Source organism: Streptomyces sp. So13.3, assembly GCF_005860785.2.
GTDB classification, from domain to species: domain Bacteria; phylum Actinomycetota; class Actinomycetes; order Streptomycetales; family Streptomycetaceae; genus Actinacidiphila; species Actinacidiphila fildesensis.
Map to the genome: position 1 here is coordinate 7,518,893 of NZ_CP048835.1, position 114,511 is coordinate 7,633,403.

The 114,511-nt window shown below is 69.8% G+C and carries 103 protein-coding genes, 1 tRNA gene and 4 pseudogenes (2 of these 108 cut by a window edge); 47 read left to right on the forward strand and 61 right to left on the reverse strand.

Translation table 11 applies throughout. The annotated features are described in order from the left end of the window. The 4 genes in view from C8250_RS33690 to C8250_RS33705 are tightly spaced (at most 1 nt apart) and all read right to left on the reverse strand, a layout consistent with a single transcriptional unit that may run on beyond the window. Positions 1-801, reverse strand: partial view of an STM4013/SEN3800 family hydrolase gene (locus tag C8250_RS33690; RefSeq protein WP_138358290.1) — the 5' portion only. It extends 12 nt beyond the left edge of the window; the window shows 801 of its 813 coding nt (coding positions 1-801); its start codon is at positions 799-801; its stop codon lies off the left edge, out of view. Position 802: 1 nt separating this feature from the next. Next, positions 803-1,942 (reverse strand): STM4014 family protein, encoded by a 1,140-nt coding sequence (locus C8250_RS33695; RefSeq protein WP_138358246.1) that lies wholly within the window; start codon positions 1,940-1,942, stop codon positions 803-805. Next, complete coding sequence (locus C8250_RS33700; RefSeq protein ID WP_138358248.1) at positions 1,923-2,873, reverse strand: STM4015 family protein; 951 nt, start codon at positions 2,871-2,873, stop codon at positions 1,923-1,925. The genes C8250_RS33695 and C8250_RS33700 overlap by 20 nt, the downstream gene beginning before the upstream one ends. Continuing rightward, positions 2,870-3,826 carry an STM4015 family protein gene (locus C8250_RS33705; protein ID WP_138358250.1) on the reverse strand — a complete coding sequence of 319 codons (957 nt, stop codon included), beginning with the start codon at positions 3,824-3,826 and terminating at the stop codon, positions 2,870-2,872. The genes C8250_RS33700 and C8250_RS33705 overlap by 4 nt, the downstream gene beginning before the upstream one ends. 161 nt (positions 3,827-3,987) lie before the next feature. Here C8250_RS33705 and C8250_RS33710 point away from each other — a divergent pair, with 161 nt between their 5' ends. The 4 genes from C8250_RS33710 (at position 3,988) to C8250_RS33725 (ending at position 6,374) form a co-directional block, all read left to right on the forward strand. After that, positions 3,988-4,314 (forward strand): hypothetical protein, encoded by a 327-nt coding sequence (locus tag C8250_RS33710; protein WP_138358252.1) that lies wholly within the window; start codon positions 3,988-3,990, stop codon positions 4,312-4,314. Positions 4,315-4,386: 72 nt separating this feature from the next. Then, positions 4,387-5,409: a DUF6745 domain-containing protein gene (locus C8250_RS33715; protein ID WP_138358254.1), complete on the forward strand. Its 1,023-nt coding sequence runs from the start codon at positions 4,387-4,389 to the stop codon at positions 5,407-5,409. 81 nt (positions 5,410-5,490) lie between these two features. Next, positions 5,491-6,117, forward strand: a complete 627-nt coding sequence (locus tag C8250_RS33720; protein WP_138358256.1) for an XRE family transcriptional regulator — start codon at positions 5,491-5,493, stop codon at positions 6,115-6,117. Continuing rightward, positions 6,114-6,374, forward strand: coding sequence for a DUF6126 family protein (locus C8250_RS33725; RefSeq protein WP_138358258.1), 261 nt, complete (start codon positions 6,114-6,116; stop codon positions 6,372-6,374). Before C8250_RS33720 ends, C8250_RS33725 begins: the two co-directional genes overlap by 4 nt. A gap of 9 nt (positions 6,375-6,383) precedes the next feature. Here the strand turns inward: C8250_RS33725 and C8250_RS33730 are convergent, their stop codons facing one another. Continuing rightward, complete coding sequence (locus C8250_RS33730; RefSeq protein ID WP_138358260.1) at positions 6,384-7,421, reverse strand: saccharopine dehydrogenase NADP-binding domain-containing protein; 1,038 nt, start codon at positions 7,419-7,421, stop codon at positions 6,384-6,386. A gap of 114 nt (positions 7,422-7,535) precedes the next feature. Here C8250_RS33730 and C8250_RS33735 point away from each other — a divergent pair, with 114 nt between their 5' ends. Both C8250_RS33735 and C8250_RS33740 read left to right on the forward strand, forming a co-directional pair. Continuing rightward, positions 7,536-7,784 carry a DUF5302 domain-containing protein gene (locus C8250_RS33735; protein WP_138358262.1) on the forward strand — a complete coding sequence of 83 codons (249 nt, stop codon included), beginning with the start codon at positions 7,536-7,538 and terminating at the stop codon, positions 7,782-7,784. A 155-nt stretch (positions 7,785-7,939) separates the two neighbouring features. Continuing rightward, positions 7,940-9,961 carry a M3 family metallopeptidase gene (locus tag C8250_RS33740; protein WP_138358264.1) on the forward strand — a complete coding sequence of 674 codons (2,022 nt, stop codon included), beginning with the start codon at positions 7,940-7,942 and terminating at the stop codon, positions 9,959-9,961. A 15-nt stretch (positions 9,962-9,976) separates the two neighbouring features. Here the strand turns inward: C8250_RS33740 and C8250_RS43880 are convergent, their stop codons facing one another. Then, positions 9,977-10,576: a HEAT repeat domain-containing protein gene (locus C8250_RS43880; RefSeq protein ID WP_269287685.1), complete on the reverse strand. Its 600-nt coding sequence runs from the start codon at positions 10,574-10,576 to the stop codon at positions 9,977-9,979. A gap of 283 nt (positions 10,577-10,859) precedes the next feature. Here C8250_RS43880 and C8250_RS33750 point away from each other — a divergent pair, with 283 nt between their 5' ends. The 4 genes from C8250_RS33750 to C8250_RS33765 all read left to right on the forward strand — a co-directional run bounded on the left by C8250_RS33750 (position 10,860) and on the right by C8250_RS33765 (position 14,392). Then, positions 10,860-11,717, forward strand: a complete 858-nt coding sequence (locus tag C8250_RS33750; protein WP_138358268.1) for a GNAT family N-acetyltransferase — start codon at positions 10,860-10,862, stop codon at positions 11,715-11,717. 25 nt (positions 11,718-11,742) lie between these two features. Beyond that, on the forward strand, positions 11,743-12,528 hold the full coding sequence (locus C8250_RS33755; protein ID WP_138358270.1) for a YafY family protein: 786 nt from the start codon (positions 11,743-11,745) through the stop codon (positions 12,526-12,528). 67 nt (positions 12,529-12,595) lie between these two features. Then, positions 12,596-13,090: a nuclear transport factor 2 family protein gene (locus tag C8250_RS33760; RefSeq protein WP_138358272.1), complete on the forward strand. Its 495-nt coding sequence runs from the start codon at positions 12,596-12,598 to the stop codon at positions 13,088-13,090. Positions 13,091-13,144: 54 nt separating this feature from the next. Further along, positions 13,145-14,392, forward strand: coding sequence for an MBL fold metallo-hydrolase (locus C8250_RS33765; protein ID WP_138358274.1), 1,248 nt, complete (start codon positions 13,145-13,147; stop codon positions 14,390-14,392). Here the strand turns inward: C8250_RS33765 and C8250_RS33770 are convergent. The 3 genes from C8250_RS33770 to C8250_RS33780 form a co-directional block, all read right to left on the reverse strand. Further along, positions 14,368-14,973 (reverse strand): GNAT family N-acetyltransferase, encoded by a 606-nt coding sequence (locus C8250_RS33770; protein WP_138358276.1) that lies wholly within the window; start codon positions 14,971-14,973, stop codon positions 14,368-14,370. The genes C8250_RS33765 and C8250_RS33770 overlap by 25 nt on opposite strands. After that, positions 14,970-17,978 (reverse strand): glycoside hydrolase family 2 TIM barrel-domain containing protein, encoded by a 3,009-nt coding sequence (locus tag C8250_RS33775; RefSeq protein ID WP_138358278.1) that lies wholly within the window; start codon positions 17,976-17,978, stop codon positions 14,970-14,972. The genes C8250_RS33770 and C8250_RS33775 overlap by 4 nt, the downstream gene beginning before the upstream one ends. A gap of 271 nt (positions 17,979-18,249) precedes the next feature. Next, positions 18,250-20,241, reverse strand: a complete 1,992-nt coding sequence (locus C8250_RS33780) for a DUF2264 domain-containing protein (protein WP_138358280.1) — start codon at positions 20,239-20,241, stop codon at positions 18,250-18,252. A gap of 186 nt (positions 20,242-20,427) precedes the next feature. Between C8250_RS33780 and C8250_RS33785 the strand changes: the two genes are divergently transcribed. Together C8250_RS33785 and C8250_RS33790 are read left to right on the forward strand one after the other, a co-directional pair. Beyond that, the gene (locus C8250_RS33785; RefSeq protein ID WP_244809513.1) at positions 20,428-21,813 is read left to right on the forward strand and encodes a Gfo/Idh/MocA family oxidoreductase; all 1,386 of its coding nucleotides are present in this window, start codon (positions 20,428-20,430) and stop codon (positions 21,811-21,813) included. 100 nt (positions 21,814-21,913) lie between these two features. Further along, a complete protein-coding gene (locus tag C8250_RS33790) occupies positions 21,914-22,525 on the forward strand; it encodes a hypothetical protein (RefSeq protein ID WP_138358282.1) in 612 nt (203 codons plus the stop codon). A gap of 266 nt (positions 22,526-22,791) precedes the next feature. Here C8250_RS33790 and C8250_RS33795 read toward each other — a convergent pair whose 3' ends face one another. The 3 genes from C8250_RS33795 to C8250_RS33805 form a co-directional block, all read right to left on the reverse strand. Then, positions 22,792-23,253: a hypothetical protein gene (locus C8250_RS33795; protein ID WP_138358284.1), complete on the reverse strand. Its 462-nt coding sequence runs from the start codon at positions 23,251-23,253 to the stop codon at positions 22,792-22,794. A gap of 296 nt (positions 23,254-23,549) precedes the next feature. After that, positions 23,550-24,395, reverse strand: a complete 846-nt coding sequence (locus C8250_RS33800) for a DUF1206 domain-containing protein (protein WP_187145073.1) — start codon at positions 24,393-24,395, stop codon at positions 23,550-23,552. Between the two features lie 78 nt (positions 24,396-24,473). Then, complete coding sequence (locus C8250_RS33805) at positions 24,474-24,764, reverse strand: YiaA/YiaB family inner membrane protein (RefSeq protein WP_138358286.1); 291 nt, start codon at positions 24,762-24,764, stop codon at positions 24,474-24,476. Between the two features lie 181 nt (positions 24,765-24,945). Between C8250_RS33805 and C8250_RS33810 the strand changes: the two genes are divergently transcribed. Beyond that, positions 24,946-25,019: transfer RNA gene (locus C8250_RS33810), tRNA-Pro, on the forward strand. 197 nt (positions 25,020-25,216) lie between these two features. Here C8250_RS33810 and C8250_RS33815 read toward each other — a convergent pair. The 5 genes from C8250_RS33815 to C8250_RS33835 all read right to left on the reverse strand — a co-directional run bounded on the left by C8250_RS33815 (position 25,217) and on the right by C8250_RS33835 (position 32,201). Beyond that, positions 25,217-26,434, reverse strand: coding sequence for a site-specific integrase (locus tag C8250_RS33815; RefSeq protein WP_187145074.1), 1,218 nt, complete (start codon positions 26,432-26,434; stop codon positions 25,217-25,219). A gap of 3,165 nt (positions 26,435-29,599) precedes the next feature. After that, positions 29,600-30,040: a hypothetical protein gene (locus C8250_RS33820; protein ID WP_138359523.1), complete on the reverse strand. Its 441-nt coding sequence runs from the start codon at positions 30,038-30,040 to the stop codon at positions 29,600-29,602. A gap of 62 nt (positions 30,041-30,102) precedes the next feature. Continuing rightward, positions 30,103-30,507 carry a cupredoxin domain-containing protein gene (locus C8250_RS33825; protein WP_232486297.1) on the reverse strand — a complete coding sequence of 135 codons (405 nt, stop codon included), beginning with the start codon at positions 30,505-30,507 and terminating at the stop codon, positions 30,103-30,105. Positions 30,508-30,618: 111 nt separating this feature from the next. Beyond that, on the reverse strand, positions 30,619-31,419 hold the full coding sequence (locus C8250_RS33830) for a ferritin-like domain-containing protein (protein ID WP_244809514.1): 801 nt from the start codon (positions 31,417-31,419) through the stop codon (positions 30,619-30,621). Continuing rightward, complete coding sequence (locus C8250_RS33835) at positions 31,416-32,201, reverse strand: ferritin-like domain-containing protein (RefSeq protein ID WP_187145075.1); 786 nt, start codon at positions 32,199-32,201, stop codon at positions 31,416-31,418. Before C8250_RS33835 ends, C8250_RS33830 begins: the two co-directional genes overlap by 4 nt. Before the next feature lie 446 nt (positions 32,202-32,647). Here C8250_RS33835 and C8250_RS33840 point away from each other — a divergent pair, with 446 nt between their 5' ends. The 8 genes and pseudogenes from C8250_RS33840 to C8250_RS33875 all read left to right on the forward strand — a co-directional run bounded on the left by C8250_RS33840 (position 32,648) and on the right by C8250_RS33875 (position 41,285). After that, entirely contained in the window at positions 32,648-33,037 is a 390-nt protein-coding gene (locus C8250_RS33840) for a hypothetical protein (protein ID WP_138359619.1), read from the forward strand. A gap of 500 nt (positions 33,038-33,537) precedes the next feature. After that, a complete protein-coding gene (locus C8250_RS33845) occupies positions 33,538-35,355 on the forward strand; it encodes a glycoside hydrolase family 15 protein (RefSeq protein WP_187145076.1) in 1,818 nt (605 codons plus the stop codon). Positions 35,356-35,801: 446 nt separating this feature from the next. After that, the gene (locus tag C8250_RS33850) at positions 35,802-37,097 is read left to right on the forward strand and encodes a molybdopterin-dependent oxidoreductase (RefSeq protein WP_138359587.1); all 1,296 of its coding nucleotides are present in this window, start codon (positions 35,802-35,804) and stop codon (positions 37,095-37,097) included. Continuing rightward, on the forward strand, positions 37,094-37,672 hold the full coding sequence (locus C8250_RS33855; protein ID WP_244809517.1) for a hypothetical protein: 579 nt from the start codon (positions 37,094-37,096) through the stop codon (positions 37,670-37,672). The genes C8250_RS33850 and C8250_RS33855 overlap by 4 nt, the downstream gene beginning before the upstream one ends. A gap of 204 nt (positions 37,673-37,876) precedes the next feature. Continuing rightward, positions 37,877-38,383 (forward strand): annotated as a pseudogene (locus C8250_RS33860) (glycosyltransferase); the annotation flags it as partial. 14 nt (positions 38,384-38,397) lie between these two features. Beyond that, on the forward strand, positions 38,398-39,087 hold the full coding sequence (locus tag C8250_RS33865) for a DUF2064 domain-containing protein (RefSeq protein ID WP_138359653.1): 690 nt from the start codon (positions 38,398-38,400) through the stop codon (positions 39,085-39,087). A gap of 26 nt (positions 39,088-39,113) precedes the next feature. Continuing rightward, positions 39,114-39,785 carry a methyltransferase domain-containing protein gene (locus tag C8250_RS33870; RefSeq protein WP_244809893.1) on the forward strand — a complete coding sequence of 224 codons (672 nt, stop codon included), beginning with the start codon at positions 39,114-39,116 and terminating at the stop codon, positions 39,783-39,785. Positions 39,786-39,863: 78 nt separating this feature from the next. Next, positions 39,864-41,285 (forward strand): glycosyltransferase family 87 protein, encoded by a 1,422-nt coding sequence (locus C8250_RS33875; RefSeq protein WP_187145079.1) that lies wholly within the window; start codon positions 39,864-39,866, stop codon positions 41,283-41,285. Positions 41,286-41,557: 272 nt separating this feature from the next. Here C8250_RS33875 and C8250_RS33880 read toward each other — a convergent pair whose 3' ends face one another. After that, a complete protein-coding gene (locus tag C8250_RS33880) occupies positions 41,558-42,094 on the reverse strand; it encodes a DUF4383 domain-containing protein (protein ID WP_187145080.1) in 537 nt (178 codons plus the stop codon). A 248-nt stretch (positions 42,095-42,342) separates the two neighbouring features. On the opposite strand from C8250_RS33880, the pseudogene C8250_RS33885 reads away from it, so the two are divergent. Next, positions 42,343-42,708 (forward strand): annotated as a pseudogene (locus C8250_RS33885) (transposase); the annotation flags it as partial. 172 nt (positions 42,709-42,880) lie between these two features. On the opposite strand, the gene C8250_RS33890 reads toward C8250_RS33885, so the two are convergent. Beyond that, a complete protein-coding gene (locus C8250_RS33890) occupies positions 42,881-43,186 on the reverse strand; it encodes a chaplin (RefSeq protein WP_138353604.1) in 306 nt (101 codons plus the stop codon). Between the two features lie 1,280 nt (positions 43,187-44,466). After that, positions 44,467-45,573 carry a WD40 repeat domain-containing protein gene (locus tag C8250_RS33895; protein WP_187145081.1) on the reverse strand — a complete coding sequence of 369 codons (1,107 nt, stop codon included), beginning with the start codon at positions 45,571-45,573 and terminating at the stop codon, positions 44,467-44,469. Positions 45,574-46,673: 1,100 nt separating this feature from the next. Between C8250_RS33895 and C8250_RS33900 the strand changes: the two genes are divergently transcribed. The 3 genes from C8250_RS33900 to C8250_RS43895 all read left to right on the forward strand — a co-directional run bounded on the left by C8250_RS33900 (position 46,674) and on the right by C8250_RS43895 (position 47,819). Beyond that, positions 46,674-46,949, forward strand: a complete 276-nt coding sequence (locus tag C8250_RS33900; protein WP_138353606.1) for an isoamylase early set domain-containing protein — start codon at positions 46,674-46,676, stop codon at positions 46,947-46,949. Positions 46,950-46,987: 38 nt separating this feature from the next. Beyond that, positions 46,988-47,326, forward strand: a complete 339-nt coding sequence (locus tag C8250_RS33905) for a PRC-barrel domain containing protein (protein ID WP_138353607.1) — start codon at positions 46,988-46,990, stop codon at positions 47,324-47,326. 286 nt (positions 47,327-47,612) lie between these two features. Next, on the forward strand, positions 47,613-47,819 hold the full coding sequence (locus tag C8250_RS43895; RefSeq protein WP_138353696.1) for a helix-turn-helix domain-containing protein: 207 nt from the start codon (positions 47,613-47,615) through the stop codon (positions 47,817-47,819). Between the two features lie 585 nt (positions 47,820-48,404). Here the strand turns inward: C8250_RS43895 and C8250_RS33910 are convergent. Continuing rightward, complete coding sequence (locus tag C8250_RS33910; RefSeq protein ID WP_138353609.1) at positions 48,405-48,614, reverse strand: hypothetical protein; 210 nt, start codon at positions 48,612-48,614, stop codon at positions 48,405-48,407. 1,432 nt (positions 48,615-50,046) lie between these two features. Between C8250_RS33910 and C8250_RS33915 the strand changes: the two genes are divergently transcribed. Further along, the gene (locus C8250_RS33915) at positions 50,047-50,283 is read left to right on the forward strand and encodes an XRE family transcriptional regulator (RefSeq protein WP_138353610.1); all 237 of its coding nucleotides are present in this window, start codon (positions 50,047-50,049) and stop codon (positions 50,281-50,283) included. A 608-nt stretch (positions 50,284-50,891) separates the two neighbouring features. Here C8250_RS33915 and C8250_RS33920 read toward each other — a convergent pair. The 4 genes from C8250_RS33920 to C8250_RS33940 all read right to left on the reverse strand — a co-directional run bounded on the left by C8250_RS33920 (position 50,892) and on the right by C8250_RS33940 (position 54,629). Beyond that, positions 50,892-51,371, reverse strand: coding sequence for an Asp23/Gls24 family envelope stress response protein (locus tag C8250_RS33920; protein ID WP_138353611.1), 480 nt, complete (start codon positions 51,369-51,371; stop codon positions 50,892-50,894). A 131-nt stretch (positions 51,372-51,502) separates the two neighbouring features. Then, positions 51,503-51,682: a hypothetical protein gene (locus C8250_RS33925; RefSeq protein WP_138353612.1), complete on the reverse strand. Its 180-nt coding sequence runs from the start codon at positions 51,680-51,682 to the stop codon at positions 51,503-51,505. A gap of 426 nt (positions 51,683-52,108) precedes the next feature. Next, positions 52,109-52,477 (reverse strand): hypothetical protein, encoded by a 369-nt coding sequence (locus C8250_RS33935; protein ID WP_138353613.1) that lies wholly within the window; start codon positions 52,475-52,477, stop codon positions 52,109-52,111. A gap of 1,108 nt (positions 52,478-53,585) precedes the next feature. Then, positions 53,586-54,629, reverse strand: coding sequence for a DUF6585 family protein (locus C8250_RS33940; protein ID WP_138353614.1), 1,044 nt, complete (start codon positions 54,627-54,629; stop codon positions 53,586-53,588). Positions 54,630-54,798: 169 nt separating this feature from the next. On the opposite strand from C8250_RS33940, the gene C8250_RS33945 reads away from it, so the two are divergent. Genes C8250_RS33945 through C8250_RS33950 form a run of 3 tightly spaced genes read left to right on the forward strand, consistent with a single transcriptional unit; the run spans position 54,799 to position 56,492 of the window. Continuing rightward, positions 54,799-55,770 carry a transposase gene (locus tag C8250_RS33945; protein ID WP_198359544.1) on the forward strand — a complete coding sequence of 324 codons (972 nt, stop codon included), beginning with the start codon at positions 54,799-54,801 and terminating at the stop codon, positions 55,768-55,770. Continuing rightward, the gene (locus C8250_RS44530; RefSeq protein WP_269289181.1) at positions 55,677-56,117 is read left to right on the forward strand and encodes a transposase; all 441 of its coding nucleotides are present in this window, start codon (positions 55,677-55,679) and stop codon (positions 56,115-56,117) included. The genes C8250_RS33945 and C8250_RS44530 overlap by 94 nt, the downstream gene beginning before the upstream one ends. Positions 56,118-56,171: 54 nt before the next feature. Then, positions 56,172-56,492 (forward strand): DUF427 domain-containing protein, encoded by a 321-nt coding sequence (locus C8250_RS33950; RefSeq protein ID WP_138353615.1) that lies wholly within the window; start codon positions 56,172-56,174, stop codon positions 56,490-56,492. A 76-nt stretch (positions 56,493-56,568) separates the two neighbouring features. On the opposite strand, the gene C8250_RS33955 is transcribed toward C8250_RS33950, so the two are convergent. Continuing rightward, complete coding sequence (locus tag C8250_RS33955; RefSeq protein WP_138353616.1) at positions 56,569-57,231, reverse strand: CDP-alcohol phosphatidyltransferase family protein; 663 nt, start codon at positions 57,229-57,231, stop codon at positions 56,569-56,571. A gap of 288 nt (positions 57,232-57,519) precedes the next feature. Here C8250_RS33955 and C8250_RS33960 point away from each other — a divergent pair, with 288 nt between their 5' ends. After that, positions 57,520-57,954, forward strand: a complete 435-nt coding sequence (locus C8250_RS33960) for an SRPBCC family protein (protein ID WP_232486295.1) — start codon at positions 57,520-57,522, stop codon at positions 57,952-57,954. 32 nt (positions 57,955-57,986) lie between these two features. Here the strand turns inward: C8250_RS33960 and C8250_RS33965 are convergent, their stop codons facing one another. Beyond that, entirely contained in the window at positions 57,987-58,283 is a 297-nt protein-coding gene (locus C8250_RS33965; protein WP_138353618.1) for a hypothetical protein, read from the reverse strand. Positions 58,284-58,528: 245 nt separating this feature from the next. Between C8250_RS33965 and C8250_RS33970 the strand changes: the two genes are divergently transcribed. Genes C8250_RS33970 through C8250_RS33980 form a run of 3 tightly spaced genes read left to right on the forward strand, consistent with a single transcriptional unit; the run spans position 58,529 to position 61,436 of the window. Then, a complete protein-coding gene (locus C8250_RS33970) occupies positions 58,529-58,999 on the forward strand; it encodes a MauE/DoxX family redox-associated membrane protein (protein WP_138353619.1) in 471 nt (156 codons plus the stop codon). Next, positions 58,996-60,615, forward strand: coding sequence for a radical SAM protein (locus C8250_RS33975; RefSeq protein ID WP_138353620.1), 1,620 nt, complete (start codon positions 58,996-58,998; stop codon positions 60,613-60,615). The genes C8250_RS33970 and C8250_RS33975 overlap by 4 nt, the downstream gene beginning before the upstream one ends. Continuing rightward, on the forward strand, positions 60,612-61,436 hold the full coding sequence (locus C8250_RS33980) for a class I SAM-dependent methyltransferase (protein WP_138353621.1): 825 nt from the start codon (positions 60,612-60,614) through the stop codon (positions 61,434-61,436). The genes C8250_RS33975 and C8250_RS33980 overlap by 4 nt, the downstream gene beginning before the upstream one ends. A 179-nt stretch (positions 61,437-61,615) precedes the next feature. On the opposite strand, the gene C8250_RS33985 is transcribed toward C8250_RS33980, so the two are convergent. Further along, positions 61,616-62,347, reverse strand: a complete 732-nt coding sequence (locus C8250_RS33985) for a hypothetical protein (protein ID WP_138353622.1) — start codon at positions 62,345-62,347, stop codon at positions 61,616-61,618. Positions 62,348-63,740: 1,393 nt separating this feature from the next. Here C8250_RS33985 and C8250_RS34000 point away from each other — a divergent pair. Then, positions 63,741-64,334: a TetR/AcrR family transcriptional regulator gene (locus C8250_RS34000; RefSeq protein WP_138353625.1), complete on the forward strand. Its 594-nt coding sequence runs from the start codon at positions 63,741-63,743 to the stop codon at positions 64,332-64,334. Between the two features lie 479 nt (positions 64,335-64,813). On the opposite strand, the gene C8250_RS34005 is transcribed toward C8250_RS34000, so the two are convergent. From C8250_RS34005 to C8250_RS34040, 8 genes and pseudogenes are all read right to left on the reverse strand, one after another. After that, positions 64,814-65,434, reverse strand: a complete 621-nt coding sequence (locus C8250_RS34005) for a hypothetical protein (RefSeq protein WP_138353626.1) — start codon at positions 65,432-65,434, stop codon at positions 64,814-64,816. Between the two features lie 20 nt (positions 65,435-65,454). After that, a complete protein-coding gene (gene htpX, locus C8250_RS34010) occupies positions 65,455-66,381 on the reverse strand; it encodes a zinc metalloprotease HtpX (RefSeq protein ID WP_138353627.1) in 927 nt (308 codons plus the stop codon). A gap of 5 nt (positions 66,382-66,386) precedes the next feature. Beyond that, positions 66,387-66,665, reverse strand: a complete 279-nt coding sequence (locus tag C8250_RS34015) for a hypothetical protein (protein ID WP_138353628.1) — start codon at positions 66,663-66,665, stop codon at positions 66,387-66,389. After that, on the reverse strand, positions 66,662-67,438 hold the full coding sequence (locus C8250_RS34020) for a PspA/IM30 family protein (RefSeq protein WP_138353629.1): 777 nt from the start codon (positions 67,436-67,438) through the stop codon (positions 66,662-66,664). Before C8250_RS34020 ends, C8250_RS34015 begins: the two co-directional genes overlap by 4 nt. A gap of 16 nt (positions 67,439-67,454) precedes the next feature. Then, positions 67,455-67,799, reverse strand: a complete 345-nt coding sequence (locus C8250_RS34025) for a hypothetical protein (RefSeq protein WP_138353630.1) — start codon at positions 67,797-67,799, stop codon at positions 67,455-67,457. 1 nt (position 67,800) lies between these two features. After that, a complete protein-coding gene (locus tag C8250_RS43900) occupies positions 67,801-67,989 on the reverse strand; it encodes a hypothetical protein (RefSeq protein WP_232486228.1) in 189 nt (62 codons plus the stop codon). An 80-nt stretch (positions 67,990-68,069) separates the two neighbouring features. Then, positions 68,070-68,312 (reverse strand): DUF2933 domain-containing protein, encoded by a 243-nt coding sequence (locus tag C8250_RS34035; RefSeq protein ID WP_138353631.1) that lies wholly within the window; start codon positions 68,310-68,312, stop codon positions 68,070-68,072. Positions 68,313-68,338: 26 nt separating this feature from the next. Then, positions 68,339-68,604 (reverse strand): annotated as a pseudogene (locus C8250_RS34040) (SHOCT domain-containing protein). On the opposite strand from C8250_RS34040, the gene C8250_RS43905 reads away from it, so the two are divergent. The 3 genes from C8250_RS43905 (at position 68,519) to C8250_RS34050 (ending at position 72,538) form a co-directional block, all read left to right on the forward strand. Then, positions 68,519-69,319, forward strand: coding sequence for a cupredoxin domain-containing protein (locus tag C8250_RS43905; RefSeq protein ID WP_244809519.1), 801 nt, complete (start codon positions 68,519-68,521; stop codon positions 69,317-69,319). The pseudogene C8250_RS34040 and the gene C8250_RS43905 sit on opposite strands and share 86 nt — an antisense overlap. Positions 69,320-69,357: 38 nt before the next feature. Further along, positions 69,358-71,340 carry a copper-translocating P-type ATPase gene (locus C8250_RS34045; protein WP_244809521.1) on the forward strand — a complete coding sequence of 661 codons (1,983 nt, stop codon included), beginning with the start codon at positions 69,358-69,360 and terminating at the stop codon, positions 71,338-71,340. Between the two features lie 307 nt (positions 71,341-71,647). Next, positions 71,648-72,538, forward strand: a complete 891-nt coding sequence (locus C8250_RS34050) for a DUF5655 domain-containing protein (RefSeq protein WP_138353698.1) — start codon at positions 71,648-71,650, stop codon at positions 72,536-72,538. Positions 72,539-72,709: 171 nt separating this feature from the next. Here the strand turns inward: C8250_RS34050 and C8250_RS44955 are convergent, their stop codons facing one another. The 5 genes and pseudogenes from C8250_RS44955 to C8250_RS34070 form a co-directional block, all read right to left on the reverse strand. After that, complete coding sequence (locus tag C8250_RS44955; RefSeq protein ID WP_307811592.1) at positions 72,710-73,096, reverse strand: DUF317 domain-containing protein; 387 nt, start codon at positions 73,094-73,096, stop codon at positions 72,710-72,712. Continuing rightward, a complete protein-coding gene (locus tag C8250_RS34055; protein ID WP_306665070.1) occupies positions 73,093-74,076 on the reverse strand; it encodes a hypothetical protein in 984 nt (327 codons plus the stop codon). Before C8250_RS34055 ends, C8250_RS44955 begins: the two co-directional genes overlap by 4 nt. 63 nt (positions 74,077-74,139) lie before the next feature. Next, entirely contained in the window at positions 74,140-75,264 is a 1,125-nt protein-coding gene (locus C8250_RS34060; protein WP_138353632.1) for a DnaB-like helicase N-terminal domain-containing protein, read from the reverse strand. Further along, positions 75,264-76,496 carry a DNA cytosine methyltransferase gene (locus C8250_RS34065; RefSeq protein ID WP_138353633.1) on the reverse strand — a complete coding sequence of 411 codons (1,233 nt, stop codon included), beginning with the start codon at positions 76,494-76,496 and terminating at the stop codon, positions 75,264-75,266. The genes C8250_RS34060 and C8250_RS34065 overlap by 1 nt, the downstream gene beginning before the upstream one ends. Continuing rightward, a pseudogene (locus C8250_RS34070) lies at positions 76,493-76,843 on the reverse strand (hypothetical protein); the annotation flags it as partial. The gene C8250_RS34065 and the pseudogene C8250_RS34070, both read right to left, overlap by 4 nt. 103 nt (positions 76,844-76,946) lie before the next feature. Here C8250_RS34070 and C8250_RS34075 point away from each other — a divergent pair. Beyond that, complete coding sequence (locus C8250_RS34075) at positions 76,947-77,321, forward strand: hypothetical protein (RefSeq protein ID WP_138353634.1); 375 nt, start codon at positions 76,947-76,949, stop codon at positions 77,319-77,321. Between the two features lie 51 nt (positions 77,322-77,372). Here the strand turns inward: C8250_RS34075 and C8250_RS34080 are convergent, their stop codons facing one another. The 5 genes from C8250_RS34080 to C8250_RS34100 all read right to left on the reverse strand — a co-directional run bounded on the left by C8250_RS34080 (position 77,373) and on the right by C8250_RS34100 (position 85,217). Further along, positions 77,373-79,607, reverse strand: a complete 2,235-nt coding sequence (locus tag C8250_RS34080) for a tyrosine-type recombinase/integrase (protein WP_244809523.1) — start codon at positions 79,605-79,607, stop codon at positions 77,373-77,375. After that, positions 79,604-80,650 carry a site-specific integrase gene (locus C8250_RS44535; RefSeq protein WP_138353635.1) on the reverse strand — a complete coding sequence of 349 codons (1,047 nt, stop codon included), beginning with the start codon at positions 80,648-80,650 and terminating at the stop codon, positions 79,604-79,606. Before C8250_RS44535 ends, C8250_RS34080 begins: the two co-directional genes overlap by 4 nt. A 71-nt stretch (positions 80,651-80,721) precedes the next feature. Next, positions 80,722-81,894, reverse strand: a complete 1,173-nt coding sequence (locus C8250_RS34090) for a zinc-binding dehydrogenase (protein WP_138353636.1) — start codon at positions 81,892-81,894, stop codon at positions 80,722-80,724. Further along, a complete protein-coding gene (locus tag C8250_RS34095) occupies positions 81,891-83,399 on the reverse strand; it encodes an NAD(P)/FAD-dependent oxidoreductase (protein ID WP_138353637.1) in 1,509 nt (502 codons plus the stop codon). Before C8250_RS34095 ends, C8250_RS34090 begins: the two co-directional genes overlap by 4 nt. Before the next feature lie 147 nt (positions 83,400-83,546). After that, positions 83,547-85,217 (reverse strand): MFS transporter, encoded by a 1,671-nt coding sequence (locus tag C8250_RS34100; protein WP_244809525.1) that lies wholly within the window; start codon positions 85,215-85,217, stop codon positions 83,547-83,549. Positions 85,218-85,420: 203 nt separating this feature from the next. Here C8250_RS34100 and C8250_RS34105 point away from each other — a divergent pair, with 203 nt between their 5' ends. Next, positions 85,421-86,185, forward strand: a complete 765-nt coding sequence (locus C8250_RS34105) for a TetR/AcrR family transcriptional regulator (RefSeq protein ID WP_198359439.1) — start codon at positions 85,421-85,423, stop codon at positions 86,183-86,185. A gap of 715 nt (positions 86,186-86,900) precedes the next feature. Here the strand turns inward: C8250_RS34105 and C8250_RS34110 are convergent. Further along, the gene (locus tag C8250_RS34110; protein ID WP_138353639.1) at positions 86,901-87,545 is read right to left on the reverse strand and encodes a TetR family transcriptional regulator; all 645 of its coding nucleotides are present in this window, start codon (positions 87,543-87,545) and stop codon (positions 86,901-86,903) included. Positions 87,546-87,660: 115 nt separating this feature from the next. On the opposite strand from C8250_RS34110, the gene C8250_RS34115 reads away from it, so the two are divergent. The 5 genes from C8250_RS34115 (at position 87,661) to C8250_RS34135 (ending at position 94,727) form a co-directional block, all read left to right on the forward strand. After that, positions 87,661-89,403, forward strand: a complete 1,743-nt coding sequence (locus C8250_RS34115; RefSeq protein WP_138353640.1) for a CocE/NonD family hydrolase — start codon at positions 87,661-87,663, stop codon at positions 89,401-89,403. Positions 89,404-89,750: 347 nt separating this feature from the next. After that, on the forward strand, positions 89,751-90,245 hold the full coding sequence (locus tag C8250_RS34120) for a flavin reductase family protein (RefSeq protein WP_244809527.1): 495 nt from the start codon (positions 89,751-89,753) through the stop codon (positions 90,243-90,245). Positions 90,246-90,477: 232 nt separating this feature from the next. After that, entirely contained in the window at positions 90,478-92,730 is a 2,253-nt protein-coding gene (locus tag C8250_RS34125; RefSeq protein ID WP_203218444.1) for a CocE/NonD family hydrolase, read from the forward strand. 110 nt (positions 92,731-92,840) lie between these two features. Next, the gene (locus tag C8250_RS34130; RefSeq protein ID WP_138353642.1) at positions 92,841-93,392 is read left to right on the forward strand and encodes a nuclear transport factor 2 family protein; all 552 of its coding nucleotides are present in this window, start codon (positions 92,841-92,843) and stop codon (positions 93,390-93,392) included. A 204-nt stretch (positions 93,393-93,596) separates the two neighbouring features. Next, complete coding sequence (locus C8250_RS34135) at positions 93,597-94,727, forward strand: acyl-CoA dehydrogenase family protein (protein WP_187145084.1); 1,131 nt, start codon at positions 93,597-93,599, stop codon at positions 94,725-94,727. Between the two features lie 547 nt (positions 94,728-95,274). Here the strand turns inward: C8250_RS34135 and C8250_RS34140 are convergent. Beyond that, positions 95,275-95,976, reverse strand: coding sequence for an FCD domain-containing protein (locus tag C8250_RS34140; RefSeq protein ID WP_138353644.1), 702 nt, complete (start codon positions 95,974-95,976; stop codon positions 95,275-95,277). A gap of 241 nt (positions 95,977-96,217) precedes the next feature. Here C8250_RS34140 and C8250_RS34145 point away from each other — a divergent pair, with 241 nt between their 5' ends. Beyond that, the gene (locus tag C8250_RS34145; protein WP_203218445.1) at positions 96,218-97,939 is read left to right on the forward strand and encodes a CocE/NonD family hydrolase; all 1,722 of its coding nucleotides are present in this window, start codon (positions 96,218-96,220) and stop codon (positions 97,937-97,939) included. 63 nt (positions 97,940-98,002) lie between these two features. On the opposite strand, the gene C8250_RS34150 is transcribed toward C8250_RS34145, so the two are convergent. From C8250_RS34150 to C8250_RS34185, 8 genes are read right to left on the reverse strand one after another with little or no spacing between them, the layout of a single operon-like run. After that, entirely contained in the window at positions 98,003-98,527 is a 525-nt protein-coding gene (locus C8250_RS34150) for a nuclear transport factor 2 family protein (protein WP_138353646.1), read from the reverse strand. Between the two features lie 56 nt (positions 98,528-98,583). Continuing rightward, positions 98,584-99,441 (reverse strand): fumarylacetoacetate hydrolase family protein, encoded by an 858-nt coding sequence (locus C8250_RS34155; RefSeq protein WP_138353647.1) that lies wholly within the window; start codon positions 99,439-99,441, stop codon positions 98,584-98,586. Positions 99,442-99,501: 60 nt separating this feature from the next. After that, positions 99,502-100,641 carry a DUF3500 domain-containing protein gene (locus tag C8250_RS34160; protein WP_138353648.1) on the reverse strand — a complete coding sequence of 380 codons (1,140 nt, stop codon included), beginning with the start codon at positions 100,639-100,641 and terminating at the stop codon, positions 99,502-99,504. Continuing rightward, positions 100,638-102,224: a bifunctional 3-(3-hydroxy-phenyl)propionate/3-hydroxycinnamic acid hydroxylase gene (locus C8250_RS34165; RefSeq protein ID WP_187145085.1), complete on the reverse strand. Its 1,587-nt coding sequence runs from the start codon at positions 102,222-102,224 to the stop codon at positions 100,638-100,640. Before C8250_RS34165 ends, C8250_RS34160 begins: the two co-directional genes overlap by 4 nt. Positions 102,225-102,238: 14 nt before the next feature. Further along, positions 102,239-103,285 carry a zinc-binding dehydrogenase gene (locus C8250_RS34170; RefSeq protein WP_138353650.1) on the reverse strand — a complete coding sequence of 349 codons (1,047 nt, stop codon included), beginning with the start codon at positions 103,283-103,285 and terminating at the stop codon, positions 102,239-102,241. Between the two features lie 3 nt (positions 103,286-103,288). Next, complete coding sequence (locus C8250_RS34175; protein ID WP_187145086.1) at positions 103,289-104,557, reverse strand: acyl-CoA dehydrogenase family protein; 1,269 nt, start codon at positions 104,555-104,557, stop codon at positions 103,289-103,291. A gap of 60 nt (positions 104,558-104,617) precedes the next feature. Next, a complete protein-coding gene (locus tag C8250_RS34180; RefSeq protein WP_244809528.1) occupies positions 104,618-105,865 on the reverse strand; it encodes a CoA transferase in 1,248 nt (415 codons plus the stop codon). After that, positions 105,862-106,236 (reverse strand): cupin domain-containing protein, encoded by a 375-nt coding sequence (locus tag C8250_RS34185; RefSeq protein WP_138353652.1) that lies wholly within the window; start codon positions 106,234-106,236, stop codon positions 105,862-105,864. The genes C8250_RS34180 and C8250_RS34185 overlap by 4 nt, the downstream gene beginning before the upstream one ends. A gap of 480 nt (positions 106,237-106,716) precedes the next feature. On the opposite strand from C8250_RS34185, the gene C8250_RS34190 reads away from it, so the two are divergent. Then, positions 106,717-107,445 (forward strand): GntR family transcriptional regulator, encoded by a 729-nt coding sequence (locus tag C8250_RS34190; protein ID WP_138353653.1) that lies wholly within the window; start codon positions 106,717-106,719, stop codon positions 107,443-107,445. A 35-nt stretch (positions 107,446-107,480) separates the two neighbouring features. Here the strand turns inward: C8250_RS34190 and acs are convergent, their stop codons facing one another. Both acs and C8250_RS34200 read right to left on the reverse strand, forming a co-directional pair. Next, positions 107,481-109,454, reverse strand: coding sequence for an acetate--CoA ligase (acs, locus tag C8250_RS34195; RefSeq protein ID WP_244809529.1), 1,974 nt, complete (start codon positions 109,452-109,454; stop codon positions 107,481-107,483). Positions 109,455-109,560: 106 nt separating this feature from the next. Then, entirely contained in the window at positions 109,561-110,289 is a 729-nt protein-coding gene (locus C8250_RS34200) for a hypothetical protein (protein WP_138353654.1), read from the reverse strand. Between the two features lie 112 nt (positions 110,290-110,401). On the opposite strand from C8250_RS34200, the gene C8250_RS34205 reads away from it, so the two are divergent. Further along, positions 110,402-111,049 carry a TetR/AcrR family transcriptional regulator gene (locus C8250_RS34205; RefSeq protein WP_244809530.1) on the forward strand — a complete coding sequence of 216 codons (648 nt, stop codon included), beginning with the start codon at positions 110,402-110,404 and terminating at the stop codon, positions 111,047-111,049. Between the two features lie 59 nt (positions 111,050-111,108). Here the strand turns inward: C8250_RS34205 and C8250_RS34210 are convergent, their stop codons facing one another. The 3 genes in view from C8250_RS34210 to C8250_RS34220 are tightly spaced (at most 11 nt apart) and all read right to left on the reverse strand, a layout consistent with a single transcriptional unit that may run on beyond the window. Continuing rightward, positions 111,109-112,305, reverse strand: coding sequence for a flavin reductase family protein (locus C8250_RS34210; protein ID WP_138353656.1), 1,197 nt, complete (start codon positions 112,303-112,305; stop codon positions 111,109-111,111). Positions 112,306-112,316: 11 nt separating this feature from the next. Continuing rightward, the gene (locus tag C8250_RS34215; protein ID WP_187145087.1) at positions 112,317-113,459 is read right to left on the reverse strand and encodes an ABC transporter permease; all 1,143 of its coding nucleotides are present in this window, start codon (positions 113,457-113,459) and stop codon (positions 112,317-112,319) included. Positions 113,460-113,464: 5 nt separating this feature from the next. Next, positions 113,465-114,511, reverse strand: the 3' portion of a protein-coding gene (locus tag C8250_RS34220; RefSeq protein ID WP_138353658.1) for a sugar ABC transporter ATP-binding protein. The gene runs 516 nt beyond the window's last position; only the last 1,047 of its 1,563 coding nucleotides appear in the window; its start codon lies beyond the right edge, outside the window; it ends in the stop codon at positions 113,465-113,467.

A 114,511-nucleotide genomic window follows, 5' to 3' on the forward strand; every position in this document is an offset into this window, starting at 1 on the left:
CTCGGCCTCAAGGAAGAAGTGGGCGTAGGGGACGGTCCAGACGGCCTCATGGCCGAGCCGGTGGCCGGTGAAGCCGTCGTCGCCGTACGTGGTGCCATGGTCGGAGCAGACGATCGCGAAGCAGCGGCGGCGGCTGCTCGCCGCCGTGAACAGCCGGCCGATGTGCCGGTCCACGTACTCCAGCGCGGCGGCGTGCGTCGCGCGGGAGTCGCCCGCCTCGCGGGTGGCGCCGGGCAGATGGAACCAGTTGGGCTGGTGCAGTGCCGAGACGTTCACGAAGAGGAAGAGCCGCTGCTCGTCGGGCAGCCCGGCGACGACCTCCTCGGCGCGGGCGATCTGCGCCTCGAAGGAGGTGGGGGAGGGCACGCCGAACTCCGGCTCCCAGTGGCTCTCCTGGAACATCCCGGGCAGCACGGAACCCAGTGGCGCCTGTTTGTTGAAGAAGCCGACGCCGCCGATGCACACCGTCCGGTACCCGGCCGCCGCCAGACCCGACACCAGGTCCGGTGTGTCGAACACATAGGTGCCGTCCGCTGTCGTCTCACTGCCGGCGAAGCGGGCCGCGAAGAGCCGCGGATGCGGTCCCGGGGTGGCCGGAGTCGGCAGGAAACCGGCGAAGATGGCCTGGTGGGAGGCGTAGGTGAAGCTACCCGGCGCATGCCGCCGCTCCCAGCCGCCGGTGGGCAGATGGGCGGCGAGATGCGGGATCCGGCCCGCGGCCGCCAGCTCCTGGGCCACGTCGTAGCGCAGCGTGTCCAGGGTGACGAGCAGCAGGTCGTGACTGCCCACGATCTCGTTCATCTCAAGCGGCGGCTGTGGCACGGTGGCGCTCCCTGCGTAGAACGGCGGCCACCTGGGCGGCGTAGGTGTCCTGCTCCTCGGCACCGCTGCCGGGCAGGCCCGTCAGACGCGGCAGCAGGTCGCCGAAGGCGTTGACCTCGCCGACGGCGAAGCGCCGCCAGCCGGTGCCGGGCAGTACGTCGACCCCGACGCAGAGTGTCCCGGGGAAGCAGGCCGCGGCCTGTTCGGCGATGCCCGTCACCGTTTCCCAGCCGAGTCCGGCCGCTTCGGTGGCGGCGCGCGCCGCCGCGAGGTCCCCGCGGGCGCCGCCGAGATGGAGATTGGTCATCGGGGAGCGGCTGGTGCGCACCACCGCGTGGGTCGCCCTGCCGTCCACCACGACGACCCGCAGATCGGCGGCCCTGCCGTGCTGCGCGGCCTTGGGCAGCCAGCGCTCCACCTGCAGACCGTCCCCGGCCAGCGTGTCCACCATGGGGGCGACCTCGCGCTCGTCCTCGTAGCGACGTACGCGCAGCGAGTTGAAGAGCCGTCCGTCGGTGGTCCGCTCCACCGACGTCGTCGCCCTGAGCCGGCCGGGCCCGCCGAACTCGAGGGCGATCACGCCCGACGCGGACGAGCCGTGCGCGGGCTTGACGAAGGCGCGCGGCATGCGCGCCGCGCGCAACTGCTCCCTGAGGTCGTCCCAGCCGTGCACGGGCGCGGTGAGCGCCGGCGGTACCGGAACGCAGGCCGCCAGCAGCCGGGCGTGGCAGCGCCGCTTGTCGAACAGCACGGCGACGTCCTGCGGATCGTCGAGCAGGGTGGCGCCCGCCTCCACCGCGGCCCGCGCCACCTCCCGTACCGCGTCGGTGAACCGCCGGTACCAGACGGCACTGCCCTCGACTCGGGTCGGATCGCCGCCGCCGCGCAGTGCTCGGTCGACCTCGGGGTCCTCGCCGGGGGAGTCCACCCGCACGACCTCGCCCGGCGTGAACCCGTACGCCCCGCGCAGCACATCGCGCCAGGCCACGATCCGGGGCGCGGGGAGCCCAGCGGCCCGCACGGCGTCGGCGAACATCGTCACCCGGCGGTTGCCGGGATTCCCGACGACGGCGAAACGGACTTCGGAGCGGACAGCGGAGCTACTCGGAGACGGCGACATAGCGCCACTCCTCGTCATCGCCCTCATCCTCCGGGCTCTCCTGCTCGGAGAGGTCCACCGTCACCCCGGCGGCGCCCAGTTCACTGCTGACGCGCTCCATGACCGCGTCGCTCAGGTAGTGGTGACTCAGGTCGAGACGGGTCAGATGGGTGAGCGGCTGACCGCCGAGCAGGGCGGCAGCACCTTCGTCGCTGAGCACACCCATCGAGAGATCGAGCGAGGTGAGCTGGGCGACGACCGGGGCGGCGGCCACGGCCGCGGCGATCTCGTCCTGCAGTTCGCTGTTCTGCAGCCCGAGATGGCGCAGGGCCGGGAAGCGGCCGCCGGCCAGCAACGGGGCGAGGTCCGCGACCGTGGAGTCCCCGCCGTACTCCTCGACGCCCAGCCACAACTCCAGGTGTTCCAGGGCGGGGAGCTCGCTCGCGGCCACCGCGCGCACGACGTTTCCCGGCAGCCCGCCGGACTCGAACCGCAGCACGCGCAGCGCGGTGTGCCGCACGGGGGCCAGGACCAGGGCGTCGTCCCCGGTGTTGCCGCCGCGCACGCCCAGCTCCTCCAGGAGCGGGAAGGCCTCCAGCACGGGCGTGATGTCGGCCATCAGAAGCCAGGAGATCTCGCAGGACTCGCCCTCCACATCGGCGAGGAACAGCGCGCGCAGACCGGGCAGCCGGGCCGCGTCGGCGACGATCAGCTCCACCACCGGGCCCAGACTCGTGTAGTCGCCGTCCCACCATGATCCGATCACCAGGGCGGTGACCCGCTCGGTGTCCACCGTGTCCAGGAAGCCGCGCCACAGTTCGGGGAACGCCGCGTCGGCGCCGTAGCCGCATTCCAGCCCCCAGGCGACGCTGTCCGCGGCCGGGAGGCCGGATGCGGCGCCGACCGGATGCGTCAGCGTGTGAACCGGCAGGCCGGCGAAGGTGTCCCTCATTCCGCCACCGCCGTGAAGCGGTGCACGACACCGTCGTTGTTCCAGCTGCGGCCCGGTTCCGACAGGTCGACCTCGACGCCGGCGGGCACCAGCGTGTCGCGCAGGCGTGCGGCGATCGGGTCGCTGAGGAAGTGGTGGTGCAGGTCGAGCCACTGCAGATGGGTGAGCGGCTGGCCTTCCAGCAGCGCGGTCGCACCCTCGTCGGTGAGAACGCCCAGGGACAGGTCGAGGGAGCTGAGCCGGGCCACCACCGGAGCGGCGGCGACCGCGGCGGCGATCTCGTCCTGGATCTCGCTGTTGCGCAGGCCCAGATGGTGCAGCGCGGGGAAGCCGCCGCCGGCCAGGATCGGGGCGAGATCGGCGAGGGTGGCGGTGCCGCTGTACTCCTCGACGCCGAGCCACAGTTCCAGATATTCCAGCGCGGGCAGCTCGCTCGCCGCGATGCCTCGGACGACCTCGGCGGGCAGACCGCCGGCCTCGAACGTCAGGGTGCGCAGGTGCTCGTGCCGCACCGCCGGGAACAGCAGGCCGGTGCCGCCACGGGCGCCGAACTCCCGCAGCTCCGGATAGGCCGCCAGGACGGGAGTGACGTCGGACTGCTCGATCCAGGAGATCTCGGCCTGCTCCTGCTCCAGGTCGCCGATGAACACGGCCTCCAGTGCGGTCAGCTGGTCCTTGGCGTCGACGAGGTCCTCGACGATCCCGGTGGAGTCGTCCTCGTAGGCCTCGCCCCACTGGCCGATGATGATCGCCCGCACCCGGGAAGGATCCACCGTGTCCAGGAACCGGTCCCAGACATCCCCGAACTCCTCGTCGGAGTCGTCGTCGTAGGGATCCGCGGCGAGCCGCCAGGCGACGGTCTCCGGCGCGGGCAGTTCGTCCTTGCTGTCGGGCCCGGGGAAGTCGAAGGCAGGAAGGCCGTGCAACTCCTGCAGATGCTCTACGGCTGACATGACGCTGGTCTCCTGACACGGGCGGGACTGGCCTGACGACTGATCTGGGCAAAGTTCTACCAAGCCGCACTGACAACGCGGACGGCGGGCGTTGTCAGACCGGCCACGTAGCTTCTGGACATCGGCGGCCGCAGGGTGCGGACGGCGGAGGGGAGCGTGCTGTGTACCGGCAGGGGGACGTGTTGATCATGCCGTTGGAGGCGGGGGAACCGCCGCGCGGAGTCGAGGCGTTGGCGCGCCAGCCACGGGACGGACGGGGACGGCTGGTGCTCGCGCTGGGCGAGGTGACCGGTCACGCGCACGCGGTCGTCGGGCCCGGCACCCTGGTCCGCGAGCCCGGTCCGTTCGGTGACGCGTTCCTCCATCTCCCGGACGGCGGGCGGGTGGTGCACGAGGAGCACGCGGCCATAGCGCTGCCCAAGGGCTGGTTCCGGGTGGTGCGGCAGCGCGAGTACGCGCCCGGCGCCGTGCGCGTCGTGGCGGACTGAGGTGCGCGGCGGTGCCGCGCGACCGGCGGGGGGAGTTCAAGTGACCGAGGACGAGGGGCGGGGACGGACGGAATGACGACGGCACTGGAGACGGCGGCGCGGTGGCGGGCGATCGCGGCGGAGACCGGGGCGGCGGACCGCGCCGCGGCGGAGGCGGGGATACAGCTCGCGTACTGGCAGGCCGGACTCCCGGCACCGGAGCGCGTGGTGTGGACCGGCTCGCCGCTGGAGGCCGCCGCGACCGCGATGCGGCTGGTGGCTGAGGACGGAACGGGGCGCTGCGTGCGGGACGCGGTGCGCACCCGCCCATGGGCGGCGGAGCGGCAGCGCCGGCATGCGGCGCTCGGACCCGCGGGCTGGGCCGAGCGGTGGGCACTGACGGGCGGCCAGCTGTGGGACTCGACGGCTTCGCTCGCCGACCGGATCCGCGTGGGTGTGGTGGAGGCGCTCAGCGAGGAGCCCGCGGACGCGGCCGCCGTCCGCCTGGTGCTGCTGGACGCGGTGCTCGGCCAGCAGGACGCGGCGTGGCTGGCCGCCTTCGACGAGGAGGCCGGGACGCTCGAAGGCGTCTCGGCGGTGGCCCGCGCCGCCGGCTGGTGGTGGCCGTACGAGCGGGTCGTGGTGATAGCGGAGCGGCCGGTGGAACTGCACCGGGACGAGGCGGGCCGGCTGGACCGGGGCGACGGGCCCGCGCTCGCCTTCCCCGACGGCTTCGCCCTGCACGCCTGGCGCGGTATGCCGGTGCCTGCCGCGTTCCTCGCCGGCCTCGCGGACCTCACCCCGGCCCGGATACGGACCGAGGAGAACGCGGAGCTGCGCCGCGTGATGCTGGAGTACTACGGCTACGACCGCTACCTCGCGGAGTCAGGTGCCAAGCCGGTGGCCCGGGACGAGACCGGGATCCTGTGGCGCATCGAGCTGGACGACGACGAGGCGGTGGTGATGGTCGAGGTGGTCAATTCCACCCCGGAGCCGGACGGCACCCACCGGACGTACTGGCTGCGCGTCCCGCCGCGGACCAGGACCGCCCGGGAGGGCGTCGCCTGGACCTTCGGGCTGGACGCGGACAGCTATCTGCCCGAGCGGCAGACCTGAGCGGGTGAGGAGAGGCCGGGTGATTTGCCTCTCAGACAAAACATTTGCCCGAGAGGCAAGGGATGCTGTTCCATCAAGGGCATGGACACCGATATCGCGTCCGCGGAGACGCTGGTCCTCGCCCCCCGGCTGAAGGAACAGCGCCGCCGTACCGGCCTCACCCTGGAGGCCGCCGCCCGGCGGCTCGAACTCTCCGCCGCGCATCTGTCGCGGATGGAATCCGGGCTCCGGCAGCCGTCGCTTCCCGTACTGCTCGGGCTGGCCCGGCTGTACGGCACGACCGTCTCGGACCTGCTGGGGGAGACGACCGCCGAACCGTTCCCCATCGTACGCGGCGACAGCATGGCACCGGTGCCCGCCGGAGGCTGGACGTACTGGCGGGCCGGCGGCACCGGCCGGGCCATGCAGGCGCTGCGGGTCCATGTACCGCCCGAGGCGCAGGACCGGCTGGTCCGCGTGCACCCCGGTGAGGAGTGGCTCTACGTCACCGGCGGCCGGCTGCGGCTCACCCTCGGGGAGAACACCCATCTGCTGGACACCGGCGACGCGGCGCACTTCGACTCGCTGGTGCCGCACCGCCTCGCCGCCGCCTCCCCCGAAGGGGTCGACCTGCTCTTCCTGCACACCCTCATGCAGAGCGAGGCGGCCGGCCTGTGCGTCACCCCGCAGGACACGCAGGACCCGAAGAGAGCGGATACCCCGAAATGAACGACACCGCCCCCACCGAAGCCACCCCCAGCGGCACTGACGGCACCGGCACCACCCCGGTCCGTGCCGCCGTCACCAACACCGCCACCGGCCGCCCGCGCCACGAACCGCTCGCCCCGGAGCTGCGTACCAGCGAGGGCAGCGAGCGGCGCAAGGAACGGGCCGTGGTCCTGCGCGTTCTGGTCTACGTCGTCGTCGCCCACCTGCTGGCCGGATTCGTCTGGCTGCTGTTCGTACTCGGCGCGCACGGCAACTGAGCCGCACCGTCACCAGCCGCGCTTGGCTCCCGACTCCGTGAGCGTGACGCCGCTGAACTCGGTGATGAAACCGGCGCCGAGGGCCCGGGACGGCGTCTGCGACCCGTGCGGCAGACCGGCGAGCCGGGGCATGATCCGCAGCACCGACTCGACGGTCAGCTCGTAGCTGTTCGGCATCGTCACCGTCGCCTGCGCGCTGCGCCCCTCCGGGTCGCTCGCCCGCGCCCACGCCTCGGAACGCGTTCCGGCCAGCGCTTTCGCGCTGGGTCCGCGCACCAGCGCGCCGACGGCGGCGTGGGCCAGGATCCGCGCCGGTCGCAGCCGCATCACCTTGCTGAAGGCCGCGGCACCGGGCGGCAGCGGCATGTAGGTGGTGATGTTGGGGATGGCCGTCGAGTGGAAGGCGGTACTGACGTCACCCCAGGGGATGGAGGTGACCATCCGCGGTCCCGAGGGGAACGCCGCCCTGGTCCGGCGCCAGCCCATCGGCACCGCGCTGATCGTGCCGTCGATACGGGCCCGCCCACCGTCGGGCAGCCCCTCGATCGCGGTCCTGGCGGTGCCCGGGCTGGCGGTCCCGCCGACCAGGATCGCCAGGTCGAGACGGTTCGCGGCGGGCAGGGCCGCGGCGACGGTGGCGGCCAGGCAGTCGGTCGGCACGACGTCGAAGCCGGCGCCCGGCAGCAGGACGACCTGGGCGGCGCGGGCCTGCCCGTCAAGGGCGTGCAGCTGCTCGAAGACATCGATCTCGCCGGTGATGTCCAGATAGTGCGTGCCGGTCTCGATGCAGGCGAGCGCCATCGGCAGCGCCGTCGCCGAGAACGGCCCCGCGCAGTGGGCGACCGACTCGACGCCCTCCAGCGCCCGCCGCAGCGCGACCGGATCGGAAAGGCCGAAAATGCGGTGCTCGAGACCGAGTTCCGCCGCCAGCGGCGCTACCTTGGCGATGCTGCGGCCGGCCAGTACCACCCGTTCACCACGGGCCGCGGCCCGCCGGGCGATCAGGCGTCCGGTATATCCGGTGGCGCCGTACAGCATCCAGGTCATGGAACACGTCCTTCCTGAGAGCGGTCCGGCGTCCCGCCGCCGGTATTGCAGTGTGTCGTACGTGGCCGGGCATGCGAGGCTTGGCCCGTAACCGAACGAAACCAGGAGGCCCCCATGACTGCCGAGGCATCAGACCAAGAGGCGACCGAGGCGACCGAGGTGCCCGGCGCTGCGGACGCGTCCGCCGCGGCCGAGCCGGCCGAGGACGAGGTCAAGCGCAAGTTCCGTGAAGCCCTGGAGCGGAAGCGCGGAGGCAACCAGAGCGCCGCTGCCGCCGGCGGCGGACCGGACAGCTCGAAGATCCACGGTGCCCACGGGCGAGCCGGCGGACAGCGCGAGTTCCGCCGCAAGAGCGGTGGCTGATCCGTACGACCCGTACCCCTCCTTGCCCACGGCCGCAGGGCGGGCTCGGCTTCCCGAGCCTGCCCCGCGGCCGTCGGGGATGTGCCTGACAGGGATGTCCGGACGATCCCCCTCGTCCTCCGGGGGAAGCAGGCGGGCGGCGTAGGGTCGGGCGGGTGACGACGAATCCATTCTTCAGCCCGAGCCCGCTTCCGTACGAGCTGCCGCCGTTCGCCGAGATCCGCGACGAGCACTATCTCCCGGCGTTCGAGCGAGGTCTCGCGGAGCAGCTGGAAGAGGTCGCGGCGGTGGCGGGCAGCCAGGAGCCGCCCACCTTCGAGAACACCATCGTGGCGCTGGAGCGATCCGGGGCCCTGCTGCGGCGCGTCAGAAACGTGTTCTTCAACCAGTCCTCGGCCGACACCAACCCGGCCGTGCAGGAACTGGAAGCGCAGCTCAACCCGCGGCTCGCCGCGCACAGCGATGCGATCCACCTGGACGCCGGACTGTTCGCCCGCGTCGCGTCGCTCCACGACGACCGCGCCGAACTCGGTCTGGACGCGGAGTCGTTGCGGCTGCTGGAGCGGTATCACACCACCTTCCTGCGGGCCGGCGCCCAGCTCTCCCCCGAGGACCAGCAGCGGCTGCGTGAGCTGAACGCCGAACTCGCCACCGCCGCCACCTCCTTCCAGCAGAACGTCTTCGACGACACCCGCGACGCGGCCCTGGTGCTGGACGGCCCGGAGGAGCTCGCCGGGCTGTCGGAGGACGCCATCTCGACCGCCGCCGAGAACGGCCGGGCCCGCGGGCACGACGGCAAGTACGTCATCAGCCTGAAGAACTTCTCCAACCAGACGGAGCTCGCCTCCCTCGACAACCGCGAGGTCCGCGAGCGGCTCCTGGAGCGCTCGCTGGGCCGCGGCGCCAAGGGCAACGGCAAGCTCGCCGTCCGCATGGCGACGCTCCGCGCCGAACGGGCCGCGCTGCTCGGGTACGACAGCCACGCCGCGTACGTCGTCGCCGACCAGACGGCGCTGACCACCGACGCCGTCACCGGCATGTTGCACCGGCTCGTCCCGCCGGCCGTCGCCATGGCCGAGCGGGAGGCCGCCGCACTGGCCGCGGTGAGCGACACCGGCCCCATCCAGGCCTGGGACTGGGCTTACCGCTCACAGCAGGTGCGCAAGGAGCGGTACGCCTTCGACGCCGCCGTCATGCGCCCCTACTTCGAGGCCGACCGGGTCCTGCACGACGGGGTGTTCTTCGCCGCCTCGCAGGTCTACGGGCTGCGATTCACCGAGCGCACCGACCTCGTCGGCTACCACCCCGACGTCCGGGTCTTCGAGGTGTCCGAGGAGGACGGGACGCCGCTGGGCCTCTACCTCGCCGACCTCTTCGCGCGCGGTTCCAAGCGCGGCGGGGCCTGGATGAACGCGCTGGTCGGCCAGTCGGGACTGTTCGGCACCCGCCCGGTCGTGGTGAACAACCTCAACATCGCCAAGCCCGCCCCCGGTGAGCCGGCGCTCCTGACCTTCGCCGAGGTCAACACGCTCTTCCACGAGTTCGGGCACGCGCTGCACGGGCTGTTCTCCGACGTCCAGTACCCGTTCTTCGCCGGGACCGCGGTCCCCAGGGACTTCGTCGAGTACCCGTCCCAGGTCAACGAGATGTGGGCGCTGCGGCCCGAGGTGCTCGCCAACTACGCCAAGCACCACGAGACCGGCGAGCCGCTGCCGGCCGAGCTCATCGAGCGGATGGCGGAGGCCGACGCGTTCGGCCAGGGCTTCAGGACCGTCGAGTACTTGGGCGCCGCGCTGCTCGACTGGGCCTGGCACACGATCGCGGCCGGCAGCGACCCGGGCGACGCCCAGGCGTTCGAGGCCGAGGCGCTCAAGGTGGCCGGGATCGCCGTCCCCGCGATCCCGCCGCGCTACCGGTCGACGTACTTCTCCCACGTCTTCTCGAACGGCTACAGCGCGGGCTACTACTCCTACATCTGGAGCGAGGTCCTGGACGCGGACACCGTCGACTGGTTCGAGGAGAACGGCGGCATGCGCCGGGCGAACGGTGACGCCTTCCGGCGGGAACTGCTCTCCAAGGGCGGCAGCGTGGACTCCCTCACCACCTACCGCAACTTCCGCGGCCGCGACCCGAAGATCGAGCCGCTGCTGGTGCGCCGGGGGCTGCTGCCCGCCTAGGGCCCGCGGTCGCCGTCAGACGGCCGCTCCCGTCGCCCGCCGGGCGTAGGCGCGTACGTCGGCGTCGGTGTCGTCCGCGGCGGCGGCCAGGGCCGCAAGGACAGGTCCCGGGCCGCCGCCGTGCGGGAGCAGCGCCAGGACGACGGCCTTGCGGACGTCGGCGTGCGGGTCGCGGACGGCGGCCAGCAGGGCGGGCAGCGCGAGCGCGGGATCCGCGGCGCCCAGCGCGGCGGCGGCGCCCCGGCGGACCTGCCAGGCCGGGTCATCGAGGGCGGCCGCCGCCGCCGAGTCCAGCGGCGGCGGGCAGCACGCCCCCGCCAGCGCCTCCAGGGCGGCGGCCCGTACCAGCGGATCCCCGTCCTGGATCAGCCCCTTCAGCGTGGGCAGCGGCCCGTCGGCCGTCCCCGGGCCCTTGGCCACCGCGACCCGCACCTCGCGGGAGGGATCGGCGGCGGCGCGCGCCAGGACGTCGACGGCGTCGACCGACAGCAGGGCGCGGACGGTCTCGATCCGCACCTCGATGTCCGGGTCGTCCAGCGTGCCGCCGAACAGCGCAACGTTGGTCCGCCCGTAGCCGGCGGCGGCGCGCGGCGGCCACCGGTGCGGTGTGCTCACGGGTGCGCTCGGCGGGCATCGGGCTCTCCGGTCTGAGGTTTGCGGGCTGGTCCGGTTTGCGGTCTGGGGTCTGCGGTTCGGTGGCCGTGGCGTCGGTGCGCCGCGTTCCCAGGGACCATACCGAGGGTCGGGTCGAAGTGGTGCTGCCGTTGTGTTGCGCCACCAATCGGCCGGTGTGAACGCCCTTGACCTGCACGTTTGATAGTCGTGGCGGAAGATCTGCCACCGCGCGGCGCAATGAAAACGGGGTGCGGGGGAGGTGGCACGCGGGGCAGGATGCGGCATGAGCTGGCACACGACACACGATCTCGACGCGTTCCTGACGGCCGCGAGCGGCTTCCTGCGGGCACGCGCGGTCGAGAACACCGTACTGATCACCGTCGCCGAAGGGCTGCGGCACCGCGGCCTCGACGCGTACGGGGAGACCCCGCCGCTGTTCGGCTGGTGGCAGGACGCCGGCGGGACCGTCGCCGCCGCCTTCCTGCAGACCTCGCCGATGCCGCCGCTCCTGACCGAGGCGCCGCCGCAGGCCCTCGCGGAACTGGCGGGCGTGTGGGACGGGATGGGGCGCGCGCTGACCGGCATCCGGGGGGAACGGGACACGGCCGTGGCCTTCGCCGATGCCTGGCGGTCCCGTACCGGAGCGGCGGCCGAACTCGACAAGAACCTGCGGCTGTTCCGGCTCGGAGAGCTGGCACCGCCGGAACCCGCCCCGGCCGGCCGCGCCAGAACCGCGGGTACGGGCGACCGGGAGCTGTTGGCGGAGTGGTACGAGGCCTTCGCCGCCGAGATCGAGGAGCAGGGCCTGAACGCCGACACGTTCGTCGACGACCGCCTCAGCCATGGCGGCGTCACGGTGTGGGAGGTCGACGGCGCTCCCGTGGCGATGGCCGGAATCACCCGTCCGCTCGCGGGGATGGTCCGCGTCGTCGCCGTCTACACCCCGCCGGGGCACCGGGGCCGCGGCTACGCGGCCGGGGTGACCGCCGCGGTCAGCGGGGCAGCTCGCGACGCGGGAGTGGACGAGGTGCTGCTCTTCACCGACCTCGCCAACCCCACCAGCAACGCGCTCTACCGGCGGCTCGGCTACCTGCCGGTGCAGGACCATGTCGCGCTGACCTACGGTCCGGTGGTGGAATGACACCTCCGAGCCGAGGCGGCACGCTGTGAACCGGACCGACCGGCTGTACGCCCTGGTCGAGGAGTTGCGCGCGGTCGCACCCCGCCCGCGCAGCGCCCGGTGGCTCGCGGAGCGCTTCGAGGTGAGCAGCCGCACCATCGAACGCGACCTGAGCGCGCTGCAGCAGTCCGGCGTGCCGATCTACGCGGAACCGGGCCGCACCGGCGGATACGTCCTGGACAAGGAGCAGACGCTCCCGCCGCTGACCATCACCCCGGCGGAGGCGACCGCCCTCGCGGTGGGTCTGCACGCGCTGGACGGCACGCCCTTCGCCGGAGCCGCGCGCAGCGCGCTGCAGAAGGTGCTGGCCGTCATGCCCGCCCGGGAGCGCGCCGCGACCGGCGAGTTCGCCGACCGCGTGCACGTACTGGCCCGGGACGAACGGCGCGCCACCGTTCCGCGCGTCCTGCAGGACGCGCTCGCCAGCCGCCGCGTGCTGCGGCTCGCGTACGAGGACCGGGAGGGCGTGGCCAGCGAGCGGCTGGTGGAGCCGCTCGGGTTCCTCGGCGGCGAGCAGTGGTACCTCATCGCCTGGTGCCGGCTGCGTGAGGCGGTGCGCGGGTTCCGGATGGACCGGATCCAGGCGGTGCGGGCGCTGGACGAGACGGCGCCGCCGCGCCGGATCGACCGCACCGAGCTGGATGCGCTGGGCTGGGAGCTGATCGGTCTCGAGGGCTTCGCGGACCTGGTCGACGCTCTTCCCGGCAAGTCCAGTCCGGCGGCACTTCGTCAGCGCAACCTCGTCAACGCACGTCGTAGACGCACGTCGTAAACACCGACAGGATGGTGTCGCCGGCCCCTTCGAAGATGGTGATCACACCGAGAAGGAAGGCACGGACATGACCGTCGACCTGCACACCAGCACCACTGAGACCGCCGGCACCAATGGAACCATCGACACCACCGGCACCGATTTCCGTCAGCTCGGCACCGGACTCTTCGAGGACTGGACGGACGTGTGGAACGGCGACCTCGCCATCGCCGACCGCATCCTCACCCCCGGTTTCCGTATCCACTTCGGCAACGCCATTCCGCAGGCGGACACCGACGCCCTGCGCGGCCCCGGAGGACTCGTCCCGTTCGTCGTCGCCCACCGCGAGGCCAAGCCAGGCTTGGTCTACCGCATGCACGGCGTTCCGCTCGTGGACCTCACCGCCACGGCCGGCGGCGGTCCGGCGGGCCAGGTCTGCTGCCGCTGGAGCGCCACCCGTCCCGATCCGGACGGCGCGGGTGAGATCACGGTGAGCGGCATCGACACTCTGGCCGTTTCCGACGGCCTGATCACCGATGTGTGGTCGGTGAGCGGGAGCCGCCGCTTCGGGACGGACGCCTGACAAGGCAGAATTGGCAGGGTGACATCGACTGACCGCCCACCTGCTGGAGGTGCCGTGACCGGTTCCCGCCTCACCGCACTGCGACCTGCTGCTTTCGGCGCCGATCCGGTCGGCGCGCGACTGGAGCGGATCCTCGCGTCACCCAACTACGCCGACGGCGTCTTCCAGAACCCGGTGGGTGCCCGCTCCACGCCCAGCGGGGGTCTGCTCAAGGCGCTGCCCGGCAACATGCGCAAGGAGGCGCGGGCGCTGCGCAGGCCCGCCGCCCCCGTGCCGGTCCATCCGACGACGCTCGCCGACCTTGCGGCGCCGCCGGCGTCGGGGCTGCGGCTGACCTGGATGGGCCACTCGACGGTGCTGGCGGAGATCGACGGCCGCCGTGTGCTCTTCGACCCGGTGTGGGGTGACCGCTGCTCGCCGTTCGCCTTCGCCGGGCCCAAGCGGGTGCACCCGGTGCCGGTCCCGTTGAAGTCGCTCGGCACGGTGGACGTGGTGGTCATCTCGCACGACCACTACGACCACCTCGACATGCCCACCATCCAGGCGCTGGTCGGCACGGACACCGTCTTCGCCGTTCCGCTCGGCGTCGGCGCCCACCTGGAGCACTGGGGCATCGACCCCAAGCGGCTGCACGAACTGGACTGGAACGAGTCGACCGAGGTGGACGGTCTGACCCTGACCGCGACCCCGGCCCGGCACTTCTGCGGCCGCGGCCTGCGCGGCCGCCAGCAGACCCTGTGGGCGTCCTGGGTGGTGGCGAGCGGTGACCACCGGATCTATCACAGCGGCGACACGGGGTACTTCCCCGGCTTCGCCGAGATCGGCGCGCAGCACGGCCCGTTCGACGCGACGATGATCCAGATCGGCGCCTACAGCGAGTTCTGGCCCGACATCCACATGACGCCCGCGGAAGGCATGCAGGCGCACGTGGACCTGTCCGGCGGCACGCCCCACGGAGCGATGCTGCCCATCCACTGGGGCACGTTCAACCTCGCCCCGCACCCGTGGGCCGACCCCGCCGAGGGCACGCTCGCGGCGGCCAGGGAGCTGGGTGCGAAGATCGCCACCCCGCGTCCCGGCGCGCCGTTCGAGCCCTCGGCCGACCTCCCGGACGACTGGTGGTGGCGCTCGGTCGCCGTACCGCCGGCGGGCGGCTGGCCGCAGTACGCGACTCCGGCCGCCGACGCGGCACCGGACGCCTCGGATGCCGTATCCGAGGCCTCGGACACCGCGACCAATGGTGCTGACGACACGGGCGGTGCCGACGGTGCCGAGGACTACGAGGTGGCGCGTCCCAGGTAGGTGAGCGGCCCCGGGTCCGGTACCGCGATCTCATGGAAGCCCATGCGGTCGTAGAAGTACCGGGCCCGGACGTTCGCCGTGGCCATCCCCAGATGGACCGACCCGACGCCCGCCGCGGCCAGCGCTCCGAGGAACGTCTCCATCAGCGCCCGCCCGTGGCCCGCCCCCTGGTGGCCGGGGAGCAGATCGATGTGCAGATGTGCCGGATACGGCGCCAGCTCCGGCACGAGCATCCGCTCCGGCCGGTGCAGCAGGTCGACCATCGTTCCGTGCGGGGTGGCCGGCACCGGACCGGTGAGCTCCGGGTAGCGGTCCGCCACCTCCGGCAGCCATTCGCTGCGGAACCGTTTCACGAAGGCGGCGGTGTCGGCCGTCCCCAGGATGTAGCCGACCGCGCTGCCCTGCCCGTCGTCGACCACGAAGGTCAGCTCCGGCTCCAGCCGCGCGTACGGGGCCGCGAAGATCGTCCCCAGCAGATCGTGGTCGGGATAGTACGGCCGGGCGTCCTCGCCCTCCTGGCCGGTGCGTACGCAGATGTCGTAGAGCGCGGGCAGGTCCGTGGGGCGGTAGGGCCGGATCATGTGGTCTCCAGGGCGCCGAACGTGAAGGAGAAGGTCACCGGGGCAGCGGTGAGCCAGTACTGCGGCAGGGCCCCGGGCCCGCAGGACCCGCTGCCGATGCCTTGCTGCCCATGGTCCAGATTGAGCCAGATCGTCTCGGACGGCGTGAGGTCGTAGGTGTGCTCGGCCGTGTCGAGCTGCTCCCCGGTCCAGCGCCGCGCGGTGAACCAGAAGTCCGGGTCGCCGGTGATCAGCAGCCCCTGCCCGTCCTCGCGGCGCAGCCGCGCCCAGCGGACATCGGCCCGCGCGCCGTTCTCCTGCGGCCTGACGTAGGGCGTCTGCAGCGCGTCGACGGTGCTCGTGTACCGCCCGATCCGGGACGCGGCCCGGGTGTCGGGATATGCCTCGCCGGGACCGCCGCCGAACCATTCGACGCCGTTGAGGCTGCCGCAGACGCCCAGGCGCAGCCCGATCCGCGGCAGCGGGACGGTCCACTCGCCCTCCGGGGTGACGTCCACGGTGAGCCGCAGCCGATCGTCTGTCGCGGTCCAGGTGAAGACGGTGCGCAGGCCCAGGTCCCCGGCCGCCGGTGCGACCCGGGTGGTGACGGTCAGTGCGTCGGCGCCGATGGTGACCCCGTCGAGCCGGTGTCGCATCCGGTGCAGGCCCGCCTCCCGCCACCGCCGGTCCAGCTGGATGTCGGGGTGCCGGCCGGAACCCGCGTCGTTGTCGGTCGGTGCACGCCACACGTCCAGCCGCGGCGCTCCGGCGATCTGGAAGTGCTCCAGGTACTTGAGCGCGCCGGTGACGGCGTCGAACGTGCCGGGCCCGAGCAGCACGACGCCGCCCTCGGCACGGCGCGGCGCCTTGATGCGTGCGGCTTCTCTATGGGCGGCTTCGGCCGGGGCCGCTGAGGTCGGGGCCTCGGTGGTCGGGACCTCGGTGGTCGGGGTTGTGGGGGCCGCGGGTGCCGCTGCGGCGAACTGGCCCCAGGCCACCTCGTGCCCGGCCGGTGCCCAGCCGGTGTCGTCGGCCAGCGCCGCCCGCACCGTCCACCAGGCTTCACCTTCACCTGCCGGTGAGCCGGACCCGCCGCCGGGTGCCCGGGGCAGCTTCAGCTCCGCAGTCGCGCCGGGTGCGAGCACCGGGACCTCCAGATCACCGGAGTCGACTGCCTCGCCCTCCACCTCGTACGTCCACCGGAAGGACAGCGACGACAGATCGGCGAAGTCGTACCCGTTGGTGATCCGGACGATGCCGGCCGCGCCGTCCCCGTCGATCCTGACCGGCTCGATGACCTTCTTGTACTCGATCAGACCGGGAGAGGGAGTGCGGTCGGGGAACACCAGCCCGTCGCAGACGAAGTTGCCGTCGTGCAGTTCCTCGCCGAAGTCGCCGCCGTAGGCGAAGAACTCCACACCGGAGCGGGTGCGCTGCCGCAGCCCGTGGTCGATCCACTCCCAGACGAATCCGCCCTGGCAGCGCTCGTGCGCCTCGAAGAGCCGCTGGTACTCGCTCAGCCCGCCGGGACCGTTGCCCATGGCGTGCGCGTACTCGCACAGAAGGAACGGCAGGGCGCGGCGCTTCGCATCCAACTGGGCATCAGGAAGGGGGAGTTCGGTGCGGCGCCCGATGAGTTCGACTTCGGCGTGGTCGGCGTACATCCGTGAGTACACATCGGTGTCCGCGCAGGACGGATCGCCCTCGTAGTGGATCGGACGGTCCGGATCGCGGTCGCGGATCCACGACGCCATCGCCGACAGACCGCGACCGGTCCCGCACTCGTTGCCCAGCGACCACATCACGACGGACGGATGGTTCTTGTCGCGCTCGACCATGCGCGCGGCCCGGTCCAGCAGCGCGGGCGTCCAGCGCTCGTCGTCGACCGGATTGCCGCGCCAGCCGATCACTTCGAAGCCGTGGGTCTCCAGATCGCACTCGTCGACGATCCACATCCCCAACTCGTCGCAGAGGTCCAGAAAAGCCGGATGCGGCGGGTAGTGGCTGGTGCGGACGGCGTTGATGTTGTGCCGCTTCATCAGCACCAGGTCCTGCCGCATCGTCTCCAGATCCAGCACCCGGCCGTGGTCGGGGTGGAACTCGTGCCGGTTGACGCCCCGCAGGAGGATCCGGCGGCCGTTGACCTTGAACACCCCGTCCTCGACGGCCACCGTCCGGAAGCCGATCCTGAGCGGGATCCGCTCGCCCTCCGTGGCCAGTTCGGCGTCGTACAGGCGCGGTATCTCGGCGGACCACGGCTCGACGGGCACGGTCGCGTTCTCCCCGGTCGCCAGATCCAGGCCGAGCTCCGGGACGCTGACGCTGCCGCCGGGCTCGCAGTCGACGCGCAGCGTTCCGGTGCCGGTGGTGTGGTCGTAGTCGGCATGCACGAAGAAGTCCGCGACCGATCCCTCCGGCCGCTCGATCAGCGTCACCTCCCGGAAGATCCCCGGGAGCCACCACATGTCCTGGTCCTCCAGATAACTGCCGGACGACCACTGGTGGACGCGCACCGCCAGTACGTTCCCGCGCGGTCGCAGCAGCTCCCCGACCTCGAACTCCACCGGCAGCCGGCTGCCCTTGAACGTGCCCAGCTCCGCACCGTTGAGCCACACCCGCGCGCACGACTCCACACCGTCGAAGCGCAGCAGCGCCGCCCCGCCCGGCCAGTCGTCCGGCAGATCGAAGGAGCGTCGGTGGTCGCCCGTCGGGTTCTCGGTCGGAACCCGCGGCGGATCGACGGGGAACGGGTACACCACGTTCGTGTACGCGGGCGAACCCTGTCCCTGCAGCGGCCAGTGCGCGGGCACCGGCAGCAGATCCCAGCGGGTGGCGTCGAACTCCGGCCGGGCGAAGTCGTCACCGTGCGCGTCGGCGGTCCCCGACAGCCGGAACCGCCACGCCCCGTTCAGACTCACGTACCGCGCGTCCGACGTACTCCACCAGGCCCGCGGCGGCAACGCGCCGCTGCCGGGGGAGGGGTCCTCGTAGTAGGGGACAGCCGCGGGACGCAGCGCCTCGTGCATGGGAGTTGCTCCTCACCTGGACGACACCGGACTTCGACATTATCGACATCAATGACAACGGACATGCACGACCCGGGGCATGGACCCCCGCGCCGACCGGCATGGCCCCCGCCGACCGCCGACCGCCGACCGCCGACCGCCGACCGCCGAACCGAGGGCACAGGGCCAGCCTGCCCCCTCGGTCGGCGGCAGCGGAACCCGATGGTGAAATCGGCGGGCCGGGCGGCCGAGCCGGACGGGGTGGGATGGACGGGGTGGGGTGGATGGCGGGTCAGACCGTGAGCGCCGTTCCGTCGGGGAACGAGACACGTACGCCGTCGCCGCCGTCACCCTCGAGGACGGTCACGGCGACCGCTTCGCGCAGCGCCCGCGGATGGACCGTGTCGCCCGACAGCGCGACGAGGGTGACGTGGACGCTGCTCCCGCCGGGGTGCGGTCGGGAGCTCAGGCACGGGGCGGCCGAGTGCGGGCCGAACGCGTTCGCCTCCACCTCACGGTGCACCGCGGCGGACCCGTCGCCGTCCTCGTCCCAGCCGTACAGACCGACCAGCGCGCTGGAGAGGCCGTCCGCGGTACGGGCACACGCCCACCCCCGGCCGCTCTCGCCCCGTGGCGGCTCGGTCCCCGCGACCGCGTAACCGCCCTCCCGGACCGTCACCCCGGCCGGGGCTTCGACGCGGTGCACGCGCACTTCCCACGGCCCGTGCAGAACGCTCGTCGTCTCGATCCGGTACTCCGCGGTACCCGGGTCCGTTCCGGGATCGTGGGCGGCAGAACCGGTTCCGGACCCGGTTCCGGACCCGCCGTCGGCCGGGGCGCCGTCGCCCGCCGGGAAAGTGACGGTGTGCCAGGAGGACGCGGTCCGGCCCGCCGCCGTCAGCGGGTGGATCCGTCCCCGGTGGGAGGGCGTGCCGTCGGGGGAGACCAGCGCGAGGTGGCTGTCGACACGGTGCCGCCAGGCGTGCGGGGCGGCGTTCGGCGCGGTGTGCGTGGTGTAGCCGAGCTGGGCGTAGTGCGGGTCGTCCGCGCCGCCGGACGGTTCGAAGCCGTAGTGGTCGCTGCCGTGGTTGACCAGCCGGACGATCCCGTCGTGCTTCGTGCCGTGCAGCAGCCAGCCGGGTGCGGGCAGCGCCGTGTACTGGTCGGCCTCCTCGACCGGGAGCGCGAGCTCCCGCTCGGTCCACACGGGGTGGTCGGCGGGCAGCAGCAGTCCTAGGAAGCCCTTGCTCGCCCAGTACGGGGACCCGGGGCCCGAGTACCCCTGCGTGCTGGGAAGGAACGGCTCGTGCCAGCCGAGCGACAGCAGCCCGCGCTCGTCGGGCACCCCGCGCTCCACGAAGTGCCGCAGCACCCCGGAGGCGAGCCGCCGCGTCACCCCCGGCTCCAGCGGGGTCGCGTCGGTGAGCGCCCCCATCCACACCGGGGCGACGGAGGCGAATCGGTACGTCAGCGAACGTCCCTGGTGGACCGGGGCGCCGTCGCCGCTGAAGAAGTGCGGGTAGGTCGCCAGGAACTGGGACAGCCGTTCCTTGTAGACCTTGGCGCGCCCGCCGTCCGGTTCACCCGCGATCCGCGCCCACAGCAGTGGGTACAGATGCATCGCCCAGCCGATGTAGTAGTCGAAGTTGCGGCCGTCCCCGTCGCTGTACCAGCCGTCGCCGACGTACCAGTCCTCGATACGGTCCAGCCCGCCGTCGATGTCGGACTGGCTGAACGGCGCGCCGACGGAAGCCAGGAACTGCTCGGACACCACCTGGAAGAGCCGCCAGTTGTTGTCGTGGGTGCGGCGCCCGACGAAACCGGAGAACCAGTCGACGACCCGCGCCTGGACCCGTTCGTCGAGCCGGTCCCATATCCACGGGCGCGTCTCGTGCAGCGCGATCGCCACCGACGCCGCCTCGACCATCTGCTGCGAGCAGTCGGTCAGCGCGGGCCAGGTCTCACCGCTGTCCGGATCGGTACCGGCCGTGAGCCCGGCGGCGTACCGCTCGATGAGCCGCGTATCCACCTCCCCGCCGGCCCCCGCGATCCGGAACGCGGCCAGCAGGAAGGAGCGCGCATAGCCCTCCAGCCCGTCGGACACCACCCCCGACCAGCTGTTGCGGCCGGGCAGCCGGTACTGCGCGAAGCCGGGGGAGGCGTACGGCACCAGCCCGTCGAGCATCCGGTCCGCCACCGCCTCCCAGTGCGCGCGGGTCCAGCCGGTGCGAGGTGAACGCACGCGGTCGGTGGGGGGCAGCGTGAGGAACGGGGGCAAGGTCACATCAGCTCCGAGGTGAGGTGTTGACCGAGATAGTAAGCGGTTACTAGGTTGAGGCCAACCCTATTCACCGACTGCGGATCGCGGTCGGAAAGTGGGTCTGTCCTTCGTCTGTCCTTCCGTTCTCGCTCCTCCCGTCGCTCCCGTTCCTGCCCGGCTCGCGCGGGGCGCCTTCCGAAGGGACCGCCCATGACCAGTTCCCAGCCGCCGGGCGGTCCGGCCTGCGGCGCGCATCCCGCGAACGCCCCGGCTCCCGCCATGCATCCTGCAAACGCCCCGGGCGCCGGCGCCCCGTTCCCCGCAAACGCTCCTGCGCTGCCCCAGCGGCCGGACGACGACCTCCGCATCGGCGTCATCGGACTGGGCCTGCGCGGCAGCCTCGCCGAAACCGCGCACCGGCCCGGGGCGGGAGCGCGCGTCATCGCCGTCGCCGACCTCGACCCCGCCGTCCGCGCCGAGGCGGCAACCCGCTTCCCGGGCGCGGCCGTGACCGACGACTACCGTGCGATCCTCGGCTCCGCCGACATCGACGCGGTCCTCGTCCTCACGCCCGACCACACCCACGCCGACCTCGCCTGCGAGGCGCTGCGCGCCGGCAAGCCCGTCCTCGTCGAGAAGCCGCTGGACATCACCGTCGAGCGCTGCGACGCGATCCTGCGCACGGCGTACGAGACCGGCACCCGTCTCTATGTCGGCCACAACATGCGGCACATGCCCGTCGTCCGGCTCATGCGCGACCTCATCACCCGCGGGGACATCGGCGAGGTCAAGACCGTCTGGGTACGGCACTTCGTCGGTCACGGCGGCGACTTCTACTTCAAGGACTGGCACGCCGAGCGCCGGTACACCACCGGTCTGCTGCTGCAGAAGGCCGCGCACGACCTCGACGTCCTGCACTGGCTCGCCGGCGGGTACACCCGCCAGGTCCAGGCGCTCGGCGACCTCATGGTCTACGGCGCGCCGGACGCCGACCGCCGCGCCCCTGGCGAGCCCAAGGCCGCCGGCTGGCTCGACGACGACAACTGGCCGCCGCGCTCCCAGCGGGATCTCAACCCCGTGATCGACGTCGAGGACGTCTCGCTCGTCAATCTGCGCCTCGACAACGGCGTCCTCGCCGCCTACCAGCAGTGCCACTTCACCCCCGACTACTGGCGCAACTACACCGTCATCGGCGATGCCGGCCGTCTGGAGAACTTCGGCGACGGGCCCGGAGCGGTGGTCAAGGTCTGGAACGCGCGCCGCTCCGGGCACCGCCCGGAGGCCGACGCCGTCCACCCCGTCCCGGATCTCCAGGACGACGCCTTCCACGGCGGCGCCGACCCGCTCCTCATCGACGAATTCCTGCGCTTCGCGCGCGACGGCGGACCCACCGACACCGCACCCGTCGCGGCCCGTATGGCGGTCGCCGCCGGAGCCCAGGCCACCGCCTCGCTCCGCGACGGCGGCACCCCGCGCACCGTCCCGCCGCTCGACGCCGCCCTGGCCGCGTACTTCGCCGCGCACCAGTCCCGTCCATACCGGCCCGGTCCAGGCCAGCCCCCGAGCACCAACTCCCATGCGGTGCTTGACGATTGATGTCGGCCGCTGGGATCATCCCCCACCGGGAACCAGGGGTACTGGATCGGTCACGGTGGGTATAGGGGCAACGGGTATGCGGATGAACGGACTTACGGGCGTGGGATTTGTTGCCGCCGAACCGATTCCGGGCCTCAAGGGGCCATGGGCCTTCGTTCTCATCGCGGTGGTCGTCATCATCATCGCCGTGATCGCGGTGCTGCCCCTGATCATCGACGTCCGCCGGGCCACCGCGTGGCGCCAGCAGCTCACCGACGAGCTGATCGGCCAGGCGGCCACGAGCAGCGACGTCCGTGAACTGCTGCGCGACCTGCGCGAACCGCGCGGGGTGCGCGGTCTGACCCGCAGCATCATCGCCGTACTGATCCTCGCCCTCGTCAGCTTCGCCCTGGCGGTCGCGATGCTCTCCTCGGGCGGCGACTCCGGCGACCTGCGCAAGACCATCGTCACGTCGCTGATGACGGTGCTCGCCACCGTCGCAGGCTTCTACTTCGGCTCGCTCGGCGCCCAGAACAGCGCCGACGACGCCGTCCGCCGCGCGAACCGCACGCGAGCCCGGCCCGCGGACCCGGCCGGCCCGCAGACCGGCGACGACGTCCGCCCGCCCGCCCCGGAGCCGCCGGTCGCGCCCGCTCCGCCTGGCGCACCCGATCCGAAGGTGCTGACGGAGCCGGGAGGTACGCCGGTCCCGGCCCCACGGGAAACACCCTGAGCAGGTGTCTCCGCCACCGTCATCGTCACCGCCCCCGCATCCACGGTGGGAGGGCCGGGCAGGTGTTGGTGCAGGTGATGGTGCCGGGCATCAGTAGTCCGCCGTCGTCCTCGTCATTGCTGCCACCGGCGAAGTCCAGCTCACCCGACCCACGGCCAGTGCGCGTCTCGTCGGGAACGCCTCGGGTGTTGCAGCCGTCCCGGCAGCGGCCGCATGGCCCGGAACATACCGACGCAAACAGAAAGTCTCCGCCCTATACGGTCTGATTACGGCGCGTCGGTGCCCGCCTGGTTCGCCTTCACCCAATCGGCGTGGTCCTGCCAGGCATACAGATCGGTGCCCTTGAGCACCACGTTGTAGGCCCCGCACGCCGCGGTCCCCTCCTTGTCCGTGCCCTTCGGGAACCAGTCGGCCCTGAGGTGCGCCCGCCCGCTGCCCGCGCCTTGCTTGCAGCCCGCCGGCAGCTTCCCGTCGGCGAGCGTCGCCTTCAGCAGCCGGTCGCCGCCCGTGGTCGACATCCGGTACTTCACGGCCGTCGCCTCGTCCGGCAGCCAGCGCGGAACCGAGTCCCGGGACTTCTTGGCCTCGCTGCCCGAGGAGTACTCGGCCTCCGCCAGGTGGCGCCCCTGGTACCAGTCCACAACCTGCGGCATGGTGAGCGCCGCCGCCACGAGGAGGCCGAGGCCGCCGACGGCGAGTCCGAGGACGACGGGCTTCTTGGTGGCCATGCGGCGGGGTCCTTCCCTGGGTGACGCCCTGGGTATCGGGCTCTTCCTGCCCATCCTGGCGGCCGCGAACCGCCAACGGATCGCCCGCGAGAAGGGTTGGAACCCCCCTCTTGAGACTGACGGTCGTCAGCCACGAGAGGTACACCTTGGTCAGGCGGCGAACGCAGAAGCGACCCGGTGCGGAAGCCCGCACCGGGTCGCAGCCAGGGGCCGAATACAGATCACAGCAGTTCAGAGACCTGCGAAGGCCGATCGGAGATCGGCCGGACGCCTGTCCGATATCTCTAGGACATTCGTCAGAGCTTGCGCCACCGCGCCATGGCGAACGAGAACGCGCCGAAGAGGGCGAGCCCCACCGCGATGGCCACCAGGAGCCAGGGCCCGGCCGGCGTCTCCCGGAAGGACCGCAGCGTGTCGTCGAGCCCCTTGGCCTGGTCCGGGTCGTACTTCACGGCCGCCGCCACGGCGAACCCGCCGGCCGTCGCGAAGACGACGCCCCGGCAGACCCCGCCGGCGACCCCCAGGAACTCGACCACCTGACGCGTCCGCCGGGACATCTCGCCGACCTTCAGATGCTTACGGAACTTCCGCTGCCAGGCCCGGACCACGATCCACAGACCGGCCGCGGCGAGCGCCACCCCGGCGATGCCCACCAGCCACTGGCCCAGGGGCAGGTCCAGCACCTTCGCCGTCCAGTCCTTCGACTGCCGGTCGCTCGATCCGCCCTGGCTTGCGCCCTCGGAGGCGGTCCTCGCCAGCGCGAAAGCGATCACCGAATACGCGGCCAGCCCGTAGAACACGAAGCGCCCGCCCGAGGCGAGCCGCTTCGACGTCTTGTGCCCGTCGGGCCCGGCGGCCCCGAAGAGCGCCTCGGACAGCCGCCACAGCGCCATGCCCACCAGCCCGAGCCCGACCACCCACACCATGACCTTGCCGAACGGCTGCCCGGCGATCTGCTCGACGGCGCCGCCGCGGTCGGCCTGCTTCCCGTTCCCACCCAAGGCGACCTGGATCGCCAGCGCGCCGATCAGTACGTAGATCACGCCGCGCGTGGCGATCCCCCACCGTGCCGCCCACTCGACCGCACTACCGCCTGCCGCGGCCCGGCCCGCAGTCCTGGCCCGCCGTATCGAAGCATCCACGCCCGACCTCCCTCGTCGGACGGGCGTCTGCCCCGGCCCCCACCCCGGAAACGCCCGCCCGCCCGCGGCGGCCCGGCCTCAGACACCGTCCACCCGGAACGGATCATGCTCCGCGAGCAGCTTGTCCAGCCGCGCCTGATCCACCCGGCTGACCACCTGCCCCACCTCCTGCCGGTCCCGCACACACTTGGCCAGCGTGAACGCCGAGGTCACCAAATACATCAGCCCCACCCCCAGAAACGCCCGCACCCAAGCCCCGACCGGCAGGTACGCCACCCCCAGCCCCATGCTCCCCAGCGCGATCCCGAACGAAATGGCCGCCTGCGCGAAGTACGCCGCCGTCGTCTGCTGCTGAATCGGATTCGTCATGCCCCCAGCCTGAACAACTGTGGCCCACGCCACATGAGTACACCTACTCAAACTTCCCCCCACCCCCCTCCCCACCAAGATCGCCCCACCGACCCAAAGGCGTGAGCAGACACCGCCCCAAGTGCGGTATTGTTCTCATGCGCGGTCAGCCCGGGGAAACAACCCCAGAACGACCGAGCACCGGGACGTGGCGCAGCTTGGTAGCGCACTTGACTGGGGGTCAAGGGGTCGCAGGTTCAAATCCTGTCGTCCCGACGGTGCTGAAAGGCCCGCTGGCTGGGAGAAATCCCAGGTCAGCGGGCCTTTTGCATTGCTCTGACTAGGCGTCAAAGTGACAGCCCATCAGATGCTTGGGGACCAGCTGGGGACGGTGCTGAGGAAGAAACCCCTGATCAGGCCCTGTTTGCTTGGGGGCCATGATCGCGAATGGTTGCTCCTGCATTGTCCGGTTTCTACAAGACCCGCAGGGTCGCGGCGAGCGGGTCCGAGGGCCCGGGCGCTCCGGCCAGGTGGGCGCTGAGCGATCGTCCGGCGGCGACGATGGCTTGTAGGTCGGGGTGGAGGTAGGGCTGGGTGGTGAGCAGCGAGCCGTGGCCGGCGATGAGCCGCAGGACGTGCAGTGGCACCCCGGCGTCGGCCATCCACGTCAGCCCGGTGTGGCGCAGGCTGTGACGGCGCAGCTTTTCGTGACCCAAGGAGCTGACGACCGCGTCCCAGTGGGTGGCATCGCGCAGGACGGCGGTGGTGATGCGTCCGCCGCGCGGGCCGGTGAACAGCCGGGCGTCGGGGTCGGGGCCGGCGGCCAGCAGGCGTTGCGCGATCAGGGGCCGTACTTCTTCGATGAGGGGGACGCGGCGGGCCGCTTTGCCCTTGGTGCCTTTGTCGGCGAGCCCGCCGGGGGAGGGGGTGGTCTGGCGGCGCACGGTCCAGATCCAGTTGACCGGGTCGATGTCCTTGACCCGCACGCCGGATGCCTCGCCGATGCGGGCGGCGGTGCAGGCCATGAAGATCACCACGCTGCCCCATCCGGCGAAGTTCCCGTGGGAACGTGCCACCAGCGCCGCGGCCAGGGCGGTGAGCGCCGCCCAGTCGGGCAGGGCCAAGGTGCGGGGGTCGTCGAGTTCGTCCTCGGCCTGCTTGTAGGCCGACTGCCAGCCCACGATGCGCGCGGGGTTGCGCGCGATGATGCCGTCCCGCACGGCCTGCTCCATCACCCGCACCAGGACTGCCAGGCTGTTCTTGACCGTGGAGCGCCCGCACTCGTCCGCGATCCACCCGTACACGCTGCGGTCCACCGCACCGTTGCTGATCATCGCGACCGGGATGTGGCCCAGGCTGGGCACCACTCGTAGTCGCCACCCCGCCAGATAGGGGTCGGTGGTCTTGGCCTCCAAGCCGCGCAGGGCGAGCGGCATGTTGGCGTTCCCGAAGTCGGCCAGCGACTGATTGGACCGGGTCGGGTCGATCCCGCGCAGGGCTGCGGCCAACAGCGCGTCGATCCACTCCTGGGCTTCCTCGGCACTGGCCCGGGCTTCCGACAGGGACCGGCGTTTGCCGGTATGGGGATCGGTCCAGCGCACGCGCGCCCGGTAGGGAAACGGCCGGTTCGCACGGTGCTCGATATCGGCCGACAACGCCACGGCGATCGGCAATTGCTCTATGTAGGGCATCAGACCGCCTGCGCGGGGTCGATGCGGCGACCAGCCAGCCACCGTTCGACATCGCCGGCGCCGTACATCACCACCCGCTCCGACAGGCGAACGAAAGGCGGTCCCTGCGGGGGCCGGGCAGTCCTCCATCGACGGACCGAGGAGGCGTCGACCCGCAGCAGACGCGCTATCTCCCCGGTCGTGTACCACCCCCCGGCCAGTGGGACGGGCGATGGCTCGATATTCATGGAACGGACATTTTCGGTCGTCGGTGCTTTAGGGTGCATGGACTTCCCGGGGGTTGGAGGGCAGGGTTGGGTTTGGCAACCGGACGCGGATTTCGGGATGCTGCGGGGAGGAGAAGTGTTCAGGGCGCCGGGCTCTGCTCGGGCAAGACACAACATTAAACAGAAGGCGCGCGAAGTCCAGCCCAATCGTTGCTAGTTCTCCAACGGAGAACACCGGTACCGGCCAGCGCCCCCTTAACAGTTCCAAGAAAGGCCCGAGGAAAAGTTTGCTTCAGTTATTGCTGGTCGCACTTCTCTGGATTCCTCGATTGCTTCCGGAACCGCTCTCGCCGCCGTGGGCATGGTGTAGGTGCTACTGACTGCACTCCGTGTTTAGGGGCGTCGTCGGAGTCCTTGCGAGGTTGAGTGGCGTCGAACCACTAATGATCCGCAGTATCACCGGTTTGGCTAACCGGCGATCCCCGGCTATGTTGCGCTGCCTCGAAGGGGTTGGGCGCACAACTACACGAGCGAGCCGCCACAGTTCAGGGGACGGCCGAGGTCGCACGGCACCTCGTGGACTGTCCTGGGGCGCGGAAGAGGCATCGGCCATCACGGCCGCTGCTGTGCTGCCGCCGGTACGGGCTGCCGAACAGTCCGAGGAGGACTCCGCCTGAGGATCACTGCACCGCAACGGGCCGGAACGAAAACCGCGTCCGGGCCACGATGGACCAGCTGGCTCCTGCGTGGGGCGAAAATCCGAACGGCGGCAAATGCGACATCAAGATCATCGCCGCGAAGCCGCTGTCGACGCACCGTCTTCGACGGCGCCCACCCCAATGCCCACCTTCGCAACGAGTCCATACAGCGCCTGCAGTCGCTCCAGGCCGCCGGAGACTCTCCCGACTCGAGAGACGCCCAGATCGCGGCTCAAAGGGAGGTGAAGAAGCTCAAGGTCCGACTCGCTCGCCCAATTGAACAGCGCCATCGAGGATCTTGCCGTCCTCCGGACCCGGGCCCTCGCCCGTCTGGCGGCCCCACACGAGAGGGGTCCGTGCCAGAGGGAGACCTCGGGACGTACGTCGTGAAGTTGTCCAGCTGACGGCTTTGACCTGGAGTGATGACGCTGAACAGGGCTCTGGCCTGGGCGGATCCGTCTTTCTGGATCTTTCAGACTCGTGCCCGGTTGTGCAGCTAATTCTCCCTACGCGCTCCCCAGGGCCGCTCGCACTCCCCGGATTCTCCCCAGATGGTCTGCCGTAGGAGGATCGCCTGCCCCGTCTGGCAGTACGGGTGTGTGAGTCGTGCCGATTCGCATTGCGTAAGCGCCCAGAAGAGATGTCGGCATTCGCCCGGTCAGATGTCGCGGAAGAGACTTGGGAGCGCGGTGACCTGCCACGATGAGCGGCTGATGGCCACTGACCTGCGCGAATGACCTTTCGGCTATTTCACGTTCGTGCCGGTTGATGAGGCCAGAAGTCCCAGGAAAGTCCCAGGGGGACTTCCACTGCTGACGGGTGCCTTTCGGTTCTATAGGGCAGGACGGGCTCGTCGAACGGCCCCGTTTCCAGCGAGGGCGGCGGAGCCTAGATGTCGAGTGACTGGCGTTCGCCAATCGTTGCGGGAATAGCTCCGGCTACCAGACGGGCAGCCAGGGCGACCGTGGTACCGAGCGTCAGTGAGGCGAGGGCCACCATCAGGGCGGCGACATGCACGGCACCGGCCAGGACGGCTAGGACAACTCATGTCGCGCCCGTGGCGGGTGGTCGGATCGGGTCGCACGGCGGTGCGGCGTGCGGGCCCGCCCCGCAGATGATCGGCTGCTCGCCGGATCGTGTTCCGGCCCGTCCAGGGGGGTCTGGCTGATGCACTGTCTGCTCTTCCCGCTGCCTGGGAAGGGCGGCGCCGCAGGCGACCCGCACCGTTACCCCCCGTTGCCACGACGCGGTCAAGGCCATCCGAACCCGACCGTGGCGGAGGCGGCGGGCAGAGACTTCCGCTACCCAGCGCCCCCGCTCGGCCTGCGTGCACCTCACACCTCAGTCGGGCAGCCGCCAAGATCCCGACGTGGGGTGAGTGATACTGCGACCAGCCATCTCAGGGTGTGGAGGTGGCAGCCAGGCGCAGCCTTGATGCTCCATAGACAGATTCTCCCCATTTCAAACATTGAGCCGCGCCAAGAGGCAGGGCCTCTAGGTAGAGCGTGGAGATGCTTATGAGGAGACCGCGGAAGAGGACCGGGGACATGGCGGAGCAGTTTGGAGAGGTCCACGTGCTCCGGACTAATGGAAGACTCCATTGAAGGGCACCACACCACGGGCTGGCGGCGAAAGCCACTCCGCAGGTCCGGCATTGATTTCGTGCTGCTGAGCGGCAGCGCTGTCGCCGCCCACGGAAACGCCCATTAGTGCCAGTATGAGAATTGGTGAAATCGCCGACCGCCAAGAGCGCCATACTGCAGTCGACGACCATACGGTGACGGTGGAGGGGATTCCGTAGTCCAAGTCCAGTGCCGGTCGTGCGTCGCCGCTCACCCGGGCAGCTCCGGCTCCTTGGTGGCTCACCCAGAGAGCCGGACCACCGGCTACTGTCCGCGCTTAAGTGCTGGTCGGGCCGGGATCAGGGCGAGGAACTGATCCTCCGCCGTGGAGCCTGGCAGGCAGCGGCCGGGGTTCTAGTGATAGCCGCCGCACTGGCACGGGCCGCCGGACTGGCAGCCGCACCCGCAACTGGCGCTGCAACCGCAGGTGCGCAGGACCGGCAGCCGAGCAGGTTGCGTGCGGATGGAGGTGGACGGGGCGGTGCTGTGCGGGAGATGCGTCATGGGGCCTCCTCGACAGACATGCCTGTATCGCCAGTGAAGCCAGTGCGTCACGAACCGTCAAGGTAGGGAACCGGTCCGGGATAGCGACTCTTGACCCGTACGAGCAGGCCCCAGGCCCCAGTGGCCGTTCGCCGTCTACTTCGGTGTGCTGATTCGCCGGGTGTGACGCGTCATCAGGAGTGCGGTGGTGGTGATGATGGCGAGGATTTGGGCGGCGACGCTGAGCTTCTTGTCGGTGGACCAGATGGGTTCGTACATGTCGGGGAGCGGGCCGAGGGCCCCGACGTCGACGTAGCGGTACAGCAGGATCGCTGCGAGTCCGCCTGCCGCGACGAGCCAGCCGAAGGCGTCACCCAGCGGCCGGCGCCAGGCGACGATCAGCAGAGCCGCCAGGGACGCCAGGCCCGCTTCGACGCGGAACAGGGCGCCCTGGCTGATCGTGGCGCTGACTGCGTCGTACTGATCGGCGAGCTTGGCGTGGATGTAGGCGTCGATGGCCAGGCCCGCTGCGGCGGCGACCCGGCATACCCAGCCAGCGATGCGGAGAGCGTTGCCGGACGTTGCGGCAGATGCCATGGTTCCGACTCCTTGTGTTCTGAGGCGATAGCCGGCCATACCCTGGTCCGGCCCGGCCCGGCTCAGCGGACGGTGAGGGTGCCCTTCATGTATTGGTGGATGTTGCAGATGTAGCTGTAGTTCCCCGCTGTCGCGGGGGCTTTGAACGTTGCGGACTTGCCGCCGGCGATCGTGCCGGTGTCGAACGCCTTGCCGTCGGTGGCTGTGGCGGTGTGCGGGGTCTTGTCCTCGTTGAGCACCGTGACCACCGTGCCCGGTGCGACTGTCAGCGCGGCTGGGCTGAACAGGAAGTCCTTGATGACGATGCGTCCTGCCCCGCTTGCGGTGGTTCCCGCGGGAGTTGAGGCCGGCGCCGTCGAGGAGGACGATCCGCTGCTACTGGAGCAGCCCGTCAGTGCGAGCAGCGCGCAGATGACGCTCGCGGCGCCCAGGCGTCCACGGTGGGGTCGTACTCGGTTGGTCATCATCTATGGGACCCATCCATTCGACAGGAGCACTCGACACAGGAATAGCGATACCGGGGAGGTGGTGCGCCCCGGACTCCGAGAGTCAAGGGGTCCGGGGCGCACCACGCAGGATCAGATCGTCAGCAGGGTGGTGCTGGCGGCCTTGTCGACGGGCAGGAAGTCGTCCGGGACGGGGTACTGGCCCAGAACGTAGTGCAGGATCGCGGCGTGCATCGCCTCGACGGGGGCGATGGTGGCGGCGGTGCTGATCCCGGCGGGGCTGGTGACGTTGTAGGTCGCGAACAGGTACGTCTGCGCGGCCTGGTCCTCCAACTGCAGGGCCAGTTTGGCGACGGCGCCCACGTCGGTGGCCTTGCCGAGGGCGGCGGTGACGTCTGCCTGGTTGGACAGGGGGACGTTGGTGATGGCGGGCTTGCCGGCGCCGGTCAGGACCGCGTTCCAGGCTTTGGCGTGGTCGGCGTGCTGGGCCATCGCGGTGGTGACGAACGTCGCCACCGCGGGGGGCACGGTGCCGAGCTTGCCCGCCTTGGCTGCGGCCAGGGTCGCTTGGTAGGCGCCCACGGCCTGGTTCTCCAGCGCGGTGGCCAGCGCGACGACCTTCAGGTCCCCGGTGTACTGGCCGCTGCCGGATGCCGCTCCGGAGGACGACGGCGACGCCGACGAGCCAGACTTCTTGTCGCTGCTGGAGCAGGCCGCCAGGGCCATGGCGGCCGCGACACCTCCGGCGCCGAGCAGGAAGCGGCGGCGCCCCAGGTTCGTTCGCTCCGCTGTGCGGATCTCCTCGGCCAGGTCGACGGCGCCGGCCCGCATGGCGGGCAGCGTCTCGCGGTGGGCTTCGTCCATGTCGCGGGTCAGTCGGGTGAGTTGCTGCTCGCTGATCTGCAGTTCCCAGCCGTCGTGTGCAGTGCTCACTTCACGGCTCCTTCGGAGATCGGCGAGGCGTTCTTGGTCGGGTAGAAGGCGTCGGGGAACCCGACGCTGCCGGCGGCGGCGGGCAGTTTGGCCGCGTCCGTGGGGATGGCGATGAGGTCGGGGAGGTTTCCGGCCAGCAGCGCCTGGACGGCCAGCAGTGTCGCACGGTGCTGAGCCTCGACCGGGGCGACCGAGGCGAAGAGCTTGCGCAGTTGTGCGTCGCTGACCTGGCCGACGTTCTTGGTGTAGGTCTGGGCGGCGACGTCCTCCAGCGTGATCGCCAGCGCGACCACGTCGGCCGGAGTTTTGATGGTGGGCAGGGCTTCCTTGACCACGGCCGCGTACTTGGGGTCCGGGCCGGTCTGGGCCTTGCCGCCCGCCTGGGTGGCGGCGGCGTTGAACGCCTTGGCGTGGGCCTGGTGCTGGGTGGTGGTCTTGGCGATGAACGCCGCGACCGTCTTGTTGCCGTCCTTGATGAACGGCAGCCCCGCAGCGGTCTGGTAGACGCTGATGGCCAGATTCTCCAGAGACGCCGCGGTCTGCAGCGCCATGATGTCGTCCGCGGTGGTGGCCGAGGCCCGCACGGAGGACAGCACTGCCGCTGCCCCCGCCACACCGGCGAGCGTCCCCGACCGCTGCCACCAACGACGCGACCGGGGTGCGGTGACATCGGCGAAGTCGTCCAACGCACTGCCGGTGATCCGCAGCGCGTCGCTGTTCAGGTCCTGTGACTGCTCGGTGAGCTCTTCCAGCAGCCGGGTGTCGATGCGCTCTACGCCCATCACGCCCCATCTCTCACATCTCACGGCACCGGCGCGATCGCAGGCGCTCCCACCCAACCTTCGGTGCCGCAAGCCGCTTGGATTGCCGTCCGCCACGCAAACGGGCGAAGGGATCATCCTCACGGGTGAACGCGTCTACTATCAGCTGACGATGCCGGCCGGTACAGCGAGACTGATGAAGGCATGATGGTGCCTACGAGCATCCAATACCACCGGCGCAGTCGAATCCGGTGAGAGCTTCATCGATTGCGGGAGCGTCTTCGGATCATCCCTGCCGGAAACAGCTGCGGCGGTTACAAGACTGCCGAAAGCACAGATATACTCCCATCTCTTTCCGGTGGCACGGGTAAAATCTCGTCGGACCATCTTGCAGTGCACTGGAGGCGTTCGTAGTCGCGGGCGTCGCGACGGGCGATCGTGCTCCAGTCGAGGTCCTGCGGGCGGCCATGTTCGCCGCGCCGTGTGCCACGTTGGCGGCCGCCGCGCACGACCTCGCAGTGGGTGCACCGCCGCCGGTCCGGGCTGGCGGTCTGGGATTCGTCGCGGTTCTCGCACCCGGCTGCATCCTGGCCGGTAGGGAGCGCTCCCTGGCCGGGATCGGCGATGCGATGCTCGCCGCCCAGGCCGCCCTGCACACGGTGTTCGCCGCAGCGCGGTACCGAACCGCGGCACTGCCCGGATGCACGATGCTGATCGCTCACCTCATCCACGGTCCCATCACTCCCCGGGCCACGGTGCCGCACCTGCCGGTGGCGCTGGCCGCCGCGGGCTCGAATGCGCGTATCGGCATTGGAGTGCTCTTCGTGCTCGTCGGCCTCGGCCTGCTGACCGCCTGAGCCGCTGCGGCGGTTCGAACCGTGCGAACGGATCCGGGACGGACTTCCCCGCATCCCGTGCGTTTCCGGCCGGCTCCGCATCCCGTGCCGGGATGCGGAGCCGTTGGCTCACCGTTCCGTCGGGGCGGCCAGGCGGAAGCGGAGCCGGCAGATGACGGCGTCCGTGTCACGACGGACGGCGTGGGCGACGACCGCGCCGCGCTGGTTCTGCAGCAGTCGCTGCCTCAGATGCGCCGGCAGGTCCTGACCTCGCGCAACATCCGAAGTTGCCGCATCACGGACTGGGTCCTACCGCCAAGCGTTGGGCCACTTGCAGATCGTTGCCGATGCCGCTCGACCCGCGCCGACCCTGGCGAGTTGACGCTCGGACGCGCGACTCACTCAGCGCAATTTTACGGCTATATATCGGAATTGATTGCATATGGTCCGTACCATGATTCAGTGACCATCCCGATGGCAACTGGCATGTTCCCAAGGCCCCCGACCGCAGGAGGCTGCAGGTGAGTGAGCGTCCGATCAATGACTACGCGGTTCTGTCGGACTGCCGGTCGGCCGCCCTGGTGGGCTCGGACGGGTCAGTGGACTGGTGGTGTCTGCCGCGTTTCGACAGTCCGGCAGTCTTCGCCCGCCTGCTTGACACCGATGCGGGTCATTGGTCCATTCGTCCGTGTGGAAGTACCGAGGTCAGTCGGCGGTACCGGGACGGCGCCCTGGTGCTCGAGACGACATTCCGCACCCGTACTGGGACGGTCGTCCTGGTGGATGCGCTCGCCGTGGGACGCAGAGAGCGAGGCCATGCGCTCGGCAGCGCCTCCCCCGGGGCGCTCCTGCGGCAGGTCACCTGCAGCGAGGGCAGTGTGGTGGTTGAGGTCAGTTACGCGCCGCGGCCGGAATTCGGCCTGGTCCACCCTCTGATGTCGCCGGTCAAAGGAGGCCTTATCGCGCGCGGTGGCTCCCACAGCCTGATGCTGTCTGTACCGATCGAACTCGCGATCGAGCAGTCCACCGCCCGCTGCGAGATCATGATGCGAGCTGGTGACCGGCTCGACATGGCCTTGCACGCCCACCCAGCCTGGGGCGACGAGCCCAGACCGTGGAGCCGACGACGCATCCGACGGCGCCTGGCGGACACCACCAACAGCTGGCGATCCTGGACAGCGCTGCACCAGGCTTACCGCGGGCCGTGGCAGGAGCAGGTCGAGCACAGCGGGCGGGTACTGCAGGCGCTCACCTTCGCCCCGACGGGGGCGATCGTGGCGGCCGCCACCACCTCGCTCCCCGAGAGCATCGGCGGAGACCGCAACTGGGACTACCGCTACACCTGGGTACGCGACGCCAGCTTCACCCTCCAAGCCCTGGCCACCGCATCCTGCGACAAGGAGAAGGGCGCCTTCTTCGGTTTCCTCGCCCGCGCCGCAGCCACCCAGCTGCAGCGCGGCGTGGACCTACAGGTCATGTACGGCATCGGCGGCGAACGTGACCTGAGCGAACGGCCCCTGCCCCACTTGACCGGGTGGCGCCACAGCGCCCCGGTGCGTACCGGCAACGACGCCTGGCGGCAGCGGCAGCTGGACGTCTACGGCGAACTCCTCGACGCCGCCCACCAGTGCCTGCCCCATGAGATGCCGCTCGACCTGCCGGTCCGGACATTTCTCGTACAGGCGGTGGAGGCGGCGGCTCGCCGGTGGAGCGAACCCGATCAGGGCATCTGGGAGGTGCGCGGACCGAGCCGGCACTTCCTGCACTCCAAGCTCATGTGCTGGGTCGCCTTGGACCGTGCCATCGACATGGCACCGGCCCTGCAAGCAGCCGATCGCGTCCAGGACTGGAAGGCCATCCGGGAGGAGATCCGCACCACGATCGAGGGAGAGGGCTGGAACGATCAGATGGGAGCGTTCTCCCAATCCTTCGGCAGCGAGGAACTGGACGCCTCCGCCCTCGTGCTGGCCCTGGTGGGATTCCTTCCCGGCAACGACCCCCGTGTGCGGTCAACCGTCGAAGCAATCCGATCGCAACTCACGGACGCGCGGGGGCTGGTACATCGCTACCTCAAGGACGACATGCCGACGCAGGAGGGCACTTTCCTGTTGTGTACTTTCTGGCTCGCCCACGCCCTGGCGATCAGCGGTGATGTCTCCGGAGCACGGCAGGTGTTCGAAACAGCTCTGGCCCAAGCCAACGATGTGGGCCTACTCGCTGAGGAAGTCTCCAGCGCCACGGGCGAGGCTCTTGGGAACTACCCGCAGGCCCTCAGCCACATTGGCCTGGTCAACGCCGCCCGCGCCATCCACGAAGCAGAAGGCAGCTCGCCGAGATAGCAGACGGTGCCCTGCTCTTGTGGCTCCCCGACAGGCCGGGGTAAGTCTCCGCCGCTGGTCGGTGGCCGACAAACCACTTCTATGGCCTGCAGGCGATCGGCGCCGCAGTGCGCCCCAGCCAGTGACGCACCCGGTGCCCTTTGCGGGCAGAACGGCGCGAATCGTAAGGAGTCGCTACCGCCGTGCGCCAATGGTTACGACGTACGGTCTTCCCGGACACTGTGTGTAACTGGGAAGGAACCGAGATGGACGCCCCTGACGACGGACAGGACGCCCGCCGCCCACCCCCCAAGCCGCAGCCGCAGCCTCCGGCGGACGGGGCGAGCACACCGGCAGACAGCACCCCCGGGCAGCCAGCAGCGAAACCCCCGCCCAAAGCTACGCAGCAGCCCGATACCTCCCCCGCCAGTGCCAACCCGGCGGCGAAGCCTGAGCGGCCTGGTCGGTTGCGTGCGTTGTTGGCGGCGGGCCCGCCGCCGGGTCCTGCCCGGCCGGGGTTCTGGCGCAGCCCGTTGCGCGGCCCGTGGCTGACGTCGGTGTTCGGGTTGATTCTGCTCGTGGGTATCACGGTGATGTTCTTGACCGGGCTGCTGTCCTACGCCGCGTACAACCCGGACTTGTCGCCGGTCAATGACCAGACCCCGGACAAGGGGATTCTGGGGTTCTACTTGTTCTCCTGGCCCACCCACCCCTACTGGCTCTACCGGCTCCTGCAAGGCGTGCACGTCACGCTGGGAGTGGTACTGATCCCGATCCTGCTGGCCAAGCTGTGGTCGGTGATCCCCAAGCTGTTCTCGTGGCCTCCGGTGCGCTCGGTCAGCCACGCGCTGGAGCGCCTGTCACTGCTGCTCCTGGTGGGCGGCGCACTGTTCGAGTTCATCACGGGCATCCTCAACATCCAACTGCACTACATCTTCCCCGGCTCCTTCTACACCCTGCACTTCTACGGAGCATGGGTGTTCATCGGCGCGTTCGTCGTCCACATCGCGTTCCGCATTCCGGCCATGGTCCGCGCCCTGCGCAGCCGTCGGATGCGCACAGAGTTGCGCACCCCCCTGGGGCGGGCCGAGCCCGAACCCATGGACGCGACAGGTCTGGTCTCACCGCGGCCGGCCCCGCCGACGATGTCGCGACGCGGCGCGCTGGGGATGGTGGGCCTGGGATCCGCGGCCCTGCTGGTCGTCACGGCCGGGCAGAGCATCGGCGGGCCACTGCGCCGCGTCGCGCTGCTGGCCCCGCACGGCGGCCCGAACCCTGGCTCGGGTCCAGGCGGCTTCCAGATCAACAAGACGGCGGCCGACGTCGGCATCCGGGCCCGTGACATCGGGCCGGAGTGGCGATTGACCGTGCGCGCCGGCACCCGGCAGATCGTCCTCACCCGAGCCCAGGTCCTGGCTTTGCCACAACACGGAGCCTCACTGCCGATCGCGTGCGTGGAGGGGTGGTCCACCGACGACCAGGAGTGGTCCGGCGTGCGGCTTGTTGACCTGGCCGCGCTCGTCGGCCTGCACACCAGCCCGCCGGGCGTCGCGGTGGAATCCGTACAGCGTGGCGGCGCCTTCCGGTCAACGGTGTTGCGGGACAACCAGGTCCGCGACTCCCGGTCGCTGCTGGCACTGCGGGTCAACGGCGCCGATCTCACCCCGGACCACGGCTACCCCGCCCGCATCATCGTCCCCGCCAACCCCGGCGTGCACAACACCAAATGGGTCACCCGCCTCACCTTCGGGAGCACCCTGTGAAAAGCGTCCGCGCCCGCTACGGCGCCTCCCCCCTGCACCTGCTGCTCATCCTGTGCTCCTTCGCCCTCACCGCATACGCAGGGACCCGACTCCTCGAAGGTGACACCCTCCGCATCGTGATCTGGTTCGTGGGAGCGGCCCTCATCCACGATCTGGTGCTGCTCCCCCTGTACACCGTCACCGACCGTGCGACACAAGCCCTTCTGGGCTCCCGCGGCGGTTCCGGGAAACACCACCGCACCCCAAAGCAGTGGATCAACTACCTGCGCGTGCCGACCTTCGTCGCACTGCTCCTGCTGATCACCTGGTACCCCCTGATCCTCAACAAGGTCCCCGGCTATCACCTAGCTACGGGCCTGCCCTCCGACGTATTCCTCGGCCGCTGGCTGCTCATCACCGCCGCCCTCTTCGCCGCCTCAGCCCTCTGCCTGATTACCTCCATGTGGCGCCAACGCACCCCGCGCCCCCAGCCACCGATGCAGACGGATCCTGGCGCACCGCCAACTGGCTCTCCATCTGCCGGACCAGGTCCTCAACCTCCACCTGGGCACAAGGCGCCGGATGACGAAGCCTGAAACGGTGTGACCACGTCTGGCTACACCGGACCTGCGACAACAACCTGACCGGAGCAGGCCTATAGAACTGGGGAATGAGGACGTCTGATTTTCGTAAGGGTTAAATGGGATAGATGTCGGTTTCTGCTTCGTAGGGTGAAGAGCGTCGCAGTCGCAGAAGCAGACGATGTCGGCGGTCGCGGCGAGCAGTCCGGCGTGGCAGCCTCGCTCGACCCCGCCCTGCTGCCGTCCGTCGCGGACCCGGTGCTGCGGGGTGATCTCGACCTGGTGCTCGGCCGCCGCAGGCCGACCGCCCGTGGCGCCTGGCCGCCGCACGCCCGGCTCGCCAACCTCGAACTGGCCCGGCGCATCCGCCGCCGCACCGGTCTGCGGCTGCACGACCTCGGCCCGATGCGGGCCGCCCGGCGGACCGCGCTGCTCGGCCTGGAACTGGCCGACCGCCGGTCCGGCTACCCGCTCGAAATGCTGGTCCGCGCGGCCGACGCCGGCTGGCGGATCGCCGAGACCGACGTCCCGTACGCGCCCAGGACCGGCCGCTCCAAAGTGACCGGCACCTGGCGCGGGACCTGGCACGCGGTCCGGGACATGAGCGCCGTGCTGCGGCAGCCTGCGGTCGGCACGCCAATGGACGGCCGGATTCCCGCGGTCACCGAGCCCGCGCAGCCCGTCCGGCCGGCCCAGGCCGTTCGAGCCGGTCAGGCCGCCCGATGACCGGCGCTCCCGGCATGACGACGCTACTGGTGATCGCCAAGGAGCCGGTACCGGGACGGGTCAAGACGCGGCTCACCCCGCCGTACTCGCCGCGGCAGGCGGCGGCGCTGGCCGAGGCGGCGCTCGCCGACACCCTCGACGCGGTGCTGCGCGCCCCGGCCCGCCGTCGGGTGCTGGTGCTGGACGGCGCGCCCGGCCCGTGGCTGCCGCCGGGCTTCGATGTTGTTCCGCAGGTGTCCGGCGGTCTGGACGAACGGCTGGCGGCGGCGTTCGCCGGCTGTACCGGGCCCACGCTGCTGGTCGGCATGGACACCCCGCAGCTCACCCCGGCCCTGCTGGAGCCGGCGCTGCGGCCCGACGCCTGGCTCGGCTGCGACGCGTGGTTCGGCCCGGCGCAGGACGGCGGCTTCTGGGCGGTCGGCCTCGCCGAGCCGGATCCCACGCTGTTCCCCGGGGTGCCGATGTCGACGGACCGGACGGGCGAGATCCAGCGCGCCCGTCTCACCGACGCCGGGCTGCGCGTCAGGGACCTGCCGGTGCTGCGTGACGTGGACACCGCCGCCGACGCCGCAGAGGTCGCCGCCCGCGCACCCGGCTCACGTTTCGCCGCCGCGCTGCGCGCGGCCGACCTTCCGCCAGGGCCGCTGCGGATCCTGCCGATGCCGGCGGGACACGCCGATGCCGGCCGGACGGAGGCCCTGTGACGCCGGTGGACGGCGCGACCGCGACGATCGCGCAGCGAACCGGTGCCCCCGTCCCGGCCCCCGCGCCCTGGATCGACGACCCGTACGCGCACGCGATCCGCTCCGGCCGGGGCCCGCTCTTCCTGCGCAGGGCCGACGGCTGGCTGCTGCCCCTCGACGTGGAGCGGTGGTGCGCGGCGCCGGACGCCGCCGACACCGCGCTGCTGTTCCGGTGCCGGCGCGGCCCGGTGCTCGACATCGGCTGCGGTCCCGGCCGGCTGGTGGCGGCGATCGCGGCCACCGGAGTACCGGCCCTCGGCGTGGACGTCAGCCCGGCGGCCGTGGCCCGCACCCGGGACATCGGGGGAGCGGTGCTGTGCCGGTCGGTCTTCGACCGGCTGCCCGCCGAAGGCCGCTGGGGTACCGCCCTGCTGATCGACGGCAATGTCGGCATCGGCGGTGACCCGCGGGCGCTACTCGCACGGGTGGGCGAACTGGTCGCCCCCGGTGGCCGGTTGCTCGTCGAGGCCGCGGCCTACGACGTCGACGAGCGCTTCACCGTACGGGTGGAGGACGGCCGGGGCCGGTACGGCCGGGACTTCCCCTGGGCCCGGCTGGGCGCGGCCGCGCTGCGATCCGCCGCGGACGGCGCGGGCTGGACGACGGTCGAGGAGTGGTCCGTGGACGGCCGCCACTTCGCGGAACTGGCCCGAAGGTGAGCCATGCGCTCCAGCCGGTTGGAGACCAGCGATCGGATCCCTGCCCTTGATCAGCCCTTACGGATTGAGGACACTGCCATGTCGCAGTCCGCACAGGGCACCGCACCTGCCACGGTGGACGGTGTGGGAGTCCGCACCGTATGCACCTCAGTCCTCGTCGCCGCGCTGACCGCCGTCGTCGCCGTCACCATCCGCATCGGAGGTTCCGAAGCGCACCCGCGGCACCTCCTGTACTGGTACGCGGCGGCCTGGGTGCTGTTCGCCGCAGCCGTGTGGGCCGTCCGCAAGGTGCCCGTGCGCGCCGCCGTGGTCCTGGTGCTCGCCGGCAGCGCCGCGCTGTCGCTGGCGGCGCTGAGCGGGCCGCCGCGCACCAGCAGCGACATGTACCGCTACGCCTGGGACGGCAGGGTGCAGGCCGCGGGCATCTCCCCGTACGCCCACCCGCCCGCCGCGCCGGAACTGGCCGGGCTGCGCGACCGCTGGCTCTTCCCGCCGGGCCCCGACTGCCCGGCACCCGATCTGCGCGCAGTCGGCGCGGACTGCACCCGGATCAACCGGCCCGCCGTGAACACCATCTACCCACCGGTGGCGGAAGGCTGGTTCCTCGCCGTCCACGCCCTGTCCCCCGACGGCGCCCGCCACAAGCCGACCCAGATCGCGGGCGCCCTGCTGACCGTCGGGACCACCGCCGCCCTGCTCCTCGTCCTGCGGCGGCGCGGCGATCCACGGCGCGCGGCGCTGTGGGCCTGGTGTCCCGCGGTGTCCTTCGCGGCCGTCAACGACGCGCACATCGACACGCTCGGCGTGCTGCTGACCGTGCTCGCGCTCGGTACGTCCGTCCTGCCGCGCCGCGGCGCGCTGCTCGGCGCGGCCATCGCCGTCAAACTGCTGCCCGCCGTCGTCCTGCCGGGCGCCCTCGCCCGCCGGAGCCCCCGCGACGCCGCGCGCGTCCTGGTACCCGCCGTCCTGGTGATCGCACTCGCCTATCTGCCGTACATCCTGACCTCCGGCTTCGGCGTCCTCGGCTACCTGCCCGGCTATCTGCAGGAGGAGGGGTACGAATCAGGCAGCGTCCGACGGTTCGCGCTGCTGCGGCTGTTCCTGCCGGACGGCGTCGCCGCCCCGGTCGCGGTGGCCCTGATCGCGCTGACCGCCCTCTACGTCATGCGCCGCGGCGACCCGGACCGGCCGTGGAGCGGCGCGCTGCTCGTCACCGGCACCGCGCTGCTCCTGACCTCGCCCTCCTACTACTGGTACGCCCTGCTGGTGATCGCGCTGGTCGCCCTCGACGGCCGCTGGGAATGGCTCGCCGTCCCCCTCGCGGGCACCGTGCTCTACATCGGCAACGCCATGGCACTGCCCAGCGAACTACTCCAACCCTGGTCCTACGGAATCGCCGCAGGGGTGGTTGTCGCCGGCACGCTCCTAAGAGCACGAGTTGATCGAGGCCAGCTTGACCGCGCTGCTCCCGGCCGTGCCGTGACTGTGTCGATTCTCTGACTCTCGGACAGTCGGATGGGCTGCTTTGGCGGCGACTATCGATGCCCGTCAACTGTCACTGCAGATAGGCAGATTGGGCCAGTAAATGAAGGGCTCGTCCGAACACCGGGGCCTTCACAAGGTCAGTACGGTAGAAGTGCCTCCTTCTCTGCACGAGTCAAGTGAGCCCCGGGGGCCGACTACTGCTGCCGGGCGCGGGGGGAGGGTTGCTCTGGCAGCAGCAGGCGTTGGTCACCCGCACGGGACGTCCCGGGGGCCATGGCGACGACAGATTAGGGCAGGCGGGGGGCGCGGTGGGATCGGCCGCCGGGCAGGGCCGGGGTCGGGTGGTCGGGAGTGGTTCGGGTGGCCTCGGGGTGGCGTTGCTGCCAGTAGGGGTTGTCGTGCGGGAGGCTGCCGCTGACGCGTCCGTACATGCCGAAGGTGGCGACGAGCAGGCCCATGGCGAAGCTGAACAGGACGTTGGGGATGCGGAACGCCAGGTAGTTGAAGGAGCTGTCGAGTAGTGCGAGGTTGACGAATCCGCTGAGGATGAAGAGGGAGCCGACAGCGATCTCGATGGTCGAGGCGATGTTCCCGCCGACGACCGACGCGCCGATGAGGATCGCGCCGAAGGCCAGGGACAGGACGCTGAGCAGGCCGTTGCTCGACAGGCCGGCCACCATGCGGCCGGTGGTGTCCAGGAACTTCAACTGGTCCACCAGCCCTAGGATCCCGAACACCAGCAGGACCACACCGCACAGGCCCGCACCGACCCGGTACACCGTGCGGAGCCGGTGATCAACGGGCATCTCGTCCTTGAGTTTCACGATGACCTCCACACACTGCGTTCGGGCTGGCGGCTGCCCGCCGGGCCCTCAGGGGCGTCGACCGCACCTCGCTCCGAGTGCCGGGGCACGGTGCTGTGGCGCGGCGCGCCGACGGCAATGTTGCGGATGGGGTCATGCGTCGACCGCTGCTTCCACCATGACCCCTCCACGATGACCCTGCATGATCAAATATGAAACCGTAAGAATTGGGTCATAAACGGCGGTCAGTGAGCCGTGGTGGCCCCGGGATGATCGGGTACCCCGACCACTTGCGGACCAAGGACACCGATCTGCTCTGCCTCCTCACTGCGGTTTGCCCCGAGATGACCCAGCTCACCGCCCTCATCAGCGACTTCGCCGCCCTGCTGACACCCGCCAGCGGCAACGACTCCAAACTCACCGAATGGATCGCCCAGGCCCGCTGCGCAGCCCTGCCTCAACTGCGCAGCTTATGCAACGACCTGGAACTCGACCGTGCCGCCGTCAACGCCGGCCTGACCCTCCCCTGGAGCAACGGCCGCACCGAAGGCGTCAACACCCACACCAAGCGGATCAATCGGCAGATGCACGGCCGTGCCCGATTCGAGCTCCTCCGCCACCGCATCCTGCTGAGCACACAGGCACCCGACGTCACCACCGACTACAGAACAGAGCCGAACGTTTTACAGTCCCGAGCCCGGGGCCGCCGGGGGACGCGTCACGGGGTCTGGGGCGTGTGCTGTCCCTGATTCCGTGCGGGCTGGCGTCCGGGTTCCGGCGGCCCGGGTGATGGTGGTGGGACGGTGGTCAGTGGTTGTAGCCGTCGTGGCTGGCCCAGTCGCCCTTGTTGTCGCTGTGGTCGTCGTCATCGCTGCTGATGTTCTGGCAGACGTTGCCGAACGCCGGGTTCAGGAGACCGACGACGTTGACGGTGTTGCCGCATACGTTGATCGGCACGTGGATGGGGACCTGGAGGAGGTTGCCGGACAGAACACCCGGGGAGCCGATGGCTGCGCCCTGGGCGTCGGCGTCGGCGGCGGCGATGCCGACGCCGGTGGCCAGGATGGCACCGGCGGCGGCGGTGATGGCGGCTGCCTTGGCAATACGGGACATCGAAAGTCTCCTTGGGAGGGTTGAGTCCGCCGCAGGGTCACGGCGTTTCTTCACCAACGGGCCTGCTTGGCCACAGGTCACGGGTGTTCCGCCGAACGAGTGCCCGCATGACGCGCCGCAGCCCCGGGACGCTGGCGGGGCAGGGGCCGTCCAGGTGAATGCGGGTGGTCGGAGGTGGTGCCGCCCGTGCCGTGGACCGTGCGCTGCTCGTTCATGGGGTGCGACATCGAGGTCCGGTCGGGCCTGGCGGTTTCGCCCTTTCCTGCCAGGCCCGACCGCATCGTCCGTAACCCTACGGGCGGTGACCCGTGCGCCCAGCGGACAGTCTCGAGATGGGCTTGACGAGCCGTTGGCCAGTCGTTCGCGCCCGTGTCGCGCTGCGGGGACGCGTTGAAACCAGCCCGTTCTCCGGCCGCCGACGGAGCTCGTGCTTCTGGTTTCGTCACTGCTGCCGGCCGCCGGATTCGATAGAGGTTCCTCGCCGATCGCGTAGGGGCCCGCCCGAACGGCCTCGGCTGGCGGGGGCAGAAGAAATCGCGTGCACCATGAAGCGGACCGCGGCGCCGCAGTCGGCGATACGGCGCTGGAGGCGCTCTTGGACACCATCGCGCCACGGTTGCAAACAGAGACCGCCGCCGTCGCGTCCCTACGTGAGCAGGCTGTTCGTCTGCTCGAGGCAACCGCGTGTGGCCCTTTGCCGCAGGCGTTGGCGAAGCATGGTGTGGCCAGTCGGAGCGTCCGTTATCACGCGGGAGCGCTGCGGGAAGATGCCGCACTGGCCATGCCGCTGCCCCGGTCTTTGCCGCCGCCCCAGGTTCCTGCCAGGATGCCGACTCGTCCTGGCGGGCCCCGGGCCGCCCCTGATCGCTGCCCGTCATCATCCTCGGCCTGGGCCGGTACGAAGAACGCCTCTTCCCCCCAAAGCCCTGCGCTCTCATCGCCACCAGGCCCAACACGCCCGCCATCCACACCGTCGGAAGCGTCCCGGTCATAGGTGACCCGGCACTCGGACTAGGCAAGGGGAGAGTGCGGGCAAAAAGGCGCGGGGACGCCGCAGCAGGTGTAGAAGACCCGCCATGGTACGAAGCGATGCCCGCACTGCCATCCCCCGTCGTGGCAGCACATCACCCCGTTCAGCTTCGTGCCCCACGGATGGCTGCAAGCCCTCGACAGGCCGTTGGTCATCCGTGTGTGACGGTCCGTCCCGGACCGTCACATCGTTTCTCAGCTCTCGGCCACCGCAGGCTGGCTCTGCGGACTGCGCGGTGGTCGGTGAGCCTTCACTGGAGCTTCCACAAGCGGACGGTGTGGTCGTCGCTGCTGCTGGCGAGTGTCTTGCCGTCGGGGCTGAATGCCACCGCGTTGATATCTGAGGTGTGGCCGGTGAGGGTGTCGGTGATGCGTCCGCTGGAGACCTCCCGAAGCTGAACGGGGTGGTCGGTGGTCTTGCTCAGACTGAGGGTGCGGCTGCCGCTGGCCAGGGTCTTGCCGTCGGGGCTGAACGCGATCGAATTGACGGCGCTGGTGGGGGGTTGGGCGGTGAGGGTGGCGATGATGCGTCCGCTGGAGAGGTCCCACAGCCGGATGGAGTGGTCGGCGGTGTCGCGGTTGCCGCCCCCGGCGCTGGCCAGGATCTTGCTGTCGGGGCTGAACGCCACCGAGCTGACTTCCTGTCCTTTGGCTGTTTGCGGGAGGGAAAGGGTGGTGGTGAGTGTGGTGCTCTGAACGTCCCACATCGTGATGCTGGCGTAGGCGCCGCTGGCGAGTGTTTTGCCGTCAGGGCTGAATGCCACGGCGTTGACCTCGGTGGCATAGGGGTGGTCGAGGATGCCGGTGACCTGTCCGTGCGTCGTGTCCCACAGCCGGACGGTCGTGTCGCTGCTGCCGCTGGCCAGGGTCGCGCCGTCGGGGCTGAAGGCCAGCGAGGTCACCCTGCCGCTGTGGCCGGTGAGGGTGGCTTTCAGGCTCCCGGTCGCCACCTCCCACAGGCGCACGGCGTACCCGGCCTCCTTGTCGATGTCGTTGCCGCCACCGCTGGCGAGAGTTTTGCCATCGGGGCTGAACGCCACCGCAAGGACGTAGTTGGGGTAACTGGGGAAGCCGGTTTGGGTGACGATGCCGCGTCCGCTGGAGACCGCCCACAGCCGGATGGCGTTGTCCTCGCTGCTGTCGCTGCCGCTACCGCTGGCGAGAGTTTTGCCGTCGGGGCTGAACGCCACCGCGTAGACGGAGCCGGTGGGGCCGGTCAGTACTTGCGTGTCCGAGCCGGAGGACCGCGTCACCTCCACCACGGCGACCGCCGTCGCGGCTGCCGCCACCGCTCCGGAAGCGGCGAGTATGACGGTGCGGCGCCGTATTCCGCGGCGAGTCGGGACGGATCCCGCCATGCGCGGCTGACCCTCCTGCCCGGCACCGTCCCCGTCGTTGTTGCGGCCCGCCGGACCGGTCGGCTGCTGCGGACCTGGCGGTTGGGAGGAAGCCATCAGCATACGACCGTTCTCGAAAGAATCCACAAGGAGAAGCCCAGGAAGCGACCCACCGGTGCCTCCCGGGGAAGCTTTCCATCAAATAGCTCTCCCGGGGAGCGACTTGCCCACATGGTCTCCCCGACCGAGGCACGCTCAGGCCGATGCGGTCGGAACGGCAGGGGCCAGCATGGTGGCAACGCACCTGCTGCTCAGTCACGGGTGGTGGGACGCGGCCGGGTGGACCTGTTCAGCGACTGGGGACATGGTGGGTGGCTGGCTGGTGCTCCACTGGATGGACGGGCTGGTGCGGGGGACGCCCGGTAGGTCGCGAACGGAACCCGAGGCTTCGCCTGCTGGGAGTTTGGAAGAACTGCAACGCATGATGTCCTGCGGCGTGTCGTGCGGGGTCGGGTGGGCCGTGCGGGGGGTCATGCTGGCAAGCAGCTGCCCGTGGCTTACAGCAGGGTGCGGTGGCCTTTCACCCCCGCTTCCGCACCGCGCTGCACCGGTCGGCAGCCTCGATGCCTACCGGCAACTGCGGGCTGCTGGGCCGGCCGGTCGTACGGGAGCCCCCTTCGCGGCAATCGGGCCATCGGATTGCGTAGCCGTCACACGGCCAGTTTCCTCGGGGCTTTCGTTCGGATCGTTGAGGGCCGCCGTCCGCGGTCCGTGCAGGCATTGATTCGTCCTGCCCAGGCCCCCTCCCGGTGGTCCGGTGATGGTCGTGCCGGGCATGGTCCCGGTGGTTGAGCTGCTCTCCTCCGGTGTGAGGGAGCGGCCGGGTGGGCCGGGGGGCGAGTCGACCCCGGGCTTCGCCTCCCGGGGCCGGCTCATCTCGACTTCGTATGCCCCGGCGGCCAGCGCGCCAAGCCGCCACGGCGCGCACAGTGCCCGCGTCAGCCGGTTGCCGCCTGGGCGGGCTGGGCTGTTCGGGTGGGGAGCACCGGCTGCCGCCGTTTCTGCGTGGTTTCGGGGAATCCATCAGGCCTCACCACCCACCGCCTGGAGGAGTAGCCGTCATGTTGGAGCGCACCCGGACGAAGGACACCACCACGGTCACCTTCATCCTTCCCGCCGATCACCCGCACGCGCAGGTCAGTGTCGTGGGGGATTTCAACGATTGGCAGCCCGGCGCCCACCCGCTGGCCGCCCGCACGGACGGCACCCGCGCGGTGAGCATCGCGATGCCCGCCGAGCGGTGCTTCGGCTTCCGCTACCTCGCTGCGGGCGACCGTTGGTTCGACGACGAACACGCCGACAGCCACGACGGCACCAACGGCTACCTCCACACCTGAGCCCCTCCCCCTACCAGCAGAAACGGAAGGTGACACGCATGAGCATGTGGGACTACACCGCCGCCGCGCAGTACACGTCCGGCACGGACCTGACCGGCTACAAGGTTGAGGCCACCGACGGGCACATCGGCAAGGTCGACGAGGCTACCGACGAGGTCGGCGCCGCGTACATCGTGGTCAACTGCAAGCCCTGGCTCATCGGCAAGCACGTCATGGTGCCCGCCGGCGCCATCACCCGCGTCGACCACGACCAGGAGACCCTCCATGTCGGGCGCACCAAGGACCAGGTCAAGGACGCGCCCGAGTACGACCCGGACACCATGGCCGGCAGCGCCGACTACCGCAGCAGCCTCGGCACCTACTACGGCGACCGCTGATCTGTGGTGGGAGCGGGTTCGTGCCCCGCTCCCACCGTGGTCGGTTGCTGCGCGATGGCCTCGGCCGCGTCGTCCCGTGTCGCAGCACGCGCGGGTGACGCGGCGGCCGTAGCCGCTGGGGGAAGTTCGCGGGGGGCCGACCAGTTGCGCACGTTCCCACAGTAAGCCAAGCGGCGGCTGTTGCCGATGGGATGCGCGGTGTTCGGCAGGCGCGCGGATGAGGATCTTGGGCATGTCGCAGAAGAGACCGGCCGCGAAGAACACCGCGGCTTCGGGAGCGCCGTCGGTGCGGACGCGCTCGCCGCGCTTGACCGGACCGGCGCGAGCGGCGGCAGCCGCCCAGCTCAAAGAGATGTACGAGGCAGGTGCAACGATCCGCCAGATCGCGCAGCGCACTGACCGCTCCTACGGTGGCGTCCGCGCCCTGCTGGTCAGCGCTCGGGTTCCGTTCAGGGGCCGCGGAGGAAAGCGAGCACAGCCGACACCGCCATAGTGCGCCCTGGCGATCCGCTGTCCCGCTCTGCCAGGCAAGCAAGCTCGCTCACCAGGCGCTCACAGCGGTGGCCGTCGGGCTGACGCTTGGGAGGCGACCCATCCGCCCCCGGGTCGCCTAGGGGCGGCTGTGCCGGGCTGGGGCACCGGATCGGACGGGGCCCAACCAGGGCCGCCCGATCCGGCTGACCCCGTGGTGTCAGGGGTCGGGCGGAAGCTAGTGACGGCGCCCGCCCACTGCGGCGGCGGCACGACGCCGGAGGGAAGGCCGGCATCCTGCCCTGATGTCAGGCCGAGGGCCGGCACCTTGGACACCAGTTCGGACCACTCGCGGTCGTCCTGCCCCGGCAGCATCCGCCCGGCTTGCCGCCACCGCTCGACCAGCGCCGCAAAGATCGGCGGATCGTCCGCGCGCAGACCCGTTTCCGCACCGTCACCGGCTGCCCTACGCCGCCGACCGGTCGGGCTCACGAACGCCTGTGTGCCTGTCACCCCCGACTAACGACCATGCACGCAAGCCCGCAACCCCCCTCGCTCACCCATCACTCCACCGAGGGTCCACCGCGGCACGGCGCTGACGCGGGCGTTACCGCGACAGTCCCCCCGGCACATCGTGTGAGGACAGATCGTCGGCGAGCCGACTGCGCAGCAGGAGCAAGGCGGCGGGGTCGGCGACCTGGGCGAGATCGTCGAGCAAGGCCCGCACGCGCGGGGCGTCTTCGGTCCGGACGGCCTCGACGACACCGTCGATGATCTCGCGGACACAGGCGGGCACGAGCCCGGGATCGGTGCGCATGATTAGGCTTATCGGTCCCTGCGGCGGCAGCGGAATCGCCTGATGGGGTGAGGCACCGCAGACGGCGGGGGCGATCCATAGGCTCGCCCCCGGCCAGAGCTTCTCCCTCGACCGCGCCGCTGCCCTTCAGCCTCGCCGCAGGCGACGACCGGTGCATGTTCACCTGCTGGCGCCCCCGCCTCTGACCGCTCCCGATCACGTGCGGCTGGGGACGCCTCCTGATCTGCGGCGAAGGGCCCTTGCCTCCTGCCATGATGTTTCTCATGCAGTGCCTGCCGATCCCGTGCCCCGCCCACCTCATCCCGGACGCCACGGGTCTCGACGCGTTCAACACCGCGTACTAGGCGGCCACGATGGCGGACGCCGTGTACGTCGGCGTCGAGCGCCGCGGCCGGCGCTGGGTGGTCAAGGCCGACACGCTCACCGCCGCAGAGGGCACGTCATCGACGACTGCGCGCACGAGGCTGTTCGTTGCGCCGCGATCCGTCTGGTCCGTAGCGGTGAGACCAGTTCCAGTTCGGGGCCGGGGTACTACACACTGAACGGCCTGGCGGGCGAGGACAGGGCCCGCGAACTCGCCGCACTGCACGCCGCCTTGTCCGGAGACCTGGAGCCGCTGGCCCGCGCCGACCGCCCTGTCCTCCTGACGCACGTCCCACGCGAGGCCGTTGATACTCAACGAAGCGGCGCACGCCGACTTCCGGCGGCTCCAGCCTGTCGGCGCGGTTTGTGGCCCGCGCACGGGGACCATGAGCGCATGATCTACGGCTGCCAGCGCGCCAAGGGCGCGCCCTTGCTCGGAGCACGTCCCGGACAGGACGGGCCTTTCGGCCGCTGGCCCGAGGCCGCCGGGGACGAGACGGACACCGGTGAGCCCGCCGCAGCGCTCGTTCCTGCGGCCCCGGGACAGGAGCGGGAGATGACGATGGCGCCCGGTGCTGGCCAGCTGGAACAACCAGAATGGCCTCGGCCTGCGGGGGCACAAGAAAGCGTGTGAACCACGAAGCGGACCGCGACACTGCAGCTGGCGCTACACCGCTGGAGGCGCTTTTCGACACCATCACGGCACGGTTGCAAACCGAGACCGCGACCGCCATCGCGTCCCTGCGCCAGCAGGCTGCCCGGCTCCTCGGCACCACCGCGCCGGAGCCTGGTGTTACGGGCGTCGGCGAAGCATCATGGGGTCGGCCTGAGCGTGCTCGCCGCGCGGGACCGTCGCGGGAGGGATGAGAGCAGTGGCGGCCAGCCATCCGCCCCCGGCAGCCGGTGGGAAGGCCGTGCGTGGGTGCGGCAGTCCCGGGTGGCCGGGCGGGCGGTAGCGGGACTGCCGGAGCACAGCCTAGTGAGCAGCCCGGCCAGCCGCCACGCCGCTTCCCGTAGGTGTCGCGCCCCACGAGGGCATGGGGGCGCCGGTGGGGGGCAGGGGTAGAAGATGGACGCTCTGGGAGAACTGCTGCAGGCCACCATGCGCACCCGGCATCTGAACGCGCAGGCGCTCGCGGACCGCACCGGTATCCGCACCCCGCGCATTCGTGCGTTCGCCCAGGACGGTGCCGACGGGCCCGTCCACCCCACCGGGCCAGAACTGGCCGAACTCGCCGCCGATCTGGCCCTGCCGCTGCCCCAGGTTCTGGCCGCCGCCCACGTTCCCGCCAGGATGCCGGCCTGACCCTGGCCCTGGCGGGCCCCGGCCCGGCCCTGATCGTCGTGCTGCTGCCCGTCATCCTCCTCGGCCTGCTCCTCGCCCTGGGCCGGTACGAAGAACACCTCTTCACCCCCAAAGCCCTGCGTCCTCACCGTCACCACGCGCAACATGCCCGCCACCCCCATCGGTGGAAGCGTCCCGGCCACCAGTGACTGGCACCCGGCCTCGTCAGGGAGGGTGGAATGCGAGCGAAAAGGTGCGGGGACGGTGCAGGGGGTGGAGAAAACATGCACGGCGCGAAGCGATGCCTGCCTTGCCACCCCCCCCGTCGAGGCAGCGCACGACCCCCCGGTCAGCTTCGTACCCCACGGATGGCCGCCAGCCCTACCGGCCGGTGGTCATCCGTGCGTGGCGGCCCGATCCCGGCCGCCCCATCGTTTCTGCGCTCTGGGCCGGGGCAGCCCCGCCCTGCGGACTGCGCGGGGTGTGCTCCGTGACGGCGGCGAGGTCCAGATCGAGGCGCCGGTTCATGTCCAGCTCACAACGGGGTGATCACTGGCGAGCGACGCGCATCAGGAGATTCCGGTTCGACCGCAGGGATAGGTCCCCCGCTGGAGGGGGCGGACGGCTGACTACTGCACGCGTCCTTCGGTCGCCGTCTCGTCCTCGTCTTCGTCGGGCAGATGAACGTCGTTGACGGCGATGTTCACCTCGACGACTTCCAGACCCGTCATCCGTTCGACTGCTGCGATGACGTTCTCGCGGACCTCTGCCGCCAGATCGGCGATGGCGACCCCGTATTCCACGACGACCGCCAGGTCGATGGCGGTCTGGATCTCACCGACCTCGACCTTGACCCCCTGGGTGACGCCCGCGCGTGCGCCGGGGACCATGCCGCGCACCGCGCCCATGGTGCGGGCGAAGCCACCGCCCAGAGCGTGGACACCTGGCACCTCCCGCGCCGCCATCCCCGCGATCTTCTCCACCACGCCGTCCGCAATGGTTGTCCTGCCCCGGGTCGCCGCAGCCGCGTCCGCTCCGACCTTTCCCTGCAAGGTCGTCGCGCCAGAGGCTCGGGGATCGCTCTTGGCTGCGCTGGTCGCCTCCGTCACGGGAAGCCACCTCCTCGATCAGGCGGGCCCCCAAGGGCCCGCGAAAGTATCGGCCACACTCCTACTCCTACCCGCCCGGGCCCGGACCCGCTCGTTGGGGGTCCGGTCGCGCCGGGCACTGGGTGTCGCGGTCATCGCAGGTGGCGTCTCCGCGTTCCTCGATGCGACCGGGACCAGCGCACCGCGGTGAAGGCCCAGGTGGCCACGAAGAGCACGATGGCGATGACCAGCAGGTATCCCAGCCCCTCCACCACCGCGCCGATGATTCCCAGCACGACAGCCACAAGGATCAGAAGCAAAAAGAGAGTCATAGCCATCGCCTCCACCGGCCCGAAGTTTGCAGATCGCCGCCGGGATGCCTTTCACCTTCAGCGTGCCTCCCTCTGCCCTCCGATGCCAAGGCCGGGCGCACAACCGGGCGCACATCTCCCGCGATCTCCTCGAAGCATCACACCGGTGCTGCCCTCATCCACCGCGGTGGGTACCGTGACGCATAGAGTGTCCTCTGACCTGCACGAATACCGAAGACAGTTCAGCCAGCACGCCTCATTCCTATTAGTTGCCGACGATAACGACGCCGCGCGCTGCAAAGATCGCAATGTCATGGAGCGGGCAATCAACAAGCTCAAGGTCTTCCGGGCCGTGGCCACGCGTTAGGACAAGCGCCGCTATGTGTTTCTCGGCACCGTCACTGCCGCCAGTGTGGTGATCCGGCTTCGTACCTGACCAGGACGAGCTCAGTCCTCCCAGTCGCGCTGAGGCTCGGGCACACCCACGGAACGGGCGTCTTCCTCGCCGGTGACACGGGCAGCCCCATTGCCGCGGGGGTAGCGAAACGCACGGTCGGCGAAGACGACGAACGCTTCGGCCCCGGTGTGGTAGTTGACGTACCAGCCGCCGGACGGAGCCAGGCAGTCTGCCAGCGCACCGGCCAGCCGCCCGGCGTCGCCCTCCGGGGCCGGGAGATCCAGCAGGGTCCACTGCCGGGGCTGCCTGTCTGTCGCGCTCGCGACCTCGATCCGCCGCACCGACGTGACCTGCAACGGCACGCTGTTCAACTCGCTCCCGACCCGCAGACTCTCCCCGATCAACACACCAATAAGCACACGATCCTCCTCGCCATCGACCCAGTCACGTTAGCGAGGAGAATCGAGCACCGGCACATGATCGGCTGGACAGGCATAAGCGAGGGCGATGAGCTCGCTGATGCCGACGGCGTAGAGGATCAGCACGGCGAGGGAGTCGATGCCCATGCGGGCGATGCGTCGTTGTGGGCGGAAGATCAGTCCGACTGCGTAGACGGCCGTGAGGAGGGCTCCCAGGCCGGTGAGGTAATGTCGGTGTGCTGGGCCTGTGGAAGGACCGCTTTGCCGGACAGCAGGTCGGCGACGACGAACAGGGTGGGCAGTCGCCCAGCGCCGGCGCTGCATCGACTTCTTCGCCGCCTCGGAGGCAGCGGCCCGCTTCGGCGCCGAGCACTACACACTCACCGGGACCGTCCGTAGCAAGGAGCGGGCGATGGCTGCGCCGGTTTCGGCGACATCCTGGGCTGAACGCGGACGTGAATGGAAGCGCGCTCACCGAATCACGCCGCCGACATAGTGGGTCTTCGAACTTGAGCGGTGCGCCCCCTAAGTGTGCCGACCGGCAGTCACTGTCCGTGATGGCCGGGTTGCCGACGGATCCTCCGCGTGCTCAGTCTTAACCTGCTGAAACCCGCTGGGCGGCAGCCCGATGAGCCGCGGCGCGAGCCGTTCTGGCACAACCTCGCGGCCAAACAGCTCTCCGCCCACAGCACCTCCCGCGCCAGGGGTAGGCAGCTGTCGCTGCGTCAACATTCGTTAATGCGAGAGGGGTTGCGATCAGTACATGTTCTCGGATCTCATTCGGGTATCGGGTATCGGGTATCGGGTATCGGAGGTCCGGGTGGCGAGCTGGGCGACGTACAAGTGCGGGTGCGGCCACCCGCGTTACCGTCATGGGGGACGCCGGTTCACAGCCGCCTGCGCGGACGGCTGTCTGTGCGCCGTATTCAAGGCTCCGCCGTTGGAACGAGGCGGGAGCGGTCCCGATCCGTCATGGCTCGGGCCGTCATTGCCCGAGCCGGACCGCAGACCGCATCCGTCCTGTCCAATCCAGGACCCGGACTGCAATGGCATGCATCCAGATGTGATCTGATCCTGCGCTGTGCGTTCTGCGACGCCTCTGTGGGTGTCACGGGCCGGCTTCGGTGTTCCGGCGGCACATGTCGGCCAGTGTCATGAGCAGCGGCACGTTCGGGACCTCGCTCACTGGCTTGCTGAACAGCGACCAGAACGTGCCTGCCCCGTTGATGGTCACATAGCCGTTGTCAGCGGACACGCTGCTGATGTCGGCCCACGGCACCAGGCCCGTCTTGCTCTGGATGCCGTCCGCGCTGATGGCGATCTTCCCGAAGGCGAGGGAATCACCACGCCGCAGCGCCTCTACCGCGCTGGGCAGCAGGAGTTGCGACACCCTCTGGTTGGCCCGTTGGCCGAGCTGGTTGTACCGCCTCGCCCAATGGTTCGGGTCGGCACGTCGGGCGTACGCCGAGTCCTTGTAGCTGCCCAGGAAGTGGATCTGGGCACCGTCGGTGCGGGTCAGTGCGTAGCGGAAGCTGGTCCCTTTGTAGCGGCCGTTGGTAAAGCGGTTGACGACGCTCTGGCTTACCGTCGCGATCTGGTCCCACCGGAACACCTGGGGCTCCGTGTCGGCCTGGTGCCGGACGACACCGCTCTCGAATGCGTAGATCCGGACCTTCGGGCGCGTCGGCCTAAGCGAGATGAACCATTCTACCGTGAACGCATCGTCAAACCGGCCGAGTTGGTGCTGCTCCGCAATCTTCACCACTTCGGAGGGCGCCCCTGCTTCCTCCGGTATGCGGTGACCGTTTGTGCTGCCGGGCGCGGCCGAGGGTGAAGAGGGGGGTCGTGTGGTGACCCAACTGACCACACCTTGGCGGTCAACGGAGAAGATCTTCAGATCGTAGCCGGTGTACGTGATGCGCCAGCTCATCCCCGGGATACCCACGACAATCCCGGCGTAGGGCGGAAGGCTCCGCAGGCGTTCGGCTGCGAGAGCATGGTCGTCATCCCCGCCCGCGCGCGAGTCCAGGTGATCCTGGAGGTGGGCGCGGGCTTCGTCCTTGGTGTCGAAAGTCCGGGCAGAGCACGAAACGGCGATGCCGTTCGATGCGCGTGCGTCGGCGGCGGCTCGAATCCAGCGATAGGCCCCCACGGGACCAGCGTAGCGGGTCTTCACAGCTGAGTGGTGTGCCCTCCGTGTGCGCTCTGACCAATAGTCACTGCGTTTGGTGGATAGGGTTGTTGGTGGCCTTGGCAGCAGGGCGCCCGTGGCCCTGGGCGATCTGTTCTTGAGGCAAAAGGATCACTGGGGAGCCACGGGCTTGGTCAACGATACGACGTTGCTGCTGGACCTCGACGGCGTGTCCGTCATGCGGGTCGAACGGCTTCAGTGCGGTGGGCGCCGGGTCCACCTGGCCACGGCGGAGGAGGCGGCGCGGGCCTGTCCGGCCTGCGGGGTCTTCGCCTCCCGGGTGAAGGGTTCAGCGACCACCCGGCCGCGTGATCTTCCCTCCGGCGAGAGCAGGTTGGAGCTCGTCTGGCACAAGCGCCGCTGGTGGTGCCGTGAGACGGCCTGTCCACGGAGGTCGTTCACCGAGCAGATCGAGCAGATACCGGCCGGGGTCCGGATCACCCGACGGCTGCGGGCTGCGTCCGGGCGGCGGGTGCGCGATTCCGGATCCACGGTTATCCAGGCTGTCCGCGATCTGCGCCTGTCCTGGCCGACCGTGATGAACGCCTTCCGCACCTGTGTCCGCGAAGTCGTCGAAGCTGAGCTCCCCGACGTCGAGGTGCTGGGGATCGATGAGACCAGGCGCGGGCGGACCGGCTGGGAGCAAGAGCCGGACACCGGGAAGGGGAAGATGACCAGGGATCGCTGGCACACCGGGTTCGTCGATGCGCTCGGGACCGGCGGCCTGCTCGGCCAGGTCGAAGGCCGCACCGTCGCCGACGTCCTGGCCTGGCTCTCGACCACGCCATTGACCTGGAGGAAGAACATCCGTCACGTCGCCATCGACATGTCGGCCACCTACCGCGCCGCGATCCGCACCGGCCTGCCCGACGTGATCGTGGTGGTCGACCACTTCCACGTAGTGCAGCTCGCGAACAAGATGCTCTCCCTGGTGCGCAGGCGCACCACCGCCGAGACCGTGGCCGGCGCGGACGCGCCACCGACCCGGAGCGGAAGGCCCGTCGCCGCCTGTTACGCAACCGCGAAGACCTCACCGACGACCAGTTCGCCACCATGTGGAACCCGCTGCTGGGCGACGGGAAGATCGGACAGACACTGCTGACGGCGTGGATCGCCAAGGAGAGCCTGCGCAACCTCCTGGCCCTGGCCCGCACCGGCGCGAGCCGGGAGCAAGTGGGCCACGCCCGCTGGAAGTTCCTCACCTGGTGCGCGGACGCGAACATCCCCGAGGTCCGCACCCTCGCCACCACCATCGACCGTTGGTGGACCGAGATCGCCGCGTTCATCACCACCGGCCACAGCAACGCCAAGAGCGAAGGCATCAACCGCGTGATCAAGCTCGTCGCCCGCAACGCGTTCGGCTTCCGCAACGCCGAAAACCAACGCCTACGCACACGCTGCGTCACCACCCGCCAAGCCCGCAGACACCTCCGCACCGTTCAACTTTGAGGACCCGACATAGTTTCGGTAGGGGACACCCCCCGTTTGGCGAGAGGACGGATCATGTTGCGCGCAGTGTGGAACGGCACGGTGATCGCGGAAGCGGCGCACACCGTGGTCGTCGAGGGTAACCACTACGTCCCACCCGAGTCGCTGCATCGCGAGTACTTCACCAGGAGCCCGGCGATGTCACTGTGCCCGTGGAAGGGCATCGCCAGCTATTACACCGTGCGCGTCGGCGACGAGGTCAACCCGAACGCGGCCTGGTACTACCCGCATCCCAGCCCTTTCGCCCGCAAGATCAGAACCACGTCGCGTTCTGGCACACCGGTGGCCGTCGTGGGCGTAATGGAGAGCGTCGAGGGCTCTGGCGCGGGCGTGTGACTAGCGCAACCGGCCGACGTACCCGTGCGTTTTTGGGCGTCGGCGGCCGGACGGCGGGGTGTTGGCTGCGGTCGGTTCAGGGGCGCAGGAGGTGGCGTACCGCGACGATGGCCTGCATCGCGGCCGCCGGACGCAACAGCGCGGGCCGGGGCCGGTCGGCCATCGCGCCGCGGGCGAGGCTTGCGGCGGTCACGGCGGCAACCGGCACCACCCATGTGGTGACCGCCGCGGCGCGGACGGCGCGGCTGGGTTCGTGTCGCAGTACCAGCCAGGTCCAGAATGCGGCGTCGGCGAAAGAGTCTGCGTAGTCGCCGAAGGGGGAGGCGGTGCCCTGGCGGCGGGCGAGGTGACCGTCGGCCAGATCCGAGGCGATCGCCACCACACCGGCCCAGCGGCCCGACCCCGCAGCCAGCGCGGGGAGGTTACCGCGGATCAGCGTCAGCACATCGGCGGGCGAGAGCCGGACGCGGTCTTCCAGCATCCCCAGGTGCAGGGCGCTCAGCGTCCAGCTGGCCGCCACCCATCCACGCCCGCGCCCGTGGGCCAGCGTGAGGAACCCGAGGTGCAGGGCAGTGATCTCCGTGAGAGCCCGTGGACGCCGGGCCGCCTGGCGCACTGACCGGTCGGCCGCGAGGGTGAGAAAACGTGCGACCGCCTGCGGGCTCCAGCGGCCCTGGGGCAGGATCCGCAAAAGCGCGTCAGTCGCAGTGCGGCTGTCGGTGAGATCGGATACGGACACGTGGGCCGGCCTTTCTTCGGGCGCGGGTCATTGAGCCCACGTTGGAGGGCCGACCCGTGGGCGGACGGCGAGCGTGGTCACCGACGGTCGCGGCGGCAGGGCGTAGCGTCGTGCCCGGACGGCATGTGGAGCGGATGGGAACGGACGTGGGTTATGGGGTGGGGCAGGCGGCTGTCGTTGGTGGCGGTGGCGGGTGGCAGTGTTGCGGCCGGGTATGCGGGGCTGGTGACGGGGGCCTTGCCGCTCGACCTGGGTGTGGGCCGGCGGACCCGTTCTCTGGGACCACAGGTGATCGACATCAGCGCGCCCAGGGACGTGGTCTTCGATGTGATCGCGCAGCCCTATCTCGGGCGAACGACCCGGGCGATGCGGGAGAAGGTGCAGGTGCTGGAGCGGTCCGCCGACATGGTGCTCGCCGCGCACTTCACTCCGGTAGCGGGCGGGCGGCTGACCGCGACGACGGCAGAGACCGTGCGGTTCACCCGCCCCGGCCGGGTCGACTTCCGCCTGGTGCGCGGCCCGGTACCCGCCGTCGTCGAGTCGTTCGTGCTGTCCGAGAACGGCCCGGGCACGCGGCTGGAGTACCGGGGTGAGCTGGGCACCGACGGGTGGGCGCTGGGAGAACGCTGGGGCCGTCTGGTCGCAGCACGGTGGGAGGAGACGGTCGCCGGCTCGCTCCGGGTAGTCAAGGAAGAAGCGGAGCGACGCGCCCGCCCCCGGTGACGCGCCGCGCCCGCACCGGGCACGTCCGGCTGTCACTTCACGCGCTTCCTGCCGGTGACCAGTTCGGTGATGTACTTCTGGCCGTTGGCATACGCCTGGTCGTGTGTGTAGCTTTCGGAGACGTACTGGCGTCGGCCGGTTTCCTTGTCGGTGACGAGTACCCGGAACCCCAGAGCGCTGCACCCGCGCCTGAACGGGACGCCTACGCCCATCAGCCCCTCTGCCACATCAACGGCGAAACGATCGCGGCTCACCGGGCCGGGCACAGTACGCTCCTGGCTGCGGCCGGCCCCGAATCTGAATGGTCCGATGCGGATGGTGCGTCGCATGACGCCTCCCTGCCCGTATGAGCCAATTCTACGTGTGATGAGCGGGTGCGGGGTTCTCCCAGTCGGTGGGGGACCGACCCGCCGGTGCGCACCATAAGCAGACACACGTGCCCCTGGGTTTCCGAGGCATCCCGCCTGCCATCTCGGCGGCGGGATCCCGTGTTGCCCATGGTCGTGTGGATGAGGCGGTTGTTCGGTGAACGGCCTCACAGGTCTCGGCCCCAGCCGGGCGTAGCGTTCAAGCTATGGTGCTGCGTTTGGTGCTGGGCACGGTGTACACAGCGATGGCCCTGGGCCAGCTCGTCTCCTTCGGGCGTATGCCCTCGATTCTGGCCGCGTACGGGCTGGTGGACGGCGTTGCGGCGACCGCGCTCGCGGTGACCCTGATCGCCGGGGAGCTGGTGTGCGGCATCTGGTTCCTGGCCCACCCGCGATCGACGGCGCGCACCCCGGTGTGGATCTACGCGGCCGTCTCGGTGATGTGGGCCGCGCTGGCGGTGCAGGCATACGCCCGCGGTCTTACGGTCGCGAACTGCGGCTGCTTCGGGGTCCGCCTGTCCCAGCCGTTGTCCTGGATCGTGCTGGTCCAAGAGGCGCTGACCCTCCTGTACGCCGCGGTGCTGCTGCGTGCCGCCCGCCGGGCCCGGGCCGACACCCCTCAGGCCCGTACCCGCACGGGTGTGGCCCACGACGATGACCATGTGGAGATGCGATGACAACAGACGAGACGGCACCGGCGACGGATCAAGGAGCGCCGACACCGGCGGCACCGGTCAAGCGGGCCCGGGACGAGGTGTTCATCGAGTTCACCAAGTCGATCTGCCCGATCTGCAAGACCCCGGTCGACGCCCAGGTCAACATCCGCGAGGGCAAGGTGTACCTGCGCAAACGCTGCACCGAGCACGGCCCGTTCGAGGCCCTGGTCTACGGGGACGCTGAGGAGTACCTGTCCTCGGCCCGGTTCAACAAGCCCGGCACCATCCCGCTGGTCTTCCAGACCGAGGTCAAGGACGGTTGCCCGAGCGACTGCGGGCTGTGCCCGGAGCACAAGCAGCACGCGTGTCTGGGAATCATCGAGGTCAATACCGGCTGCAACCTGGACTGCCCGATCTGCTTCGCCGACTCCGGCCACCAGGCTGACGGCTACTCCATCACCCACGCCCAGTGCGCGAGCATGCTCGACGTCTTCGTGGCCTCCGAGGGGGAGCCGGAGGTGGTGATGTTTTCGGGGGGCGAGCCGACCATCCATCAGCACATCCTGGACTTCATCGACCTCGCCCAGGCCCGGCCGATCAAGAACGTCACGCTGAACACCAACGGTATCCGCCTCGCCTCCGACAAACGGTTCGTCGCCGAGCTGGGCGAACGCAATCAGGTGCCGGGCAAGTCGGTGAACATCTATCTGCAGTTCGACGGATTCGACGAGCGCACCCACCGCGAGATCCGGGGCCGCGACCTGCGGAAACTCAAGCAGAAGGCACTCGACAACTGCGCCGAGGCCGGGCTGACCGTCACCCTGGTCGCCGCCGTCGAACGCGGACTGAACGAGCACGAACTGGGCCCCATCATCACCTTCGGCATCGACCACCCCGCCGTGCGCTCCGTCGCGTTCCAGCCCGTCACCCACTCCGGGCGCCATGTCGCCTTCGACCCGCTGAACCGGCTTACCAACCCCGACGTCATCAAGCTGATCACCGAACAGCGGCCCGCCTGGTTTCAGAAGGGCGACTTCTTCCCCGTCCCCTGCTGCTTCCCCACCTGCCGCTCCGTCACCTACCTGATCGTCAACGGCGAGCCGGGCAACCGGACCGTCCTGCCCATCCCGCGCCTGCTGCAGGTCGAGGACTACCTCGACTACGTCACCAACCGTGTCATGCCCGACGCCGGGATCCGCGAGGCCCTGGAGAAGCTGTGGTCGGCCTCCGCGTTCATGGGCACAGAGACGACCCAGGAGAAACTGCGGGCCACCGCGCAGGCCCTGGACTGCGCGGACGCCTGCGGCATCGACCTGCCATCGGCCGTCAAGGACCTGGGCGACAAGGCGTTCATGATCGTCGTCCAGGACTTCCAGGACCCCTACACCCTCAACGTCAAACAGCTGATGAAGTGCTGCGTGGAGGAGATCACCCCCGACGGACGGCTCATCCCGTTCTGCGCCTACAACTCCGTCGGCTACCGCGAACAAATCCGCGCGCAGATGTCCGGCGTCCCCGTCGCCGGTGTCGTACCCAACGCCCTGCCGCTGGCCGACCGGCTCACCGACACCGCCTACGGCTCCAAGACCGTGCGTAGCGCACAAACCGCCGCCGAATACGAACAGGGCCCACGATGACCGCGCCCGACGAGAGCACCCGCCTGCCCGCTGCGGCCGGCGACGAGCTCAAAGCCTGCTGTGCCGCCGCGTACTCATCCGACGTGGTCGCGCTGCTGCTCGGCGACTCCTACCATCCCGGCGGCACCGCCCTGACCCGGCGCCTGACGGGCCATCTCGCACTCACAGACGCCAGCCGCGTTCTCGATGTGGCGTCCGGCCGCGGCACCACCGCCCTCCTGCTCGCCGACGCCTTCGGCGTGTGCGTGGACGGCGTGGACTACTCGCCGGCCAACGCCGCCCTCGCCCAGGGCGCGGCCGCCGCCGTGGGACTCGCGGAGCGGGTCACCTTCACCACCGGTGATGCCGAGCACCTGCCCTTTCCGGACGGCGTGTTCGACGCCGTGGTGTGCGAGTGCGCCCTGTGCACCTTCCCCGACAAGGTCCAAGCCGCAGCGGAGTTCGCCCGTGTCCTTCGGCCCGGTGGACGGGTCGGCATCGCCGATGTCACCGCCGCCTCCGACCGGCTCCCGCCGGAACTGACGGGTCTCGGCGCGCGGATCGCCTGCATCGCCGATGCCCGCTCGCCGGCCGAGTACGCCGAGATTCTGGCCGCCGCCGGGCTCCTTACGATCCACACCGAGCGCCATGACGCGGCCATGACCCGCATGATCGACCAGATCGAGGCGCGGCTGAATCTGCTACGGATGACCGCCGCGGCCAGACTCGACGACGCCGGCGTGGACCTGGCCGCGGCCCCAGCCGTCCTCGCCGCTTCCCGCGCCGCCGTCGCGGACGGCACCCTCGGCTACACCCTGCTGATCGCCGAGAAATCCCCCTGACGGCCCCTCCCTCTACCGGCCGTACGTAAGCGCCCTCACATAGCGGAACAGCCCACCGGTCCTAGCGTCGACACGAAAGCAGGCACCCGCAGAGGCGAGGACCTCTGCCATGGCAACCACCGTGCAGGTATCCCCGAGAGGCTCCGTTATCCCGGTCCACGCAGCGTGGGGCGCCGCATTCAGTGCGGCTGATCGCTCTTGGGCGGCGGCGGGTTTGGGAAGTAGGCCGTTGTCCCGACGCGGGGCGGCGGTGGGATGGTCCCACCCGCCGCGAGCCAGGCCGGCACGAATGCGGCCCGGTCACCGTCCAGCAGGTGACAGGTCCTGGCGACTCCGCTCAGGCGGCGGGCGTGTGCCTCGACTTGCTCCATGGCCATGTTGTACGCGGCCAGCAGTCCGGGAGCCGTCATTTCGTTTCTGCCTGCCACGCTGGAGACCCTCACCTGATAGCCGCCTTGGCCGTCGGGCCGGTAGTCGACCTCCACGTGATCCGGTTCGACGGTGCCTGCGGGGCGGTCACGGGTGCCCTGGTCGCCGACGCAGGCGGCGCACCCGTGCCAGGGCCGGATGCCCGGCGGACGGCCGTCGCACAAATGCACCCCGTGCGGGTCGTGGAAGACCTGCAGACTGCCGGGGCAGCCGCCACCGTGACATTCGAACGCTCCATCAGCCTGATGCAGCAGGAGCGGCCCCGGACACGACGGTGTGAGAGGCAGCGCCCCGTACGTCGCTTCCAACAAGGCCAGCGTCTGTTCAACACCCCAAGGTGCGCCCGCACTGACGCTCCGGCCGTTCTTCCTGTGCTTCCCCTGACGCATCGACCGCCTCCGTTCCGAATCCCAGTACGGCAACGAACGGCAGTACATCAGGTTGCGCACGCCACGAGCCCGCTCCGAGATCTTCACCGGCATGGCGGATCGCCAAGGCAGAGCTCCGCCCAGACGGCGACTCGGCTGGGTCAACGCATCGCAGCGGGCACCATCGACGTGGATACAGCGAGGAAAGCGGGGGTCGGTCTCGGCGAGGGCGGCCGGCTTGCGCGTCCCGTTGGTGTCGGGGGCATCAAGGTGCCCGAAGGGCATTCCGCGCCGAGATGACCAGGAGGCGAGCGCCGCTCAGCACGGTGGCGGTGCAAACACCCGCGAAGGCCCAGATAATGGCCGGTTCCCCGGTACGGACTCCCACGATCAGCAAGCAGATCGAAGCGATCGACGCTGCCGTCATGAAGGCGGCCTGGCAGCGAGGACCGAACGTGGCCTGCCGCCAGGGACGGCGTGAGGGCGATCCGAGGCTCCGCAATCGGCGATCGAGCCGCCGATGATGGCGCAGCCCGGCTTCGATCTCTCCCAGGGCCCGCCGCTCACGTTCGGTAAGACCGACTCCGCCCACTGCGATCGCCTCACCCTCGCCGGGATCTGAGAAGCGCATGCCCGCGTATTCGATTCATTGTCCCACCGCCCCGGTCCACGGGGAAGTGGGGACCGCAAGGATCGATCAGTCGCGTCGTAAGGAGTCACTGGCACGATTTCGCACCAGGTACGGCGTACGGTCGTACCGCCACTGTGTGTAACTGGAAAGGGACCGAGATGGACGCACCTGACAAGGGACCGGGACCACGCCACCCACCCCCCGAGCCGCAATCGCCGGAGGACGGCGCGAGCGCAGCCGGTGCCGAATCCCCCGAGCCCCCGGGAGAGGACCGTGTCTCACCGGAGTCTGTGGAAGGGCAGAACGACTCCGAGGCCGATGCCGTCTCGGAGCCGCAGCCGGAGTCGAAGGCGGAGTCGGTATCGAGGCCGGGGCGGCTACGTGCCCTGTTGGGTTCCGGTCCGCCACCGGGACCCGCCCGGCCGGGGTTCTGGCGCAGCCCGTTGCGCGGTCCGTGGCTGACCTCGGTGTTCGGGTTGGTCCTGCTGGTGGGTATCACGGTGCTGTTCGTGACCGGGTTGCTGTCGTACGCGGCCTACAGGCCTGCAGGCTGCACAGGGCCCACCCGAAATCGACCTCGCCGCGGGTCTCCGACCACTGCACCTGCATCAGGGCGGCCTCCGCCTCGGTGACCGGACGGCCGCCGCCCGCGTGAAGGCGAGGCCGATGACGCAGGGCGCTGCCCCTGTTGCTGAAGTGCTTGCACAACTGCACCAGGTAACGACTCGCACGGTCTGTGCGGATCTCAGCTTCGGCGGAATACATGGCAAGCACCTCGGCGGGTTGAGGGAAGGCTGACCCCACCCACATTTATCGATACACACTGTCTCTGTCAATACGAAGTGTCATTTCCTCAACGCCTTGTACGCTGGAGGGATGCCGAAGCTGTGGACCGAGACCATGGACGCTCACCGCGCCGCGGTACGCACTGCGATTCTGGATGCCGCCGCCGGCCTGGTCTCCGAACGCGGCGTGGCGTCGGTGAACATGTCGCAGATCGCCGCCCAGGCCGGCATCGGCCGTGCCACGCTGTACAAGTACTTCCCGGACGTCGGGGCGGTCCTGCTCGCCTGGCATGAACAGCAGATCCGCGCCCACCTGGACCACCTCGCCGCCGTCCGCGACCACCACCACGAGCCGCAGGCGCGGCTCGAAGCCGTGCTGCACGCCTACGCGGCCCTGCTCCACGAACGGCACCACGGCGAACTCGCGGCCCTCGCGCACAGCGGAGACGTCTCAACCCTGCACCGAAGCGAGCACCTAGGCCACGCCCAGCAGCACCTGACGGGCCTTATCGCCGACCTCATCGCCCAGGCCGCACAGGCCGGCGACCTCCGCGACGACGTCGCCCCCCAGGAGTTGGCACAGTACTGTTTGCACGCCCTTGGCGCCGCGGCCGATCTTCCATCCAAAGCAGCCGCCGTGCGACTTGCCGACGTCACCCTCGCCGGCCTGCGCAACCCGCACTGAGTGCTCTCGCCCGAAGGGACGTTTCGTTCAAGCGGTCCGTTCGCGCGTGGGGCGTCGATCCATCCGCCGGGACGGGTAGCCGTCTCCAGTCCTCGTTCGCCAGCGAGGGCCTGTTGCTCTCGCAGCGCAGCAAGGCAACCCCATGATTCCGTTGCGATCCCGCTGGGCGCGCGGAACCCAGGTGCCTTCGTCAGCGCGAAGCGCTGTTTCTCCCGCCCTACCGCCGCGACCGGCATTTCCGGTGTAGGAACCATAGAGATGGCAGCCCGTGACCGTGCACAACGTCGGGTTCAAGCTGGCCTCTTCGATCTTCCTCCAAGCAGCGGCAGCGGCGGCTGAAGGAAGTGCGCAGGGCGCTGAACCTGGAGGAGCGTGCCCGACTTCGTCGAACTACGTGCCGTCGTGCTCCGCGCCGACGGAAGGCGCCCACTTCGGGCTCTTGTCACCGTCCTGGGCTTCGCGGCGGGCATCAGCTCTCGTCATGTGTTCGCTTCCCCGCGCCAGGCGGGGTTCGCCGACCTAGGGAGGCCGGGGGCGCCCCACAGCGGGAACCAGCGGCTCAGGTCCTCCTCGATGCGCAGGTCGTCCTTGGCCGTGGCCCTGACCTGGAGTTCCAGCGGATTGTCGCGCTTCTGGCCGGGCAGCGGCGCGAACGGGTAGAAGGTGCCCCGCTTGTAGAGGTAGACCAGCGCGAGGGGGCGTAGTTCGGCGTCGTGGAAGGTGACCAGAGAGCACAGGAGCTGCGGGCCGAAGCCGCTGTCCTGCAGGGCGGAATTCACCGCGTGCAGGTCGTTGACCAGAGCGGGCAGGTCGCCGGGGTCGCGGCGGGAGAGCAGCCACGAGTACCCGTACGCGTCACGGCTGAACTCCACCGGTACGCCGCCCCGTTCGGAGTCCGCGTCGAGGAGGGCTCGTACCTCCTGTTGGACTTGGGCGAATGCGCCGCCCTCGATGGCGGCGAAGCACACCGAGCCCAGGCCGGTCGGGGTGAAGCCGATGTCGGCCTGGAGGGTGATCGCTGCCGAAGGCAGGCCGAAGAGCTGGTCCAGGTCGGGCTTGACCGGCTTGGTCCGGCCGAGCAGGACGTCCAGGAATCCCACGGGTCCTCAGCTCCTTCTCTTCACGCCTGGCCACCCGGTTTCCCGCCCGCCTCGCCCAGCTGCACGGAGATCTCCGCGAGCGCCTCGATGCGGCGTTCCAGGCTGGGGTGGGTGGAGAACATCGCGGCCAGCGCCGTACCGGGCCCGAGGGCCGGGGTGAAGAAGAACGCGTTGAACGCCTGGGCGGTACGCAGATCCTTGGTCGGGATACGGGCGATGTCGCCGCTGACCTTGATCAGCGCGGAGGCCAGCACAGATGGTTTCCCGGTCAGCATGGCCGCGGCGCGGTCGGCGGCCAGTTCGCGGTAGCGGGACAGCGACCGGATCAGCAGGAAACTGATGCCGTAGACGAGCGCGGAGACCGCCATGACGATCGCGAGGAGGGCGGCGGTGTTCTGGTCGCGATCGTTGCGTCCGCCGAACAGCTGGGAGTAGAAGGCGAAGCGGACGATGAGTCCGGCGATCACACCCAGGAACGAGGCGATGGTGATCACCGCGACGTCGCGGTGTGCGACATGGGAGAGCTCGTGGGCGAGGACGCCTTCGAGTTCGTCGGTCTCCAGGCGGCGCAGCAGTCCGGTGGTGACGCAGACGACGGCATGGTCGGCGTTGCGGCCGGTGGCGAACGCGTTGGGCAGGTCCATCTCGGAGATGGCCACCCGGGGTTTGGGCATGTCCGCGGTGGCGCAGAGCCGGTCGATGACGCCGTGCAGCTCGGGCTGTTCCTCGCGGCTGACGAGGTGGCCGTGCATGGAGTACAGGGCGATCCGGTCGGAGAACCAGAACTGCGCGACCAGCAGCCCGGCGGCGATGACGATCACCAGGACGACGGATTTGAGCAGCACGATCAGCGCGGCGATGAACGCCACGTACACCAGCCCGAGCAGGAACATCGTGACCACCATGCGGGCGGTCAGCTGCCGGTCGGGCTCGAAACGGCTTCGCATCGTCATCACCCCGGGATCAGACCCTCGTCGGAGAGAAGTTCCCGCACCTGCCGCAGACTGGTGTCCTCGTCGGGCAGCACCAGGTCGGAGGGCGTGATCCTCTCGTCCGGCAGCGGCGTGCCGAGACTGCGCACCGCGTCCAGCAGGGCCGCCAGGGCGGCGGTGAACGCGGTCTCGTCGCCCGCGTCGGCGGCCGGCTGCAGGGCGGAGTCCAGCTCGTTGAGCCGGTCCAGGTGCTGGTCGGCGATCTCGTACTGGCCCTCGCCGAGAATCCGCATGATCATGATGTCACCTTCTGGTCCGGCGGGTCCTTCGTGGGCTCTGCACCCTCCACTGCCGGCGGGGTGGCAGAGGCCGGGAGCTGGGCCTTCATCCGGGCCAGCTCGATCTCCACGTCCTGGCCCGCGGTGACGGCCTCAATTTCTGCCTGGATATCGTCACGCCCGGCCGGAAGAGTCGCGTCCTCCAGCGCGCCGGAGGCGATCAGCTCGTCGAGCGCACCGGCGCGTGCCTGCAGCTGCTCGGTCCTGTCCTGGGCGCGCTGCATGGCCAGGCCGACATCGCCCATCTCCTCGCCGATGCCGGTGACGGCCTCGGCGATGTGGGTCTCGGCCTCGGCGGCGGTGTAGGTGGCCTTGATGGTCTCCTTGCGGGTGCGGAACGCGTCGACCTTCGCCTGCAGGCGCTGCGTGGCCAGGGTGAGCTTCTCCTCCTGGTCCTTTAGCGACGCCTGCTGGGTCTGCATGTCGGTGACCTGGGAGGCCACGGCCGTGCGGCGGGTGAGCGCCTCACGGGCCAGGTCCTCCCGCCCCGCGGCAAGTGCCTGCTCCGCCTGGCCCTGCAGCTTTCCCGTGGACTGTTGCAACTGGGTCACCTGCAGCTCGACGCGCTTGCGGCTGGTCGCCACATCGGCCACGCCGCGCCGCACTCTCTCCAGCATCTGGAGCTGCTGTTCGTAGGAGTAGTCCAGGACTTCGCGCGGGTCCTCGGCGTTGTCCAGCGCCTTGTTCGCCTTGATCCGGAACAGGGTGGCGATGCGGTGAGTGATGCTGGTCATGGCGACCGCCGTCCTCTCAGTCGGCTTGATGGTGTTCCGCGCGACCCGCGGCCGGTCGTGTCCCGCTCCGGGCTCGGGACGCTGCCTGCGATCCGGGGGCGTCGCGCAAGGTGTCGGCGGCGCAGAAGACCGAGGCAGCAGCGATGGTCACACCGCCCCACAGGCCCCAGGCTGCGGCGGGCAGATCGCCGGCAATGAGCGCCGGAGCAGGCAGCAGACCGGCCGCGAGGAGGACGGGGGCGCGGTGGATCGAGCGGGCCAGTCCCGATGCGTTGCGCCGGTGGCTCCAGGTGAGATGGACGGCGCAGGCGGCGGTGGTCAGGGCTCCCAGGGGGATCAGGGTCCAGGCGAGCACTTCCATGTCAGGTCACCTCCGTGCCGGGGGGACGGGGCTCGGCGCCTGCGGGGCACCGTCGCGCGGCCTGGCCGGCGCCCGGCGGAGCCGCCTGGGCCAGGTGCCCGCCGGCGTGGGTGTCCTTGAGCAGCGGGAACCGCTTGCCCAGCAGGTAGATGGTCAGCGGGGTGCCGTACATCTCGGTGAACAGCGCCACCAGGAACCACCATGCTCAGCACGCCGTTCGACATCGGCGCCAGCGCATCCATGATAGGTCTCCTGCCGTCGCCGTGTGGTTCAGCGGAAGGGCTTGTGGTCGTGTAGGTCGCGGTCCTTGGGTGCGTCGTTGTGACCACGCCCGCGCCTCTGTATGTCATCGCCGCTGTTCATGCCACGCATCATGAAGAACATCATCAGCGGGCAGGCGAGCACGATGAGAGGCAAGGCCAGGTTGCCCAGTGGTACGCCGAGCGCGAGTGCGCCAACCACGGCGATCGCGACCGCGATCGCGTAGAGGCCGTAATTCCTGGTGTTCTTCATGGCCAGTTCTCCTCTTGGGAGGGGCATCAGTGTTTGGTGACAGGGCCGGAGGAGCGCAGGGCGGCGAGGCGCCGCTGGTACTCGTCCTCGTCTATGTCACCGCGGGCGAACCGCTCGGCGAGCGGTTGCTCGGGCGAGGTGCCGGCGGGGATGGGGGCTGCTCAGGGGCGTGATTCAGGGCGCGGAAGAACAGGACGGCGGCGGTGATGATCAAGGCCCAGAACAGGATCATGCCGGCTGACACGGCGAACCAGCCCCAGCCGCTGACGTCGTGGTCGTGCCAGAACATCATCGCGATTCACTTTCCCGAGCTCAGGGGCTGCGGGCCGGGGCCCGCCGTCCGGTCGGCGTTCTCTGTTGTTTCCCACAGTCGCCCTCACCCGGTGTCGCGCACAGGGCCATCCGGCCCCCTGCACGAGGCCGGTCAGCTCTTACCTGGCAGGGGTACCGGGGCGAAGCTGGGGGCGTGGGATCCTGGAGAAGGGACGATCTGCCATGAATATCGTCGATATTGCAGTAGTGGCCCGGCCGTGGCGTTGATCGCTGGTATGGGGCGATTCTTCTTCGGTCCTCGCAAGGCCCGCACCGCGCGGCTGGAGGGCGGGGTGCAGCACGTCGAGGTGACGGTGCGCGGCGGCTACAGCCCCGATGTCATCCGAGTCCGGCAAGGGGTTCCGGTGGAGCTGGTCTTCGACCGGCAGGAGTCCGGGGAGTGCACCAACCGGGTGGTCTTCCCTGACCTGCGGGTGAGTGCTGGACTGCCGGCGTATGCGCGTACCACCGTGCGTGTCGATCCGGCTGGGGCCGGATCCTTCGGGTTCGCGTGCGGGATGAACATGATCCACGGCACGATGCTCGTCGAACCGGACAGCGGGGAACAGGATGGCGGGGAAAGCGCCCGGGACGGCGGCGAGGTACATGCCGCCTCCGCTTCGGGGCGCCGGTCAGTGATGCGGAAGCCGCCGAGGCGGAGGCCGCCGAGCGGCACGCGGAGATCACCGACCTGACGCGCCGGGTGGCCATTGGCGCGGTACTCACTGCGCCGGTGCTCTTCGCTGTGATGGCGCATGAACTCTTCGGTGCCGACTGGATGCCGGGCTGGCTGCTCAACCACTGGCTGCAGCTGGCGCTCATCACTCCCGTCATGTTCTACACCGGGTGGCCCATCCACTCCACCGGCTGGCTGACCCTCCGCCACCGCAGCGCGGACATGAACTCGCTTATCGCACTGGGCACTTCGGCCGCATACAGCTACAGCCTGCTCGTCACGCTCGCGCCCTCGCTGCTGCCCGAGGACGTGCGCGAGGTGTACTTCGAGGCGGTCGGGGTGATTCTTACTCTGATCCTGCTCGGGCGCCTGCTGGAAGCCCGCGCCAAGGCCGGCACCGGCGAGGCCATCCGGGCGCTGCTGGGCCTTCGGGCCCGCACCGCTCGGGTGATCCGCGACGGAACCGAGGCCGAAGTCCCCGTCGAGGACGTGCTCGTGGGCGACGAGATCGTGATCCGGCCCGGCGAGAAGATCCCGGTCGACGGCGACGTGATGTCCGGGTCATCGGCGGTCGACGAGTCCATGGTCACCGGCGAATCCATGCCGGTTACCAAGCGAGCGGGCGACACAGTCATCGGCTCGACCGTGAACACGACCGGGTCCTTGCGGGTACGCGCGAGCAAGGTCGGCGCGGACACGATGCTCGCCCAGATCATCCGTCTCGTGCAGCAGGCCCAGGCGTCCAAGGCGCCGATCCAGCGGCTCGCCGACGCCGTCTCCGCCTACTTCGTACCCGCCGTCATCGCCATCGCCCTCGCCGCCTTCGCACTCTGGTTCGTCGCCGGCCCCGCCCCCGCGCTCACCCTCGCGCTGGTCTCCGCAGTCGCCGTGCTGATCATCGCCTGCCCCTGCGCACTGGGGCTGGCCACCCCGCTGTCCATCATGGTCGGCACCGGCAAGGGCGCCCAGGCGGGCATCCTCATCCGCTCGGCCGAGGCCCTGGAGACCGCCCACAAACTCGACACCGTCGTCCTGGACAAGACCGGCACCGTGACCGCGGGCAAGCCCGTCCTCACCGATGTTCACGCGGCCGACGAGTTCGACGAGGCCGCGTTGCTCGCGCTGGTCGCGGCGGCCGAAGCCGACAGCGAACACCCCCTCGCGGCCGCAATCGTCACCGGTGGCCGGGGCCGAGGGCTGAGCCTGCTGCCATCGTCCGGTTTCGACTCCATCACCGGCAAGGGTGTGCAGGCCGGCGTGGACGGCCATGCCGTCCTGGTGGGCACCGCCCGCCTGCTCTCCGATGTGGGCATCGACACCAGCGCCCTCGCCCCGGTCGCGGCGGAACTGTCCGCCCAGGGCAAGACCCCTGTCCTTGCCGCCGTCGACGGCCGGGCGGCCGGGGTGCTGGCCGTAGCCGACACCGTCAAGGACGACTCCGCCCAGGCCATCGCCGCCCTGCACCTACTCGGCATCGACGTCGTCATGCTCACCGGGGACAGCGCCCGCACCGCCGCGGCCATCGCCGCCCAGGTCGGCGTGGACCGCGTCCTGGCCGAGGTACTGCCCGAGCACAAGGCGGACGAGATCCGCCGCCTGCAGGCCGAGGGCCGCACGGTGGGCATGGTCGGCGACGGCATCAACGACGCCCCAGCCTTGTCCGCTGCCGACGTCGGCCTCGCCATCGGCACCGGTACGGACGTGGCCATCGAGGCCGCCGACATCACCCTCATCTCCGGCTCCCTGACCGGCGTCGTCACCGCCATCCGCCTGTCCCGCGCCACCATGCGCAACATCCGGCAGAACCTCTTCTTCGCGCTCATCTACAACGCCGTCGGCCTCCCCCTCGCCGCCGGCGCGCTCTACCCGCTGTGGGGCATCCGCCTCAGCCCCATCGTCGCCGCGGCCGCGATGGCCCTGTCCTCTCTGTCCGTAGTCACCAACTCCAGCCGCCTGCGCCACTGGCACGCCACCCCACTGCCGACCGCCGCACCGGCCCCGGTCGAGCCCCAGGTCGAATCCGCCGCCGACCGGACCTAACCCATGCCCGCAGACGATCTCGAGCACGACGACCAGTGACTGCCGATAGACCAAATGCTTAGAAGGCACTCGCCCTACGCGCCGGGCCAAGGGCGCTGACCTGCGCGAACGCACTTCCCTGGCGTCACCCCCCACAACGTGGGGGACATATGGGGGAAAGGCAAACCCCTGAGGTTCAAGGGGACGCGGGTGGTCCTCGTAGGCCGTACGTGCAGTCTCCCACGCTGCCTCCACCAGGCTGAAGGCCCCAGTGGAAACAATTCTGCCCCTGCTCGGCGTTGTTGATCTCGGTGCCGAGGAGGGGAAGGTGTCGGGTCTGAAGCTGTTCCAGACGACGAAAAGCGGCGTGACCGAGGTCGCGCCGCGTCTTGCTGAGGTCGAGGCGGATGGGCAGGGCCTCATCGAGGCGCACATGGAGACGCTGCTGGGTGTCCGTTTCCTGGCGAGCGAGTACGGCACAGGGCCGGTGCACGGGGGCCGGATCGACTCGCTCGGACTGGACGAGAACGGGTCGCCGGTCATATTGGAATTTAAGCGCGGGGTCGACGCAGGGGTGATCCATCAGGGGCTCTTCTATATGGCGTGGCTGATGGACCACCGGGCGGAGTTCGAACACCTGGTCCGCGACCGGCTCGGGGTGACGGCCGCGTCCCAGGTGCTGTGGAGCGGACCGCGCCTGATCTGTATCGCCGGCGACTTCACGCGCTACGACGTGCACGCCGTACGCGAGCACCGGAGGTCGATCGACCTGGTCCGCTACCGACTCTTCGGCAGCGACCTGCTCGGCCTTGAGACCGTGGCGTCCGTGAGCGGCGGGCCACAGGCACCCCGGCGTGCGCGTCGGCAGGCGGACGCACGGGCGGCAGCCGACGTTCCGGGTGCGTCGATGGTCGAGCTGGCGAACGCGGTCGATGAGGCGTTGCACGGTCTCGGGGACGGCGTGAACCGTGTTGAGCGCAAGCAGTACCGGGCGTATCAGCGTCTACGGAACTTCGCCTGTGTGTGGCCGCCCCAGCGGAGCAAGCTCCTGGTCTACTTGAAGGTCGACCCGAAGTATGTCGACCTCGTTCCCGGGTTCACCCGGGACGTATCCGGGCTCGGCCACCACGGGACGGGCGACTTGGAGGTGCAGCTCCGCACGGCGAGGGACGTGGAGCGTGCGCAGGATCTGTTCCGGGCGAGCTACGCCGCGGCGTGATCGCTTGATGGCACGGTGGCCGTGAGCGCTCGCGTTTGGTCTGTGGTCGTCGGGTGGTGCCTTTCGTCGTTCGGGCAGGTCGTGGCGGTGGACTATCAATGATGCGCGGGATCGCCGGTTTGGCTAACCGGCGATCCCGCGCTATGTTGCGCCGCTCTGACGTGCCGGTGATCAGCGGGTGGGACTGGTTGCGTGGATGCCTGTGACCGTCGAGATGGCCAGCGGCGTGATGCCATGGCTCGTCCGGCGTTCGCGGCCATCGGCCTGTGCCTGGCGGGTGCCGGTTCCGTGCGCGAGGTTCTCGGTGAGGTCGGCCAGCAGTGCGCTGGGGGTGCGCGGGGACGCGGTGAGGGTCCAGGTGGGGCGGTCGGGGTTCGGGCCGGCCCAGATGGTCCAGGTGGCGAGGTTTCGGGTCGGGTGCTGGGCGGCGAACGCATCGAACTGGACTCCCGCGTGTGCGGTGGGGGACGTCCAGCGGATCCAGCGCCCGTCCACGGTGTGCTTCCACCCGGCCTCTGCGAGGGGCTGCGTGGCGGCGGTGACGGTCTTTTCGTTCACTGGGGTGCCGACGGCTGTGTCCCAGCCGTCTCCGCCGGCGAGGTGCTCCAGCAGCTCGTGCAGCACGGGGGGGTGGCACCGGTTGCGGTGAGAATCCACATGCGGTCCGAGACCGGTGTCTCGTATGCAGCGACGGTCCAGGCGGTCTCGTGGGCGGGGGCGTCGTGGATGCGCTCGATGCGCAGGGTCTGGTCTTCGTGGATCGCGTGGGTCGTGTCGTCGGACCAGGTCCGCCACTTCGCCCAGTCGTCATGAGCGGCGAAGAATGCGTCTAGGAGAGCATCGTGGTCGCCGGCATCGGCGGCGTACGCCGGGACGGTTTCCGGTTCTGGTGTGGGCCGAGGTTCGACGCCGGGTATGGCGAAGGATGTGCGGGCCTGGACGGCGTCGCGCTCGGTATCGGTCATGGGAGCAGGGCCGGGCCGCATCGTGCCGCCATGGACTTTCTCGAAGGCGACCAGGGCCTGAGCGGGTGAGTCGAAGGTGTCGGCGACCTGCCGCAGGTGGTTCTCACCGTGGAGATAGACGCTCTTGCCGCCGCCGCTGAGGTAGGTGCCGACCGCGACGGTGGTGTGGCCGTCCTCGGCGTGGGCGTGGATCAGCAGGTGCCCGTGGCGGATGTCGTCGTAGATCGTCTGGGCTTCGTTGGAGACCTCGCGGATCTCGGCACGGGTGCACCAGGGCATCGGATGGTCGGCCCATGTCCAGTCTTCGTCCATGGCTTTGCGGAGCTGGGGGGTGATCTCGACGGTGATCCCGTCAGCGGCCAGTTGCTGGGCGGCCTGCTCAGCCCAGTATGGCTCCTCATGGTCGATGCGGGCTAGAACCAGGGTGTTGGTGGCGGCGACGTGCCAGTTGGCGGCCTCCAGGCCCACGTGGGGGATGTGGGCCTGGGTGCCGGTCAGGTGGGCGGTTACGGCGCTGGAGTGGGTGGGGTGGGTGTCGAGGAGGACGTTTGCGTCCAGGGAGGGGGTCGACATGAAGGCGGCTCTCTTCTGCCGGTCGCCGGGTCGCAAGTGGCCCGCCGTGCCCGGCTCGGGGGCTTAGCGGGAACTGCGGACGGCGGGCGGTGCTGTGGTCCGCGGCGGCCCGGCCCGGGGCACATGCGGGGTCCTGCGGGGTTTGGTGGGGCTGGGCGGAACCGCCGGCGCGGGTGTGGTGGCGTGCTGCCATCGGGTGCGTACGGCGGACAGGTCAGCGAGAGCGCGGCGGCTGCCCACGACGAGTTGGTTCGGCGTGATGGCCGGATCGTTGGTGAACGCCTCGATGATCTGGCTGGTGTGCTGAGCGGTGGCCAGCAGGGAGCGCTGCAGGACGCGCTCGCCCCAGTGGTCGGGGGAGCCGAGCGGTCCGTTGAGGAGGTCGAGCAGTTCGCGTGGGTCGGCTCCGGCGGTCAGCAGGCGTCGGTGCTGTGCCTCCCACAGCAGCGTGACGGGGTCGACGGGGGTGTCGCGTCGGATCAGGGCGTTCAGGCACTGCCACAGCCCGGCGTGCAGTGGGTGGGTGAAGTCGCCGGGCGTCAGCCACCGCATCTGCTCGATGACGGTGGGGAACGCGGTCGCGGTCGCGAGCAGCAACTGTTCCTCGCCGAGGGCCTCCTGGTTGGGGGGCGGCGTCGGCTCAGGAACGCGGGTGCGGTGCAGGGAGCCGGCGTGTGGGGGGAAGCGGGCGGCGATGTCGTCCAGCAGAGCGGCGAGGGTGTCGGCCTCGTCGAGGGTGGTGATCACGGGCTGCGGCAGTGAGGTGTCCCGGGCGGTGTGTCCGAGGTGTTGGGCGGCGGCGGCCAGACGGCGCCGGGCGTGCTCGGCCTCGATCATCTGCGCGTACGCGGGCGCGTGCCGGGGCCGTGGGCAGACCTGGATGAGGTGGTGCAGGTAGGTGGCGGTCAGGCCGGATGCTTGCTCGCGGGCGGCGCTGAGCACGGCATCGAGCCAGTGCGTGCTCTGCGTGTGGTCGACCGGGTCGGCCGCCGGCAGGGAGCTGATCGCGCGGAACACGGCGGCGTGTGCGGCGGTGGAGAACGCGTCGCGGCCGATGCCGGTCACTTCACCGAGGCGTTGGGGTTCGAGCAGGAGAGCGCAGAGGAGGGCCTGCTCGGCATGGAAAACCGGCGGCGGACCAGCGGTGGCGTCGAGGTCGTCATGGCCGGGTTCGGGGGTGTGGTGCATCAGGCGGCCAGGGTGAAGTCGTCGGGGTTGAGGAGAACGCCCAGGTGCGGGGCGAGGAGGTGGGCGGCGAGCAGTGGGGGTACGGCGTTGCCGATCTGTGAGAACTGCTGGCCCTTATTGCCGGCCCAGGGGTGGTCGGCGGGGAAGGTCTGCAGGATGCCGGCCTCGCGGGCGGTGATCCGGATCGGTTCCGGAACCGGAGTCAACGCTGCGTCTTCCCTTTGGGAGGCGGGGGGTTCAGCGATCCAGGTGCATTCGTTGGCGCGGTGCCCAAAGAACAGCGTCCCGGCGGGTTCGGACAGCGGCCGGATGGTGGCGTTGGTCTGGTTGTTGCTCCGCAGGGACCAGGACCAGACGGGCGCCTCGGCGGGTCCGGGACGGCTCTCGCGCGTCCCGAGCCGAGTTGTCCGGGACGGCAGCATGAAGCCGTCCGGCCGCGACGTCCAGGTACCGCGCTCACGCGAATGGGACAGAGCCTTGCGGGACCCGGAGGGAAACGGTTCGGGGCCACCACCGGGCCCACCGCCGGCGCAGACGGTGGGCACGGGCCGATCGGTGGCGCCCCACCCCAGGGCCTGGGCCATGCTGACCCAGCGGACGCGGCCCGGACCGAACAGCGAGTCGGGCTCGCCGACTTGGGCATGGGTCGGGGCAGGGGGCTGGGCTGTGCGGACCCGGGAGGCGAGCAGGATCGCCCGCCGTCTCGTCTGGGGCACGCCGTAGTCGGCGGCGTTGAGGATGCCCGTCCACACGCTGAATCCCCACGCCCGCAGCACGGCCGCGTACTGCTTCCACAAGGGCAGGACGTCCGGTACCTCCTCCATGGCCACCCACTCGGGCTCGCCGACGGTGTTCAGGGCGTGGAGGTAGCGCATCGGCTCCGCCGCGAGCAGGGAGCGCTCGTCGCGGCAGAGGGCCACGAGGCGTGCGCGTGTGTCGCGTCCGGCGGCGAGGTGATCGACGGCCTCGTGCACGAGCGGCTGGTCCAGCAGGCCAAGTCGTTTGCCGGCTGTGCTCCATGCCTGGCACGGCGGAGACGCGATCAGCCCGCGGGTCCGGCCGACAAAGGGCCACGTCGGATACCGCGCCACGTCCGTCCGCACGGTCAACAGGCCGGCCGCCCGACGGGTCTTGCTGGCCCACTCGTCCCACTCCAGACCCACGTCCTGAACCCCGAACACGGTCAGGGCCCTACTCCAGCCGCCCGGCCCCGCGAAGAGGTCCAAGATCACGTGGCCAGCTCGAAGTCGTCCTGTTCCGGCTCCGTCGCGGATCCGCGGCAGGACCACGGGGAGCACCCGTCAGCGGCTCCCTGCTCCAGTTCGTCCGCGTCCGTATCGGTGTCGCCGGATGACTGCGGGAGAGCTGCCCGTTCGGCGGCGGTGACGTGGTCGATCGGGGCCTGGTCGAGCGGCACGCGGGAACGGTGGAGGAATGCTTGCCCCAGGAGCCGGTTGCCGGTCGCATTGGCGCGGGCGTTGCCTTTGCGGATCGCGGCGTCGAACGCGACGACATCCGCCCACTCCGCCGGCGAGGTGTCCCGGATGCTTCGCCACTGCGCGTTGCCGTGGAAGGGGCAAGTTATTGAGAATCGAGACAGGTTCGTGACCTTTCGTCTGGGGGAGGGAGCGCCCTCCCGGGGCGGTTGGGGGGTGCGTGAGCGGGCGTGGTAGACACGCGGCATGGCTGCGTTTATGGCGTTCTTCGATGGTTCGACCACCACCTGGCGGGTCAGCTCAGCCGCCGTGACTTCTGGGATCACCGAACTTTGGGCGGAGGTCGAAGCCGGTCCGACGCAACGCAGTGAGGTATGTGCCTTCAGCTGGAGCTTCTGCACGGGCGAGGGCCCGGGCGAGGTGCTTCTGCCGGAGGATGGGACGGGCCTGTACTTGGACGCGGCCCTGGCAGACTCGGGGCAGGTCGCCTGCCTGCTTCGTCGGCTGATGCCGGATTCCGTTGAGCTGGTGTTCTGCGATCAGGGATACAACTTCGATGTTCGAGTCCAGCCGGGCGTCACCGCGGCGGAGCTCATCGCAGACGTGGATGCCCAACCCTGAGTGGATACCGTCCGCAGGCGATCGCGGCCTGGTGAAGGCGGCCGGTCTTGCTCAGCTGTTCCTCTCTCGGGAGATGGTGCCGGTGAGCTGGGTGAGGGGGATGAAGGCGGACTCGATGCCCAGTTCTTTGGGTGTGGGCCCCGCAGGTGTGGGGATGTCGGCCAGTCTCTCGACCAGCGCGGTGACGGCGTCGCGGTCACCTTCGAGTGCTTCGCGCTCGTCGTCGGTGAGGTCGACCTGTTCGAGCATCCTGTTGATGCCGTCCTTGACCGCGAGGAGCTGGCCCTTGGTCGACTCCTTGGGGACGTAGAAGGGACAGCGGGCGCAGGCCATGCGGTGGGGGCACTTGGCGAAGAAGTCGTAGCTGCAGTAGCCGTCGCCGAGGTCGTAGTACTTCCAAGGCTGTTCGCCGCCGGCGGCGGCGCCGGTGAGGATGCTGTCGCGGTCGATGAGGACCTCGATGGTGCGGATGTTGCGGGCGAAGTAGTCGGCTTTCCGGTAGGCGGCGGTCAGGGTTCGTTGGAGGATCTTGGCGTAGTAGCGGGTGCTGGCGGGGTGCTTGTGGCCGAGCCATTGCTGCAGGTCGCCGAGGGTGAGGGGGTCTCGGGCGTTGAGGAGCTGAGTGGCGATGGTGCTGCGGGCGCGGTGGCTGGTGAGGGCGCCGCGGGAGTCTTCGGCAGGGATGCCGGCTTTCTGGCAGAGGCCCGGGATGATGTTGTCGTTGAGGTAGGCGTTACCCACCAGTTGGCCGCGGTGGCAGAAGAGGTGCTGGCGGGGGAGGCCGGTCTTGCGGTCAGCGAGGTCGGGCTGGGGCGAGCGGACGAGTTTCCAGGCGTCGATCAGTTCTCCGACGAGGGGGTCGACGGGCTTGGCGAAGGGCCGGCTAATTTTGTTCCGCGGGATGTGCAGCAGACAGATGCGGTAGGTCTCGCCGCTCCGTTCGTCGGTTCCTTCGTCCCAGGTGATGCAGTCCAGGTCGAGGCGGCGCAGCTCGTCCATGCGGCAGCCGGCGAACAGCCAGACGCCGACCATGGCCCGGACCATCTCGATGGGGTAGTAGGTGGCCTGCCAGCCTGCTGAGCGGGCCCGCGGGGTGCCGTAGGGCTTGAGGTCCTCGCTGTTGAGCGTCAACCCGGCGGCCATGAGCTTGGCCCAGGTCGCGTCGTCGATGATCCGCGGGTTGGGTCCCATGAGTGCCCGGAGCGACAGCGGCATGCTCAACACCTGCCGCGGGTCGAACCTCGGCTTGATCCACTCCCATTCGATGAGGTCGTTGAAGAAGCCTCTGATGCTGTCGATCCGGTTGGCCTTCCCAGCGGGGCTCAGCGGCTGGCCGAAGCGGGAGCGGTTGCGGCTGTGACCGGCCCACTGCCCGACGTTGGCAGTCATCGTGTCGGCGATGTACTCGGCCGCGATGTCACGCGTCCAGTGCTCGGGAGCGACCGCCTCAGGGTGCTTCTCGGCTGCCCATCGGCCGGCGACCAGGATGGCCGAGAGCATCGACCGCTTTGTCCCGGGTTCGTGAGTGACCAGCCGCATCCACCGCAGAGCCGCATCCCGCCACGGGGACGGGACCGTGGCCAGGGCCGCGGTTTCCGGCCCGGCCTTGTCCTGGTTGGTGCGTAGAGGCGAGGAGATGATGCCCTTGTCGGCCAGGACGCGGGAGATCTTGAACAAGCCGCGCCGGCGGCTCGTCGCGCCGGTGGAGCGGTAGTGCTCCATCAGCTCTTCCAGGAGGGGTTCGCGCAGGTCCTCCAGGTGAGGGCTGTTGTTGCTCAGGAGCACGTCGATGGTCGTGTTGCGGACCTGCCAGGGCAGCAGGTGAGTGGAGTTACGCCAGGCGGTCAGGGTCTCCGCGATGGCATCGACCGCGGGCTGGATGGCCTGCGGGCCGAAGACGAGGTCCGCAAGCCGGGCCAGACTGGTGATGCCGGCGGTGCCGTGCAAGCGGTGGTGCCCACCGAGCTGGTGGCCCAGAGCCGCGAAATGAAACCGGAAGGCCCCGGCCTCCGCTGAGGCCTCTGCCCAGGTTTCCTCGTCCCAGGTCCAGTACGGCCTCTGCTGCCGGTGGACCTCCTTCAACAAGCGAAACCGCGCCGAGCGTGCCTTGCCCGGATCCCAGGCGGAGGTGACCTCATCGATCGGGATGATCAGGCGTGCCAGCTCCGCCGCTGCCCGGGCGTGCATCGCATTCAACGGGGCGATGTGCTCCAGTGCGGTCACCTCCTTCGGTATGAGACCGGGCAGCAGGTGCATGGTCAGCCGGTGGCCGGGGGTGTGGTTCACGGTGTCTCCAGAAGACGGGCGAGGAGTCGCTCGCGGTCGGCGTGGAGGGTGGTGTTGGCCCGGTGGAAACGTGCTGCGAGCTCACGTCCGGACAGGTGGATGTAGCGCATGGTCGTAGCCAGGTCGCGATGGCCGGCGTACTGGGCGATCTGATCGATGGTCCAGTCGGCCCGGGCCAGGTCCGTCAGCCGCAGGTGCCGGAACGTGTGCGTGGAAAGGCGGCTGACACCGGACGTGCTGCTGAGACGTTCGACGATCTTCGACCAGCTCGACGCTCCGAGCGGACCGCCCGGGTTCCGGTTCGACGTCGACCGCAACAGCGGCCCTCCGACCCTGCCGACCGAACTGCGTCGCTCGGACAGGTAGGCCATGAATAGCTGCCCCGTCGCCTCCCCGTAGGTGACTTCCCGCGACCGCTTGGACTTCGTCGTCTCCGCCCTCAGCCGGATGAGGCTGTAGGCGGGATCGAAGTCGTCGCCGGACAACTGGACGAGTTCCTCGCGCCGTAGAGCGCCGTCATAGGCGAGCGAGACCATCAGGCGGTTCCGCAGCGGCTCGGCACGAGCAGCCTCCAGGATCCGCTGCCAATCGGCCTCCGTCGGTATCCACGGCGCCTGCTCGATACGCCGCACCAGACCCCGCTTGGGCCGGCGCCCTCGTCTGGCCGCCTGCCCGCGCCGAACCGGGTTCCGCTCCCGCAGTCCGTCCTCCACCAGGAACTCGTAGAAGGAACGGACTGCCACGAGCCGCTGCTGCACCGTCGCGTTCGCCAGCCCCGGCCCCGCCCGACTGGCGCCCTTCCCCCGCGGCCGGCCAGGCGGGCGCTCCAACATCTCCCCGACCCACGCCGCCACCGTGTCCGCCTTCGCGTACAGCGGCTCCGTACCCTCCGCGGCGCAGAACCGCAGATGGTCCTCCACCGCGCGGCCGTACGCGTCGATCGTGTTCGGCGCCCGCCCGATGTTGGCCATGAACTGCAGCCACCTGCGGGCTTCTTGGTCCGCTGCCAGGGTAGGGAACTTGTCCCACGGGACATCGACCATGGCTCCAAGCTAGCCCCGGTCGATTCCACATAATACCGATGCCGACACTCTCGCCTCCCAGACGTGCTGCGTCACGTGGTCAGGATCTGCTCCGTTTCGATGGTGGGGTCGATGACTATCTTGGCGTGCGCTTCGGGGTCAGCGAGGGCCGTGAAAGCGTGGTTGACGCCGGCGAGCCCCACCCTTCCGGTGACCAGGTGCGAGGCATCGAGGGTTCCGTCGGCGAGTGCGTGGAGGGTGTCGCGGAACTCCAGCGGGGTGTAACCGACGACGAACCGCAGATCGAGCTCCTTGTTGACGGCCAGTGAGGGCCGGATCGTGTCGGACCCCATGCAGACGCCCACGACGACAACGCGCGAATGCAGCGGTGCCGCCGCCATGACACCGTCGAGCATTCCGGGAACGCCGACGCACTCGAAGACCACCGGGCGCTTCCGTCGGGTCACGCCCACCTTGTCCAGGGCCCGCCAGGTGACCCACCAGGGCACCGGAAGCCGCTGCATGCTTTCGATGGCGTCGATGCCGGCGCCGTACTCCTCGGGCATCGTAGTCATGAAGCCGTGGCCGTCGCCCATCGCCTTCCAGGGCGTTTCGACGCTGGGATCGACCACGATGTCCGCTCCGCAGCTCTTCGCGAGCGCCCGTCGGCCTGCGGAGTAGTCGCTTGCGATCACGGTGGCCACCCCGCGGGACTTGAGCACGGAGATGACCGCGAGCCCCACCGGGCCGCAGCCGAGGACGATCGCGGTGTCTTTGCGTGTCACGTCGCCGCGGTTGACGGCGTGCCAGGCCACCGCCATGGGCTCGGTGAGCGCGGCGATATCGGGGCGCAGGCCGTTGGGGACGGGCAGGGTGAGCGACTCCTGGACGACGACCTGCTCGCCGTACCCGCCCGGGGCGTCGGCGGACAGGCCGATGCCGTCGACCTGGTGCCCGTACCGGACCAGGGGGACAGCGACCACCGGTGTGCCGGGCTTGATCCGGCCTGAGGTCCAGGGGCCGTATTCGACGACCTCGCCGTAGATCTCGTGCCCCATGACCACGCGCTGCTCCGAGCGCATGTAGCGCGGGTAGCCGCACACATCGAGCGTGTCGGCGAGCTCGTCACCGTGTAGACGGGCATGCAGGTCCGAGCCGCAGATCCCGCATCGCCGCACATCGAGCAGCAGTTGGCCGGCCCTGGGGCGCGGGGCGGGCAGGTCGACCAGTTCCAGCCGGCCCTGGATGATGACCGTGGCCTTCATGACGCGTCCTCGGTCATGACGGGGTGCCGTCGTCCGGATCGGGGCGGGGGCGGGGCGAGATGATACGCGTCCGGCTTCCACCGGGTGGCCTGGCGGCGGAACGCGAAGGTCCAGTCGGGGTAGAGGGTGGCGTTGCGGCCGTTCGCGTCGCGGTAGAACGTCTGGCAGCCGCCCGTCTCCCACACCGTCGTGGCCAGCTTGCGGTCGAGTTCGGCGTTGTACACGTCGTGGACCCGCTGGTCCACTTCGATGCTGGCCGCGCCGGAGAGGTCGAGGGCGCGGATGGCGTTCTTCACGTGTTCGGCCTGCGCCTCGATCATGTAGACCATCGAGCTGTGTCCCAGGCCGGAGTTGGGGCCGAGGAACATGAAGAAGTTCGGGAAGCGCGGAACCGACACGCCGAGGTACGCGCGCGGCGAGCCCGCCCAGACGGTGCTCATCGACTCGCCGCCGCGTCCGCGCACCTTGTCGGCGAAGGGGATGTCGGTGACGTGGAAGCCGGTGCCGAAGACGATGGTGTCGACCTCGCGTTCCATGCCGGCGGAGTCGATCACGCTGCGCTCGCGGATCTCGCGCAGCGCCCGGGGAACGAGTTGCACGTTCGGCCTCTGCAGGGCGGGATACCAGGTGTTGGAGGGGACGATCCGCTTGCATCCCAGGGTGAAGTCCGGTGTGAGGGCACGGCGCAGCGCCGGATCCCGCACCTGTCGTTCCAGGTGCTTGGCGGCGACGTTCTGGAGCACCTTCATCAGTCGCGGACGTTTGACGAAGCCGAGTACCAGCAGTTCCTTGGCGGCGTACACCTTGGCGCGTTCGATCTTCTGGCGCAGCGGGCGGGCCCGGAACTTCGCGCGCTCGGCGTCGGTGATGGACCGCTTGTCGTGGGGGGTGATCCAGGGGGCGCTGCGCTGGAAGACGAAGAGCCGGCCGGTCCGGTCGGCGATCTCGGGGACGTACTGGATCGCGGAGGCGCCCGTGCCGATCGAGGCGACCCGCTCGCCGGTCAGGTCATGGTCGTGGTCCCAGCGCGCCGAGTGCATGATCGTGCCCTGGAAGCGGTCGATGCCGGGGACGTCGGGGAGCTTGGGCTCGGTGAGTGGGCCCACGGCGCTGACCAGGACCTGCGCCGTCCACGGTCCGGTGTTCGTCGTGACGTGCCAGAGCCGGTCGTCCTCGTCCCAGCGTGCTTCTTCGACCTCGATCCCGGTGCGCAGGTGCGGGCGCAGTCCGAAGCGGTCCAGGCAGTGCCGCAGGTACTCCTGGATCTCGGGCTGCGGTGAGTAGGTGGAGGTCCAGTCGGGATTGGGGGCGAAGGAGAAGGAGTACAGGTGGGAGGGGACGTCGCAGCGGCATCCGGGATAGGTGTTGGAGTGCCACACTCCGCCGACGTCGGATCCGCGTTCGAGGATGCGGAAGTCGGTGAACTTCGACTTCCGCAGTGCGCGTCCGAGCGCGATGCCGGAGAAGCCGCTGCCGACGATGAGTACTTGAGCGTGCTGAACCACGGAGTGTCATCCTTCTGTGTGCGTCGTGCCGATCGCTGTGCGCGCCATGCCCCGGCTTCGCGGGAGCGCGGCGGTGGGGGACTGCCGGGGGAGAAGTACACCCGCGGTCCCCGCACGCGCCGTCGGATCGTCCGGGCTGCCTCGGCGTCAGGCCGACTGCGTGAGCCGGCTCAGTTCCAGGTCCACGGCCCGCTGGTGTGCTTCGGCGTCCTCGCGCGCCCGGCGCGGGCTCCACCGGCCCTTCATGGCGAAGACGAACGGCAGGAACAGGATCTGTCCGCCCATGCAGACCAGCCACCAGTCACGCCACTGTGCGGGACCCTCCGCGGACGCCTTCTGGACCTTGGCTCCGTACTCCTGGAGGATCTTGAGCTGGGGCTGCGCCTTCTGGACGAGGGCCAGGTCGGCCGGTCCCACCTCCTTCACCGCTCTGGTCTGCAGCTCCAGCGGGGCCTGACCCGGCGGATGCGCCGCGAGTTCGGCGAACAGACTCGGGTGGGCGTTCACCACGGCGAGGGCGGGACCGGCCTGCGCCTGCGCGGCCTGGACCTCGTGACCGTGCTCGACGATCGGCGTCACCGAGGTCACCGCTATCGGCAGGACCGCGGCGGACACGGCGACCACCACCCGCAGGATCCACCCCCACACCGCCAGCCCCGTCGCGGTGGCCGCCGGGTCGTGCCGCTCGACGGTCTCGGTGAAGGCCGCCATCCACGGCCCGTACGTCAACCCGCTGAACAGACCCATGGCCACGAAAAGCCAGGCGAACGTGTAGTACCCGGTGTCCTGGCTGGTGGCCAGTGAGGCGAACACCGCGGTACAGGCCACGGATCCGACACCGCCCACGATCATGAGGGGCTTGCGCACCCGCAGCCGGTCGGAGACGACTCCCGCCGCGATCAGCGCGACGGCGCTCGGCGCCCAGTACCAGTTGGCGAGGGCGTTGGCCCGCTGTTCGCTGTAGCCGTAGAGGGCCGAGTAGTAGATCACGAGGTTGCCGACCGCCGCGTAGTAGAACAGCAGGTAGACGCTGATGGCGAAAGCCGGCCCGACGATGCCGGGGCGCAGCATCTGCCGCCAGTGACCGGAGCCCGGTGACCGGGGCTCGGCGCCCTGCGCGCGGGCCTCGACCAGAGCGCGGTCGTGCAAGCTCACCATGACCTGGTCCCGCAGCCCGGGAGAGAGTTCCCGCAGTCCGAACAGGGCGACGACGAAGACGACGAGGGCCGCCACTCCCGCGTAGCGCAGTTCGTCCTGCCAGGTGGAGGTGTCGAGCGTCGCGCTGGTCACCGTGGTGACGACGAGGCTGCCCAGGACCGGGCCCATAGTCCATGACCCCATGGCGGTGGCGCGGCCGAGCTGCGGTGAGAAGTCACGGATGAGAGCGGGCGTCGCGACGAGGACGATGCCCTCGATGAAGTACAGGGCCCCGAACAGCACCAGGTACATCGTCTTGTTCGGTGCGCTCGGCAGGAGCAGGACGAGGACGGCTGCGAGCAGCACGCCGTAGACCACCATGTTGGCCCGGCCCCACCGGTCCGCCAGGCCTGCCACCAGGGAGGCGACAGCGCCGATCCCATTGCCCAGCACCGACAGCATGATGAAGTAGCCGAACGTCATGTCGTAGTGCGCCATGATCGACGTGGCGACGGCGTACTGGATGTACAGCAGGTAGTACAGCACCACCGTGGTGATGACGACGATCCCGAGGTACGTGTAGCGACGTGCCGGTCGCGGATAGGCGGGCAGGTCGCGATTCCACAGTCGGGAGACCACCCCCGGTGGGGTCTCGTCCATGACGAGGGATGGGACGGACACGCGGCGGCTCCTACGGTGAGAGATGTGCCGGGCTGGAGAGCGGTTCGGGAGATCGCGGGGGTGAGATCACAGGTGTGAGATCGCAGGTGTCCGGACGGCCGGAACGCTCCCGCGCGGCTCTCCCCGGGCAGATCCGTGCGGCGCCGCGGTGCGCCGTGGATCGCCGGGAGGGCGGTGTGGCAAGCAGTATGTGAGCGGGTCCGGTGGGCGCGCAAGGTTCTGGAACGCACGAGTTCCAGATTTATTCGGCCGTTCGCCGCACCAGTGACTATGGTCGGAGCGCGGGCCGTCCGCTGGAGCGGGAGGATGCGGGTTGGGGAAGGGGAAACGGGTTGAGCGAGCGAGCGGCGGGCGAACGGGTGCGGGGCGAGACCTACGGGGGGCAGTCCCGGGAGGCACGCGCTGCCGACCGGGGTGAACGCCTCATCGGGGCGGGCCTGGAACTCTTCGCCGCGCGCGCGTTCGACGACGTCACCGTGGCCGACGTCTGCACGCGCGCGAAGGTGTCGAAGCGCTACTTCTACGAACATTTCACCGACCGTGAGGCCCTGCTGCTCGCGGTGCACCGGCGGCAGAACGACTGGCTGCTCGCCGGTCTGGCCGCGGCGGCGCCGGAGGAACCCGCCGACCTCGCGGCACTGCTGCGGCCGATGATGACGACGCTGGTGCACCTGCTCGCCGATCACCCGGACTCTGCACGGGTCATCTACATCAACGCCCCGCGCATGGAACTGCGGCGCCGTGGCCTGCTGCGCAAGGATGCCGACCTGTTCGGCCAGCTCATTCGCCGAACCCTGCCTGAACCGCACGACGTCCTGCGCCACGACCGAGTACTGCTGGGGTTGGTGGCCGGTGTAACCGAGGTTCTGATCGACTGGCTGCAGCGGGGGATGGCGGATGACCCCGACGTGCTGGCCGACCACCTCACCGGCTTCGCCCTCGCGCTCTTGGTCAGCCCCGACGAGTGACGACCGCCCTGACCCGGGGAACCGAGAGGAAACTGCGCAGGGGAGGGGGCCAGTGACATGAGCGTGCGGCAAACACGCCGCAACACGCCCTTTTCGGAAGGGCGTGGCCGCGGACTGCACTTCCCATCTACCCAGGAGATCATTCCCGGCTTCAGAGCGGCTACGAAATCCAGTTCAGCTCAGCCCATCAGTGGACGGCGAACGACCGCACGGTTCTGATGGGCCGCTTCGCCCGATACCTCAAGACCCTGCTGCTCCATCTGACCGACCAAATCTGAAGGAGGTGGCCGGTGGTCTCCTCCGCGAGGGAGCCGCGCGGTGTCGCCATGCCGAAGCCGCCTCCCGCTGCTATGCCGCAGCTGCCCGGAGGGCGCCGGCGGGTACGGCGGCTCCTACCAGGTCAACCTGGATGACGAAGAAGCCGTCGGGCTGGGCGGCGTGGAACTGATCCGTGCCTCGCTGAGGAAGGCAGCTCGGCTCGAAGGTCATCACGCTCGGGCCGGCTATTCGGTAGGTGCTCCGGAGGCTGATGAGCGACAAGCACTCGGTCAACGTCAGCGGCGCCCGCTGTCAAGTCGCGTGGCAGGTAGATGCAACGGCGTGAGGGCATCAGGGCTTTTCGTGCATAAGGTGATCAGCCGCCGTTGTCAGGCTCGCTGGACGCCGTGGTAGCCGCGGCACGCGATATAAGGTCTTCAGTCGGCCGTCATCGGCTTCAGTCCTCGAAGTACGTTTCATCATCGGACGCCGGCGGCGGGACGAGGATGCTCTGCACGGCGGGCCCCGCGAGGGCGATCAGCGCTTCGCGGTCCGCTCCGGTGAGCGTCGGGACGCCGACGACGCCTCGTCCTACGATGAGCCCGACGAGCATCGACGAGGCGATTCCCACTCTGAGCGTCGCGTCGTCGACCGCGCGCGACGTGAGAGCGTCGACGAGCAGACGTTCCTCCAGGAACTCCCGCAGCAGTCCGTTGGCCTGGTCATTCACGATGGCGCCGCGGAGCATCGCCATGAGCGGTTCCGAACTGCGCGCGTCTCCCTCCCACACATCAAGGAAGGCGCGGACCACGCGCTCGCCCAGGTGATCGTCGGTCCCTTCGAATGCGGCGCTGAAGCGCGTCAGAGCGTCCTGGGGGATGGACAGCACAGCGGCGAACAGCTCGTCTTTCGACCGGAAGAACTGCATCACCAGCGACGCGTCCACCCCGGCGTCGACCGCGACCCTTCGGATGGTCGTCGCGGTGAAGCCGTCGGCCGCGAACCGGGCCCTGGCCGCGTCGAGGATCGCCTGACGGGTCGTGCTCGTCCCAGGCCGGCGTCCGCGGCGCCCGGCCGCGGCGGTATTCGTGTGCGCAGTCATGCCCCAAAACTACCGCCCGAATGAATCTCAACAGATGTTGAGATATGACGTCGACGGGGCTACGCTCGCAGTGCGGCCACAGCCCGTTACGGGAACAGAGACGCGAGGCGCTCCCATGAGTGAAATCCAGAAGGTGTTCATGCCGTCCGACCCGCTGGAGTCGGGTGATCGGTACGGGATTCTGAGTGGCTTCGACCCCGGAACCCGCACGCTGGAGGCGGGGTTTAGGATCGCGCCGCCGTTCAAGCCGTTGCCCGTCGACACCGTGCTCGAAAAAGACATCGCCGTCACACTGCGTGACGGTGTGACCATCCGTGTCGATGTGCTGCGACCCGCCGGCGCTGAGAAGGTGCCGGTTATCGTCGCGTGGAGCCCGTATGGCAAGGGCCAGGGAACCTCTGCCAGCGTGATGGGTGTGTTCGGTCTGGTCGGACTGGACAACGGAATCGTGTCCGGGCTCGAGAAGTTCGAGGGCCCCGACCCGGCGTACTGGTGCGCGCAGGGCTACGCGATCTGCAACCCGGACGTCCGGGGTGTGGCTGACTGCGAAGGTGACAGTGTCCTCTGGGACCGCCTGGAAGGCCGGGACTGCTACGACTTGATCGAGTGGCTGGGCGTCCAGGAGTGGTGTACGGGCAAGGTCGCGATGAGCGGGACCTCCTACCTCGCGGTCTCGCAGTGGTTCACCGCCGCCGAACAGCCCCCGCACCTGGCGGCGATCAACCCGTGGGAGGGCGTGAGTGATGTCTACCGCGATCTGGTGATGCGCGGTGGCGTGCCCGACCACGGGTTCGCTCGCCAGCTCCGCGACCACAGCTTTCGGGGCAGGGGACGCAAGGAGGACATCATCGCGGAAGCCGAACGCCACCCCCTGGTGGACGACTTGTGGGAGCAGAAAATCCCACTCTTCGATCGGATCACCGTGCCGTCGTACGTCGTCGCCAGCTACTCCAACACGCTGCACACCGCGGGAACGTTTCGCGCATGGCGCCGAATGGCGTCCGCGGAGAAGTGGCTGCGCATCCACAACAGCCAGGAATGGCCCGACTACTACGACGAGGCGAACAGGGAGGACCTGCGCCGGTTCTTCGACCACTTCCTCAAGGGCGAGGACAACGGCTGGGAGAACACGCCCCGGGTGCGCTACTCCGTGCTCGATCTCCAGGGCGGCGACCGGGTAAACGTCCCGGCCGACCAGTTCCCGCCGGCGGACGTCACGCCGACGAAGTACTATCTCGACGGCCTGTCGCGAACCTTGGGGCCTGTGGCGCCGACCGTCGGGGCGACGGCGGGCTACGCCGTGGGGTCCAACCCGGACACCGTGTCCTTCGTGACGCGTTTCGAGCGGGAGACCGTGCTGGTCGGGTATCCCAAAGCGCACCTGTGGGTCGAGGTGGAGGCGGCGGACGACATGGACCTGTTCCTCCTCGTTCAGAAGCTCGACGCGCACGGCACGCCACTGCAGCAGTTCACCGTGCCCAACCAGGGCGCGCGGGTCCACGACGTCACCGAACGCGGTGGCTCGATCCTGCGGTACAAGGGGGCGGACGGACGGCTGCGCGTCTCGATGCGCCACCTGGACGAGAAGCTGTCGACCGAGGACGTCCCCGCCCACAGCTTCGACCGGGTCGAGAAGCTCTCACCCGACGAGGTCGTCGAGGTCGAGATCGACCTTCTCCCGGTCGGTCTCGTGTTCTACCCGGGCGAACAACTTCGCCTCGTCATCAGCAGCCGCTCGCTCCTGGGTCCGATGATGCCCGGGATCCGTGAGTACACCACCCCACACGGCGGAGAACACGTCATCCACACCGGCGCCGATCGCGCCTCGTATCTGCAACTGCCGGTGAAACCGGCTTGATCCCGATGGCGGACCGAGCCTTGCGGTTCGCGGACCCCCCGAGCGTGCGCGGCCACGCGGTTCCGCACCCGGGATTCCCCGCAGACCACGAGCCGGAGCCAGTTCCCTGACCGTGTCGGGTCGAGGATCACACCCGGCGGACGCACACCGACCCGGTCGCAGGTCGCCGCGCCGTTGACCGACGCGGTCGAATGCGCCACCCAACGCCCGCGCGGACACGACCGTACACGCACATCTCGTTGACAGTTCGCTCCCGTCCGCGCCATGCGCATCCCGTCGCATGGCACTTCGACACGCCTGCTTTGAGCGGGGCTGATGCCGGGCGGCGGCCAGACAAGGAGGACGAAGTGAGAGGTATCGAGCCGGTGATGGCAACCGCGCAGTTGCGGCGGGCCTTCGGGTGCTTTCCGTCAGGAGTCGCCGCCGTGTGCGCGAGCTACGAGGGAGAGCCCCTGGGGCTGGCCGCGAGTTCGTTCACATCGGTATCCATGGACCCCCCGTTGGTGTCCCTGTGCGTTCAGCACACGTCCGCCACGTGGCCGAAGCTGCGGAAGCAACCACGGTTGGGGCTGAGCGTGCTGGCCGAGGGCCAGGACGAGATATGCACCCGGCTGGCCGGCAGGGCCGGCGACCGCTTCGCCGGCACGAACTGGTTCGCCTCCGAGGACGGAGCCGTCTTCGTAGACGGTGCGACCCTGTGGCTGGACTGCACGATCCGCGAAGAAGTCTCCTGCGGCGACCACGACATCGTGTTGATGCAGATCCACGGCCTCAGTGCGACGCCCGACATGTCCCCGCTGGTGTTCCACGGCAGCAGATTCCGACGCCTGGCCAGTGTCTGACGACCCGGTCGGGTCGCCCGTCCCGCAAACGGACCCGTGCAGTGCCCCGGATCCCGACCTCGGGATGCACCTCAGGAGTGCACCTGGAGTGAGCACCTCACGGGGAGCCCCGTCGCCGCCAGGCATGAGGTCACCCTCTGGCAGTGGCGTCGCGCGCACCGGACCCACACGGACCATCACCTTTTGATCGTTCCGAACTCGAAAGCAGAGGACCATGCTGCGCAGCGGAAATATGGCAGGACCCGTCATCGGTCTGCGGTTCGAAACCCCGACCTGCTCGGGATTCACGGACGATGACGGCACATTTGCGTTCCGGGACGGTGAGGTCGTCGTCTTCTCGGTCGGTGCGGTCCTGGTCGGTGCGGCGCGCGGGGCGAAGAGGCTCACCCTCGCCGACCTCGTTGCGCGGGTGGACGGCAGCCTCGACAAGCTGGCGGACCCGGGGCTGACCAACATCGCACGATTCCTGCTGACGCTCAATCACCACGACAGTCCGGACGATGGAATCCTTCTTACGCCGGAAATTCACGCCCTGGTGGGAAACCGCCCCATCGACTTCCGCTACGGACTCGCTTCGCTCCCGGGAGCTCCCGCCGATCCCGTTCAGGCATTCACGGGCGATCCGATGGTCGCAACGCTCCTCGACGAGCTCAACCGGGCGAAGGTCATCGGCGGCGTCGCACCCCGAACGGTCACCTCGCCGGCAGCGGCGCGCAACGAGGTACGGCGCCACGTCCTTGGCATCCGGCGCTTCCGCGATGTCAGAATCCCGCTGCGCAACGGCTCCTTCGTGTACGCGGACGTGTATCGCCCGGACACCCCCGAACCGGTTCCCGTCATCATGAACTGCGGTGTCTACGGGCGGGCGTTCGTCCATCACTCCATCGCGAGCGAGCAGGACGCCGAACACCATGAGCAGATGGAAGAGAGGTACTTTCAGGGCAACCCGGATGGATACGAGTACGAGAACCACGAAAGCATCAACACCGCGGCGTGGATTCCGCGTGGCTACGCCCTCGTGCGCATCGACAGCCCCGGCGCCGGAAGGAGTCCCGGGACCTTGGGAATCTGGGGAATCGACGAGGCGGAGGCCTACTACGACGCCATCGAGTGGGCCGCGGCGCAACCGTGGTCCAACAGCAGCGTCGGCCTGTGGGGTATGTCGTACTACGCGGTGAGCCAGCACGCGGTGGCCAGCCTCAAGCCGCCGCACCTCAAGGCCATGATCGCGATCGGCACGGACACCGACCTCTATGAGGAGGTCATGTACACCGGAGGCATCCTCAACGAGGAGTTCTTTCCCGGCTGGTTCCAGCACGGCATCGTGCCGGCGATCTGCGGCGAGGTCGACGCGAAGGACTTCCTGGAGATCGCCCGGACCAACCCCTTCAAGGACTCCGACCCGTCGGCGGTATTCGGGCCCCGGTCCGAGGTGCTGATGAGCCCTGATCTCCGCGACGTGACCGTGCCCCTGTGGACGGTTGCCGCAACGACACATCCTGGCAACTTCCACCAGCTCGGAAGCAGCGAGACCTACCTCAACACCCCTACCCCGAACAAGAAGATCGACTTCTGGGAGGACTGGTTCCTGAAGTCGTACTCCCGTGCCGCGGTGGAGGAGCACATGGCGTTCTTCGACCACTGGCTCAAGGGGATCGACAACGGGATCATGGACAGGCCCCCGGTCCGCCTGGAGATCAGAACCGGGCGCGGTTGCTCCTACCTGCAGGAGGAGCAGGAGTGGCCGGTCGCCCGCACCCAGTACGTCCGCTGGTATCTCGACGCCACGCCCCTCGGCAGCAACGTCGGCCTGCCCTGCGACAACGTCCTGCGCCTGGCGCGCACCCCGCCCGAGGACGATCGCTTCGTGGAGTACTCCGCCGAAGTGGACCTGAACGCACCCCGCATCCCGCCGGCGACCGGCACGGGCGCCGTGGCGAGTGCGCCTTGCGCTCCGGGCGCCACCTTCATCAGCGAGCCGCTACTGGAGGACACCGTTCTCGCCGGCTACAGCAAAGCGGTGCTGTGGATGGCCAGCACCGCTACGGACATGGACGTCTACGTGGCTGTGCGCGTGCTGGATACCGACGACCGCGAAGTCGACTACTGCGGTCCGGCACTGATCCCCGGCATCTCCACACGCTTCTACCCACTGGCCAAAGGCTGGCTCAAGGCATCACACCGCACGCTGGATCCCGAGCGCTCGACCGGCTACCGGCCCAAGCACACGCACCTGCAGGACGACTACGCCCCCCTGCGGGACGGCGAGGTCGTCCCGGTCGAGATAGAGATCATCCCGAACACCGGTCTGGTCAGGAAGGGGCATCGCCTTCGTATCGATGTCCAGCCCTACACCGGGGTCGGCCACGGTATGCGTCACGCCTACGACCCGGCCTATCACGACGGGGCGCGGAACACGGTCTACACCGGACCGAAATACCCCAGCTTCGTACAGCTGCCCGTTCTTCCCGCGCGGGAGTGCTGAAGGCCGTCGGCCCCGAAGCAGCCCGGCACGTATCCGGCCGGCCTCCCCACTCGCGGCTCCGCCTCGCCCACTTCAGCCCCAAACACCGATCCCTTTGGAGGGAAACGCCGATGAATGTCGACGAACTGAGCGCCCGTGCTCACATCCACGATGCCTTGCTCCGCTACTGTCGCGGCCTGGACCGGGTGGACATGGACCTTGTGCGTAGCGTGTTCCACGAGGACGCCTGGGTCCAGTTTCCCGCGAGCCTGCATATCGGTCCCGTATCCGGATTCGTCGACTTCCTGGCAGGGGAGATGCCGCGCTTCGTACGGACCATGCATTCCCTGGGGAACAGCCTCATCGAGTTCAACGGTCCCGACATCGCTCACGTCGAGACGTATCTCCAGGCTGATCACCAAGGCTCCGAGAGCCATCAGTGGAAAGGCGAGTCCGTCAAGCTCTGGGCACGTTACCTGGACCGGTTCGAGCGCCGTGACGGGCTGTGGCTGATCGCCCGCCGCCAACTGATCGTCGACTGGATGTACAAGTACCCCGCCGACGGCTGGTTCGACGACCACCCCGACGCCTCGGCAGGCCGACGCGACGGTTCCGATCCGTCCCTTCGCCCGGTCGCCGGCTTCGGCGGGGTGCCGTCGGCGGACGACAACTGGCCTTCCTGATCTGATCCGCTTTCGGCGACCGGCGCAGGATGCGTCCGCCGCTACAGGAGCGGTATGTCGACCCTTCGGACATCGCGAGTACGAATCACGAGAAAGTCATGGGCCATGACCCTGCGCACCAATGCGAACGAACGGCAACCATCCGCACACGAGATAGCCGACCGGATACACAAGATTCAGCCGTGGCTTCGCGACCAGCAGCCCGTGGCGGAACAGCAGCGTCGCATCCCCCAGGAGAACATCGAGCGTCTCGACGCTGCCGGCGTGTTCACCCTGACCACTCCGAAACGCTTTGGCGGCGCGGACTTCACCACGCGGGAACTGCACGACATCTACCGCGCTCTTGGCGCGGGATGTGGGGCGACCTCCTGGGTCGTCTGGGCGGCCGCAGGGGGGAACCTGTGGAGCTTCTCCTTCCCCCAGGCCGTCGTTACGCCGGTGTACGAGTCCCGGTGGGTCGGGAACCGTACCTTCGCGGTAGGAGGCACGAGCCGGCGGATGTCGGGAACCGCGCGACGGGTCGACGGCGGCTGGATGGTCGAGGGAAAGTGGCCGTTTGCGACCGGCAGCGTCCACGCCTCGCACGGATACCTCGCCGTCTACTACGACCCGGCCGACGACACGAAAGTCGGCATGGTCCTCGTGCCTAAGGACTCGCTCGTCACACAGGACGACTGGCAGGCAATGGGACTCGCCGCCACCGGCAGTCAGACCGTAGCGACCGACGGCGAACTCTTCGTACCCGACGAGCGGTTCAGCACCCCCGCTCTGCTCGCGTCGCAGATCGACGAGCTGACCGCACAGGGCCGCGGACCGCGACGAGGAGGACTCGCCCGTTCGCTCGTCACCGGGACCGGCACGGCGCTGGGCATGGCCGACCACGCGATGGACGTCTTCCTCGGCACACTCGGGAGGCGGACCATCGCGTACTCTCCGTACGCGAACCAGGCCGTCGCACCCATCACGCATCTCACCGTCGGCCGAGCGCACAGCAAGATCCGCGCCGCGAGCCTGGTGGCTGACGCGGCGGTTGCCGCCCTGGACGAATGCGAACGCCGTGCAGTGGACCCCACTGATCGCCAGACACTCCAATTCCACACCGACGTCGCCTACATCTGGGACGCGTGCAGCTCCGCGATCGAGACGCTCTTCCGCGCCTCGGGGGCATCCGCGATCACGAAACGGCAACCACTCCAGTTGATCGCCAGGAACTGTCGCGCCGGCAGCCTGCACGCGGCCCACACCATCGACACGTGGATGGAGAACATCGGACGGGCCTTGTGCGGTGTTGAGGTCGCGCCGTCCTTCACCAGCGTCCTGGAACGCCGCTCCTAGAACGGCTGACACAACGGGGTGACTTGGCGTGCGGGGCGTGTCACTGGTTTCGGTAGCCTAGCGCGGCAGGAACCGAGGGTGGGTTCAGACCAGCTGTGGGCCCGGGTCGAGCCGTGTTGCTGCCGGTGCGACAGCGCAACGCGGGGCGGAGATTCGCCAGCAGCGCCACGGCTCGGTCGAGCGCCGCGTCGTCCTGACGTACTTCGACCTATGACACACGCCCTGATATCCCTGGTGGGCCAGTGAGCGGCTGATGGGCGTCATTCGGAGGAACTGACCGCGGGCAAGTAGACGCCGGCGCGCTGCGCGACCGCCGGATCTCGGCAGCAAGGTCGGTGTGGCATGCCCCGCTCCTCTTGGGATTGGACCTGCACGCAGCACCAATTCTTCTATTCAGGACTCACGCGGGAGTGATCCGCACGTCGGAGCGCTACGCAGCCTGCCAGCCGCCCAGTCCTGATGACGCGTGCCCACGGGTGGAGCTCCACGCGCCCTACCGCACGGCGCTTTCGGCTCGCCCTATGCCGGCGCCGTGCGGCGGCGGTGTTCAGGGCGGCGCCACGCCAGACGCCGTGCTGCTCCGGTGCGCGGCGGCGGCCGCCCGTGCGCGATCGGCGTCGCCGAGCCGGATTGCCTCGACGATGTCCTCGTGCACAGCGAGCCGTTGGGTCAGGTAGACGCTGGCCGTTGAGGTGTCCTGGCTGTCGGCCCGGACCGACAGTTCCGCGATGCAGCGCATCATGCCGAGGTACATGGCGCGGGCCAGCGGGTTGGGAGACACCGCTGCGATGCGTTCGTGCAGCTCCCAGTTGGCACGAAGAAACGCTTCGAGGTCGTCGCCCGCGCGTCGCATCGCGTCCAGGTGGGCTTCGAGGTCGCGGATGTCGCCGTCGGTCCGGTGCGCGGCGGCCTCCACGATGACCAGTTCTTCGAGGGCATCGCGGACGGCGATCGCGTCCGCCACCGTCGGGGCTCCGTGGGGCACGGTCAGGAGCGTCTGACGCAAGCGGACAACCGGGCTGACCTGGGCGACGAAGAGGCCACCCCCACGCCCCGGGCGCACGTCGACACTTCCCCGCTCGGTGAGCAGACGAGCCGCCTCGCCGATGGTGGCGCGGCCGTACCCGGTCTGTGTCCGCAGTTCCTCCATCGTGGCGATGCGGTCGCCGGAACGCAGGCAGCGGGTGCCGATCAGCTCCTCGATCTCGGAGGCGAGGTACTGAGCGAGGCCGGGTGGGCGCGAATGCATGCACCGGATCCTAGTCCCTTGACAGGCGCCTAAGGCCGTAGCAGCATCGCAAACATGCGAAACATACGGGTGTTTTAAAGCCGCGTTCGTCCCCTGGACCGTGGCGTCACCCCAGGGGCTTTCACGCGCACGCGGACCGCACCTCGCGGATGCCGTTGACGTCTGCCCTTGAACGCGCTGACCTCGGCGTCCGCGTCGGCAGTAGATCGAAATGGAAGCAGAAATGATCCACGAAGAGACAGTGTTCGAATCCTCGAGCTACGAGCCGAGCATCGTGCACGGACTGCTGAGCGCATTCGAACCGGGTGTCCAGACCCTGCCGGTCGGTTACCAGTTGCACCCGCGGTACCGTCCGCTGCAGACGGAGATCGTGTTCGAGAAGGATGTCGCGGTCGTCCTGCGCGACGGCGTGACCATCTACGTGGACGTACTGCGTCCAGCGGGCACCGAGAAGGTCCCCGTCCTGGTCGCCTGGAGCCCGTACGGCAAGAGCCAGGGCACCGGTCCGAGCGTCGTCGGCCTGTTCGGGATGCTCGGCATCGACAACGGGGCCCTGTCGGGACTGCAGAAGTTCGAGGGACCCGACCCGGCGTACTGGTGCGCACAGGGCTACGCGGTCTGCAACCCCGACCCGCGCGGCATCGCCCAGTCGCAGGGCGACAGTGTGATGTTCGGACGTCAGGAGGGCGAGGACTGTCACGACCTCATCGAGTGGCTGGCCGTCCAGGACTGGTGCAGCGGCAAGGTCGCGATGAGCGGGACCTCCTACCTCGCCATCGCGCAGTGGTTCACCGCCGCCGAACAGCCGCCCCACCTCGCGGCGATCAACCCGGTGGAAGGCTTCAGCGACATCTACCGCGACCTGACCATGCGCGGCGGCATGCCCGACATCGGCTTTGCCGAACGGCTACAGAAGCACAGCTACGCCGGTAAGAACGAACGCGAGGACATCCTCGCGGAGGTGGAGCGCCACCCGCTGATGAACCGGCTCTGGGAGGACAAGACAGCCCGCTTCGACCGGGTCACCGTGCCCGCCTACGTCGTGGCCAGCTACACCAACACCCTGCACACAGCGGGTACCTTCCGGGCCTGGCGCAGGATCGCCTCGCAGGACAAGTGGCTGCGCATCCACAGCACCCAGGAATGGCCCGACTACTACGACCAGGCCAACACCGAGGACCTGCGCCGATTCTTCGACCACTACCTCAAGGGCATGGACAACGGCTGGCAGCAGACGCCGCGGGTCCGCTACAGCCTGCTCGACCTCGAAGGCGGCGCCAGCTCCGATCACGTCGCGGACTGCTTCCCCCCGCAGGACGCCGATCCGGTCAGGTACTACCTCGACGGCACTACACGCACGCTGGCCACCGCGCCCGCCGCAGAGGGAACGCCGGTGCCCTACGACACGGAGGCGGACCCGGGTCTAGTCTCCTTCACGGTCGCCTTCGACCAGGAGACGACCCTGGTCGGCTACCCCAAGGCGCACCTGTGGGTCGAGGCGCAGGGCGCCGACGACATGGACCTGTTCGTCCTGGTGCAGAAGCTGGACCGGTGGGGGACACCGCTGCAGGAGTTCACCGTGCCCAACCACGGCGCGCTGATGCAGGACATCACCGAGCACGGCGCCACCGTCCTGCGCTACAAGGGCTCGAACGGCCGCCTGCGCGTGTCCGCGCGGCACCGGGACGACAAACTGTCGACCGACACCGTGCCCGCCCACAGCTTCGACCGGGTCGAGAAGCTGGCCCCGGGGGAGATCGTCGATGTCGAGATCGACCTGCTCCCCATCGGGCTGCTGTTCCACCCCGGTGAGGCGCTGCGCCTGGTCGTCAGCGGGCGGAACCTGGTGGGTGCGCACATGCCGGCAACGCGCGACTACCTGCCGCGCAACAGCGGCAAGCACGTCATCCACACGGGCGGGGAGCACGCGTCCTATCTGCAGCTGCCGGTGTTGAACAGCTGACGGCAACGACTGAGGGGCGGCCCGCGACGGGCCGCCCCTCAGTCGTGCTCGTAGCATCAGGCGCTACTTCGCACCGATGGCCTTCAAAAACTCGATCTTCCCCGCAAGGCTGTGCTCGCGCAGCACGTTGAGCTGCATGTCGGGGTTGTGCTCGCGGTTCGGCTCGGGTACCGAGGGGTTGCCGCTCCAGGACATCAAGCGGCACACGCGTCGCTGGATGCGCCAGCCGTTCCCGGTGCGCACGAGTTCGTCGTCGTACCAGCCCGTCCCCTCCCAGACCGGTCCGCCGTCGGCGGCATGGCGCAACAGCACCCAGTTGCCGTAGCTGAACGCGTTCGCCCGGTCGCCATCGACGTGCACCAGGTGGCCCATCATCGTGTGCTGGTGGCCGTCCAGGGTCTCGTGGAACTCCGCGAAGGAGCGCTTGAACTCGGGGAGGCCGTGCCAGGCCGCGCCGGCCGGGCCGAACTCCGCGGTCACATCCTCGGCGAAGACGCGGTCGAACAGGTCCCAGGCGTGTGCGTCCAGCGCGAGGGCGTAGAGATTCATGATCTCGATGATCTCGGCCTTGTCGTGCTCAACAGTCATGATGTGGTCCTCAATCTCGCTGGGGTGTGCGGGAGTTGTACGGCTCGCGGAAGCGTTCAGTGCTGGGTGCGCCGGTCGTTACCCACGATGAAGTTGCGCACGGCGCCGAGCCGCTCCACCTCGACTTCGACCTCGTCCCCCGGCTGCAGCAGCCACGGGGGTGTGCGGCTGTAGCCGACGCCTGCCGGTGTGCCGGTGGCGAGCAGGTCACCGGGGCGCAGGGTCAGGGTGTGGGAGATCAGGGACAGCGTGTCCCCGACGGTGTAGACCATCTGGTCGGTACGGCCGTCCTGCACGGTCTCGCCGTTGACGCGGGTCCGCAGCCGCAGGCCCTGCTTGAGGTCACCCACCTCCGTGGCGGGCACCATCGGGCCGATCGGCCCTGACCGGTCCGCGTTCTTGCCCAGAATCCACTGCGAGGTCAGCTTCTGCGCCCGGCGCGCCGTCAGGTCGTTGAACGCCGAGTAGCCGACGACCGACGCCAGAGCCTCCTCGGGGGAAGCGTCGACGAGGGGGGCGCCGACCCAGGCGACGACCTCGCCCTCCCAGTCCAGGCCCGCCTCGTTGGCGGGCACGGGGACCTCGGCCCCGTCCACGGTCAAGGACCGCGGCCAGCGCGCGAACAGCGTGGGACAGGTGGGCAGCGGCTGGTCCCGATAGCTGCCCTCCGCCGCGTGGTCCAGGTAGTTGAGCCCGATGCAAAAGACCCGCGCGTCGGGCAGCACCGGGGGGACCAGCTCGACGGACGAGACGGCGAGGGTGGGGCCGACCGGTGACCGGGACAGATGGGTTACCGGGTCGGCCCAGAAATCCGTGAGGGAGGCAATGACGGTCACTTCAGGGTGTCCCTCGGCCAGGGTGGCGACCTCCACGCCGGAACCGCCTTGGGGTCGTCTGACGCCCACTATCTTCATGTGTGTCCTTTCGCGGTCTTCCGCGACGGCTTGCGCCTAGGGGTGAGCGGTTCGCACCGGTCAGGCGGAGCCGTCCGCGCGGGAGCCGGTGTGGTCGTGGTCGAGGTGGTGCTGGATCAGCAGGTCGGCGCCGAAGTCGTTGGAGGGGTCGCGCCAGACGCTGTGCACGTGGTTGGCGTCGTCCTCGGCGTTATCGAACTCGATCAGGGTCGTCGGGCCCTGGATGCGGAAGTAGTGCGGCTGCTCGATGGACGTGCCGCCCGCCCAGGCGAAGCGGAGATCGTCGACGCCGCCGGCGGCCGCGATGCGGTCCATCTCGAAGCCGACCAGGCCGGGGCGGGAGCGTTCGACGAAGTGGGCGAGCAGTGTGTCGAAGTGCCCGCGCTGGGCGGGGGAGAGGTCGCCGGCGCGAATGCCGCGGGGGTGGTCGCGGAAGTAGGCCAGCGCCTTGCGGTCCTCGTCGGTGATCATCGCGTCGCGGCGGCCCACCCCGTGGTAGGCGGGGTACTCGACGTCGCCGATCGTGGCGACCGTGCGGGTCACGAAGTCCGCCGGCGGCCGGGAGTGGATGATCGCCGTCTGCCGCTGGGAGCCGGTGAGGCTGTCGAGCAGCTCGAAGCCTGCATCCTCCTCCTCGCCGAGGATCCGGAACGGGCCGAAGCGGGCGGGTTCGGCGCCGAGCAGGAACGGGGTGGCGCTGACCAGGTCGCCGTCGACGACGGTGATGTTGATCGACAGGTGGTGGCCGACCAGCCGCCAGCCCCAGGTGGTGTCCGGCTGCGGTTGGCCGAAGAACGTGAGGAAGTAGCCGCGAGCGTCACGGAAGATGGGTGCGATGTGGCCGAACACGGGCTGGTTCAACTCACGCAGCAGGTGTTCGTTGGACATCACCTGCACCACCCGGGCGTAGGCCGGCATCGACATCGACTCGGCGATCAACCGGTGCGCCAGTCCCTCCTGGTAGCGGTCGAGCTCTCCCAGCGCGAGGCCGGGCCGACCGGACTCGGGCAGGAAGTTCCAGTGCGTCCTGCCGGGGTCCGTGGCGGGCAGCAGTACCCGTGCGCGCTGGTCGGCGGCTAGGCCGTCGAAGAAGCCCATCGCGGCGAACGTGACCGCTGTCGCGTCGAACGAACCACCCGCCCGCGGCTGGTGCACGGGGGGAAGCTCACCGTTCGGGGTGTGGTGGTGCGTTGCCGTCATGGCGTTCCTTTCACGGGAGCCGGCTCGATGCTCCGGCGCAGACGCGCTACGAAGTGCGGGATGTCGGCGTGCTGTCCGGCCGCGAACACGTAGAAGTCGGGCCGGGACAGGAAGACCTGGCAGTCGTGCTCGGTGAACCAGCGGGCGTAGGCACTGTCGACGTCCTGGACGGCGCCCACACCCGACACGTCGGCGGCCGTGCCACCGATGCCGCGGAACCAGGACAGGTCCTCGTCGGGCAGGAGGGCCAAGGGGTCGCCGGCGCGGCTGACCAGCTGCCAGCCGCCGCCGACGATGTCGTCGAACAGGCCGGTCCTGGCGCCGACGCGGACCCGCCCCTGGGGCGCCAGCCGTCCCGCGGTGTGCCCGCGCCCGGTGAGCGTCAGGGACGGCTCACCCAGGCGGGGGTGCGGCGGCTGCCGGGTGGCGGCCTCGGCGTCACGCGACCGCTTCCGCATCTCCGCGTCACGGGCGGCCGCGCGATCGGGATCGAGTTCGCAGATCACCCGGCCCGCAGCCACCGCCTCGTCGATGATCTCCCGGACGTGTCCGGTGCGCTCGGGTCCGTAGGTGTCCACGATCGACGGCGCCGCCAGTCCGCCGTGCACCATGGCCAGCCGCCAGGCGAGCGCCCGCGCGTCCCGCAGGCCCGCGCACAGGCCCTGCCCCAGGAACGGGGGCATGAGGTGGGCGGCGTCACCGGCGAGGAAGGCGTTGCCCACGCGCCACGTGTGCGCCCAGCGGCCCCGGAAGGTGTAGACCGCGTGCCGTTCCAGCTCGGCGGTCCGCGGTGTCACCCCCCAGGGCGCCATGAGCCGCCAGGCGGTGCTGTCACGGCCCAGCTCCTCGACGGTCATGTCCGCGGGGCGCATGAACTCGAAGCGCCGCCGTCCCGGACCACTGTTGACCGCGGTGGCCGGTTGCGCTGGGTCGCAGTACTGGGTGACGAAGGCACTCCACTGCTCCTCCACCAGCGGCCGGTAGTCCACCACCAGCCAGTCGGCCTGGAAACCCGAGTCGCCGACGCCGATGCCCAGATGGGAGCGGACGGAGCTGTTTGCCCCGTCGGCGCCGACCAGCCACCGTGAGCGGACCGGCAGGGCCTCCTCCGGGCGCCCGGCGGGAGCCAGCTGGACGGTCGTCTCCTCACCGTCCTGCGTCAGGGCCTGGAACGTCCAGCCGCGGTGGACCGTGACGCCCGGTGTCACGAGCGCCAGGTCCTCCAGGACCGCTTCCAGGTCGGGCTGGTAGAAGCCGTTGGTGTTCGCCCATCCCGACTCGGCGGTCCTGTTCCAGTCGATGGCCTGCAGGAGTTCGCCCTCGCCGTTGCGGAACTCGTACCCGCCGCGTTCGCCCCGGGAGGGTTCGAACAGGTCGGCATGGCTGTCCATGAGTCCGACGGACTGGAGGATGCGCAGCGCCTCGTGGTCGATGGTGCACGCACGCGGCGAAGGATAGCGCTGCGGCTGGCGCTCCACGACGGCCACCCGCAGGCCGGCCCGGCCGAGGAGGACGGCGGTCAGCAGGCCGACGGGGCCGCCGCCGACGATGACGCAGTCGACGTCCGGCCGGAGGGCGGACACCGGAGGAGGGTAGGTCACGGTCGCGTGCTCCGGTCGTGTGGTGACGGGTGGGGAAGGCGGGCCGGGTCGGGCAGCAGGACGTACTTGGCGTGCGGGGACGCGGCCTGGGCGCGCCAGACCGACGGCAGCTCCCCGAGCGCGAAGCCGCGGACCTCGATTCGGAGTTCCTCGCGGGAGAGCGCGTCCCACAGCCACGTCAGCGCGGGCTGCTTGTCCTTGAGCGGGGTGTGCAGGCCGGCGAACCCGGACAGGCTCAGCTGCTTGCCGCGCAGCAGCCCGGCGGGAATCTGCGCGGTCACACCTGCCGGGTTGCCGATGTTGACCACCCGCGCCCGTGGTGCGCACGCCCGCAGCGCCGCCTCCAGCGGCACGCCGTACAGGCCGTCGAGGACGACGTCCACCGGTCCCGCGGCCGCCAGTAGCCGGACGGCGAGCTCCTCGGCGCTCTCGTCCGCCCGCAGCGCGACCACGGCGTCCGCACCGAGCAGCAGCAGGCTCTCCAGCGCGGCCCGGTCGCGGGCGACGCCGACCACCCGGCCCGCGCCGATCCGGCGCGCCACCTGGATGGCGATCTGTCCGACGGCGCCGGTGGCGCCCAGGACCAGCACCGTCTCTCCGGGGCGCAGGCCGGCCTGCTCGACCAGCGGCATGAACGCGGCCATACCGGAGTTGCCGACGGCCGCGGCCGTCACCGGGTCGAGAGCGTGCGGCAGCGGCAGCACGTCGTCGTCGGGGACGAGGACCTGCGTGGCGAAGGCGCCGGGCGCGGCCGGTGAGGCGTGGCACTCGGCGTAGACCCAGCTGCCGGGCGGATGGCGGTCGGACCGGAGCACCACGCCCACACACTCGCTGCCGGGGACGTAGGCGGCTTCGTGGCGGACGGAGTGGAACGTTCCCGAGGCGATGACCAGGTCGAGCGGGTTCAACGGCGCCGCGACCACGGCCACCAGGGTGCTGCCGGACGTCCACGCCGGCAGCACGACCGACCCCAGCCGCGGTGCGGCGCCGGGGGAGTCGATGACGGCGGCTGCCACACCTTCGGACGCGGGTGGGGTCGTCATGGGTCAGCCCTGCTTCACGGGGGCCGGCGCGAAGCGGTCGAGGGTGGTGATGCCCGCGAAGTTGTGCGGCTGGGATCCCGCCATCAGCCGCCCGTAGTTCTCGGAGAGGGCTTCGAGGTTGAGCGCGCCGTGCAGGGTGATGACCCGTGCGTCGCGCCAGGCCCGCTGGATGGGCTCGCTCTCCATGATCGCCGTCGAGCCGGAGTTCCGCTGCAGCAGCTCGATCGCCTCCGCGCACCACTTGGCCGCGTAAGCGGTCTCCACCAGGACGCGGGCACTGAACTTCTGCAGGTACTCCGGATCGGCTGGCGTCCCGGCGGCGGCGAGCGCGCCCAGCCGGTCGGTCTCCTCAGCGTTGGCCCGCGTCATCAGCGTCGCGGACTGAAGCTTGGAGTGGACCTCGGCCAGCATCAGGTGTGTCAGCGGGGCTTCCAGCTGGTTCTTGTAGGTGGTGCCGCGCACCGGCCGGCCTTTGGAGCGCTCCAGGAAGCGCTCCAAAGCGCCCTGGGCGATGCCGATCGACATGCCGGCCATCAGGCTGAACGCCCACCCGAGTGACGGGGCCTGCCAGATCGACCCCTTGAGGCCGCTGTCGAGACGGGCGCCGGTGATGTCACGGAAGTCGACACAGCGGTGCTCCGGGACGAAGAGCTCGTCGCCTGCGAGCTTGATGGACACACTCCCCGTGGCGCGCATGCCGGCGACCTTCCAGTCGTCGAGGAAGCGCAGCTCGTCCAGCGGTACCTGGGCGCCCACCAGGTAGGGCCCCTCGCCGTCGTCGGCGATGCAGCCGAGGTTGGTGTAGGGCGCCCACAGCGCGTCGCTCCCGAAGGTCCAGGGCCCCCCGGACAGGATCCAGCCGACGTCGACCCGCTTGGCGCGCCCTCGGGAAGCGGGGAAGTGGCTCGAGCCGGAGACCCGCGGCCCCACCCAGGCCGGGCCGTAGACCTCCTCGACGACCCGGGCGCCCGAGCCGGCGGGGATCCAGTTGGTGGACGCGCCGACCCATACGGTCCATCCGCAGGAGCCGTCCCACTTGGCGACCTCGGAGACGACGTCGAGCTGCTGCCGGACGGAGAACTCGTACCCGCCGAACTCGGCGGGGCTGCCGATGTCGAAGACACCGGTGGCGTCGAGGTCAGCGATGGTCGCGTCCGAATGGCGGCCCGCCCGCTCCGCTTCCAGCGCGCGTTCGCGCAGCGTGGGCCCGAGTGTCCTGACCTTCTCGAGGACCTCGGCGAGCTTCTCGGACGTGTCGTGTGTCGCTGACATCTTCGTCATCTCCTGTGATGTTCTGCGAGTCGGATGCGGTGGGTCGGGGGTTCCCGGAGGTCACCTCGGCGGCACCGGCAGCGGTTCGTCCAGCCAGCCCCGGATGGCGTCGGCGTCGGCGTTGAGCAGCGGTGGCGCACCGTCGCCGACGCTGGTCGTCTCGGTCTCGGCGCCGGTGCCGTCGACGGTGAACGTCCGCAGCGGTGATCCGGGCAGGGTGATCTTCCCCAGGCTCTCGTGCTCGACGTCGAGCAGCAGCCGCTGCGAGCGCGTCTGCTCCCACTGGTAGACCTCGTCCAGGCTGCGGACGCGGCCTGCGGGGATGCCCGCGTCGGCCAGCCGTTCCAGCAGTTCGGCCGGATCGTAGGGCGCGAAGACGGCGTCCAGCAGCGCGGTGAGTGCGGTTCGGTTCGCCACCCGGACGGAGTTCGTGCTGAAGCGCGGGTCGTCGGAAGGGAGTTGGAACGCCTCGCAGAGCCGGCCCCACATGGCGTCGTTCCCGCAGGCGATCTGCACGCTGCCGCCCGCGCAGCGGAACAGTCCGTAGGGGGCGATCGAGGGGTGGTGGTTGCCCTGGGCCCGGCCGACCTCGCCGGCCACGGTCCAGCGGGTCCCCTGGAACGCGTGCGCGCCGACGACCGCGGCGAGCAGCGAGGTACGGACGATCTGCCCCCGGCCGGTGCGGTCGCGCTCTCGCAGCGCCGCCAGCACGCCGAACGCGCCGTTCATGCCGGCCAGCAGGTCACCGATCGGCACGCCGACGCGCTGGGGGTGGTCCGCGTCCGGGCCGGTCAGGGACATCAGCCCGGCTTCACCCTGCGCGATCTGGTCGTACCCGGCGCGGGCGGACTCGGGCCCGTCGTGCCCGAAACCGCTGATGGACAGCACCACCAGGCGCGGGTTGAGCCGCATCAACCGGTCGCTGCCGAAGCCGAGCCGCTGCAGCGTGCCCGGCTTGAAGTTCTCCAGCAGGACGTCGGCCCGCTCGACGAGCCGGGCGAGCAGCTGCGCGTCCTCGTCCCGCTTCAGGTCGAGGGTGATCGACTCCTTGTTCCGGTTGCAGGACAGGAAGTACGACGACACCTCGGTGCCGTCGTCGGCGGGGACGAAGGGCGGCCCCCAGGACCGGGTGTCGTCCCCGGCCGGGGACTCGACCTTGATGACGCGGGCTCCCAGGTCGCCGAGCATCATCCCGGCCTGGGGGCCGGCGAGTGCCCGGCTGAGGTCTATGACGAGGAGTCCGGCGAGCGGCCCGTTCGAGGGTGCGTCCACGGGTCCGTCCAGCGCTTCGTTCAGTGCTTCGGTCACGGCTGCACCTCAGCTTTCACCGGTGAGGCGTCCGGGTTCGGCCGGATCACCAGCATGCTCGCGGGCAGGTTCGTGCGGTTCTCGACACTGCGGGGCGTTCCGGAGGTGAGCCGCGCCCCGTCGAGGGCGTGCAGGTCCCACGTGCGGCCGTCGGCGTCGGTGAGCGTCAGGGTGCCGGTCAGCACGAGGTAGAGCGTTTGGATCGGAACCGGTGACAGGTCCGCGCGGCCCCCGGGCAGGTAGTGCGACAGGGCCACCGTCACGGCGCCGTCGTACTTCTCGCCGCCGAACAGGTGGAGGGGGCCGACATCGTAGTGGCCGGCAGGTTGGAAGCGCTGGGCCTGGGCGAGCCGGGCGATGTGTATCGGCATGATCGGGTCGATCCGTTCTGGCTGGGCCGCAGGTCGGGTAGGTGCGGTGGTGGTCGTCCCCGGGGCGGAACGGGCGAGGCCGTCCGGTGGGAACCCGGCGCGGGATGTCCGAGCGGCGGAGACGGTGCGGCCGCCTCGGCGGTTCGCCCTCCGTGTCCGACACGGTCGCGCCTGGCGCGAAAGGCCGTCGAGGCCGCCGGAGAAAGGTGGTGCTGGTGAGACATCACTCTAGAAGACGCCCTCAAAATGTCAACACTTTTAGCGACCTCTGATGGCCTTGCTGTGTAGATAGGCTTCTGACGTGCTGATATGCCATCGCGTTGCGGCAGCGGCGGCTCCCGAGGCCGATAAAATGTCAGCAGGTCGCCGATCGGGATCGGCTACGGTGGTAACTTGCACCCGTCCGAGCCCTTCCAGGACAGCCGCCCATCCGCGGCACGAGAGGTCAGCGTTGAGAAACCCGCGAGAGGCCGACAGGCGATGACGGAACGGTCGGTCGAGGTGGCGGACACCCCCGTCCACCCGGACGAGGTGAGCAGGGCCCACCACGAGCTGCGGCGCGCGATCATGCGGGGGGAGCTGCGCGCCGGCGATCCGCTGTCGCAGGTCGAGCTCGCCCGCCGGCTCGGGGTGAGCCGCGGCCCCCTGCGCGAAGCGCTGCGCATCCTGCAACGCGAGGGTTTCGTCCAGCAGGAGTCCCAACACCGCGCCCGTGTCGCGGCGTTCAGCGACGAGGACCTCGACGAGCTCTACGCCATGCGCATCAGCCTCGAAGCGCTGGCCATCGGGATCGCGGTTCCGCGCATGCACGATGACGACCTCCATCTCCTCGATCAGCTGCTCGAGGAGATGGACGAGACGGCCCGCACCGGCGACGTCGAGCTGTGGGAGCGCCCGCACGAGCAGTTCCACCGCGCTCTGATCCGCCCGTCCGGGCCCCGCCTGGAACGTGAACTCGCCCTGTTGTCGGACCATGCCACGCGCTATCGCCTCTGTTTCGTGTCGTGGAACCCGCTCGAGTGGCAAGCGGGTACCGGCGACCAGCACCGCACGATCGCCGAGGCCGTGAAGTCCGGCGACGCGGACGCCGCGGCCCACGCCCTGGCGGCGCACCTCGGCCGCACCGCCCTCGTCGTCCTGTCGATGGCGTCGCCCACGTACGAGCCCGTCCGGATCCGCAGGGCCCTGGCGGCCGCCTGCCGTCCGTGACCGCGCACCGGTCCGCGCCCCTTCACCACCTTCGCTCAGTCCTCCCGGCCCTGCGCGGCGCGTTGCCGCTGGATCGAGGCGATCACGCCGGCGTCGGCGAGCGTGGTGGTGTCGCCCACTGACCGGCCTTCCGCGACGTCGCGCAGGAGTCGGCGCATGATCTTGCCGGAGCGGGTCTTGGGGAGTTCGCTGACGATGAGGATGCGCTTGGGCTTGGCGATCGGGCCGAGCGTCTTGCCGACGTGGTCGCGGAGTTCGGCGACGAGGGTGTCGGAGTCGGTGGCGGTGCCGCGCAGGATGACGAACGCGACGATCGCCTGGCCGGTGGTGGCGTCGGCCGCGCCGACGACGGCGGACTCGGCGACCTTGGGGTGCGAGACGAGCGCGGACTCGACTTCGGTGGTGGAGATGTTGTGGCCGGAGACGAGCATGACGTCGTCGACGCGGCCGAGCAGCCAGATGTCGCCGTCGTCGTCCTTCTTCGCGCCGTCACCGGCGAAGTAGCGGCCGGGGAAACGGGACCAGTAGGTATCGATGTAGCGCTGGTCGTCGCCCCAGACGGTGCGGAGCATCGAGGGCCACGGCTCGGTCAGGACCAGGTAGCCGCCGGATCCGTTGGGGACCTCGTTGGCCTCGTCGTCCACGACGGTGGCCGCGATGCCGGGCAGGGCGCGCTGTGCGGAGCCGGGCTTGGTGGTGGTGGCGCCGGGCAGCGGGCTGATCATCATCGCGCCGGTCTCGGTCTGCCACCAGGTGTCCACGATGGGGCAGCGGTCGTGGCCGATGTGTTCGCGGTACCACATCCACGCTTCGGGGTTGATGGGTTCGCCGACGCTGCCCAGCACGCGCAGGGAGGACAGGTCGAACTTCGCGGGGATGTCGTCGCCCCACTTCATGAACGTGCGGATCGCGGTGGGCGCGGTGTAGAGGATGGTGACCCCGTACTTCTGGATGATCTCCCAGAAGCGTCCCTGGTGGGGGGTGTCGGGGGTGCCTTCGTAGATGACCTGGGTGGCGCCGTTGGCGAGCGGCCCGTAGACGATGTAGGAGTGGCCGGTGACCCAGCCGATGTCGGCGGTGCACCAGTAGACGTCGGTCTCCGGCTTGAGGTCGAACACCGCGTGGTGGGTGTAGGAGGTCTGGGTGAGGTAGCCACCGGAGGTGTGCAGGATCCCCTTGGGCTTCCCGGTGGTGCCGGAGGTGTAGAGGATGAACAGCGGGTGCTCGGCGTCGAAGGCCTGCGGGGTGTGCTGGGCGGACTGCCGGGCGACGACCTCGTGCCACCACACGTCCCGGCCTGGGGTGAACGCGGTCTCCTGGCCGGTGCGGCGCACCACCAGGACGTGCTCGACGGTCGGGCACTTCGTGACGGCCTCGTCGATGGCGGGCTTGAGCGCGGAGGGCTTGCCCCGCCGGTAGCCGCCGTCGGAGGTGATGACGAGCTTGGCGTCGGCGTCCTGGATCCGCGAGGCGACCGCGTCGGCGGAGAACCCGCCGAAGACCACCGAGTGCGCCGCCCCGACCCGCGCGCACGCGAGCATCGCGATCACGGCCTCGGGAATCATCGGCAGGTACACCGCGACCCGGTCACCGGCCTCGATGCCCAGTTCCGTCAACGCGTTGGCGGCCCGGCTGACCTCGTCCTTGAGCTTGGCGTAGGTGATCGCGCGGCTGTCGCCGGGCTCGCCCTCGAAGTGGATCGCGACCCGGTCGCCGTTGGCCGCCTCGACGTGCCGGTCGACACAGTTGTAGGCCACGTTGAGCTTGCCGTCGGCGAACCACTTCGCGAACGGCGGGTTCGACCAGTCCAACGTCTGCGTCGGTTCGATCTCCCAGCTCAACCGGCGCGCCTGCTCGGCCCAGAACGCCGGGCGGTCCGACTCGGCCAGCGCGTACGCGTCCGCGGTGACGTTGGCGGATGCGGCCAGCTCGGCCGGCGGAGCGAAACGCCGGCTCATCCCCGGCGGGCGGCTCGCCGCGGCGTCGTCACGATCCCGTGGTGTGGACATGTCCGTTTCCTTTTTCTGGCCGGTGCCGGGTGCCGGGTGCGGAGGAAGGCGTCGGGCAGCAGACCCCTGCCGGATCCGAACCGCCCGACACGTTCGACGCACATGGTCAAGCAGGAGTGGGCGCGGCCCAGGTCTCAGGCGCGATCGCCGCGGCGGCGACGATCCAGTTCCGGAACTCGACGGCGTAGTGCCGCAGGTGGTGCTCCAGGACGTCGTCAGGGCAGGCGGTGGGGAAGTAGACCGTCAGGTTGGCCGTAAAGCCGTCCGGGGTGTCGCCGAACTGGATCAGCGCCCGCCCGACGACCGTGCCGTCCGCCAGGAAGAGGTTCGAGGACATCTTGTGCGGGAAATCGGACATCGGCAGGAGCTCGGCCACGTCCTCGGCCCAGGCCATCGCGTCCGTTCCCCATCCGCCCATGTAGAACGAGCAGACGTGCGGGCCGATGTTCTCCACCACGCGAGGCGGGCCGCCGTTCTCGGCGCCCATCGCGTAGTGCTCGGGGTGGGCCGCGAGGAGCGCGGTGTCGTCGGCGGCGGCGAACGCCTTGTCCATCCAGGCCAGGAACTCTCCTGCGGCCATGCCCTGGGCCGCGAGCACGGTCGTGCCCGCCTTGAAGCTGCCCTCGGAGACGCGCGCGCATTCGCGCAGAAAGGCGTTGCCTTCCTCGATGTCGCTCGCCAGGAGGTCGAGCAGCCCCTGACGTCCCAGCCGGGTCCTAAAGCGGTGCAGGGCGCGGCGCGCGTAGAAGAGCTCGAAGTCGTCGATGCTCCCGCCGCCGGGGATCCCCGCTTCGAGCGAGACGGTCACGGGGGCGGACGGCTGGTTGTCGGTCATGGTGGAACCTCCAGTAGAATGTGAATGCGAATTCACATTCACGACGATACCCGAAAGGGTGCAGCACTTGTCAAAGACTTCTTGCGAGGACGCCGCCGATACCATGCGGGACATGACTGATGAGCCGGACCGCCCCGCGCCCTACCGGGAACCCCGGCAGGCCCGCAGCGCCGCGACGCTGGCTCGCGTCCTGCAGGCGGCCGAGGAGATCGCTTCCTCGGCAGGGCTGGAGGAGATGACGATGACGGGTGTCGCCCAGCGCGCCGGCGTCGCCGTCGGCTCGATCTACCGGCGCTTCGACAACAAGGAACAGCTGGTCACGGCCCTGTCCGAGCGGATGCTGGAACGGCGCGAGGAGTACGTGGCCGAGCGGCTGCGCGCGGCCGGGCCGTCACTGTCCGGTGTCATGGACGCCTATGCGCACGCGCTGCTGCAGTCCTTCGCCGACAACAGCACGCTCTTCCCCGAGCTGCTGCGCGTGCGGGGAGCCAAGGCCCTCGACCGGGGGTCTCGCACCATCACCACGATCCACCGCCTGCTGCTCGAAGCCGCGGCCCCCCACTCCCACGAGATTCGGCGCTCCGACCGCCCGGCAGCGCTGGACACGGCGGCCCGCGCGATCCTCGGCGCCTGCTTCCACAACTCCGTGCGCCCCGACGCCGCCACCGGTGACGCGGCCCACCGGTATGCGGACGAACTCAGTGACATGGCGATCGCCTACCTCCTCACGCCCGACCGCCGCTCCGCCGTCCAGGCCTGAGCCTGCGCCTGGCGCGAGCGCATCGCACCGCGATCCGGTCCTCACGGGTGCCCCCGTCCCTACGCCTCGGCGTGGTCGTCCTGCTGCTTCCGGTCGCCCGCGCCGCTCATGGCCGCCCCGGCCGCGGCCGCGACCTGCTGGAGCCGGTCGACCCAGGACTCGATGCGTTCCGCCGACACGGCAGCGGGCAACCCGGCCATCCGGATCGCCATCGTCGGCAGTTCCGCGGAGGTGGGGACGGGGACGACGATCGAGGCGAGGTCGTACTGCTCGCCGGGCCGCAGGTCGGGGCAGAACAGTTCGGCGAGCTCGGAGGTCGCCTGCCGGACCGCGCGTTCATGCCGCGGCAGGCGGTCGGACTCCTCGAAGGCCGACAGGGCCGCCTGCTGGCGTTCGATCAGGCGGGGTTCGGCGGCCAGCAGGGAGTAGCCGCACTCGCGCACCTTGTCGAGCCGGGCACGGTGGAGGTCGCGGCGGTCGGCACGGTCGTCCGGGGCGCGCTCCAGCCACTCCTCGACCTCCGCCGCCGGCGAGTTCACCAGGAAGGCCGCTCCGAGGGGCGGAATGATCGGCTGCCGGTGGCCGAGCGGAAACGGTTCCGCGACGGATCCTCCGTTCGCGGCGAGCACCTGTACCGCGTCTCCGCGGATCTTGACCAGGACGCCGCAGTTGACCGCGAGTTCGGTACTGAGGTCCTCGATCTGGGTCCGGATCGTCTCGGCCAGCTGTGCCGCCTGGATCAGGTCGGGATCGGGGGAGGCGAGGAGGGAGCCGGGGGAGAAGCGTCCGTAGCCGCCCTGGAAGAACAGCAGCGGGAGTGTCGACCGTTCGACGGCCAGGTCCTGCACGAGCCCGAGGACGATGAAGTGGTCGCCCGCCTCGCGGATGTCCTGGTAGGTGCACTCGATCCAGGACACGGCGTCCTCGAGGATGGGCGAACCGAGCTCTCCGAGCCGCCAGCGCACGCCGTCGAACTTGTCCGTTCCACCGGCCGCGAAGCGGCGGCACAGCGCTTCCTGGTCGGCGGCCAGGACGTTGACGCAGAAGGCCTCGGCGGTCCGGAGCTGCTGGAAGCTGCGGGAGCCGGTGGCCGGGAAGAACGCCACCATCGGGGGGTCCAGGGAGACGGAGGAGAACGTGCCGACCACCATGCCGGCCGGGTGGCCGTCCTCTGCCATCGCGGTGACCACGGCCACCCCGGTCGGGTAGTGCCCCAGCGTCTCGCGGAACAGTGCGGAGTCGATGGCCTTGGACATGGATCTCTCCTTCAGTTGCTGTCGGAGCTGCGGACGTTCGGGAGGGCGCCGGGACGTCCGGGTTTCGGTGCGGACGGCTGGTGGGCCGTCGGGTGTGGGCGCTTGAAGCGGCCCGGTCCGATCCTGCGGGTGGTATGCCTCCTTCGCCAGGCGGCGAGGCCGACGGCGGCGAGCAGGGCGGTGCCGTTGAACAGGTCGGGGATCCAGATCGGGAGGCCGGCGAGTTGCAGGCCTTTGACGCCGACGGCGAGGGTGTAGGCGGCGACGACGGTGCCCCAGATGTTGAAGCGGCCGCCGCGGAACTGGGTGGAGCCGAGGAAGACCGCGGCGATCACGGGGAGCAGGTAGCCGGGTCCCACCGTGGGGTCGCCGGTCGACAGCTGTGAGGTCAGCAGCACGCCGGCCAGGCCCGCGACCGCACCCGAGGTGATCAGCGCGAACAGGATGACCCGGGTGGTGCGCACGCCGACGAGGCCGGCGGCCTGAGCGTTCCCGCCGGTGGCGTAGACGCGGCGGCCCGCGGGTGTGCGTTCCAGTACGTACCAGAGGAGCACGGCGACGGCGAGCATGATGTAGACGGGATACGTGATCCCCAACAGCTGCCCCGTGCCCAGCTTGCCGAAGCCGGCCGGGATGTCGACGATCTGCTGGCTCTCCGAGAGCCAGGCGATCGCCGCGGCCAACAGCGAACTGACGGCGAGCGTGGCGATGAAGGACGGGATCCGGGCGCGGGTGATCATCAGCCAGGAGAACAGTCCGACGGCCGCGCCGCCCAGGAGCGACAGCACGATCGCGACCGGGATCGGTACGTTGCCGACGAGCAGCCGGGCGACCAGGACCGCTCCGAGCCCGACCTGGGCACCGACCGCCAGGTCGATCACTCCGGCCGCGGTCGGTAGCACGAGCCCGACCGCCACCAGGCAGGTGACCGCCTGGTCCGACAGCAGTGAGCGCCAGGTCCCCGACGTCAGGAACGTGTCGGGCACCCACAGCGCGAACACCACGACCATCAGCGCGAGCAGGTACAGCGCCGATATGTTCCCGAACGCCAGCGCCCGCCGGAACCGAACGCGCCAGTCTGCTTCGTGCACCACTTCGGGCTCCGGGGCGTCCGTCGCCCGCGCGGGGCCCACAGCGATCTCAGTCGTCTGCATCTTTCTCATTCCGGTTCGTTCGTGCTGATGCCACGGGCCGCCGTCTGGAGCCCCAGCTCGTCCCGGACCAGTTGTTCCTCGGTCAGGGATTCCCGCGGAACCTCGTTGACCACCCGGCCGTCCTTGAGCACCAGGACGCGGTCGCACAGGGACACGAGCTCCTTCGTGTCCGAGGAACAGAGCAGGACGGCGGCCCCGTCGCGCCGCGCGGCCAGGACGAGGTCGTAGATGGCCGCCTTGGCGCCGACGTCGACACCCTGGGTGGGCTCGTCGAGCAGCAGCACACGGGGGCGGACGCGCAGCCACTTGGCCAGCACGACCTTCTGCTGGTTGCCGCCGCTGAACAGCTTCAGCGGCTGCTCGGGGTTGGGCGGGCGCAATCCGACGGTCCGAATCCACGTGCGTGTCTGCGCCCGCTCGGCCCGCCGGTCCAGACGGCCGAAGGACCGTCGCAGCGGTCGCAGCAGTGGCAGCGTCAGGTTCTCCCGAACGCTCATCTCCATCACCACACCGCTGCGGCGGCGGTCGGCCGGTACGTACGCCATCCCGCTCTCGATCGCCGCCAGCGTGTCGTCGGGGATCAGTTCGCGCCCGTCAACCTCCACCCGGCCGCCGGAGCGGGGCAGGGCGCCGAAGAGCATCGGTGCGAGCTGCTCACGTCCCGAGCCCAGGATGCCGCCGACGCCGACGATCTCACCCGCGTGCAGGGTCAGGGAGAAGCCGCTGATCTCCGCGCCGCTGACACCGGCCATGGTCAGCACCGGCTCACCGGCCTCGTCCCGCTTCGTGATGGCCGTCTCGGCGATCTCGCGACCGGCGATGAGCGTCACCATCGTGTCGTGGTCGAGTTCGCTGGTGGCCTGCTCGGCGACGACCCGTCCGTCGCGCAGCACCACCACGCGGTCGGCCAGTTCGAGCACCTCGTCGAGCCGGTGGGAGATGAAGACGACCCCCGCTCCCGACGCGGCGACCCGCCGGATCGCCTCGAACAGCACGTGCACCTCATCGCCGTGCAGGGCCGCAGTGGGTTCGTCGAGCAGCAGCACGTTGTC

Coding starts and splice junctions, on each gene's coding strand:
- C8250_RS33695 (WP_138358246.1), bottom strand. CDS start 1,942: ATGTCGCCGTCTCCGAGTAGCTCCGCTGTCCGCTCCGAAGTCCGTTTC.
- C8250_RS33700 (WP_138358248.1), bottom strand. CDS start 2,873: ATGAGGGACACCTTCGCCGGCCTGCCGGTTCACACGCTGACGCATCCG.
- C8250_RS33705 (WP_138358250.1), bottom strand. CDS start 3,826: ATGTCAGCCGTAGAGCATCTGCAGGAGTTGCACGGCCTTCCTGCCTTC.
- C8250_RS33715 (WP_138358254.1), top strand. CDS start 4,387: ATGACGACGGCACTGGAGACGGCGGCGCGGTGGCGGGCGATCGCGGCG.
- C8250_RS33720 (WP_138358256.1), top strand. CDS start 5,491: ATGGACACCGATATCGCGTCCGCGGAGACGCTGGTCCTCGCCCCCCGG.
- C8250_RS33725 (WP_138358258.1), top strand. CDS start 6,114: ATGAACGACACCGCCCCCACCGAAGCCACCCCCAGCGGCACTGACGGC.
- C8250_RS33730 (WP_138358260.1), bottom strand. CDS start 7,421: ATGACCTGGATGCTGTACGGCGCCACCGGATATACCGGACGCCTGATC.
- C8250_RS33735 (WP_138358262.1), top strand. CDS start 7,536: ATGACTGCCGAGGCATCAGACCAAGAGGCGACCGAGGCGACCGAGGTG.
- C8250_RS33750 (WP_138358268.1), top strand. CDS start 10,860: ATGAGCTGGCACACGACACACGATCTCGACGCGTTCCTGACGGCCGCG.
- C8250_RS33760 (WP_138358272.1), top strand. CDS start 12,596: ATGACCGTCGACCTGCACACCAGCACCACTGAGACCGCCGGCACCAAT.
- C8250_RS33770 (WP_138358276.1), bottom strand. CDS start 14,973: ATGATCCGGCCCTACCGCCCCACGGACCTGCCCGCGCTCTACGACATC.
- C8250_RS33775 (WP_138358278.1), bottom strand. CDS start 17,978: ATGCACGAGGCGCTGCGTCCCGCGGCTGTCCCCTACTACGAGGACCCC.
- C8250_RS33785 (WP_244809513.1), top strand. CDS start 20,428: ATGACCAGTTCCCAGCCGCCGGGCGGTCCGGCCTGCGGCGCGCATCCC.
- C8250_RS33795 (WP_138358284.1), bottom strand. CDS start 23,253: ATGGCCACCAAGAAGCCCGTCGTCCTCGGACTCGCCGTCGGCGGCCTC.
- C8250_RS33805 (WP_138358286.1), bottom strand. CDS start 24,764: ATGACGAATCCGATTCAGCAGCAGACGACGGCGGCGTACTTCGCGCAG.
- C8250_RS33815 (WP_187145074.1), bottom strand. CDS start 26,434: ATGCCCTACATAGAGCAATTGCCGATCGCCGTGGCGTTGTCGGCCGAT.
- C8250_RS33820 (WP_138359523.1), bottom strand. CDS start 30,040: ATGGCATCTGCCGCAACGTCCGGCAACGCTCTCCGCATCGCTGGCTGG.
- C8250_RS33825 (WP_232486297.1), bottom strand. CDS start 30,507: ATGATGACCAACCGAGTACGACCCCACCGTGGACGCCTGGGCGCCGCG.
- C8250_RS33835 (WP_187145075.1), bottom strand. CDS start 32,201: ATGGGCGTAGAGCGCATCGACACCCGGCTGCTGGAAGAGCTCACCGAG.
- C8250_RS33840 (WP_138359619.1), top strand. CDS start 32,648: ATGTTCGCCGCGCCGTGTGCCACGTTGGCGGCCGCCGCGCACGACCTC.
- C8250_RS33865 (WP_138359653.1), top strand. CDS start 38,398: ATGACGACGCTACTGGTGATCGCCAAGGAGCCGGTACCGGGACGGGTC.
- C8250_RS33875 (WP_187145079.1), top strand. CDS start 39,864: ATGTCGCAGTCCGCACAGGGCACCGCACCTGCCACGGTGGACGGTGTG.
- C8250_RS33890 (WP_138353604.1), bottom strand. CDS start 43,186: ATGTCCCGTATTGCCAAGGCAGCCGCCATCACCGCCGCCGCCGGTGCC.
- C8250_RS33895 (WP_187145081.1), bottom strand. CDS start 45,573: ATGGCGGGATCCGTCCCGACTCGCCGCGGAATACGGCGCCGCACCGTC.
- C8250_RS33900 (WP_138353606.1), top strand. CDS start 46,674: ATGTTGGAGCGCACCCGGACGAAGGACACCACCACGGTCACCTTCATC.
- C8250_RS33905 (WP_138353607.1), top strand. CDS start 46,988: ATGAGCATGTGGGACTACACCGCCGCCGCGCAGTACACGTCCGGCACG.
- C8250_RS33910 (WP_138353609.1), bottom strand. CDS start 48,614: ATGCGCACCGATCCCGGGCTCGTGCCCGCCTGTGTCCGCGAGATCATC.
- C8250_RS33915 (WP_138353610.1), top strand. CDS start 50,047: ATGGACGCTCTGGGAGAACTGCTGCAGGCCACCATGCGCACCCGGCAT.
- C8250_RS33925 (WP_138353612.1), bottom strand. CDS start 51,682: ATGACTCTCTTTTTGCTTCTGATCCTTGTGGCTGTCGTGCTGGGAATC.
- C8250_RS33950 (WP_138353615.1), top strand. CDS start 56,172: ATGTTGCGCGCAGTGTGGAACGGCACGGTGATCGCGGAAGCGGCGCAC.
- C8250_RS33965 (WP_138353618.1), bottom strand. CDS start 58,283: ATGCGACGCACCATCCGCATCGGACCATTCAGATTCGGGGCCGGCCGC.
- C8250_RS33970 (WP_138353619.1), top strand. CDS start 58,529: ATGGTGCTGCGTTTGGTGCTGGGCACGGTGTACACAGCGATGGCCCTG.
- C8250_RS33975 (WP_138353620.1), top strand. CDS start 58,996: ATGACAACAGACGAGACGGCACCGGCGACGGATCAAGGAGCGCCGACA.
- C8250_RS33980 (WP_138353621.1), top strand. CDS start 60,612: ATGACCGCGCCCGACGAGAGCACCCGCCTGCCCGCTGCGGCCGGCGAC.
- C8250_RS33985 (WP_138353622.1), bottom strand. CDS start 62,347: ATGCCGGTGAAGATCTCGGAGCGGGCTCGTGGCGTGCGCAACCTGATG.
- C8250_RS34000 (WP_138353625.1), top strand. CDS start 63,741: ATGCCGAAGCTGTGGACCGAGACCATGGACGCTCACCGCGCCGCGGTA.
- htpX (WP_138353627.1), bottom strand. CDS start 66,381: ATGCGAAGCCGTTTCGAGCCCGACCGGCAGCTGACCGCCCGCATGGTG.
- C8250_RS34015 (WP_138353628.1), bottom strand. CDS start 66,665: ATGATCATGCGGATTCTCGGCGAGGGCCAGTACGAGATCGCCGACCAG.
- C8250_RS34020 (WP_138353629.1), bottom strand. CDS start 67,438: ATGACCAGCATCACTCACCGCATCGCCACCCTGTTCCGGATCAAGGCG.
- C8250_RS34025 (WP_138353630.1), bottom strand. CDS start 67,799: ATGGAAGTGCTCGCCTGGACCCTGATCCCCCTGGGAGCCCTGACCACC.
- C8250_RS34035 (WP_138353631.1), bottom strand. CDS start 68,312: ATGAAGAACACCAGGAATTACGGCCTCTACGCGATCGCGGTCGCGATC.
- C8250_RS43905 (WP_244809519.1), top strand. CDS start 68,519: ATGATCAAGGCCCAGAACAGGATCATGCCGGCTGACACGGCGAACCAG.
- C8250_RS34055 (WP_306665070.1), bottom strand. CDS start 74,076: ATGTCGACCCCCTCCCTGGACGCAAACGTCCTCCTCGACACCCACCCC.
- C8250_RS34060 (WP_138353632.1), bottom strand. CDS start 75,264: ATGCACCACACCCCCGAACCCGGCCATGACGACCTCGACGCCACCGCT.
- C8250_RS34075 (WP_138353634.1), top strand. CDS start 76,947: ATGGCTGCGTTTATGGCGTTCTTCGATGGTTCGACCACCACCTGGCGG.
- C8250_RS44535 (WP_138353635.1), bottom strand. CDS start 80,650: ATGGTCGATGTCCCGTGGGACAAGTTCCCTACCCTGGCAGCGGACCAA.
- C8250_RS34090 (WP_138353636.1), bottom strand. CDS start 81,894: ATGAAGGCCACGGTCATCATCCAGGGCCGGCTGGAACTGGTCGACCTG.
- C8250_RS34110 (WP_138353639.1), bottom strand. CDS start 87,545: ATGACTGCGCACACGAATACCGCCGCGGCCGGGCGCCGCGGACGCCGG.
- C8250_RS34115 (WP_138353640.1), top strand. CDS start 87,661: ATGAGTGAAATCCAGAAGGTGTTCATGCCGTCCGACCCGCTGGAGTCG.
- C8250_RS34125 (WP_203218444.1), top strand. CDS start 90,478: ATGGCAGGACCCGTCATCGGTCTGCGGTTCGAAACCCCGACCTGCTCG.
- C8250_RS34130 (WP_138353642.1), top strand. CDS start 92,841: ATGAATGTCGACGAACTGAGCGCCCGTGCTCACATCCACGATGCCTTG.
- C8250_RS34140 (WP_138353644.1), bottom strand. CDS start 95,976: ATGCATTCGCGCCCACCCGGCCTCGCTCAGTACCTCGCCTCCGAGATC.
- C8250_RS34150 (WP_138353646.1), bottom strand. CDS start 98,527: ATGACTGTTGAGCACGACAAGGCCGAGATCATCGAGATCATGAATCTC.
- C8250_RS34155 (WP_138353647.1), bottom strand. CDS start 99,441: ATGAAGATAGTGGGCGTCAGACGACCCCAAGGCGGTTCCGGCGTGGAG.
- C8250_RS34160 (WP_138353648.1), bottom strand. CDS start 100,641: ATGACGGCAACGCACCACCACACCCCGAACGGTGAGCTTCCCCCCGTG.
- C8250_RS34170 (WP_138353650.1), bottom strand. CDS start 103,285: ATGACGACCCCACCCGCGTCCGAAGGTGTGGCAGCCGCCGTCATCGAC.
- C8250_RS34175 (WP_187145086.1), bottom strand. CDS start 104,557: ATGTCAGCGACACACGACACGTCCGAGAAGCTCGCCGAGGTCCTCGAG.
- C8250_RS34185 (WP_138353652.1), bottom strand. CDS start 106,236: ATGCCGATACACATCGCCCGGCTCGCCCAGGCCCAGCGCTTCCAACCT.
- C8250_RS34190 (WP_138353653.1), top strand. CDS start 106,717: ATGACGGAACGGTCGGTCGAGGTGGCGGACACCCCCGTCCACCCGGAC.
- acs (WP_244809529.1), bottom strand. CDS start 109,454: ATGTCCACACCACGGGATCGTGACGACGCCGCGGCGAGCCGCCCGCCG.
- C8250_RS34200 (WP_138353654.1), bottom strand. CDS start 110,289: ATGACCGACAACCAGCCGTCCGCCCCCGTGACCGTCTCGCTCGAAGCG.
- C8250_RS34205 (WP_244809530.1), top strand. CDS start 110,402: ATGACTGATGAGCCGGACCGCCCCGCGCCCTACCGGGAACCCCGGCAG.
- C8250_RS34210 (WP_138353656.1), bottom strand. CDS start 112,305: ATGTCCAAGGCCATCGACTCCGCACTGTTCCGCGAGACGCTGGGGCAC.
- C8250_RS34215 (WP_187145087.1), bottom strand. CDS start 113,459: ATGCAGACGACTGAGATCGCTGTGGGCCCCGCGCGGGCGACGGACGCC.